The following is a 110,676-nucleotide window of genomic DNA, read 5'->3' on the forward strand; positions in this document are numbered from 1 at the left end:
CCGACTATCTCGACTCGCGGGCAGGCAAGGGGAGCCGCCCAGCCTCGCTATCCCGCTACAAGGCGTCGATCGCCAAGATCCATCAGTTGCTCGAACTCAAGGACCCAACCCCCGCGCCGCTGGTGAAGCTGCGGCTGCAAGCGGTGCGCCGTGAGAAGGGCGCAGCGCAGAAGCAGGCAAGGCCGCTGCGGTTCAAGGGGCCGGTGCGCGACGTGGAACGCGACAAGGCGCGTGGTCTCAACGTCCGGGCGCTGCTCGAGAGCTGCGGAAACGATCTGCCGGGGCTGCGCGATCGCGCGCTGCTGTCTGCCGCCTATGACACCGGCCTGCGTGCGTCCGAGTTGGTAGCCGTGGCCATCGAGCATATCGAAGAGGCGATCGATCCCGAGGCGCGGCTGCTGCAGATCCTGCGCAGCAAGGGCGATCAAGACGGGGAGGGGGCAACCGCCTATCTCAGCCCGCGTACCGTGTCGGCGATCGCGGCCTGGACCGAAGCGGCCGGGATCACGGCGGGGCCGCTGTTCCGGCGGGTGCAGGTGCGGCGCTACAAGGCGCGCGCCGCCGTGCGCGGTCGGCCGATCGACAGCATCTCGGGGCGGGAGACCTGGGATCTGCGCAAGACGCTGCCCAGGCCTGCGGTGAAGGCGCGGGTCGAATATGACATCGGCACCGTCGCGCTGCACCCGGGTTCGATCGGGCCGATCTTCCGCTCGATCATCCAGCGCGCGTTCGATCGTGGCGCTCTGCCCGACCTCACAGCCGAGGATCTGGCGCGGCTGCTCAAGGGCATCAGCGCGCACTCGACGCGGATCGGGCTGAACCAGGATCTGTTTGCGAGCGGAGAGGATCTGGCTGGGATCATGGATGCATTGCGGTGGAAGTCACCGCGAATGCCACTCGCCTATAATCGCAACCTTGCTGCAGAGCAGGGCGCAGCGGGCAGGCTGATGGCGAAGATCGGCTGATGGGGTCGCTGGTCGACTCGATTGCAGGAGGGCGTCGCTCCCCAAGCAACCTCATCGGACCGGCATGAGCTTATGGAGCTGGCCGGTGGCCCTTGCCAGCAGCGGCACAATGGTCCGTGTTTCAGGGAAGGGGGCTTGAGATCGCCTTGATGGCCTTCAATCCCGTTCCAAAACGAGCGATCGCGTCCCTGTTTCTCTCCAGCTCGCCATAGGGCAGATAGGCGAAGTCGAGATCGGCAATACGGCTGAAAGCCGGGCGACGGAGTTGCGCGCGAACGTCCTGCTCGCGCGCATTCGGTGCGACCAGGAATAGCCCGGCGGCAGCGTGCAGATCGCTCCCCGACAGCGCCAGATCGAGCATGCGCACGATCCCCGAGTAGATCGAGGTCGAATGTTCAACCTCGAACGCGGCGGCGACGCCGTCGCCACCCTTCGCCAGCCACAACACGTCGATGAGGCGGATCGAGTCCGCTCCGGGAGAGGTCGCAATGGCGTCTGGAAGGCGCTCGAGGCATCCCTGTCCAAGCGGGCAGCCAGCGTGAAGTCGACCGCGGTCATTGGCGGCGATCCACACATCGTAACCGAGGGCATGGCCGAGGTCGCGCAGCCAGGCCTGGATTTCGGCGTGCGTGCGATCGGTTTCGCCCTGCGCGGCGGCTGTCTTGTCGAGCCGGCTTGCCTCCGCTCTGGCATGTTCCAATCTGCCGAGCCAGTCGTCGGCCGCCGTTGCGTCATCCTCCAGCGGTGGCGCGGGATAGCGGCCCGAGCCAATGTCGAACAACAGTCCGCCGATCGCGCCGAGATCGTTGGAGAGCAACTCGCGGTAACGGTCGTTGAGGTCGAGGATGCCGGCGCGCATGGCGAGAAAATGATCCCATGACCCGAGCTTCACCTTGGCGCCGGTGACGGCATTGTAGCCCTTGACGATCGCGGTATTGAAGGGCGGCACCAGCGTCGGGTGAAGGAAATAGAGCAGGTTGGCCGCCGCCGGCCCCAGCCCCTTGATCTTGAGCGCGTCTATGCTGCGGATGTGGCTGATGATCTCCTCGGCGGTATCGCAGCACGAGCAATTGTCGAGCAGGCGACCGAACGCCCGCTGGTTGTCCGGGCTTTCGTAGATGTCTGGAATGCGCAGCTTGGGCTTCCACAGCCAGGCATGGTCGGCGCCCTTGAAGATCTGCCGCTGTTCGGCGATCGAGTGGACAACCGTTTCCAGTGACGAGCCGCGATAGGCGACGCCGAACCGCCCACTTTCGATTTCTGCGACCACCTGCTGCAGCCCGCGACGGATGGAGCGGAAGTTTTTCAGCCGTTCGTCCCACAGAAACCAGGAGCGATAGGTGGCGCCGGGATCGTCTCGCCAACGACGGACAAGCTCGCTCACGAGATCATGATGTGTCGCGGGTAACAAGGTCATACTGGCTGGGTCATCTAAACTGGGCTCCTTGCCGTTCAGGCTATCGCGAGCAAGGGCGGCTTGCACGTTCAATGTGCGATCCGCGAAGCGTGCTCAAATTGTCGGTGATCGCGCAGGGAAACGCCGCTGGCATTGGGCGTTGCCGGTCGCAACCGTCGACCGGGCGCACAGCCAGGCAGACGGCCGGCACGGGCGTCGCCGCCCGGGAGCGGCGACGCAACCAGCTTTTTCCGGTCGAACTTAGCGGATCACTGCTTTGCGATCGCGGTGACCTCGCCATCGCTGCCCTTGAGCGAGAGGTCGAAATCGACCTTGTCGCCGACCTTGACCGCATCGGTGATCGACGGCGCGGCCTTGAACGCCATCGTCATCGCGGGCCACTTGGCCTCCGGGATCGGACCATGATCGAGCGTGATCGTGCCTGCCGCCTTGTCGATCGCGGTGACGGTGCCATGGCCCTTGGCCTTGATCGCGGCGTTCGCGTCAGGCGCCATCGACATGTTGCCCATGTCGCCGCTCATGGTCGCGGCGGGCGCCGCCTCGTTGGTCTCAGTCGCAACGGGGGCCTCCGCCTTCTTGCCGCACGCGGCAGTCAGGGCGGCGAGGCCGAGGGCAATGGTCAGTCGTGCATGGTTCATCGTCTTCTCCTTCATGATGAAACGGGTTGAGGGATGGGATCGGTCTTGGGCCGGCGCAACAGCAGGTAGGCGGCGGGCAGGACGAACATTGAGAGCAAGGGCGCGGTCAGCATGCCGCCGATCATCGGCGCGGCAATCCGGCTCATGACCTCCGAACCCGCGCCTGATCCCAGCAGGATCGGCAGCAGGCCGGCCAGGATCACCGCCACCGTCATCGCCTTGGGACGGACGCGCAGCAGCGCGCCTTCGCGCACGGCGGCCTCGACCTCGGCAGCGTCCGGATGTGCGCCGCGCTCGGCCAGCGCGTTCTTGAGATAGATCAGCATCACCACCCCGAACTCGGCGGAGACGCCGGCGAGCGCGATGAACCCGACCCCGGTGGCGATCGACTGGTTGAACCCCAGCAGATAAAGCGTCCAGATGCCGCCGGTCAGCGCAAACGGCAGCGTCCCCATGATCAGCGCCGCCTCGTCGAAGCGGCCGAAGATGAGGTAGAGCAGCACGAAGATGATCAGCAGCGTCGCGGGCACGACCAGCTTCAAGCGGTCGACCGCGCGCTCGAGATATTCGAACTGGCCAGAGTAAGCGATGCTGACCCCAGGCGAGAGCCTGACCTGTTTCGCCACCGCACGCTGCAGATCGCCGACCACCGAGGCAAGATCGCGCCCGCGCACATCGACGTAGACCCAGGTCGAAGGCCGGGCATTCTCGGTCTTGAGCATCGGCGGTCCCTCGGCGATCGAGACGTTTGCCACGGTGCCCAAGGTGATCTGCTGGCCCGCGGGCGTCAGGATCGGTAGCGCCCGCAGCCTTTCGAGGCTGTCGCGCAATTCGCGCGGATAGCGCACGCTGATCGGATAGCGGGCGAGGCCCTCGACCGTCTCGCCGATCGTCTCGCCGCCGATCGCGCCGGAGACGAGGGCCTGGACGTCGGCGATGTTGAGCCCGAACCGCGCGGCGGCGGCGCGGTCTATGTCGACATCGACATAGCGTCCGCCGGTCAGCCGCTCGGCGAGCGCCGAGCTGACGCCGGGCACGCTCCTGGCCACGGTCTCGACATCATGCGCGATGCGGTCGAGCTCGGCGAGGTCACTGCCCGACACCTTGACCCCGATCGGGCTCTTGATGCCCGTCGCGAGCATGTCGATGCGGTTGCGGATCGGCGGCACCCAGATATTGGCGAGACCCGGAAGCTTCACCCGGCGATCGAGCTCGTCGACAAGGCGTTCGGGCGTCATGCCCGACCGCCACTGGTCGCGGGGCTTGAATTGGATCGTCGTCTCGAACATTTCGAGCGGCGCGGGATCGGTCGCGGTCTCGGCGCGGCCGGCCTTGCCGAACACGCTTTCGACTTCGGGCACGGTCTTGATCAGGCGGTCGGTCTGCTGGAGCAGCTCACTCGCCTTGGCGGCCGAGAGGCCCGGCAGCGCCGAGGGCATGTAGAGCAGGTCGCCCTCGTCGAGATTGGGCATGAACTCGCCGCCGAGCCGGCTGAGCGGCCAGGCCGTGGTGGCGAACACCAGAGCCGCGATCAGCAGCACTGCCTTGGGCCGCTTCATCGTCCAGTCGATCGCGGGCCGGTAGATATTGGTGAGCCAGCGATTGACCGGATTGGCCTGCTCGGCCGGAATGCGGCCCCGGATCAGCCAGCCCATCAGGATCGGCACCAGGGTCACCGACAGGATCGCGGCCGCGCCCATCGCATAGGTCTTGGTGAAGGCGAGCGGCGCGAACAGCCGGCCTTCCTGCGCCTCCAGGGTGAAGACCGGAATGAACGACAGCGTGATGATCAGCAGGCTGAAGAACAGCGCCGGCCCGACCTCGGCCGCCGCCTCGGTGACGACGATCCAGCGCATCTCGCCATCGAGATGTCTGTCCGGGTGATCCTGCTCCCAGCGTTCGATCCTCTTGTGGGCGTTCTCGATCATGACGACCGCCGCATCCACCATCGCGCCGATGGCGATGGCGATGCCGCCCAGCGACATGATGTTGGCGTTCACCCCCTGGAACCGCATTACGACGAACGCGGCCAGCACACCGAGCGGCAAGGTCAGGATCGCGACCAGCGCCGAGCGGACGTGCCAGAGGAACAGGGCGCAGACCAATGCGACGACGATGAACTCCTCGACCAGCTTGCGGGTGAGGTTCTCGACCGCGCGATCGATCAGCTGCGAGCGGTCATAGACCGTGACCACCTCGACGCCCGGCGGCAGGCTTTTCCTGAGATCGGCGAGCTTGTCCTTGACCGCCGCGATGGTCTCACGGGCGTTCTTGCCTGACCGAAGAATAACGACGCCGCCGGCGACCTCGCCTTCGCCGTTCAGTTCGGCGATGCCGCGCCGCATCTCGGGGCCGACCTGGATCGTGGCGACATCGCCGAGCCGGACGGGCACGCCGCCCGCCGCAGTCTTGAGCGGGATTGCCCGGAAATCGTCGAGCGTTTTCAGATAGCCCGAGGCGCGGACCATATATTCGGCCTCGGCCATTTCCAGCACCGAGCCGCCGGCTTCCTGATTGGCTTGGCTGATCGCCTGCACTGCCTGGGCGTGGGTTACGCCGTAGGCCGCGAGCTTCACCGGATCGAGCAGCACCTGGTACTGCTTGACCATGCCGCCGATGCTGGCGACTTCGGCCACGCCGGTCACGGTCTTCAGCTCGTAGCGCAGGAACCAGTCCTGCAACCCGCGAAGCTGCGAGAGATCGTGCCGGCCGGTGCGGTCGACCAGCGCATATTCATAGACCCAGCCGACCCCGGTCGCGTCCGGCCCGAGCGCGCTGCGGGCGCTGGCCGGCAACCGACCCTGGACCTGGTTGAGATATTCGAGCACGCGGCTGCGCGCCCAGTAGAGATCGGTGCCGTCCTCGAAGATCACATAGACGAAGCTGTCGCCGAAGAAGCTATAGCCGCGCACCGTCTTGGCGCCGGGCACCGACAGCATGGTGGTGGTGAGCGGATAGGTGATCTGGTTCTCGACGATCTGCGGCGCCTGACCCGGATAGGAAGTGCGGATCACGACCTGCACGTCGGAAAGATCGGGCAGCGCGTCGATCGGGGTCGAGCGCACCGCCCACAGGCCCGCGCCGACCAGCGCGAGCATGCCGAGCACGACGAAGAAGCGGTTCCTCACCGACCAGCGGATGAGATGGGCGATCACTGGCCCGCCACCTTCGCCATATGCCGCAGCGTCGGTCCCGCCGGGGGCCGGTCGAACCCGAACCGGACCCGGTCACCCGCCTTGAAGCCGCGCGCGATGCCCGGATTGGCGAGCGCGAAGGTCATCGTCATCGCCGGCCAGTCGAGCGCGGGAACGGGCTCGTGGCTGAGCGTCACCGAATTGGCCGTGATCCGCTCGATCTTGCCGGTCGTCTCGTACAGCGTGGCTTTCGACGCCGGCGCGGCGATGGTCGCCGATGCCGCACCGCCGCCGATCGGCCGCGCCTCGATTCCCGACAGGCTCGCCTCGGAATCGATCAGGAACTGCCCCGAGACGACGACGTTCTCGCCGGGCGACAGGCCGGCAAGGATCTCGGTCTCGCCGCCTGCCTCGCGGCCGATGCGGACCTCGGCGGGATGATAGCGCCCGTCGCCTGCGGCCAGCATGACGAGCGTGCGCCTGCCCGTGCGGATCACCGCTTCGCTCGGCACCAGCAGCGCCGGCTTGGCATCGCCGCCAAGCGCGACGCTGGCGAACATGCCCGGCCGCAACCGGCCGTCCCGGTTGGGCAGCTCGATCCGCACGGTGAGCGTGCGGCTGTCGGCCTGCGTGGTCGGCAGGATCGCGATCACCCGGCCGGCGAAGCGCTCGCCGGGGAAGCCCGCCAGCGTGGTGCTGGCATTCTGGCCGACCCGGACATCGCCCGCGCGCGCTTCGGGCACCGCGGCATTGAGCCAGACGGTGCCGAGCCCGCTTACCTGGGCGAGCGTCTGGCCCATGGCGAGCGTCACGCCGGCACGGGCGTCGAGCGTCTGGATCGTGCCCGAGATCGGCGTCGTGATCGTCACCACGCCGTTCGGGCGTCCGCTCCGCTCGACGCTGGCGATGAGGCCGTCGGACATGCCCATCAGCCGCAGTCGCTGGCGCGCGGCCGCGGTGAGGTCGGGCTTGCCGAGCCGCCTGACGCTCAGATATTCGGTCTGCGCGCCGCCCCATTCGGGCAGGAGCAGGTCCGCGATCGGCGCGCCGGCGCGGACCACGTCCCCGGGCGCTCGCGCATAGACGCGGCTCACGAACCCGCCCGAACGCGCCTGGATGACGGCGACGTCGCGCTGGTTGAAGTCGATCGTGCCGGTGACCTCGAGGGCCGAGGCAAGGCTGCCCATCTTCGCCGCGACGACCCGCAATCCCAGGCTCTGCCGCGCGGCGGGATCGACGGCGACCGTGGGGGCCGCGCCGGCGCTTCCTCCGTCCGCGTATCGCGGCACGAGCTGCATATCCATGAAGGGCGACTTGCCGGGCTTGTCGAACTTCTGGTTGGGGAACATCGGATCGTACCAGTAAAGGACTTTGCCTGCCCCGGCGGGCGTGGTCGCCTCCGATTGCGGTGCCTGGCGATGGCCAGCCCAATAGCCTGTGCCGCCGGCCAGCAGCGCCACAGCCAGGATCGATGCGCCCCAGCGCAGCGCGGATTTATCGAGCGTCATGGCCGCTCCTCCCCATAGGTGATAGTGATGCGGACCGCGTCGCGCGCGACGTCGGCTTCGCGGTTGAGCGCCTCGACCTCGGCCTCCGCGAGCCCGAGCGTCGTGAGCAGCGCGGCGCCAAGGTCGAGCTTGCCGGCGCCATAGCTGTCGCGGTCGAGCTCGGCGCGGTGCCTGGCGAGTGGCACCAGCGTCTCGCGGGCATTGCGCAACCGGGAGAGATGCATGGCATGGTCTGCGAGATCGGCGTCGAGCTGCGCCACCAGCTCGCGGCGGATCGCCTCGCGGTCGAACCGACCCCCTTGCGCAAGGCTCTCGCTTGCAGCGATCCTGGGGTTCTGGCGCTTGCCGGCGAACAGCGGCAGGTCGATCGACACGCCGACCGAGGCCATGTCGCCGTACATGGGATCGCGCCGGCCATAGGTGACGCCGACCTTCCAGTCGGGGCGCTTGTCGGCGCGCGCGAGACGCACGTCCGCTTCGGCGACTGCGATCCGCGCGTCCTGCGCGCGCAGGGCGGGAAGCGCATCGATCCCGGCCCGCAGCCGGATCGGATCGACATCGAGCATCGGCGGGTCGCCCGTCGCCTGCGGGTCGGGGTCGCCGGTATAGCGCGCGAGCCGGGCCCGCGCCTGCGCCACCACCGCAGCCATCTCGGCGCGGCGATCGGCGATGGCGGCGCGGAGCTGGTCGGGCTCGAGCGCCTGGCTCGGGCGCGCGCTGCCCGACGCCAGGCGTGCGGTCACGGTCTTCTGCAGGTCGTCGAGGCTGGCATCGAGCAGGTCGAGCTGCCGGAGCCGGCGTTCTCCATAATAGAGATCGACCCAGGCGAGGGCGGTCTCGAGCCGCACGTTGCGGCCTTCGACCAGCTCGCCCGCCTCGGCGATACCGATATCGGCCGCGGCGCGCGCGGCGCGTGCATGGCGCTTGGCGAGATTGGGGAAGGTCTGGCTGAACCCGATCGTCGCCATAGTGAAATCGTCGCGCGTGAAGCTGCCGGCATTGGGGCCGCTCACCGGGAAGTTCTGCAGGCCCAGGTCGAGCGTCGGATCGGGCAGGCGATCGGCCGCGACCGCCGAAGAGCGGGCGCCGGCTGTCGCCGCCGCGCGCGCCTTGAGGCTTGGCGCGTTGGCGGCAGCGAGCCTCACTGCCTGCTCGTAGGTGAGCGGGCCGGCCGACACCGGCACGGCCCAGGCGCTCGCAAGCGTCGCACCGATAGAGAGCAACAGGCGTCGCACAGCGCGCCTCGGCATCATGATCATGGATATCATCCCCTCATGACAGAGGCGGCGCGCCAAGATGTGACGCGCCGCTCCGGAGCGGGTTTAGCCCTTGTCCGACCTGACTGCGCCGCGCATGCAGTCGGCGGCGCTTGCCTGCATCATCGCGCAATCGCAGCTGGCCATGTCCCGGCTGTCGGGCACCCATATGCGGACACGCGCAGGGCCAGTCGCCCGCGGACCATATTGCGGCGCCGACCGCCATTCCCAATGGCCTTGCGGCGTGCGGCTCGCGTCGGTTGCAAGCGCAGGCGCGGCGAGACTGAGGGCCGCCACAAGGGCGGCCGGAAGCAGTTTGATCATCACGAAAACCTTTGACTGAAAAGAAGGAAACCGGGCGCGCACGCATCGATCGATGCGCGCAGCCCGTGCTCGTTCAATCAGGCAAGGCTGGTGGGAGGATCCGGCTCGGGCGCAACCGCCTTGCCGGTCAATATCGTGTCGGTCGTCCAGAAGCTGGGCGCGTCGTAGAGACGCGCAGGCGCAACGCCGCCTGCCAGGTCCGCTGCGACCAGCGGGATCACGCACCCCATCGCGGCGATGCAATCGAGCGTCAGGCCCTTGCAGGGCTTTTCGCTGGGCGCAGGCTGCTGCTTGGCCATCATCGCCATGCAGTCCGCATCCATGCCCTTGGCCAGCGGCGCGCCTGCCGCCTGCGGCACGCTGTGCGCGGCCGCCATCTGGGCTCCGAAGAGACCGGACAGCGCTCCGATGACGAGCAGGAGGGCGAGCAGGCGTTTCACGGGCCTCGATATCTAGCGGGTTTCGCGGGCGCAGCCAACCAAAGTCTCGCGCCGCGCGGATTTTGAAGTGCTGACGGCTGATTCCGTCAACTCCGCGTCAATAAAGATCCGGCCCGGGGAAGAAGATCGGCTGCGGCCTCTACGTATATCGAGGCTGGACCCGGGACCGTAGTCCCAAGCCTGAAGAGACGCTCTTCCCCTCGGCAAAGTCCGGGCGGTGGCTTACCATCCAAGGAGGTGAATATGGTCAGAAAAACTCTCATGGTCGCGCTTGCCGGCATTTCGATGCTTGCTGCCGTCCCCGCTATGGCCCAGGGCATCGGGCACAGCCTGTTCATGCGCGGCTCGATCGTCGACACGGGCAGCAACGGCACGGTCGTCTGCATCGGCAAGGCCGATGGCGCCGAGGTCGGCCAGAAGCTCGAGGTCTATCGCGTCGTGACCCATCCGGGTCCGTCCAAGGGCGTGGCGCCGACCTATCACCGCCAGCTCGTCGGCCATGTGACGATCGACCATATCTTTGACGATCACTTCGCGCACGTGTCCGTCGCCGACGGCACGCCTGCCAGGCACGACATCGTCGAGCTTCGCAAGAACTGACAAGCCGGTGGCCCGGCGGCACGGGCTGCCCTGCGACGCGTCGGGGCAGCCCGTGCCGCCGGCGACGAGGAGACCGTTCGGGGTCAAAGCGAAACCGCTTGACCCTGGACCATGGTCCAACCGGCATGATCGAGCGGATGACATGGGCAATTTCAAGATCGGCGAACTGGCCGCGGCCGCAGGCGTGGGGCGGGATACGATCCGCTATTATGAGCGGATGGGCCTGCTGCGCGAGCCCGCGCGCACGGCAGCGGGCTACAGGCTCTACGACGCGACCGACCTCGAGCGCGTCAATTTCATCCGCTCGGCGCAGGAGCTTGGTTTCACACTCGAACAGGCCCGGCAGCTGCTGGCGCTCAGGGCGTCGGACACCGCGCATGCCCAGGCCGTGCTCGATATCACGCTTGCCAAGATCGCGGACGCCGAAGCCCGGCTCGAGCGCCTGTCGGATATCCGCGACATGCTGCGGATGCTCGCCGACGAATGCCCGGGCGAAGTGCCGGTCTCCGATTGCCCGATCCTCGCCTTCCTGACGGCGCGGCGGAAAGACCAGCAGCATAACAAGAAACATCAGGCAGCGCAGGACGAACGATCACCACGAGCGAAAGGGGTTTTGTCATGAAGAAAATGCGTTTGATCGCCGTCCTCACGCCGGCGCTGCTTCTAGGCGCCTGTGTGACCACGCGGCCGACCTCGGCGCAGGTCGAGAGTTGCCGGGCGATGGAGGGCAATATGGGTCTCCAGACGCCGCATGATCATGGCGAGATGAAGGGGCAGGGGCGCAACCCGATGAACCTCTCGCACGACCGGTGTCTCCGGATTCTGCGCAGCGCGCAATGAGCCGGTCCGGACGCCAGGGATGGCGCCCGGACACAGTTTTCAAGCCAAGGAGCAAAGCCATGATCGACCATGCGAAGAAAGCCCTTCCACTTGTCGGCGGAAGCCTGTTGCTGGCGCTCGCGCTTTCGGGCTGCGACCGCCAGGCCGACCAGACGGTGCCGCCCGCGGCGAACAGCGTCGCCGCCACCCCGGTCCTGACCGACAGCGGCAACGCTGCAGACGCGGCGCCGATGGACGCGATGAGCAACCAGGCCGAGATGGAGCGGCATCACCGTCAGGCGATGGACCATGACGCGATGCGCGCCGGGGCCGGCAACCAGACCGCGCCGGCACCCGATCCCGCGCCGGGCAATGCGGCGATGCCGATGAAGGATATGTAGGCTCGCACACTAAGGGGATGAGGATGTCCAGGCGGATCAGCCTTCGACGCTTGAGCCTCGGCTGCGCAATCGCTCTCAGCCTGTCCGCGAGCGCGGGCGCGCAGGAGGGCGAGGATCATGCCGCGCATCATGGCGCAGGCATGCCGGCCGGCGGGGGCATGTCCGCACCGGCAGAGCCGGGGTCGTCGGACATGGCGAAGATGATGAACCCCATGATGGATCGCATGATCAATGGGGAAGGGGAGAATGAGCACGGCCACGAATCGCGCCGGACCGGCTTCATCTCGCAGCTGCTCGCCTTTCCCGCGCTTGACGAAGCGGCAAGGCAGCGGGTCGCTGCGCAGGCCGGCGAACGGGTAAGCACGGGTCTGGCGATGATCAACGCCGCCTCGGCCGACGGCGCGCGTGCGACCACGGTCTCGGCCCGGCTCGATGCGGCGCGGCGCCTGCGCGAGGGAACCGACCTGTTCCGCTCCGGCACCGCCGCGCAGGGCGCGATCGGGGGCTTGCAGCCGCCCCGGGAGGTCGGGCTTGCCTGGCTGCGCGATCAGCTCGACATCGACCAGGCCGCGCCCGGCCATGCCGATCACTGGTTCGGCATCTCGCCCTCGCACCTCCTTCTCATGCTGTTCCTGGGGCTGGTGAGCGCCACGCTTATCGCGCTGCAGATCTTCCGCCTGCGGCGGATCGGGGCGATCGCCGGCGGTGTCGCCACCGCCAAGGTTCCAGCAAAGCCGGAGCCGAAGGCTGCCCCTCCCGCTACCAGGGTTGCGCCCGCGCCTGCACCCGTTGCCGACAGCGCCGGGCTCGCGCCGAGCAATGCGGCCGCACCCGCTGGGGCGTCGCTGCGCAAGCCCAAAAGCTGGGCGGGGCAGCTGCGCGTGGTCCAGATCGTGCGAGAGACGCCGAGCGTGCTGACCTTCCGGCTCGCGGACCCGACCGCCGACCGGCTGCCGTTCGACTTCCTGCCGGGCCAGTTCCTGCAGGTCGAGGTAGAGCCCGAAGCGGGCAAGACCGCGCGCCGTTCCTACACGATCGCCTCTTCGCCGACCCAGCGGGCCTATGTCGAACTGACGGTCAAGCGCGAGGAGCAGGGCGTGGTCTCGCGATACCTGCACGACAAGGTCGTCGCCGACGATCTGCTGAAGGTCAGCGGACCGTTCGGCGCCTTCACCTTCACGGGAACGGATGCCCAGAGCATCGTGCTGATCGCGGGCGGGGTCGGCATCACCCCGATGATGTCGGTGCTGCGCTATCTCACCGACACCGCGTGGAAGGGTGATATCTTCTTCTTCTACGGCGCACGGTCGACCGAGGAATTCGTGTTCCGCGACGAGCTCGAGCGGCTCGAACGCCGTTTTCCCAACCTCCATGTCGTCGCCGCGATGCAGCGCGCGCCCGGCACCGTCTGGATGGGCCCCGAAGGACCGATCACCCGTGAGATGATCCTGGCCGCGGTGCCGGAGATCGCGAGCCGGCGCATCCATATGTGCGGCCCGCCGGCGATGATGGGCGCGATGCGCGGCGTGCTGGCGGAACTCGGCGTCCCCGAAGCGCAGCTGCACACCGAGGCGTTCGGTCCGGCCTCGCTGCCGGCCGACCACGAGGATCTCGAGGTCAAGCCCGCGCCCCCGCCAGCGGATAAGCCGGCCCCGAGCGCCGAGGTGGCGCCGAGCACGGTGACCTTCTCCGTGTCGGGGGTGTCGGCGGCCTTGCCCGCGGACGAGACCGTGCTGGAGGCGGCCGAGGGCGCGGGCGTCGAGATCCCCTATGCATGCCGTGCGGGCACATGCGGCGCCTGCGTGGTCAAGCTGCTGCAGGGCGAAGTGACGATGGAGGTCGAATCCGGCCTTGCGCCCGCCGACAAGGCGCAAGGCTATGTGCTCGCGTGCCAGGCGAAGGGGACGGGCACGCCGCTCGTGGTCGAAGCCTGATGCGCGAACGCAGCGACATTGCCGTGGGCCTGCTGGTCGCGTTCCTGCTGCTGTTCCCGTTCGGCTATCTCGTGCATGTGTCGCCCCGCTTTCCGGGTAGCCTGGCCGGCGGGATCATCGGGATCGCAGCGCTCGTGCTGATGCTGCTGACGCTTCCTTATGTCGCGGCCAAGCACATCGCCTGGGTCGACAAGGCGCTCTCCCGGGTCGTCAGCAAGCCAACCCTGCTCGCCATCCACATCTATGCCGGCGTGCTGGCGCCGATCCTGGGTCTGGTCCACGCCGCGCACAAGCTCGAAAGCCCGGTCGGCCTGCTTCTGACCGTCCTCCTGCTGATGACGGTCATCACCGGCTTCATCGGCCGCTACCTGCTTGCCCAGCTTGGTCGGGCGCTGCGCGGACGCAGGTCAGAACTGGCCTCGCTTCGCGCCGCCTTCCTCGAGGAGCCGGCGGCGCCGACGCAGGCCGATACCGCAGCCCCGCCGCTGTCGGGCTGGAAGCGCTATCTGTTCGTCGCCGGGGATGCGTCCGCGGGCCAGCGCCCCCAGGACAAGGCGGGGATCGCCGCAGCGCTGGCCGATACCGAATTCGCGATCCGTGCCGAAGAGGCAACCAACACCCTGTTCGCGCGGTGGCGGTTCCTGCACATCCTGCTGGGCTGTCTCATCTTCGCGCTGCTCGCGCTCCACGTCGGCGCGGCGATCTATTACGGGCTGCGCTGGCTATGAGCTGGCAGCGTCTTTCCTACGCCGTCTTCATCGCAGCCCTGCTGGTGATGGTCGCCGCGGTCGCGATCCGGATGCGATCGGACGCGCCGAGGGATGCCGGCCTGGTGGCGCAGCTCGTCTCGCCCGGCCCGCTCTCGAGCGCGCACCAGTCCTTTGCCGGCCAATGCACGGCCTGCCACACGCCGGGCAAGGGCGTCGAAACCCGGACCTGTCTCACCTGCCATGCGGGCACCGATTTCGGGACGAAGCAGTCGACGCAGTTCCACGCGAAAGCGACGCAGTGCACCTCCTGCCACGTCGAACATGAGGGAGAGCGCGGCATCATCCGCATGGATCACGCCGCGTTGCTCGACATGGCGAAGTGGCGGCAGCCTTTGGCGGGCATGTCGACAAACACTCGAAGCCTGACCCCCGAGACCGCGCTCAATTGCGCGAGCTGCCATGCGTTCCGCGATCCGCACCAGGGCCTGTTCGGCACCGACTGCGCGAGCTGCCACAAGACCGACAGCTGGAAGATCGCCAATTACCGCCATCCATCGGTCAATTCGACGCAGTGCGCCGAGTGCCACAAGGCGCCGCCGAGTCACTTCATGGAGCATTTCAGCATGGTCTCGCAGCGCGCAGCCGGATCGAAGGCGCGCGTCGACCAATGCTATGCCTGTCACGCCACCGACAGCTTCAACAATATCCGCAAGCGAGGCTGGTATGATCACCATTGAGGCCGACTGGCTGAGCGCCTTCTTCCGGCTCGCGGTGATCGGCCTGGAACTGGCGGGCACGCTGACCATCCTGGTCGGCGCGGGGCTCGCAACCTTTCTGTTTGCGCGGCGGGCGAGGGCGGGCGACCGAACCGAGGCCTATAGCGCGTTCCGCTCGGCGCTCGGCCGCAGCATCCTGCTCGGCCTGGAATTTCTGGTCGCCGGCGACATCGTCAAGTCGCTGGTGATCAACCCAACGCTCGACGATCTCATCGTTCTGGCCGGGCTGGTGCTGGTGCGGACCTTCCTGAGCATCTCGCTCGGGGTCGAGATCAACGGCCACTGGCCCTGGGAGGAAACCCGGATGGCGCGGGAGAAGGCGCGTGCGGCGTCGGATGGGTCGCCTGCGACGGCTGAGGCCGCCGGATGCGGCACAGCGCTCAAGGGATAGCAGATGGGAGGTGCATGATGATCGAGAGACGCGAATTGCTGATGGCCGGCGCCGGCCTTGCCGCCGCCGGAACGCTGGCTGTGCCGGCGGCGGCGCAGCAGCATCGAATGGAAGGGATGGCGATGTCGATGACGGACTGCATCGACGATTGCGTGGCTTCGCACCGCATGTGCCTGGAAACCGCCGCTTGGCTGACGAAGCAAGGCGGCGCGTCAGCTACGGCGTCGCTGATCGCCATGCTGAACGACTGTGCGGAACTGTGCCAGGCGACCGCCAACTCGATGCTGCGGGAATCTGCCCTGCACCGCATCGTCTGCCGCGCCTGCGCCGACGCTTGCGAGCGCTGCGCCGAGGAATGCGGACGCCATAGCGCGGACCAGCGGATCGCGCGTTGCTCGGCCACCTGCAAGAAATGCGCGGCGAGCTGCCGAACGATGGCGGACATGTCGAGCTGAGCGGCGCGCTTCGCACGTGCCCCACATAGTCACGTTCAGGCCAGAGCCCCCGGTCACAGCTTGTGTGTCCGACAACTACGCCAGGACAGCGATCATGGCACGTGGCACAAAGTCCGAGTATCCGGCAACGGCGGAAATCATCGCACCCGCCATCGCCGGAGCCTTCCGTGCCGCCACCCGATAGTCGGGTAATGCCGAGCACCATCTTTACGATTGCGTGAACGCTCCACGGTCGATCTGTATTGGAGAAGTCAGTGTCAACCGCCGAATTTGTCAACCGGCTACCCGAATTGCTCCGCCCCAATCCAGCAAGGGTAGTGATCAGACCCTATATGCCGTCGACGGAAACCTATAAATATGCGGTACCGGATCAGCCACGTGCGCAGCGCATCGCCGACCGCGTCCTGGCGCTCGACCCAGCATCGCTCCACGATGAGTTGCAACGCATTCTTGATGATTTCTCGGGAAGGCATCGTGAGGTTCCGTCCCTGTTTTTGCGGCGGTTCCACGAGGTTGATGGCATCATCGTCTGTGATTGCGAGGTCACCCATGAACAGGCGCTCTTGATCGGTGCCCATTTTTGCAACGAATATTCCTATGAGGCAGCAGCGCTTTTCAATCCGAGCATCGTCCTGCATCCTGATTAGTCTGCTGTACCTGAAAACTCTCTCCGATTCATTCTTTCCCTGCGAGGCGTGGGCGAGGGGCATATCTCCTCCGTCACCTTTCGCACCGGGTTTTGCGCCGCGGACGGAACCATAGCAATCAATCCTCCGAGCCCCATGCCGCTCGTGCTGGAGACTGAAAACATCTCCGGCGAGGACGGGCCGGACGCGGGCATTCGGATCAAGTGCGATGGCAGCCACGATCTCTCGGAGATCGTGATCTTTCCGACAACCCCCAGCCAGCGTGGTGGCATCGAAGACCTTCGCTTGGTCCGCTTCCTGGACGACGATGGCCGAGCCACCTATTTCGGTACATATACGGCATTTAGCGGCCAGTCCGTCCGGCAGGAGTTGTTGTCCACGCCGGACTTCCGGACATTCGAACTCAGACCGCTGCGTGGGGATGCCACCGGTAGCAAGGGCATGGCGCTTTTCCCCCGACGCATTGCCGGGCACTTTGCCATGCTTGGGCGCGAGGATAACGAAAATATCTGGTTCCTGACGTCCGCGGACATTCACGACTGGAGTGGCGGAGCGAAAGCCATCGAACCTCGCTGGCCTTGGGAGTTTGTCCAGATCGGTAATTGCGGATCGCCGATCGAGATCGACGAAGGCTGGCTGGTCGTAACTCATGGAGTCGGCGCCGTTCGGAACTATTGCATCGGGGCGTGCCTGCTGGACCGTGACGATCCCTCGAAGCTGCTGGCGCGGACGAAGCTACCGCTTTTGCGGTCGGACATGGATGAGCGCGAAGGTTATGTGCCAAACGTAGCCTACAGCTGCGGCGCGATGGTACATAATCGGGTGCTGGTACTGCCTTATGCCATTGCTGACAGCTTCACCACTTTTGCCACTATTCCTCTCGAGCGTCTGCTGGCCGCCATGGATTAGTCACTGTTGCCGACCTGTCCTGCTCTCGAGTCCGAACCATAGTTACACATCGGCACAACAACGATGCCAGTGCGATAATTTATGGCCATCTCAGAGACGGACTTCGCACATTACGTATACAGCAAGGCGGAAGGTGACACCATTTCACGGGCAAGCTCCGGAAGGGGCGACAATCGACCGGGCATATGCTCGATCGAACGGGAAACCCAGACTTGAAGGAATGGATACTTGCGCAAGAAGACGGCAATGATCGCTTCGCTCGCAGCTCTCGGCTTCCTCGCCGTCAGTGCCGGACCGGTGCTGGCGGACGGGATGCCGCCGGGCATGCCCGATCTTGAGGAGACCCTCAAGGCCAGGCCGGCGCCTGCCCAGCCCGATCCTGCCCACATGCAGGGCATGGCTCACGGTAAGGAGCAGATGCACGGCCAGATGATGCAGGGCCATCGAATGGCGATGCGGGATTCGCAGGACCAGGACGGCGCCTCCGGCATGTCACACAGGTCGGACGGTGGTTGCTGACCCTGCCATCATTCCATCAGACGACAAGGTTGACGGACAAGATCATGGCCGCTTTCAACCGAAGCCTTGGTCCGCCGTTCCCACGGCGGGCCAATCGCTTTTCTGGCCGGTCTCAGGACGAGAAAACCAGGCCGGGTCACATTTTTGATCGATCCCGGATCATCATTTTACGCGCCTGCTCCAGCAGGCACACGGCCGATCGGATTTCGATTCGTAACTTACGTATACAGACAGCGTCTCGCTAGCAGCATTGAAGCTTCGGAATTGCCGGGATCGGAACGTCGATCGGGCAACAGGAAGAACACTCGGAGACCCTCAATGCGACAGACGACATTTCTCGCGGCGCCCGTCAGCCTCTTCGCGACGCTAACCTTCGCCGCCGGCACCGCTCTCGCCCAGTCGACGCCCGCGCCCGCGCAGGCTGCGCCGGCCCATGCCCACCAGCAGGGCATGGATCATGGCGGGCAGCAGATGCACGATCAGATGATGAAGGATCATCAGGCCGGCGCGCAGAAGCAGCAGGGGCAACCGGCCCAGCAGGATCAACAGGGCATGTCGGGGATGGCCGGCATGTCCGGCGGCTCGCCTGCATCGAACGGCTCGGGCATGGCCGGTAAGGCGAAGAGTGGCTGCTGCAAGATGCCGATGAAGAAGGCCAAGCCGGCGGCGAAGAAGAAGACCGCCAAGCCCATGGCCGACAAGCCGATGAGCGACATGTGAGGTTTCCAGCCCCGCGCGGCGGGCCAGTTCTTTGACGATGCCCAGCGTCGCCCCGTGCTCCCAGCTTTCAAAACCGGGTCCGAGCGTCTGACTTGACAGAGGAAACAGCGATGCGAAAACATCTTGGCGTCGGTGCTGCTGTTGGCTTTCTGCTCTTTGGCAGCACGCCGCTCCTCGCACAGGGTATCGGCCATAGCTTGTTCATGCGCGGCAAGATCGTCCGTATGGATGCGGGCGGCACAGTGGCCTGCCTGGGTAAGGCCGATGGCGCGCACATCGGGCAGATACTCGAAGTCTATCACGCAACGCCGCGCCACCGCCGTCTTGTCGGTCATGTCGAAGTCGACCAGATTTTCGACGACCATTATGCTCATTTCCGCGTGAGGGACGGGACGCTTCAGAAAGGCGATTGGGTGAGCCTAAAGCGCGTCCGGGCGTAACGCCAGAATTGGAATGCCAAGCGCCGCCCTCGCCAAAAGAAGACTCGGCCGAGTAACGCCTGTCTCGGCATAATTCCGATCAGGCGTGCGCGAATACGTTCAGGAGTCGATGAATAGTCATCGGCTCTGTTGGCGTGTCTGACCCTCAAGCCCGCGACCCCGATACCAGACTACCTTCTGCGGAACTTACTTATAGGCCACCCGGGCAAAGAGATTACTCCGTCAGGCCATCGATAGAGATGGAGTCAGGTTATGTTCGAGAAGGCGATCGGGACCATTAACGCGGCGGCCTCCTTCCGACACCGCTATGATAATTTCATCGGAGGCCGCTGGAGCGCTCCTGCGGGCGGCGAGTATTTCGCCGACACGAGCCCGATCAATGGCGCCCAGATCGCAGAGTTCGCGCTGTCGACGCCGGAAGATGTCGAGCGCGCGCTCGATGCGGCGCACGCCGCCAAGGATCAATGGGCAAGGATCGCGCCCGCCGAACGCGCCAGGATTCTCAATCGCGTCGCCGACCGGCTCGAAGACAATCTGGAGTTGCTGGCACTTGCCGAGACGATCGACAATGGCAAGCCGATCCGCGAGACGCGCGCTGCCGACGTGCCGCTCGCGATCGACCATTTCCGCTACTTCGCCGGCTGCATCCGGGCGGAGGAAGGCGGCATCTCGACGATCGATGCGGACACCATCGCCTATCATTTCCGCGAGCCGCTCGGCGTCGTCGGCCAGATCATCCCGTGGAACTTCCCGCTGCTGATGGCGGCGTGGAAGATCGCCCCGGCGCTGGCGGCGGGCAACTGCACCGTCATCAAACCCGCATCCCAGACGCCGCTCACCTTGCTGATGTTCGCCGAGCTCACCGCCGACATCCTGCCGCCCGGCGTGCTCAATGTCGTTACCGGCCCGGGACGGACCGTTGGCCAGGTGATCGCCGCCAATCCGCGCATCGCCAAGGTCTCGTTCACCGGCGAGACCGTCACCGGCAAGCAGATCATGCACGCCGCAGCGGACCATCTGATCCCCCAGACGATGGAGCTTGGCGGCAAGTCGCCCAACATCTTCATGGCGGACGTGCTCGACGAGGACGATGCCTTCTTCGACAAGGCGCTCGAAGGCTTTACTTTGTTCGCCTTCAACAAGGGCGAGGTCTGTACCTGCCCGTCGCGCGCCCTGATCCATGAGTCGATCTTCGACCGCTTCATCGAGCGCGCCGTGGCGCGCGTCGCCGCGATCCGCCAGGGCGATCCGCTCGACCCGTCGGTCCAGGTCGGCGCGCAGGCGTCGGAGGACCAGCTCCACAAGATCCTGGGCTATATCGATATCGGCAAGGCCGAGGGCGCGCAGTGTCTGGTCGGTGGCGCCAGGGCGCTGCCGGGCGGTGCGCTCGACCAGGGCTATTTCGTGCAGCCGACCGTGTTCGTGGGTCAGAACCACATGCGCATCTTCCAGGAGGAGATCTTCGGTCCCGTCCTGTCGGTCACCACGTTCAAGACGGTCGAGGAGGCGATCGCACTTGCCAATGACACCGCCTACGGTCTTGGCGCGGGCGTCTGGACCCGGAGCGGCAACACCGCCTACCGGCTCGGCCGCGCGATCGAGGCCGGGCGGGTCTGGACCAACTGCTATCATCAGTACCCCGCCCATGCCGCCTTCGGCGGATACAAGGCATCGGGCTTCGGGCGTGAAAACCACCGGATGATGCTCGATCATTATCAGCAGACCAAGAATCTGCTCGTCTCCTATGACGAGCACGCGCTCGGCCTATTCTGACCCCCCGCTTAAAAGGAGAAACGGACATGGCGAAAACCATGAAGGCGGCGGTCGTCCGCGAATTTGGCAAGCCCCTGGTCATCGAGGACGCGCCGATCCCGACGGTCGGCCCCGGGCAGGTCCTGGTCAAGATTGCGGCAACCGGCGTGTGCCATACCGACCTGCACGCGGCAGAAGGGGACTGGCCGGTCAAGCCCAACCCGCCCTTCATTCCTGGCCATGAGGGCGTCGGGCATGTCGCCGCCGTTGGTGCCGGCGTCACCCATGTGAAGGAAGGCGACCGGGTCGGTGTGCCCTGGCTCTACACCGCCTGCGGGCACTGCGTGCATTGCCTGGGTGGCTGGGAGACGCTTTGCCACGAACAGCAGAACACCGGCTATTCGGTCAATGGCAGCTTTGCCGAATATGTCCTCGCCGATCCCAACTATGTTGGTCACCTTCCCGACAATGTCGACTTCCTCGACATTGCGCCGATCCTCTGCGCGGGCGTCACCGTCTACAAGGGATTGAAGGCCACCGAGGCCAGACCCGGCGAGTGGGTGGTCGTCTCCGGCATTGGCGGGCTCGGCCACATGGCGGTGCAATATGCCCGAGCCATGGGTCTCAATGTGGCCGCGGTCGACATCGACGATAGCAAGCTCGACCTCGCTACACGCCTTGGCGCCACACTGACGGTCAACGCGCGCAACGAGGACCCTTCGGCAGCGCTCAAGAAAGCCATTGGCGGCGCGCACGGGGCGCTGGTGACCGCCGTTTCGCCCAAGGCGTTCCAGCAGGCGCTCGGCATGGTCCGGCGCGGCGGCACGGTCGCGCTCAACGGCCTGCCGCCGGGCGACTTCCCGTTGTCGATCTTCGACACCGTGCTGAACGGCATTACCGTGCGCGGCTCGATCGTCGGCACGCGGCTCGATCTGCTCGAGGCACTGGCGTTCGCCGGCGAGGGCAAGGTCAAGGCCACGGTCCATGCAGACAAGCTGGAGAACATCAACGACGTCTTCTCCCGCATGCATCATGGCGACATCGAGGGCCGGATCGTCCTCGACCTCGCCTGAAGCCGACTTCGCGAAAGTACAGTTCATGTCTCCCTTACATATCCGGCCGATCGCGCGGCGCCGTTTCGTCCAGGGGCTGGCGATCGGCGGCGCGGTCGCCGGTTTCGCCCCGGCGCTTCTCGCGCGATCCGCACCAACCTTGCCCGCTGAGCTGAGCGGGACCGAGTTCGACCTCGAGATCGCCGAGCTGCCGGTCAACTTCACCGGCAAACGCCGTATCGCGACCGCCGTGAACGGCAGCGTGCCCGCGCCGGTCCTGCGCCTGCGCGAAGGCGACACGGTCACGCTGCGCGTACGCAACGGCCTCAAGGAGATGTCGAGCATCCATTGGCACGGCATCATCGTGCCGGTGGAGATGGACGGCGTGCCCGGCATCAGCTTTGCCGGCATCGCGCCGGGCGAGACCTTCACCTATCGCTTCGAGGTCCGCCAGAGCGGAACCTACTGGTATCACGCTCACACGCTCGCCGAGCAGACGGGACTCTATGGAGCGATCATCGTGGAGCCAAAACAGGTGCCGACGGCGCGGGCGCCCGATCGCGACTATTGCATCGTGCTCAGCGACTGGTCGGACGAGCCGCCGCTGCAGATCTTCCTCAATCTCAAGAAGCAGAGCAGCTACTATAATTTTGCGCAGCCGACCGCCGGCGATTTCCTCAAGGATGTCGGCACCATGGGCTTGGGCAAGGCGCTCGAGCGGCGGCGGATGTGGAACAGCTCGCGGATGAACCCGACCGACTACAGCGATGTCTCTGCCGCGACCTACACCTATCTGATGAACGGCGCGCCGCCCGCCGGCAACTGGACCGGTATCGCCGCGCCCGGCGAGCGCGTGCGCCTGCGCTTCGTCGGCGCGGGGACGGCGACGTTCTTCGACGTGCGGATCCCCGGGGTCGAGCTGACGGTCGTATCGACCGACGGGCAGCCGGTCGAGCCGGTCACGGTCGAGGAATTCCGGATCGGCCCGGGCGAGACCTACGACGTCGAGTTCACCATGCCCGAGGGCGGCGCCCGCACCATCTTCGCGCAGGCGATCGATCGGAGCGGCTATGCGCGTGGCACGATCGCACCGGCCCCGGGCATGGCGGCAGCCGTGCCGCCGCTCGATGCCCGGACCTGGCTCGAGCCGGTCGACATGATGGGCGCGATGGCGACGATGGGCGCAATGGGAGGCGACGCGCATGCCGGGCACGGCATGACCGAGATGCCGGCCAGGGCACGGCACGCCCGCACCGAATATGGCGCCAATACCGACATGCGCGTCGACTATCCGCGCACCAATCTCGACGATCCCGGCGCCGGGCTGCGCGGGCGCGGCTGGCGCGTGCTGACGCTGGCCGATCTGCGCACGCCGGGCGGCGATCCCGACCCGCGCGAGCCCGAGCGCGACATCGAGCTGCATCTGACGGGCAATATGGAACGGTTCATCTGGTCGCTCGACGGCATCAAGCTCAACGATTCCAGGCCGCTTCATTTCAAGCCAAACGAGCGGCTGCGCGTCACCTTCGTCAACGACACGATGATGGCGCATCCGATGCATCTGCACGGCATGTGGAGCGATGTCGAAGGCCCGGACGGCGCCTTCCAGGTCCGCAAGCATACGGTCGTGGTCCAGCCCGCCCAGCGGGTGAGCTTCCGCGTCACCGCCGACGCCATGGGCCGATGGGCCTTCCACTGCCATCTGCTCTATCACATGGCGGCCGGCATGTTCCGGGAGGTGGTGGTCGCATGATCCGGATTTTCCCCTCGCGCGGCATCGCTCTTGGCGCTGCCCTCTTCCTGGCGCCGGCGATCACGGCTCCCGCCCTCGCGCAGGAGGCCTCGCCCCCGTCGCCCGCCGCCACCCCTGCCCAAACGGCCACTCCCGCTCAGCACACCCCTTCCGCGCAAGGCTCTCAGGACCATGCGGGCATGGACATGCCGGGCATGGATATGACCGACACGAAGGCGTCCGGTAACGGCGCCACGATGGACATGGGCTCGATGCAGGGCGGCCAGGCCCCGCCGGACGCGCGCAACTCGGACGATTATGCCGACGGCTACCGCAACTCGACGCTGCCGGGCTATGAGATGGCCGACAAGCTCTCAATCCCCAAGATACTTGTCGATGAGCTTGAGTTCACCAGCGGCAACGAGGGTCAGGGCGTGGGCTGGACCGTGCTCGTCACCAAGGGTCAGGACAATGACAAGCTCTGGCTGCGCAGCCAGGGGCTCAAGAACTCCCGCGACCAACGTCTCGATCCGGAGAGCAGCGTCGAGGCGCTGTGGTGGCACAGCAAGAACCCGTTCTGGGGCACGCTGCTCGGGGTCAGGCAGGATCTCGGCAAGGGAGCGACCACCTGGCTGGCCGCCGGCGTCGAGGGACTGGCGCCCTATTGGTTCGACGTCCAGCTCACCGGCTATGTAGGAACCGATGGGCGTCTCGCGGCGCGCGCCAAGGCGTCCTATGAGGTCTTGTTCACCAATCGGTTGATCCTTACGCCGCAGGTGGAGACCAATATCTATTCGAAGCGGTCGAGCGATCGGCAGCTCGGCAGCGGCTTCAGCAATGTCGAGCTGAGCGGACGGTTGCGCTACGAGGTGTCGCGCAAGTTCGCGCCCTATATCGGCTTCGTCTGGGAGCGCGCATTTGACGGCACGGCCGATTTCCGTCGCCTGCGCGGGGAAGGGCCTTCCGAACACAGGCTGGTGATCGGCTTGCGCGCCTGGTGGTGATCCGCGGATGGCCACTCGAGGGGTCGACCGCGAACGCGCCGCGTGACAAGGCTGGATCGCAAGCCAACGGTCGCTGGCCGGCCTCCTTTTTCGTCTTGTTGCTCGCGGCGGCTGCGGCGTCGGCGGGACAGACGGCCATTCTCGCCTTCCTTCCGGCACTGGTCGACCCGGCTCGTGGCGCGCTATCGTCAAGCGCTCATGATTTTCATGTCGCGAGCCTGACCGCGGTCCATCCCCTGGCAGCCTTGCTGGCGGCGCCGCTCTGGGGCTGGATCGCGGACCGGGTCGACTATCGGGCGATGTTGCGCGCAGCGCTGGTCATCCTCGCCCTGGTGACCGCGCCGATCGGCCTCGTCGGGCTGCCTGAGCTTTATGCATTGCGCCTGGTGGCGGGGATGGCGTCGGCCGCCATCATACCGTTGGGCTTGCTCTGCGCGAGCTTTGCCGCAAACGAGCGCGCGGACCAGGCGCGGCGCTTCACCTGGCTGACCGCCTTCTTGTTTCTGGGCGATCTCGCCGGTCCGCTGGTGGCGGAGGTCTCGGCCGCGATCCTGCCCCGCGCTCCCCTCATGATCCTCGCTTTCGGCATCGGTGCCGTCGGGGCGGCGCTTTGCGCCGTGCGTCTGCCGCGCTGGTGTGCACCTTGCATCGATGGCGGAGACCTGCCCGCGCCGACGCTCGGCGCGACGCTGATCCTGCTTTTCGTCACGATCGTCGCGGGCGGCGGGCTGGCGGCGATGCATGTCAATCTCCTGGTGACGCGGAGCGTCATTTCGCTGAGCCGCGAAGAGATCGCCTGGATGCTCAGTCTCTGCGGATTGGGCATGCTGGCAGCACAGATCTTCCATGCGAGGCTCGATTGGCTGGTGACCATGCCGAGGCGGCTTGCGGGGCTGACGCTCGGCCTGCTGGCTGCGGCGCTCTTCCTGTTCCCTGTCGCCGCGAGCATGGCCGAACTCAGTGGGATCATCGTTGCTGCCGGCTGGAGCTCGGCAACCCTTCGATTGGTCACCAGCTTCTGGATCAGCGGTGCGGCAGCCCCTTCGGGTCTGAAGCTCGGTCTCCAGCATTCCGCCGCCAGCATCGGGCAGGCGCTCGCGCCGCTGGCGATCGCCGTCGTCGCTCCCGGGGCGCAGCACTTAGTCTTGTGGGGGATTGGTGGTCTGTCGCTGGCGCTGCTTGTGTCCTTGCCGCTCGCCTGGAGGCCGCGCGCCATCGTGAAATCTTCAGCGTGATGAGGGGTAGGGGGCATCAATGCGTATAGATCATTAGGAACCCTATCGCATGCTTCCGGGAGCCGTTCATGAAGACCCGTCTTTCTGCCGCCTTGCTGTTCCTCGCCCTGCCCGGCGCAGCGCTTGCGGCGAATGATGTCGTCGTCCACCGGGACCCGGGTTGTGGATGCTGTGAGAAGTGGGCCCAGGCGCTTCGCGCGAAGCTGGGCCGCACGGTCGTCATGCGCGACGATGCGTCGCGCGGGGCGCTTCAGCGGAGGGCCGGCATGCCGGGCACGCTGGCATCCTGCCACAGCGCGATGGTTGATGGCTATCTGATCGAGGGCCATGTCCCGGTCGCCGATATCAAGCGCCTGCTGGCAACCCGTCCCGTAGGCGTCAGAGGCATTGCGGTGGCGGGGATGCCGATCGGCTCGGAGGGCATGGAAGTGGCAGGCGCCGCCCGCCAACCCTATGCGGTGGTGTCGTTCGGCAGTTCGGGCCAGAAGGTCTTCGCGCGGCATTGATCACGCACGCCTCGGCTCTCGCTGGTGATTTCCTGTTTGAATGACTGGGACTTGCTCGCCCCCACCTGTATAGTCATTTGATGCATGCTCCCGCTCGCCCCCATAGCCGCGCATCCGCTCCCCGGACGAAAGCTGCTTCTGTGGGCGAACCCGCGGTCGACGCTGCCGGTGCGGAGAAGCAACCTCGCTATGTGGCGATCAAAGACAGCATTTTCGAGGACATCCGGGAAGGTCGCCTGAAGCCCGGCGACCAGACGCCGTCAGAGGCCGAGCTCGTCGAGACGTTCAAAGTCTCGCGCATGACCGCAAACCGGGCGTTGCGGGAACTGCAATCGGCCGGTGTCGTGGTACGGCGGGCGGGGCGGGGCAGCTTTGTCGCCGAGCCCCGGCCGATCGGGCAGCTGATCGAGATCCGCAACATCGCGGAGGAGGTGCGCGGCAGGGGCCACGCCTATCGCGCGCGCGTCATTTATAATATCGAGATACGGGCTGATGCGGAAAGGGCAGCTCTGCTGGAAGTCGGCTTGGGCACGCGCCTCTTCCATTCGCTTATCGTCCATCACGAGACCGAATTCCCAATTCAGGTCGAGGAGCGCTTTGTGCTGGCATCTGCTGCGCCACGCTACGGAGAGAGGGATTTCAGCGCCTCGACGCCGAATGAATATCTGACACGTGTTGCCCCGCTCGAGCGAGTAGAGCACCGGGTGTGCGCGGCGATGCCGGATACAGCCATGCGAACAATGCTGGGCCTCGCTGAAGGAGAACCAGTGCTAATGATGACGCGCAGAACCTGGAGTCGCGGACGTCTCGTATCGCACGCTTGGCTCACGCACCCGGGCAATCGGTTCGAGCTATCGGCGGCTTTTTCTGTTGGGACCTAGCGATCAGCCCGCGCCCAACTTGACGGCCGATTTGCGCCTGCGCCGCAACCATCGCACGTCGGCGCGACTGAAGCTCTTAAACAGCAGGTAGAAGCCCGTCCCCGACAGCCACAAAGTACCGAACGCAACGAAGACGATCAGCGGGTGATTGAAGCTGGTGCGGTTCACATAGTCCATATTGTGGAGCATCCAGAAGAAATCCCAGGTGCGCCATGTGTCGCCGCGCATGACCAGGAATCGGCCGGTGTCGGCGGAGATGTAGGCGCTGCTGTTCTCTGCGTCCGCGAAATCCAGTCGCCACATGGTGCCTTCGTGCTCGCGCGCTTCCACATTCGGTTCGGCGAGCAACGTTGCCTTGCGGATCGGTGCTTCATTCACCATCGTCGCGACGTCGCGCGCGACCTGCTCGTCGACCCGAACCGGGGCGCCGCTCGTCGCGTCGATTAGCCGCGTGCCCGTGGTGGATCGAAGCTCGTAGACGGGGCGTGTGGCAAGGGACCGCAAGGCGATGCCGAGCACGGGACCATCAAGAGCGAGCTTTGCCGGCGCAATATAGTCACCGGCAGGTAGGGCGTGCTGATGGCTGGCCTGCGCACTGTGTCCGCCGACCTTCTCCTGATCGAGCAAGGCCATCATCGAGCCGCTCAGAGCCCAAAGGAGAAACTGCACGCCCAGGATCAGGCCGACCCATTTGTGGATGCGCCGAAAAAAGAGCGGGGTGAACCGGATTTTCTTCATGCCTTCTTCTTCCTGCGCCGCGGGAACGACCAAAGCAGCAGCCAAGCCCCGGCCAGCGCCATGGCAAGGGCACTCCAGGTCGCCACGCGCAGCAGCGGATTGTTGACGTCGGAGCGATCGTCATAGTCCATGATGTGCAGCATCCACGCGAAATCGAACACGCGCCACAGCGCATGGCGGCGCGAGATCAGCTCGCCGGTCTGCGGAGAGAGATACAGGGTTGGCCGGTTCCAGGCATCGAATTCGACCTGCCAATAGGGAGGCTTGCGCGCCTGCATTTCCAGTGGCGCCGTCGTCAGCAGCCGGGCTGCGACGATGTCCCCGGTGCCGCTGTAGATGCGCCGAGCGGCGGCGCGGATTTGTGCCTCGCTCAAATCGGGGATGGGCTGTCCCGAACCTGCATCGAAGAGTCTTGGACCACCCGGGGTTTGCGCGCGCCAGACGGGCTGATCCATGAACCGTTGCAGGCGGATCTCGGACGCGTCGGGAGCCGATTGAACAATCCGCGCCGGCGGGACGAAGCTCGCAAGGTCGATGGGGGCGACGACCGGTGGGCGGACCAGATCGTCGCCATGGATGATGTCGATATGGACGGCCACCATATAGAAGCCGGTCAGCGTCCAGAGCAGAACCTGGACGCCGACGATCAGGGCCAGCCACTTGTGCGTCCGGCGGATGACCAAAGGCCAGCGAATTGCCATGTGCTGCCCTTCAGAACGCGGTTCGGAAGCCGGCGTAGAAGCGCCGTCCGAGTAGATCATAGGTCATCGTGTCGGTGTTGGCATCGGTGAAGCTCTGGATATAGGGCGCCTTGCGGTCGAACAGATTATCGGCCCCGATCTGGAAACGTGTCTTCTCGTCGATCGCGAAGGCAAGCTGAAGATTGTGGTAGAAGACGTTCGGCGTGCGGTAGCCGATGTCGCCGGCCGATGCGTTGAAGTCGGTCGCCTTGCCGATCCATTGTGTCGACCAGGTCGCGCTGATGCCGTCCTTTTCCGCCGTCAGCACGCCATAACCACGCCATTTCGGATAGCCGCCATTGCCGCCCCCGATAAACCCGTCGAAATAGATCGGCGCGCCGCCGGGGAAGGGGTTTACGACATATTTGTTGAGATAGGTCATGTTGAGATCCAAGGAGATCTTCACCTCGCCCACCGCACCACTGTACACCAGACCCAGATCGAGACCATTCATCTCCTCGCGGCCGGTGTTGATGGGCTGGGCGGAGAGGTAAGTGACCTCGCCGGTCAGCGCGCTGCGCGTAAAGTCGCTGCAGAACGGGTGCGACAGGTTCTGGCTCGCATAGCAGACTGCGAGCTTGGTCGAGCCGGGAATGGCCCGGATCGCGTCCTTGATCTTGATGTCGAACCAGTCTGCCGTCAGCGACAACCCTGGGATGATGCCGCGCGGCGATATCACCGTACCAACGGTCCAGGTCGTGGAGCTTTCGGGCCGAAGGCTCTGGTTACCGCCCACTGTGGTGAGGATCGTGGTGCCGAGCTGCGTATAGTTGGCCGGCACACCGGACGCCTGACAATTGGCGATCAAGGTCACGTTGCCGCTGGAGGTGTAGCGCGAGCAGGGATCGGTCGTGGTCAGATTGCCTTCCGAGACGCCGCCGAAAAGCTCCGGCACGTTGGGAATGCGAAAGCCCGTCCCATAAGTGCCGCGCAGACGGATGCTGTCATTGACTACCCAGTCGGCACTGAGCTTGTAATTCCAGTCGCTCCCGAAGAGATTATAGTTTGAGTAGCGGACTGCGCCATCGAGCGTGAGCGCCTTGGCGAAAGCTGTGTTGGCAAGCACCGGCACCGATAGCTCGAGATAGGCTTCCTTGGCGGTGCTCGAGCCCGAAATAGGATCCTGCTGATTGACGTTCGCCACGCCGAGCACCGTCAACGGGTCGGGATCGCGCCAGCCTTTTTCGCGCCGATAGACCACGCCGGTGGCGAAGGACACCGCGCCGGCTGGAAGGGAGAAGAGATCGCCGTTGAGGTCAGCCGTGACCGTGCCGAGTTCGTTGCCTCCGCGATCGCGCGAGGTGAACAGAATATAATCCAGAACCTGAGGTGTCAGGTCTCCGAACCCAAGATAGTCACCGCAGGGGATGGCCGCGCCCGCCGTGCTGGAGCATTTGCTCCTGTCGAGCGTGTTCGCGACGCGCTCGAGATTGGCGATGTTGGTCGAGCCGTCGACGGCCGTGTTACGCCCGAAGCTGCCCGCGACTTCCCAGGCCCAGTCGTTCGCCAGCTTGCCGCGCAGCCCGAAGGTGCCTTGCCAGGTATCGGTCTCCTGGAAGAAGTGGCGCGCGCCGGGTTCGGCGAGGCGGCGCTGGGCCAGGACCAGGTTCTGGCCGGTCGGATTGGTCGGATTGCTGGCTGGTATCGAGAGATTGCGCAGCGTGCCGGGTGTCGCGATCTGATTCGACTTGCGGAACGTATAGAGGAACTCGCCGAACGCCTGGATACCGTCGGTCAGCGCATAGTCCGCGAAGAAGGCCGTGCTGACGCGCTCGACTGGGCTGACCGCATTGAGAAACGGGTTCGAGTTGAAGTTGTGCTTGGCGGGACTGTAAGGCTCGTAGAAGTTCCCGTTCCCTCCGGGTACCTGGTTGAAGTTGATCTGTTGGCCGTTGGGCAGCACCGCGCGTCCGCCGATCGTCGAGGCGCTGTTGACGCAGCTCAGCGAGCCCGGCGTCGTTTCAGCGAGCGAGCAGGGCGCACGCGAGGCCATGTTGACGGCGCTGGTCTTCTGGTAGGTGACTGCTGCCATGAACCCGCCACGATCGTTGCGAATGCCCCAAAGTAGGTCCGCGGTGAGATCGGAGCCGTCGCCGCGCTCGGTAATGCCTTGTCGGACGCTGAGACCCAGGCCTTCATAATCGGTGCGCGTGACAAGGTTGACCACGCCGGCCATGGCATCGGCCCCGTAGATAGCGGACGCGCCATCCTTGAGGACATCGGTGCGTGCCAGCGCCACGACCGGGATCATGTTGAGATCGGGTGAGGAATTGGCGCCGGTGCCGCCCGCGACGAGGCGTCGGCCGTTGAGGAGCACGAGTGTGCGCTTGATGCCGAGGCCGCGCAGATTGACCTGAGCAGTGCCATAACCGTTGTTGGTCCAGTAGGCCGATGTCTGGTTGCCCGCGAAGCCGGCATTGGCCGGCAAACGCTGCAAGGCGGTTTCGATATTGACGATGCCGGTATTTTGGATCTGCTCGGCGGTGACCACGGTGGCCGGTCCAACCCCGGCCAGATCCTGCCGACGGATTCGTGAGCCGGTAACGACGATGTCGCTGTCATCCCCCAGGACTTGTGCTTTTGGCTGCGGTGTCGGATCGGCCTGAGCGAGAGCCGGCGCGGCGTAGCCCGCGACGATGGCGGCGCTGCCGAGCAGGGCCATCCTGATGGTCATGTGCAATCCCCCTGACGTTTTAGAACAGCCACAGACAACATCAGTTGTATATACAGGTCAACAGTATTTTTCCTGTTTTTCCAATACCTTATTCTCGTGAAATTTAGATATAGATATAGCTATAATACGCACGCCAGACGTCGAACCCTCATGACTGAAGAGATATTTTTGCGAGCAATCATTTGCAAAGCTGCTGAGATAGGAGATAGAATATCATATCGTAATACAGCCTCGCACGCTTCGATTTGATGATCGGGACATTTGGCCGGCAAGAATGCGAAGCGGCATGATCACATGTTATTGGTGTCGGCGTGATATACCTAGGTATAGCGCTAGAGATGCTCCGGGAACATTAGTCCTTTGCTGAGCTTGCACGCGCCAGGGAAAGTAATACCGATGCGGACCGCATTTGATCCTCGTTTCCTGGATGTGTCGCGCCTTCTTCCGGATTGAGCCGCAGGTTCGCCTTTTGAGGCAGATGAAACGACTCCTGACGAAACGTCGTGCGACGAGTCCGGCGACCTGAGATCGTCGCGCAGCCACTGGGTCACTTGGCGATGATCCAATCCGGTTCGGCAGTGGCGGCGCAGTCCTCGAACGTCGATCGCATCCGCGGAGCCGACGGGCCGGCTTGTGCATGAGCCGCCCTGATTTTGCCGCTGGGCAGTACGGCAGGTTGCGAAAAATGCTTGCTGTGTCCCGGTCGGCGCGCGGGCGTGCAGCTCGCGCCTCGCACGATCACACGCGCAGCAGTCGCCCCACCGCCCGCATGATCGTCGCCCGGCGCGCCGCGTGCTCGGCAGCGTCGCGTGCAGCTCCGGTCATGCACCAGAGCTGGGTGAGGGCGGCGACAAGCCGGACGACATCCAGGGGCGTGAAGTCGGCGACGATCCGCCCCTCGGCCTGCGCCGCTGCGATCCCGTCCAGCTTCTCCCCGAGAAGGACCTCGCCGGCCGGGAGCATCAGAACATCCTGGCCACGCTCCAAATGATGCCAGGTCAGCAGCCTCCACAGGCGCGGGCGTTCGACCAGCAAGTCATAGGTGCGCCCCGCATAACCCTCAAGATCATTGGGATCGAAGCGATCGGCCTGCGCCGCGTCCATCACTTCCTGCGTCAGCGCGGCATCGAAGAGCGCCTCCTTGTCCCCGAAATAGGTGTAGAGCATCGGCTTGCTGATACCCGCCGCCTGCGCAATCCGGTCGATCCGCGCGCCCGCCAGCCCATGGGACGCGAACTCCTCGGTCGCTGCAGCCAGGAGCGTCTCGCGGCTCTGTGCGGCATTCCGCCGGGTTCGTTGCTTCATCACACCTCCAAGCATTGACGCATTCCAGGTTTCAAGTTACCTACCAGTTGGTAATATATGGAGTAACATATGTCCAATCACTGGTTTCTCACGGGCGCGTCCAGCGGTATCGGCCGCCATCTGGCCGAACTGATCCTGGCCGCTGGCGACGACCTTACCGCGACGGCCCGCAAGCCCGAAAGCCTCGATGATCTCGCGGCGAAATATCCGAGCCAGCTGCGCGTCGAAGCGCTCGACGTCACGGTCAAGGACGATATTGCTGCGGTCGTGGCCCGGGCGCAGGCGCGTCGACCCGTCGATATTCTGGTCAACAACGCCGGCGGCGGCGTGATCGGCGCCACCGAAGAGATGTCGGACGCCGAGGTCGAAGGCCAGATCGCGCTCAATCTCATGGCGCCCATCCACATCACCCGCGCCTTTGTCCCCGCCATGCGGCTGCGCGGGAGCGGCCGGATCATCCAGATCTCCAGCGCTAGTGGTCAGGGCTCGCTTCCGACGAGCAGTCTCTATCATGTGGCCAAATGGGGCCTGGAGGGCTTCAGCGAATGCCTCCGCCAGGAGCTTGAACCCTTCAACCTGTTCGTGACACTGATCGAGCCGGGCGGGGCGCGCACCAGCTTCAGCCACAATCTGCAATTCGCCAGCGAGATCGCCGCGTATCGCGATACGCCCGCCGGCCATATCCGCAAGATGTTCGAGACCGCCGGAAACGAGCTCTACACGCTCGACCCGCAAAAGATCGCGCAAGCGATCGTTGATGTCGCAACCAGCGACCATCCGCCGCTGCGCGTGACTCTGGGGGGTGACGCTTTCGGCGTTGTCCAGGCGGCGCTGCAATCGCGGCTCGCCTTTCTGCAGTCCCAGGAAGCGCTCGCGCGCTCGGTCGCTTTCGACAGTTGAGCTTTTCCGTCTTCCAGCTTTCGTCTCCGCGCGGTGCGACGCGCCTCACCGGGGCCCGGCAACCCTGTCGTCAGCGCCGTTATCCGATACTTAGGTATAGTCATCCGACACGATTGCAGAGGCGCCACACGGGCAATCGCTTGGTACCATCGCAAGAGAGGAAAACCCTCGCGGTCGCCAATCAAGGGTGCGCAGACCTTCGCAGTCGCGTGCCCTTGATGTGGCAGCGCGCCGCCCAGCCACGCGCGTCATGAACGGGAGCGGCCTTCTGCGAAACCCAACGCTCCGCCGCATTTTCTATAAGCTCTCGCTCGAATTGCTGCGCGCCGCCTTCTTCTTCCTGCGATTGGGCTTGAAGAATGACGAGTGTTTGTGCGCGCGTCTCAATAGGCGAGGCACACGGCTTCCGGTCGCCGCCGCCGTTCTTTGTCACAATGGCAAACGGCTACGGCCGGCGACCCTGATCGATCCGGCGTGCGAGCACGTCGGCAAGGATGACTTCGTGTGGATCAAAATGTCCCAGCCCAGCGAAACAGAACTTGCCGACATCGCCGGGAATTACGGCCTTCATCCGCTTGCCATGGAAGGTGCCGACAACGGCCACCAGATTTCGAAGCTCGACGATCACATGCTCAGGGTTGAGAGCGCCATCACCGGCATCCGCGACATCCTGATCTCGGTGTTCGAGGCGAGTCACCTGCTCGAACAGCAGCGCCAAGGTGCGATCACCCGTTAGCTTGCCGCCCGGGATGCGATCCTCGCGGTGCCTACCGCGATTGCCGGAATCTACGGCATGAATTTCGAGAATATGCCCGAACTGAAGACGCAATGGGGATATTTCGTCATCCTCGGCGTCATCGCTGCGGTCTGCATTGGGCTCTACATCCGGTTCAAACGTAGCCACTGGCTTTGACGGCGCAGATTGGCTTTCCACATCGCGCCGGGCTGAGGCTGCCGGGGGCCGGCCGCCATAACTCAATGCTTTCGCAGAACCTCGGCGCGGTGCCGGTCCAACGCATCGAGCAAAGCCCTGCCGATCAAAGGCTTTGCGAGAACGTGATCGAAGCCCGCCTCGGCGGCCCGCCAGGCCAGCAGCGTGTCGTGAAAGCCTGAGATCATGATGGCGCGTCCCGACCATCCGATCTCGCGAAGGTGACGCAGCATCGCGAATCCGTCGATGTCGGGCATGCGATAGTCGAGGATGACGCAGTCTGCCTCCTTCGCGCGGGGGTCGGCCAACAGCGCGTGGCCGGTCGTATATCCCCACACGGCATAGCCGCGCGATCTCAGCAGCAGCTGGAGGCCACGCCGCACGCCGGGATCGTCGTCGGAGACGAGGATGGTGTATCTGCCATCATGCTGAGTGGAACGGACCGATGGCATTGCGAGAAGCGGACACCCGTGTGACGATTGCACCATCGATCGCATATCGCGCCTCGTCCCGTCGCTACGTAGAGGTCGCAGTCACTTCGGCTTGCGGCCCATGCCCGCGGCAAAGGCGATCCGCAGGGCTTCGGACAAATTGCGGACCTCGAGCTTGGCCATCAGGCTCGCGCGATGGACCTCGACCGTTCGCGATGAACAGCCCAGGTCATAGGCGATCGTCTTATTGGGCAGGCCGTTCGCCAGCCCTTCCAGCACTTCACGCTCCCGGGGCGTCAGTGCAGCGACCCGCACGCCGGCTTCAGAGGTTTCCAGAGTGCGAAAGTCGACATCGTCGAGACGCGCGAACGCGCGGCTGACGGCGCCGAGCAGGGCGGCTTTCTCGAAGGGCTTCTCGAGAAAGTCGACCGCGCCGCCTTTCATGGCCTGCACCGCAACCGACACGTCGCCATGGCCGGTCAGGACGATGACCGGCATATTGACCCCGCGTGCTGCCATGGCGGCCTGAACCTCGAGACCGTCCATCTCGGGCATGCGCACGTCGAGGATGACGCAGCCGACGGCCGCCGACTTCGCCTCCTTGAGAAACTCCACGCCCGAGGCATAGGTCACGACGTCGTAGCCCGCGGTCTTGAGCGCAAAGCTCGCCGCCTTGCGGATGCTCTCCTCGTCGTCGACCAGATGGATGACGCGTCTATCCCCCATGTTCCTCCTCCGCCCGCGCATGGATCAAGGTAAAATGAAAGCGCGCGCCGCCGCGGACGGGGCGCTCCATCCAGATACGGCCCCCATGCGCTTCGATGATGGTCCGGCAGATCGAAAGGCCGAGGCCCATGCCGTCGGCCTTTGTCGACTTGAACGCCGTGAAGAGCTGCTCCCGGACCTCGTCGGCGATGCCGGGGCCGGTATCCGCCACGGTCACCTCGATCAGCCCGTCAGGGCGCAACCTGGTCGCCACCTTGAGGTCGCGAACCGGACACTCCGCCATCGCCTCGATGGCATTGCGCATCAGGTTGACCAGCACCTGCTGGATCTGCACCCTGTCGACGAGGACCGGCGTCGCGGCGGGATCGACTGCAAAGAAGCTGCGGATGCCGCGCTCGCGGGCGTCGACCAGCGCGAGCTGGCTCGCCTCGGCGATGACCCGCGGCAGCTCGTGGAGGCTCTTGTCGACCTCGCCGCGGGCGACGAAATCGCGCAGGCGCCGGACGATATGGCCGGCCCGCAGCGTTTCCTGTGCCGCATCATCCATCACCGACCGTAGCGACACGAAGGGTTCGTCGTCCCGCTCGTCGAGCATGTCGCGGATCGTCTCGAGATAGAGCGCGACCGCGGCAAGCGGCTGGTTGAGCTCATGCGCGAGGGTCGAGGCCATCGTGCCCATCGCGCTCAGCCGGGAGACATGGACCAGCTCTGCCTGCAGTTCCTTGAGCCTGAGCTCATCCTGCTCCTTGGCGGTGAGATCCCGGATGAAGCCGGTGAACAACCGCTGCCCGTCTTCACCGGCCTCGCCAACCGACAGCTGCATCGGGAAGGTCGAGCCGTCGCGGCGCTGGCCGACCACGACGCGGCCGAGGCCGATGATCCGGCGCTCGCCGGTCTGGAGATAATGCGCGATATATTCGTCGTGCCGGTCGCGATCGGGCTGGGGCATCAGGCAGGAGACGTTGCGGCCGACGAGCTCGGTTTCCGAATAGCCGAACAGGCGTTGGGCGGCCGCGCTGAACGACGTGATGGCGCCGGTCTCGTCGATGATGATCATCGCATCGGGGACGGTCGCCAGGATCGACTGGAGATGCTGCTCGCGGGTCTCGATTGACGCCCGGACCGCCGCCTCGTCGGTGACATCGCGACTGATGCAGGCAAAGCCTCGATGTGCGTCGCCTTCGAACAGGGCGCTGATCGTCAGGCGCGCGAGATATTCCGCGCCGTTCTCGCAGACCCGCCACGCTTCGCGCTCCAGCGTGCCTTCGTGAAGGGCGGCCGCCAGGTCTGCGCACGGGCGGCCGGCCGCAATCTCGTCGGGCGGGTAGAACAGGTCATGGGGCTGTCCCAGGACGCGATCGAGGGGCCAGCATTCGGCACGCTCGCCTTCTTCATTATAGCTCAGCACGATCCCGGCAGGATCGAGCAGCGTCAGGACGTGGCCGCCAGCCTGTCGCAGGAACAGCGGCGCAAGCCGCGCTACGTCGCTGGCAATCTCGTCCGGCCCGCGCCTCGTGTCGACCATCGTCCCGGCTCACGGGCCTGGCCGGGCGCACGGATCCGGGCGTAGCCCGACCGTGCCACTCAGCGCCGCGCGAGTATGGCCTTCATCTCGTCGATTTCCTGCCGCTGCGAGCGCTTGATCGCTTCGCAAAGCCGGATGACTTCCGGATCGCTGAGCTTTGCTTCCTGGCACATCAGGATCGCCCCGGAATGATGCGGGATCATCGAGCGCAGAAAGGCCGTGTCGCCGATCGTGGTCTGGGTGCGGATGAGCGCAAAGCTGCCGAAGAAGGCGACCAGCGACGCGGCGATCAGCGCGATGTTGGCGGCTTTCGACGCGAACATGTGCCGCATGGCGACGATCATCAGCACCACCATCGGCGCGACCATCATCAGCGTCATGTAGAGCATGTTGAGGTTGTTGTAGAAGCTGTCGAGCCCGTCGATCATGACGAACATCACCAGATACATGATGACGCCGCTGATGACGGTCTGAACGGCAAGGCTCCAATAGGCGCCCATCTTCCGGGTGTTCATGTGGGACGAATGGTCCATGGCGTATCTCCTTCGCTCGGCGCCGGCCGACCTTGGTATGAGTGTAACGCCCCGCTCTCCTGTTCGCCCCCGCCATCAGCCGTCCTGATGCTAAAACCAGAAGCGAACGCCGGCGACGAAGCTGGTCGCATGGACGTCCTCGCCGGCAAGCCTCGACAGCCGCGCCGTGTCGCCGGCTTTGCGCAGATAAGAGACGCCGATATAGGGTGCGAACTGGCGGCTGAACTCATAGCGCAGGCGCGCGCCGAGCTCTATGTTGACCAGCCCCGAACCGATGTCGTTCTCCGGAATATCCTGCGCGGCGAAATTGACCTCGGCGCGCGGCTGCAAGATCAGGCGCTGGGTAATGCGCTGGTCGTAATAGCCCTCGACCCGGCCCAGAACATCGCCCTTGGTCGAGAGGAACAGCGCGCCTTCGACTTCGAACATGCCGGGAGCCAGGCCCTCGACGCCGACCGTCGCGTAAGTGCGGTCGGGCCCGCGGCCGAAGTCCTGGCGGATACCGCCCTGAAGATTGAAATAGGGGTCGATGGCCCGGCTATAGAGCACCTGCACCTCCGCGCTGTCGATGCCGCGGCCGAACTCGCCTTCGCCCTCGCTCTTGAGCCAGAGCCGGTTGATATCGCCGCCGTAAAAGCCTTCGCCATCCCAGCGATAGCCATCGCGACCGCTATGCGCTTGATACTCGAACAGGTTGAGCAGCACCTGCCCGAAATTGTTGCCGCCGCTGTCCTTCATCATGATGTCGCGTGAGCGCGCCATCTCGGCGCCGGGAAAATCACGATCGGCGAAGTGGTCGCTGGGGGGAGGCGGCGGGGGCGCATTGCCGGCCGGAAGCGCCGTGCCGGTCATTTGCATGCCGGGCATGGCGGTCTGGCCATGCTGCGAATGGTCCATCCCGGGCATGTCCGGCATCGCGCCGTCCTGATGCTGGGAGTGGTCCATGCCCGGCATGTCCGGCATCGCGGGAGACGCGGGTTGCGGCTGACCGGCCGCATCTCCCTGCGGCGCAGGACTGGCCTGGTGCTGCGAATGGTCCATCGCCGAGGTGGCGTCTGGCGCTGGTGTCTGAGCGCGCGGCCTGGCGGCGGCCTTGTCCTTCTTCTTCTCCTGCGCCGGCGGCACCTCGCCCGGCGGCGCCATGCCGGGCATGCCGTGCATTGAATGATCCTGGGCAAAGGCGGGCGCGGCAGCGAAAAGGGCGATCGCGCTCACCAGCGGCGTGAGGATGCGGGTCATTACGCGTCTCCCTTCGGACGGACGCTCACGACCCGCATCATCCCGGCATGCATGTGGTAGAGGAGATGACAGTGGAAGGCCCAGTCGCCGACCGCGTCGGCGGTGAAGTCCCAGGTCACCTTGCCGCCGGGCTGGACGATTACCGTATGCTTGCGTGGCGCATGATCGCCATGCCCCGTCACCAGCTCGAAAAAATGCCCGTGAATATGGATCGGATGCCCCATCATCGTGTCGTTGATGAGATTGACGCGCACCCGCTCGCCTTCGATGAAGGGGATCGGCTCGTGATGGTCCGACATTTTTTCGCCGTCGAACGACCACATGAACCGCTCCATGTTGCCGGTGAGGTGAATGTCGATGCTGCGGCTCGGCGCGCGCACGTCCGGATTGCGATCGAGCGCCATCAGGTCCCTGTAGACAAGCACCTTGTGGCCGACGTCGGCGAGGCCCTGGCCGGGCTCGCCGGTGCGGTCGACGGGCATCGGCGAGATGGTCTGGACGCTCGGGTCGCGCTTCACCTGCGGCGCGTTCGAGAAGTCTCGCATCTTCATCGACCCCATCGCGTGCCCGCCATGGTCCATGCCCGCCATCTGGCCATCGGCGCCCATCGCGCCGTGGTCCATCCCGCTCATCGCGGAATGATCCATCCCCGAATGATCCATGCCTGCCATGGCGCTATTGTCCATGGTCGCCATCGCTGCCGCCGCGCCGGTCGCGAGGCGCGCGGACGCGTTCTTCTCGGCCGTCGGATCGACGCCCCGCATAGCGCCGCCCGACATGTCCATGCCTTCCATGCCCGGCATCGAGGACATGTCCATGCCCATGTCCTTCATGTCGGCGAGCGGCCGTTTGCGTAAGGGGGGAACCTCGCCGGCCATGCCGGCGCGCGGCGCGAGCGTGGCACGCGCCATGCCCGAGCGGTCGATCGCCTCGCCGACAAGGGTGTAGGCCTTGTCATCGCCTGGGCTGACAACGACGTCGTAGGTCTCGGCAACACCAACCTGGAACTCGTCGACGGTGACCGGCACCACATTCTGCCCGTCGGCCTGGACGATGGTCAGCGGCAGGCCGGGGATGCGGACGTTGAAGGTGGTCATCGCCGACGCATTGATGACCCGCAGCCGCACCCGTTCGCCCGGGGTGAAGAGCGCGGTCCAGTTGTCCATCGGACCATGGCCGTTGACGAGATAGGTGTAGGTGGATCCGGTCACATCGGAGATGTCGGCCGGGTCCATCCGCATCTGGCCCCAGTCGAGCCGGTCCTTGAGCGGCTGATCCTTGCCCGACAGGAGCCCGGCCAGGGTCTGGCGCTGGAAATTGAAATGGCCGGGGTTGACCTTGAGGCGCCGGAAGATCGCCTGCGGCGAGAGCGCGCTGTGATCGGCGAGCACGATGACATGCTCGCGGTCATAGGCGACCGGATCGGCACCGGCGGGATCGATGATGATCGGGCCGTAATGGCCTTCCTGTTCCTGCAGGCCTGAATGGCTGTGGTACCAGTAGGTGCCGCTTTGCACGACGGAGAACTGGTAGAGGTAGTTCGAGCCCGGCTTGATGCCCGGAAAAGACACGCCCGGCACACCGTCCATATTGGCCGGCAGGATCAGCCCGTGCCAGTGGATCGAGCTGTCCTCCTCCAGCTGATTGATGACGTTGAGCCGCACGCGCTGGCCCTCGCGCAGCCGGATCAGCGGGGCGGGGACCGTGCCGTTGAGGCCGATTGCCCGGAACTTGCGCCCGTCGATGGTCATCGACTGCCGGGCGATGGTGAGCGTAATGTCTTCGCCCGACACGGTCGGCAGCGTCGGTCGCATCCCCGGCGAGATCGTCTGCGCCCAGGCCGGCAGCCAGGCTGACAATGCTGCGCCGCCGCCGGCGAGGGCCGCGCCGCGGAGGAACTGGCGGCGGTCGAGAGCAGAAATCATTCGGTTGTCTCAGCTTTAAGAAAGAGGGCGTACCTATTGGGAATACGCAGCATGGCCTCATCCCCCTCAAACTTTCTTTAATATTTCCGAAAGGCGTGCCCTAGCTCGATAGAGGCGCGTTTCGACCGCCTTCTGGCTGATCCCGAGAATTTCGGCGGTTTCAGCTTCCGATTTCTCGTCGATCGTACGCAAAATAAGCGTGTCCTTGAGGGAAGACGGCAGGGCAGCAATCGCTTTCATTGCTTGCGCGAGCTGCTGTTCGGCCCCGATCGCCTGATCGGGCAGCGGTGCGTCGTCGGCGACGCCGTCCGCCTCGCCGAGCGGTAGGGCTAGGGCAAAGAAATTTCGAACCGCTCGCCGACGCCGCCAGTCATGGCATTTGTTGATGACAATCCGGGACATCCAGACCTGGAAGGGTCGGGTTACGTCATAGCGGTTGAGTGCGGCAAAGGCCGCGACGAAGCTCGCCTGGGTGACATCCAGTGCCTCATCCATAGATCCGACATGGCTGCGCACGAGCCGGTGAACCCAACCTTGATGCCGGCGGACCAGCTCGCCATAGGCCGCTTGCCGGCCTCCAAGCGCCAGAGCCGCGAGCTCCCCGTCCGAGCAGTCGGGGAGGCACGCGGTCATTCGGATTTGGCCGTCAGCGCTTTCACCACGGCGTCGTCGAATTTGTCCGTCTGATCCGGGCGCAGCACGGCCCGCATCGCGAAGATATGCTCAAGTGTTTCTTTCTGCAGCGCGCCCATGGCCTGGTGCGAGCGATCCACCGCAGTTGCGACTTGCGGGCCATAGCCATGCTCCGCTTCGATCGCTTCCGCGAGACGCGCATTGTCGGCGCGCAATTCGGCCTCCAGCGCTTGACGCCGGATCGCGTAGTTCTTCTCGATTGTCTCGAGTCGGCTGTGTTGCGCTGAATTCAGCTTCAGATCGCGATGGAGCAGCTCGTGCAGCTCATTTTCGACCGGGCGCACTGGAACCACATAGACGCGGCCAATGACAACGCCAGCGATCGCCGCGGCGAAGGTCACCAGGACGAGGAGCAGGAGCCGGCGGCGGTCGCGCATCACTGCGAGCTCAGCAGCGTCGAGGGCGCAAGCGCGAGCCGAGCATCGAAGGGCGATAGCGGTTTGGCATCAGCAGACCGTGTCGGAACTGCCGAGCCGGCAATTCCGATGAACAGCGCGGTTGCGGCCGCGATGCCGAACGTCATAGCGCCAAGGCTTGGTATGGCCCGGATGCGCGCTATTTCCGCCATGACCCGGCTTTCCAGGCCGCCGAGCCTGGGATCGAGAGGCGCATCGCGCAACCGCGAGAGCAGGTGGTCAAGTTCATCCATGGTGCTTCTCCGTCTTCATCCTTCAATACGCACGATGGTCCAGGAACCCTTGCTGTAGATTGAAAAGAATAATTGCGAGGGGTGGGGGCTCGGGCTGCGTATTGTCTCATGGGATCTACAGGAGAATGTTCCAATGCGTTTCTTTTCGCCTCTCGCAGTTATCGCCGCCGTCGGCCTGAGTGTTTCTGCTCCGGCCTACGCGCATCCCAAGCTTGTGTCCTCGACGCCCGCCGCGAACGCCAGCGTCTCGGCGCCTTCGCGTATCACGCTCACCTTCAGTGAAGGTCTGATGCCGAAGCTGTCGGGCGCCGAGATCGTGATGACCGGCATGCCCGGCATGCCCAACCACCGCATGGCGGTAACCGGCTTCAAGACGTCCGTCGAAGGCGACAAGACGCTCGTGCTGACGCTCGCCAAGCCGCTCATGGCGGGCAGCTATCAGGTCGCCTGGCACGTCGTCTCGACCGACACGCACCGCATCCAGGGCAATCTCGCCTTTACCGTCAAGTGACGCCATGAACGACGTGGCACTCGTCGCCGTCCGCTGGGCGCTCTACGTCGATCTCGGCCTGTTGTTCGGCCTGCCGCTGTTCGCGCTCTATGCGCCCGGCGGCGGCCGGATGGTACAGCGGCATCTGCCGATGGTAGCAATGGTGGCCGGTCTCGCCTGTCTCGCCCTCCTGCTGTCGGCGCTGGGGTTCGCGTTGCAGGCAGCGGCCATGACCGGGCTGCCGCTCACCCAGCCTGATCTTTCCATGGTCGCAGAGCTGTTCAACGGCACGTCCATGGGAACGGCGCTGAAGGCGCGCCTCGTCGCGCTCCTCGTTCTTCTGCTCTCCATCCCCTTCTATCGCCGGCAATCCCGTCCTGCCTTCATCGCCTCCACTCTGGCAGGCGCGGTCGCACTCGCGACCCTCGCCTGGAGCGGGCATGGCGCGGCCGGCGAAGGCGAGGCGGGCTGGCTGCAACTGGGGGCCGATCTCATCCATCTGCTCGCCGCGGGCGCCTGGGTCGGCGCGCTTGCCGCATTCCTTGCGCTGGTTCTTACCAGGCTCGCAACCGATGATCTCGCCACTGAAGACATGGACCGGGTCATGCTCGCCGAGGAAGCGCTGCGGGGCTTCTCCCTCGTCGGCACGATCATCGTCGCCCTGCTGATCCTGACCGGGACGGTGAACGGCTGGTTCCTGGTCGGCCCGGGCAACATCGCGTCTCTCGGGCAGTCGACCTACGGCCTGCTGCTCATCGCCAAGCTGCTGCTCTTCGCCGGCATGCTGGGCCTGGCCGCGCTCAACCGTTATCGCCTGACCCCGGCACTTGCGCAGGCGATCGAGGAAGAGGACGCGCCACGGGCGCAGGCGCTGCTGCGCGCGAGCCTCGTCGTCGAAGGCGGTCTTGCGATCGTCATTCTCGGGCTGGTCGCCTGGCTGGGGACACTGTCGCCACCCATGTCGATGTAGTTTATCGTTTCGAACGCCTCGCGTTGGGAGAAGCCAATGCAATCGTACACCCCGCCGCGCGGGACTGGATCGACGAAAGACTATGATCGCGCGATCCGCCTGTGGGCGCGGGAGAAGCGGTGGCGTGCCGCCATGCTTGCCATGCTGCGCCCGGATTGGCGCCTGGTAATCGCCGATTATGGCCGCCAGCACGGGTCTCATGCGGCTCGCCTTCCGCCTGACCGTGCAGCGGGCTCGATGGCATCGACGATACCCAGCCCAATGCCGACGGCGTGCTCCCCGGCCTGATGGCGGCCAAGCGAACGGGCCCGCCGATTTGGCCACTTAGGCGATTACGTATTGACCCTGACACGGTGTCAGACCCTAGATCGTCAGGCGTCGAAAGGAGCGAGGCGATGAACGAGACACATGGAGCGGCGCATGGCGGCGGTTGCTGCGGCGGCCACGGCACCGCTAAAGCGGCGACCGGCGTCAAGGACCCGGTCTGCGGCATGACCGTCGACCCGGCGACCACGGCGCATCACGCCGAGCATAGCGGTGAAAGCTATCATTTCTGCAGCGCGGGCTGCCGGACCAAATTCATCGCCGATCCCGAGCGCTATCTCGGCCCGCCGACGCCGCCGGTCGCGGCGCCCGAAGGCACGATCTGGACCTGCCCGATGCATCCCGAGATCCGCCAGGACCATCCCGGGTCCTGTCCGATCTGCGGCATGGCGCTCGAACCCGCGACCGTGACCGCCGACAGCGGCCCCAGCCACGAGCTAGTCGATTTCACGCGGCGCTTCTGGGTCGGCCTCGTGCTGGCTCTCCCGGTGCTGTTCCTCGAGATGGGCGCGCATGTCTTTCCCGCGATCCATCGCCTCGTGCCGATGTCTATCTCGGTATGGATCCAGTTCGTGCTGGCGACACCCGTCGTGCTGTGGGCGGGCTGGCCGTTCTTCGAGCGTGGCTGGGCCTCGCTCAAGACCCGCAACTTCAACATGTTCACCCTGATCGCGATGGGGACCGGGGTCGCCTGGATCTACAGCGTCATCGCGACGCTCGCGCCTCAGCTGTTCCCGCCGGCCTTCCGCGGCGAGGACGGCATGGTTGCCGTCTATTTCGAGGCGGCCGCGGTGATCACCGTCCTCGTGCTGCTCGGCCAGATGCTCGAACTGCGCGCGCGGGAACGCACCTCGGGCGCGATCAAGGCGCTGCTCAACCTTGCACCAAAGACCGCGCGCCGGATCGGTTCTGATGGGAACGAAGAGGAAATCAGCCTTGATCTGGTTGCGGTGGGCGACCGCCTGCGGGTGCGGCCGGGCGAGAAGGTGCCGGTCGACGGCGTAGTCGAGGACGGCCGCTCCTCGCTCGACGAGTCGATGGTCACCGGCGAATCCATGCCCGTCACCAAGGCAAAGGCCGACACAGTGATCGGCGGCACGCTCAACCAGACCGGTGCGCTGGTGATCGTCGCCGACAAGGTCGGCCGCGATACCATGCTCGCACGCATCGTCCAGATGGTCGCTGAGGCGCAGCGCTCGCGCGCGCCGATCCAGCGCATGGCCGATCAGGTGTCGGGCTGGTTTGTGCCCGTGGTCATCGCGGTCGCGGCCGTCGCGTTCATCGCCTGGGGCATCTGGGGTCCCGAGCCGCGCTTCGCCTATGGGCTGGTGGCGGCGGTCGCCGTGCTGATCATCGCCTGTCCCTGCGCACTGGGGCTGGCAACGCCGATGTCGATCATGGTCGGGGTCGGCCGCGGCGCCGGGCTCGGTGTCCTCATCAAAAATGCCGAAGCACTCGAGCATATGGAGAAGGTCGACACTCTCGTCGTCGACAAGACAGGCACGCTGACCGAAGGCCGGCCTGCCGTCACCCAGGTCGTGCCGGCGCCCGGCTTCGACGAAGCCGAGCTGCTGCGTCTTGCCGCCTCGGTCGAGCGGGCGTCCGAGCATCCGCTCGCGTTGGCAATCGTCGAGGCCGCGAAGGATCGCGGCATCGTCACGAGCGACGTCATCGACTTCGACTCGCCGACCGGGCGCGGCGCGCTCGGCACGGTCGAAGGGCGGCGCATCGTCCTCGGCAATGCGCAGTTCCTTGCCGACAAAGGGGTTGCGACCGATGCGCTCGCCAGCCAGGCCGACGCGCTGCGCCGGGATGGCGCCACCGCGATCTTCATCGGGGTCGACGGCACAGTCGGCGGCGCCTTCGCGATCGCCGATCCGGTGAAGGCCACGACACCAGAAGCGCTCGCCGCGCTCAAGGCGGAGGGCATTCGCGTGGTCATGCTGACCGGCGACAACCGCACGACCGCGGAAGCGGTCGCCCGACGCCTGGGCATCGACGAGGTCGAAGCCGAGGTGCTGCCCGATCAGAAGAGCGCCGTGGTCGCCAGGTTCAAGCGCGAGGGGCGGGTCGTCGCCATGGCCGGCGACGGTGTCAACGACGCCCCCGCGTTGGCCGCCGCCGACGTCGGCATCGCCATGGGTTCCGGCACCGACGTCGCGATCGAGAGCGCTGGCGTCACGCTGCTCAAGGGCGACCTGACTGGCATCGTCCGGGCGCGGCGGCTCAGCCAAGCGACCATGTCGAACATCCGCCAGAATCTCGTCTTCGCCTTCATCTACAATGTCGCGGGCGTGCCCGTAGCGGCGGGTGCGCTCTATCCGCTGTTCGGTATTCTGCTCTCGCCCATTATCGCGGCGGCGGCGATGGCGCTCTCTTCGGTGAGCGTGGTCACCAACGCGCTGCGCCTCAACCGGAAAGCACTGTGAACATCGGCGAGACGTCACGGCAGAGCGGCGTCTCTGAGCGGATGATCCGCCATTATGAAAAGATCGGCCTCATCCCGGCGCCGGCGCGTCGGGGTGCTGGCTATCGTGACTATGGCGAGCGCGACCTCCATCGCCTCCGGTTTATCGCCAATGCCCGCGATCTCGGCTTCCCGATCGAGGAGATCCGCACGTTGCTCAGCCTTTGGGCCAATACCGGCCGTGCCAGCGCGGAGGTGAAGCGGCTTGCCCTTGCCCGCGCCGATGAGTTTCAGCGCAAAGCCGAGGCGTTGACGGCGCTGCGCGACACGCTAATCGACCTGGCCGAGCGCTGCCAAGGCGACGAGCGGCCGGATTGTCCGATCATCGCCGAACTGGCCGCGGCCCGATCCGCATAGCATCCGGCATCGCACGGCCGAGAATTTTAGGGGTGCCCGTTTTCGGTCGATTCGTGCAGGTCGACGGCGAAAGCGATCCGCAACAGGTCGGGCAGGCTTTGCGCGTTGAGTTTGATCATCAGACTGGCCCGATGCAGCTCGACCGTGTGCGACGTGACGCCGAGTTCATCTGCGATAAGGCTATTTGGATAGCCTCGCGAAATTCCTCTCAGAACGGCCCGTTCGCGCTGCGTCAGTCTCGCGGCTTTCGAAAGAGCGTCGGCCTGTTCGGAGGCACGACGGGCTATACTCTCAAGCCAGCTGAAGCCGCGGTCGATCGCGCCGAGCAATGCGGCCTTCTCGACCGGTTTGGCGAGAAAGTCGGCAGCGCCCGCCTTCATCGCCTGTACGGCGAGCGTAGGATCGCCATTGCCCGTCAGCACCACGACGGGCATGTCGATACCGCGTCGCGTCAGCTCCGCCTGAACCTGCAGGCCGTCCGTGTCGGGCATGTGCATGTCGAGAACCACGCAGCCTTTCTCGGCGTCCTCTGCGCTCAACAGAAACTCCGGCCCCGAAGCGTAGGCTTCTACGGCAAACCCTGCGGTCCGCAACGTGAAACTTAGTGCTTTTCGTATTGTCTCTTCGTCATCGACGATATGCACGACGCGCTTGTTCCCCATAGCCCCCGAGATCGATCAATACGCAGTGCCGCGAGGGCAGCGCTTCAAGGGATACTTCTCTGCACGTTCGACTATGGTCCCAGGTCAAGAGTAAAAATTTGGCGAGGCAAAACGGCGAAGGACAGCGAAACTGTGAGGGTTCGGCTACTCCGCTCACACCAATGCCGCGGTCGCTGCGGCTCATTGCCGGGTCTCTGCTCCGGACGATGCATGCGAGTTGCCCGCGCCGCCCTCGGCGCGATCGAGCCATCGCTACGCTTCCATCACATCGTCGACCGGCAGCGGGTTACTGGCGCCCGGCGGGCGAGGGGGGCGGGTTGGCCCTTGACGGCTGCGCGATCGGACGCCCAGGATAGCAGGGTGGCGCGCTTTACTTCGGGCTCAAGCTTCAGGTGCCCAGCAACGTCGAGGGGATCGATGAACGAGCGTGTGTGCGACACGACATATCCTCCTTCCCTGCCGCGATTTTCTCCGAAAGGGAGATCTCAGGAGATTGGTTCGGACTCGTTTAGGGTCAATGGATGAGGACGCGCACAGCGTTTGCCGGGCGTTCATTTCCGTCTTAGAACTGACGCGCAGCACGCCATTCAATCCGGTGGCGAACGGCCTCCGCGATCGCTGGCATGACGTCTATATCATTCGACGCATGTGCAACCGCGTTCGTGCTGACGATCCTTTCGACAAGCCCACCCAGAACCTGCGCTGCATCGCCGGCAAAAAGCGGATGCACGACCACGCAATCCGGTCGCGCGAACCCCATGCCGACCAGTTGGCGCGCCGCCTCGGTGAGGGTCCGACCGGATGAGGCGATATCGTCGACCAGCACCGGCTGGCGATCGAGAAACGCTGGGGCATTCGGAATCGAGATGGTGACGTGACGGTCGCCGGATCGGATTTTCTCGCACACGAGAAACGGAGCATCGGCATCGGCCGCCACCTGCGAGACCCACTGTTCGCTTTCCAGGTCCGGACCGATGATCAGCGGGCGAGCGACATTGCGCTTGATCCACGAGGCCAAAAACGGCGCGGCATGAACAACCTGGGTTGGGATGCGGTAGATTTCCGACAATTCATGGTAGCGATGGAGATGCGGATCGACCGTCACCAGCCAGTCGAGATGGCGAGACAGGATCGCAGCAAAGGTTCGCGACGTCACCGCCTCGCCGGCATGGAAGCGTATGTCCTGGCGCATGTAAGCGAGGTAAGGGGCGACGAGCCCGATCCTGCGAGCGCCAAGATCGCGCGCGGTGTCGGCTGCGAACAGCAGCGGCAACAGCTTGGCGTCCGGATGATCGAGACTGGACAGCAGGATGACCTCGCGGTCGCTGACGTCGTTTCCGACCCTGAGATAGGTTTCCCCGTCAGGAAACTGACGATGCTCGATCGTGCCGACCTCTGCATCGAGCGCGGCGGATAGCGGCTGTGCCAGGGCCTCGCTGCCAGGCAGCGCGAACAGGACGGGACGGTTCATAGCGCTTCAATCCCGAAGATCGGCCCGTCGCTCACGGCATAGGCCGCCGCATAGTCGAGCTCGCCCGGGCTCTCGGCATGAATGCTACACAAGGGAGCCCCGGCATCCACCATCTGGTTCAGCCGACACTGCAGTGCGACGCCAGCGGCCTTGGCCACCGGCGCGCCGGCGAGCTTCGCGACCGTCGCGAGCTTGCGATTGTCGATACTCACCAGGCGGCCGCTATAGGGAGCGATCATATCCTGCTGAAACCGGGCGACCGGTGGAGCCCGCATGCCGCCCTGCGCTTCGCAGATACGTTGGAACTTGGCCCAGGCCCCGCCGCTTTCGAGACACGCCCGCGCACGCGCATAGCCTTCGCCGGCCGGGGCCGCGTCAGCGAGCTCAAGCAGTCCTCCCGCCAGCTCGCAGGCCCGGTGGGCGAGATCCTCGGCGCCCGGCTGCCCCTGGAGGACGGCAAGGATATCCTGCGCCTCGAGCGCCGGGCCGATGCCCCGTCCGATCGGCTCCGCGCCGGGGCCGCGCATCACGCGCGTGCGAAGCCCGAAGGCTTGGGCGACCGAGCTCAGCGCGCGCTCGAGCGTATCGGCGGCATCGGTTCCGCGTACCTTGGCGGTCGGCCCGACCGGGATATCGATGACCAGATGGGTCGCACCGGCCGCGATTTTCTTGGACAGCACCGAGGCGACCATCTGCCCTACGGCATCGATATCGAGCACTCGTTCAACGCCGATGATCACATCGTCGGCCGGGCTGAGATTGACGGCGCCGCCCCAGGCGATGCAGCCGCCTTCGCGCTCGACCACCTTGCGGATGGCGGAAACGTCGAGGTCGACAGGTGCAAGCACCTCCATCGTGTCCGCCGTGCCGGCCGGCGAGGTGATCGCCCGCGACGATGTCTTGGGCATGATCAGGCCCTCCGCGGCCATGATCGAGACGATGATCGGCGTGGTGCGATTGCCCGGCAATCCACCGACGCTATGCTTGTCGACGATGACCGCTCCGGACCACTGCAATCGCTCGCCGACATCGACCATCGCCCTGGTCAGGCTGATCGTTTCGTCCGTATCGAGCGGGACCGCTGAGCATGCCGTGATGAACGCCGAGAGATGGACATCGCTATAGCGTCGCTCGGCGATGTCGGTCATGATCGCTGAAAAAGCCCCTTCACTGAGACGATTGCCATAGATGCGCCGACGCACTTCGGCGAGCGAGGCGAGAGGCTGGGCGTGCGCGATCTCGACCGGATCGCCCTCGCTGACGCCGAGCCGCCGCCATGCGGATTCGGACAGGCCGATCTCGCCGGGCGCTGGAGCCTCCGCGGAACTGTGCAGCAGCGAGACGACGATTTCCCGCCCGCCGGCGTGCAGCGCGACCTGCGCGCGCGACGCGAGACCTTCCGAGCGGCAGACGGGACAGTCTTGGCGCATGACCGCGATCAGATCACCTCCGGCAGCCGACAGGCCGAGGCGGTGTGCCCGCAGCGTCGTCGCGACAGGCTCTACTTCGGCGTCCTCGATGATCCCGGGCTTCACGCGAGCATGCCCCAGCTACCCAGCGCCGGTACGCTGCATGCCCAGCCCAGATCCTCCGAGACACGCTTCGCCAGGACCTGGGCGCCGGTCGGCTCGCCATGCGTGACATAGACATGGCGCGGGGGCTCTTGCAGCGACCCGAGCCAGCGCATGAGCTCGTCGCTGTCGGCATGCGCCGAAAGCATCGTCAGGTTGGCGACATCGGCTTCGACCGGGATATACTCGCCGTGGATCTTGATCGTCCGGGCGCCCCCGATCATGGCGGCGCCGCGGGTGCCCGCCGCCTGGAAGCCTGAGAAGAGGATGAGGTTCTTCCCATCCGGCGCGAAGCGCTTGAGATGGTGGAGCACGCGGCCGCCCGTTGCCATTCCACTGGCCGAGATGATGACCTTGGGAGCGGGGTTGGCGGTGAGTTCCTTGGATTCCTCCACTTCGCGCACATAGTGCGCGACGCTGCACGCCGCTTCGCACTCGGCGCGGGCCAGGCGATGCTCGTCCATGAAATCGCACATCAGCCCGCTCGCGTTGATCGCCATCGGGCTGTCGAGGAAGATCGGGATGTCGCGGAGGCGTCCCTGCGCGCGCAGACGCGAGAAATGATAGAGAAGCGACTGAACCCGTCCCACGGCGAAGGCCGGAATCACCACCGTCCCGCCTCTCTCGACGCATCGTTCGACATGATCTCCAAGCGTCTTTGTCGGATCGACCTGCTCGTGGCGCCGATCGCCATAGGTCGATTCCACTAGGACATAGTCGGCGCGCGCGGGCGGCTCGGGATCCTTCATCACCGCATCGCCGTAACGGCCGATGTCGCCTGAGAAGAGGATTGTCCGCCCCTTCCAGTCGATCTCGATCGACGCCGCGCCGAGGATGTGGCCGGCGCGATGGTAGCGCACCCTGATGCCGTCCGTGACTGCATGCCACGCTCCGAACTCGATCGGGCGGAAGAGCTGCAATGCCAGACGCGCGTCGGCCTGGGTGTAGAGGGGCAGCGCCGGCTGGTGCCTGGAGAAGCCGTGCTGGTTGGCGAACTCCGCATCCTTTTCCTGCAGATGGCCGCTGTCGGGAAGAAGGAGCTCGCACAGGGCCGCGGTCGCCCGCGTGGCAAGGACGGTCCCGTCCCAGCCCAGGCGCGCCATGCGCGGTAGTGCGCCCGAGTGATCGAGATGGGCGTGGGTCAGCAGCACCTGGCCGACATCCGCGACTTCGGGTGGGATCGATGCCCAATTAAGGCGGCGCAGATCCCTGGGTCCCTAAAACAGGCCGGAATCGACCACGATCTGAGTTTCACCATCGTCCACCAGATAACGCGACCCTGTGACCGTTCCCGATGCGCCGAGAAAGGCAACGCCGAGACCATCGGCCGGGCGCTTGGCCAGATCGATCCTTGCTTCACGCTCGAAGATGGTCACGCGGGAATGGTGCCGTTTCTTTCTCTTTTGCATGGACGCGGGCCTGCCTCTCACGATTATGTTCGTGAGCGCAGCATTGGTTCGCGGACGCCGCACGCCTATACGCAAAATCCGCAGCACGACTGCTGCTCCCCGACAGCTGCGTCGCCCGAACGCCGATGGCCGATCCCATCGATCGCCTTACCCATGCCTGCGCGATGCCCGGGGGACTTCGGTCTCTACTTATACCTTGCTCCTTGGACTCGAGCCTATGCTGCCCGGACGTTGACCAGAAGAGGACGGCATATGGGCGAACATGACCATCGCATGCGCAAGCGCGGCAAGATCGTTCTGATCGGCTTCCTGCTCGTCGCTAGCTTCTTCCTCCTCAACGAGTATACCGCGCACTTCCTGGGTGTGCTGCCCTATCTCATCCTGCTCGCCTGCCCGCTCATGCACCTGTTCATGCACCGCAGCCATGGTGGGCATCAGCATGGCCATGAGCCCGGTCAGGCACCCGCCGGCTTACCGGCCAATCCCAACGGCCGCATCGAAGGAGAGTCGCGATGACGCACGCCGACTATGGCTATGGTCTGTGGGGGCTCGCGCTGGTTAACGCCGCCGTTTTCATCCTCTTTGCGTTCAGCTTCTTCAAGCCGGCAACTAAACGAGACTGGCGCAGTTTGGGGGCGTTCAGCGCTTTCATCATAGCGCTCTTCGCGGAAATGTATGGCTTCCCGCTCACGATCTTCGTGCTTTCGGGGTGGCTCCAGTCGTATTTCCCCGCTGTCGACTGGTGGAGCCACGATGCTGGACATCTCCTGGAGATGATGTTCGGCTGGCGAGTTAATCCCCATTACGGTCCATTCCACATCGCCAGCTTTGTGCTGATCGGCGTGGGTTACTGGCTGATCTCGGTTGCATGGACGGCCCTTCACTTGAGTCAGCGCAAACACCAATTGGCCCTTACTGGGATTTATGCCCGGATCCGGCACCCGCAATATGTCGGCTTCATTCTCGTCATGCTCGGCTTTTTGCTACAATGGCCGACCCTTTTGACCCTTGCTATGTTTCCGGTGCTCGTCGTGATGTATATTCGGCTGGCTCGGCATGAGGAAAAGGAGGCGCTAGCCAGCTTCGGCGAGGTTTACCGCGATTATATGGCTCGCGTGCCCGGCTTCATTCCGAATCTGACAATCCATTCGCGTCGAAGAAGGCCATGGCGATCCTTTGACGGGAATGGCTGATGTAATTGCCGGCAAGGTCAATGCTGACGTTCTGACTGGCCTTATTATTCGGACATCGTTACCCGACCTCACAGCACACTACTGCAGCAACCCCGGTTCGACTGCGCAATCATCTTGGGAGGGCAAGTTCGCCTTGCACGGGCAGATTCGGTGTGGAGCTGATGCCCGGCACTAGACGCAGAGCATCGCCGATCAAGGTATAGACGGCGTGGCGCTGGCCGCCACGGTTCCGATGGTCGACGCGATAGCCCTGATAATGTCGGCGGAGCAGGCCTGCATTCACCAGTTCGGAAACGGCGCGACTGAGATTACTCTTGCCGGCTGTGCGAATGCGTGCCCGCATTTCCTCCGCGATCACGCCGCGCCTTTTCTCCAGATCGCCGGGGAGCAGTCCGTTTCTAGCGAGGTCGCTCTCGACCCGCTCGGCCAGCGTAATGCTGCGCGGACCACGCTGGGCCATCGGGGTCAATGCGTCGCATAGCCAATCGCGCAGGGAAACGAGCCCATCGTTCCGCCTGACCCAGGGACCGGCGCTTCCATCTGGCCCCGCCACCTGGGCGATCAGGTTGAGCAGCATGAAGGCATAACGGGGCCGGCTCGATACGGTCGCCAGCGTCTCGAGCACGGCCGCGACATCACAGCCAATGGAGGGTTCAAGAGGCTTGCCTGCATGAAACATAACATGATGGAATCAAGCACAAAGCAGGATCAATGTGAATCCCAAATCGGCGGCCGCAGACGGGTTGTCAGCTATGACACTTTGCCGGCGGATAAAGTGTCATAGGCGATCCATTCTAATCGTAGATTGTTGCGAATCGTTCTCAACTCATCCTGATAATCATGGCGCTCGCCGCTTAGGTCTGGACGAGCCGTCTCCTCGCGGACGAGCTTCCGTCGCCTATGGCGAACAGGATAAAAGACTGCGGCCGCCTTGATGATCTCACGCGCTTTGCGGCGGACTGTCAGCGTGCTGAAACCCTTGGCGATTTACATGGCACGATCGATGCCGCCGTGCGCGATCTTGGCTTCCGCTGGTTCACGCTGCTTCACAATATCGACCTTCGGCGCGGAGGCGAGCAAAGCCTGTTCCTCACAACCTATCCATCGGCCTGGCTCGAGGAAGTTCTCGAAGAACGCCATTATCTCGAAGATCCGTTCCATGCGGCCTGCGCTCGCACCCCGTCAGGGCTCGCCTGGGACCGGATCGGCGACGTGCTGGAGCTCACGCCGCGCCAGCGAAGCATCCTCGACCGCGCCAGGGACCATGACCTTGCGTCCGGCTACAGTTTGCCAATCCGGACCCCGGGGGAACCCGAGGCGATCTTTACCGCCGCCCGATCGCGCGACGAGCCGCTCAGCGCAGAGGAGGTTCTGACCGCCCGTCTGCTCGGCTCGGTCGCTTATGATCGGGCGCGCGAGCTGCTTGGCGAAAGGGCAGGGCCATTGGCCAGCGTCCCTCTCAGCCCTCGCCAGGTCGAATGCATCGCGCTCGTCGCGCAAGGCAAAAGCGACTGGGAGATCGGCCAGATCCTCGGCCTCAGCCGCGACACCGTGCACGAATATGTTGAATCGGCCCGCAGGCGTTATGGCGTGCGACGACGCACGCAGCTGGTGCTGCGCGCGGTTCGCGATGGTCATCTCAACATGGAAGCGCTGCTCTGATCTCGCCGGCCATATGATGATCGGGCTTGGGCAAGTTCAGGATTTCTGCGCTGTCGCTGGCGCGATCAAGGACGCTACGGCCTTGTCTGACCTGATGGCCGAAATCACGAAGGCCATGGGCTTTCGGCACTATGCCCTGGTCCATCATGTCGACCTGAAGCCTGCGGTTCGCTCGGTCCACATCGTCGACTATCCGCAAGACTGGGTGGAGCGCTTCCAGGCGAGACGCCTCTATGCGAGCGACCCGATCCACCGCGCCAGCCATCGCACCAATGTGGGCTTTGCCTGGTCGGCGGTTCAGTCGATCATCTCTCTGACGGCCGCCGATCGCTCGATCCTGGCAGAAGCCTACGAGGCCTCACCTCAAGATTTGTTCGCCAGACAACGCTAAGCTGGAAATACTGAGAACATCCTAGGCGACGAGCCGAAGTCTGCCGTTCGGACATTGGCAATCCCAACATTACTGGCGAGCCGCCCGAAGGACAGACCTACACTCGCGGCACGCCGAACGTCTGGGCCTCACCAGCGGTCGATGAACAGCTCGGGCTGATCTACCTGCCGACGGGCAACAGCACGCCGGACTTCTGGGGTGGCGAGCGGACTGCGATCGAGGACGCGCGTTCGTCCTCCGTCGTTGCTCTCGATCTCAAGACGGGTCGTGAACGGTGGGCCTTCCAGACCACGCATCATGATCTTTGGGACTATGACGTCCCCGCTCAGCCTACGCTTTACGATATTCCGAACGGAAAGGGCGGCACCACGCCTGCGCTGATCCAGGTCACCAAGCGCGGCCAGATCTTCGTCCTCGATCGGCGTACCGGCCGACCGGTAGCGCCGGTCGAGGAGCGTCGCGTGCCCAAGGGTTCGATCCCCGGCGAGCGCTATTCGCCGACCCAGCCTTATTCGACTGGCATGCCTGTCATTGGTGCTGATCCTCTGAGCGAGCGCCGGATGTGGGGCGTGAGCATGTTCGACCAGCTCTGGTGTCGCGTTGCTTTCCGCAAGCTGCGCTATGAAGGTGACATGACACCGCCGTCGCTCGAAGGCACGCTGCAGTGGCCGGGCTTCTACGGCGGCATGAATTGGGGGTCGGCCAGCGTCAATCGCACCAACGACTATCTGATCGTGAATGACATCCGCCTTGCGCAAATCCTGCGTCTTGTTCCCAGAGCGGAAACCGACCGCATCCTGGGTGAGCCGAAGGTCGAAGGTGGTGCGGGACACGACGGGATCAACCCGCAAGCCGGTGCGCCCTACGGTGCGCTTCTCACCGGGTTTATGTCGCCGCTTGGCGTGCCGTGTCAGAATCCTCCGTTCGGGACCATGACCGCGATCGATCTCAAGACGCGCGCGATCGTCTGGCAAAAGCCCTTGGGCACGACCCAGGACACAGGTCCGCTTGGCATCAAGACGCATCTGCGTATCCCGATCGGAACGCCGACGCTGTCGGGCGCACTGACCACCGGATCGGGCCTGATCTTCTACACCGGGACCACCGACTATTACCTGCGGGCGATCGACGTGCGCACCGGCAAGGAGCTGCTGGCGAAGCGGATGCCCGTTGGTGGACAGGCAACGCCGATGACCTTCGTCTCTCCAAAGACGAAGAAGCAATATGTCGTTGTGACGGCGGGCGGCGCGCGGCAATCGCTTGACCGCGGTGACCTTGTCATCGCCTACAAGCTGCCGGACTGAGGCACTTGAAGGTCTGCGGCGGCAAAAGCCATTGCCGCCGCAGACCTAACATATTGATTTATTTAACATAATTGTTATTATCGAACCGGTTGAGGGTCAACGGCTGGGGATGGTGAAACCTGCCGGGATCTCCAAGGCTGGTGGCCCAACGCAGGCTTCCAGCGCGGTGGCTGAGCCAGCAGAAAAATACGCCGCGTGTTGCTTGTTTGTTTCAGAAAGGGAGAGCCTATTTCCGGATCGCCTGACTGACACCACAATATCTCAGGCAGCACGCATCTGATCGCAAATATCAGTAAACTCACCGATTTTGGGCTAGACGTCGTCTATCCGTCCGTCGAGCCTGAATTCATGCAGGGCACGCGCGACATCGGCCGCTTGGCGACTATCGGCGCCTTCGAGCAGAGTTCAAAACTGGCGACAACGCTCGACCAACTTTCAAACCTCGTGGACGCAATTGTCAGGGACTTTGGTTTCCGCTGGTTTGCCCTCCTGCATAATGTCGATCTGGTACAACGCAGCAAGAATGCGCTGATGCTGACGACATATCCTGTCAAATGGCTCGACGAAGTGATCGAGACCAGGCTCTACCTCGATGATCCGGTCCACGCTGCCGTGGGCAAAACGCCGTCCGGGCTGAACTGGAACCAGATCGGGGAATTCATCGATCCCAGCACCCGCCAGATTGCTACATTGGCAAAGGGGCGCGATCACGGGCTGCGCCAGGGCTTCACTATGCCGATCCGCATGGCTGATGAGCCCGACGCGCTTTTCTCTGTTGCACGCGCAAACGATGACGAAATTTCGGGAGAGGATGCTCTTGCCGCCCGCTTGATCGGCACGATCGCTTTTGATCGCGGTCGCGCGATCCTCGGAGAGGAGCGTCTGAGCTATGAACCGGTGCCGCTCAGCCCCCGACAGATCGACTGCATCGCGCTCGTCGGACAGGGTAAAAGCGATTGGGAGGCAGCCCAGATACTCGGGCTCAGCCGCGACACTGTGCATGAATATGTCGAGGGCGCACGGCGGCGCTATGGTGTGCGGCGGCGGACCCAGCTTGTGCTGCGCGTGGTGCGAGACGGGCATCTCAATATCGACGCAATGCTGTAACCAGTAGCGTCGCAACCCGAACACTACCCCCTCGTCATCACCGAGAAGCCGCGAGCGATGCTCGACTGATCGAGCAGTAACTGTCCTCTATCATCGCGTCCCCCACATCTGAATGATTACGCCGACGAAGGCCCCTCACCCTCGTCGGAATGCTCAATTCTGCTGTCGATAAAGTCAGGTCCAACTGGGCATGCGTCGTGCGCGGCCTTGTGGCTTTCCTACAGTCCGTCGGATGAACCAGAGCCAGGTGCCACCTCGTTCCCCCTAAGTGGGGGGATTGCGTCAAACGGCGCTAAACGGCTCAAAAGTAGCGCGACTTTCATTCAAATAAGCCGCTGTCCTTGCCCTGCACTGACAGCGGCATGGAGGCAAGCATGCTGCATAGGCGTCACGCCATCATCGCATCCGCCATGGCACTGTGCATGCCCGCAACACCAGCGCAGGCCAATGATCTGGGCTGCCAGGTGTTGCTTTGCCTCTCAAACCCCGGCGGGGCGACGCAATATGGTGCTTGCGTCCCGCCAATGGTGAAGCTCTGGGAACGACTTGCCCTGGGCGGTTCATTCCCCGGCTGCTCTGGCGGGGGCGTTGCCAAGACCAAGGTCTATGATCGCAACTCGGCGACGCGACGCCGCGTGGTCATGACCTTCGCCGACGGCCGCCAGACGACCTACTCGCTCGCCAATATAGAGCGCTTGCCCCAAGCCGCCATCGAACCGGGAACGACGCCCCGATGATGCTCGAGCTTGCAGCCGTGGTCGCGCTCGCGCGGCAATGCGCGCCCACGGTCGCGGCAGAAACTCTCGTCTCGCTGGTTTACACCGAAAGTCATTTCGATCCCTATGCCATCGGCGTGAACGCCAAGGGCGTCGCGGCGCCGAAGGTGTCCGATCGCGCGTCGGCCATCGCGTCCGCCCGGTCGCTGATCGCGCGCGGCTACAATATCGATCTCGGCCTTGGCCAGATCAACAGCGCGAATCTCAAGCCGTTGAACCTGTCGATCGAGGACGCTTTCGAACCGTGCCGAAACCTCGCCGCATCGGCACGCGTGCTCGCCGAGAATTACACCAGTGTGGCGAAGTCCAGCCGCTCCACCGAGGATGCGATCGCCACGGCCATGTCCATGTATAATACCGGCAACCGCTGGAAGGGTTTTGCCAATGGCTATGTCGGCAAGGTCTACGCCTCGTCGAGCAGCATCATACCGCAAATCCGGCAACGTGCAGGCATTGCCATGGCAGACGCGCCGATAGCGAAAGCGGCACAGAGCCCGGCTCCTACCCCCTCGCCAGTAGCGGATCCACCCGATCAAAGCTGGAACACCTCGGCCGTCGCGCAAACTGCGACGCTGATGGTGTTCGGCTCGTCTCAAACCGCCCCATTGAAAGGACAGCCCGAATGATCGCCACACCGCCCTTGCCTGCTGCTGCGCACTCCGCGTCTGCGCGATCATTCTCCCAGTATTTCACGCTGCTTTTAGCGGCGGTTCTCGTCTCGCTTGTGCTGACAGACCCGGCCTATGCGCAGGCCGCCGACGGCATCACCTCCATGGCGGACAACATCAAGACCTGGCTGACCGGCACGTTTGCGAAGACGATCGCGGTGATCGCGGTGGTCATCGTGGGCTTCATGTTCTTCACTGGCCGCGCCAGCCTCGGTCTTCTCGTCACCGTCATCGTCGGCATCTTCATCGTGTTCAGCGCGCAGTGGATCGTCGACACCATCACCGGCGGTGCGTGAGGCCATCATGGTCAACGACGACAAGCTGCGTGAAGAAACGCTCTTCCTGGCAGTGACGCGGCCGACGATGTGGATGGGCGTTCCGATCGAAGCGTCGCTGCCTATCGCACTCGCATCCTGCCTGACCCTCATCATAAGCGGCAATCCGCTCTACGCTTTGGCACTCGCAGGCGCGTTTCTTGCGATCGCCCGCCTGATCGTCCGCCACGACGCCAATGCCTTCCGGCTGCTGTGGCTTTGGACGATGACGAAGGCGCGATGCCGCAACCGCGGTTGGTGGGGTGGCAGTTCCTACTCTCCCCTCCCCACTCAGGGCGCACGCCGAAAGGGCTTTCTGCATGGCTAGTCGTGCCTTCTCGCGCGATGCGGCGCGTACTCCGTGGCGCATCCTCAAGAACGAGGCGGATCCTGCGCGCTATCTGCCTTATGCGCGGCACGTCGATGCGCAGGTGATCGCGCTCGACGGGCGCGACCTGATGATGATGTTCAGGCTGGACGGCATCGCCTTCGAGACAGCCGATCCCGCTCAGCTGAACGACTGGCATGAGAAGCTCAACGGGACGTTGCGCAACATCGCCGACGATCGTCTCGCGATCTGGACGCATATCGTGCGCCGCCCGGTCACCGACTATCCCGAGGGCGAGTTTCGCTCTACGTTCGCCGCCGATCTCGATGCCAAATATCGCGCGCGGGTCACCGCTAAGCGCATGTTCGTCAACGAGCTCTATCTGACGCTGGTGATGCGCCCGTCCGTTGGCTCGGCCGACCGCACAGGGGTCTTGCTGCGTCGCCTGTCCAGTGCCCGCAAAGAGGGAACCGAGGTCGACGAGGACGAGCTCGTTCGTTTCGAGGACAAGGCGCGCGATATAGAGAAGCTGCTCGCGCGTTGCAGGCCACAGCGACTGGGTTTGTACGAACATCGCGGCCTCATGTTCTCGCAGCCGCTCGAGGTGCTGGAACTCGTCATGATGGGGCGCGCGACGCGCGTCCCGCTTGTTCGTGGTCATCTGGGATCGGCGATCTACGGCGAAAGGGTGATCTTCGGCCGCGAGACGGTCGAGGTTCGCGCCCATGCCGATAGCCGCTTCGTCGGCCTGTTCGGTATCCGCGAATATCCGGCCATGACGCGACCGGGGCAGGTCAACGCGCTTCTCTCGCAGGATTTCGCGTTCGTCGTCACCCAGTCCTTCGCGTTCATGGGCAAGGCGCGTGCGTCCGAGCGACTGCGCAGGCGCCAGAACCAGATGGCATCGACCGAAGATGCGGCAGCGAGCCAGGCGCTCGAGCTCGCCGATGCCGCCGATGATCTGCAGAGCAATCGGTTCGTGCTGGGCGAGCATCACTTCTCGCTCGCCGTGTTCAGCGAAGACCAGAAGCGGCTCGCCGAAAATCTCTCGACGGCGCGCGCCGCGCTGGCCGATGCCGGCCTGGTTTCAGCACGCGAGGGACCAGCGCTGGAGGCCGCCTTCTGGTCGCAGTTGCCGGGAAATTTTGCCTGGCGCGCCCGACCTGCCGCCATCACGTCGCGCAACTTCGCCGCCCTGTCACCCTTCCACACCTTCCCTGCCGGTCGGGCCGATGGCAATCATTGGGGCGCTGCGATCGCACTGATGAAGACCGCAGCCCAGTCGCCCTATTATTTCAATTTCCACGTCAACGATCTCGGCCACACGCTGATCATCGGCCCGTCGGGTGGCGGTAAGACCGTGGTGCAGAATTTCCTGATGGCGCAGCTCGAGAAGACCGGCGCCCAGCAGATCTTTATCGACAAGGACCGGGGCGCGGAAATCTATGTACGCGCATCGGGCGGCACCTATCTTGCCCTGCGCAATGGCGTGCCGACCGGCTTCGCGCCCCTGCGTGCGCTCGATCAGTCACCGGGCAACATCACGTTCCTTGGTCGACTGATACGCCAACTGGTCACGCCCGTTGGTGGCCAGCTCGGTGTCATGCAGGAGCGCATGATCGACGATGGCATCCTATCGATCGGCCGATTGCCCCCCGAAGAGCGATCGATCCTCGCCTTGCGGCAATTGCTGGGGCAGCGCGATCCCGAGGGCATCGGCGCGCGTCTCGAGAAATGGGCGCGCGGCGGCGCGTTGGGCTGGGTGTTCGACAATAACGCAGACGAACTGACGCTCGAAGCGCGGTTCATCGGCTTCGACATGACTGATTTCCTCGACAATGCCGAGATCCGCACGCCGCTCATGATGTATATGTTCCACCGCATCGACGCGCTGCTCGACGGCCGCAGACTGGTGATCGACATCGACGAATTCTGGAAAGCGCTCGGCGATGAAGCCTTCCGCGCGTTCGCGCAGGATGGTCTGAAAACCTACCGTAAGCAGAACGCCTTTCTGGTGTTCGGCACGCAAAGCCCGGCCGACGCGCTGCGCTCCGACATTTCCCACAGCATCATGGAACAGGTCGCGACCAAGATCCTGCTGCCCAACCCCTATGGCCGGGAGTCCGACTATATCGATGGCCTCGGCCTCACCCGCGCCGAGTTCAAGCTGATCCGCAGCGATCTGATCCCCGAGAGCCGGCGCTTCCTCATCAAACAAGGCCATGACTCGATCGTCGTCGAGCTTGATCTCGCCGGTCTTGGTGACGAGCTTGCGGTGCTCTCCGGCACCACGGCGACGGTTGGAATTCTTGACGCAGTGCGCCGCGAACATGGTGACGATCCGGCGCGTTGGTTGCCCATTTTTCACGAGCAGCGGGCGACCGCGAACAGAAGGAAAGGATAGAAAGATGAGAGCTTTTTCGATCCTCGCGATTGGCGGTTTGCTGGCGCTGAGCACCCCGGCCAGCGCTCAGGGCATCCCCGTCTACGATTCCAACACCTTCCTCCAGACCCTTTCGACCGTGAAGAACACGCTCGCGATGATCGAGCAGGGCAAGGCGCAGATCGCGCAGGCGACCGATATGTTCGACAGCGTCAACAAGCTGACCAACGTCAACAAGATTGCCAGTTCGCTCAGCACCGACGCTGTCCGGCATCTTCTGCCGAGCGAGGCTCGCGACATTCAGCGATTGATGTCGTCGGATATGAGCGGCTTGGGCAGTCTTGCCAGCTCGGCCAACCGCATCCGTTCGGCCAACCGGGTCGATCTCCCCGATTTACGGCCGGATGCGACCGCTTACGAGCGCTCCGGCCGTGACACCATTTTGCGCAATGGGGATCTGGCATCGCGGGATGCGGCTATTGCCGAGGCAGCCTATGGTGTGACCGCTCAGCGTACGGCCGGTCTGGAGGAGCTGCGCACTTCGCTCGATTCAGCGTCCGACGCCAAGGATGTGATGGATATCCAGGCCCGCGTCGGTGTCGAGAATGCGCATATCCAGAATGATTCCGTCCAGCTTCAAGCGCTAGCGATGCGACAGCGAGCCGAACAAGACATTCGGTCGCAACAGGAAAGCGAAAGAATTCTGGCGTCAAAGCTCGGGAGCCTCAAGCCATGAAGCCCCTTGCATCCGTCTTGGTAGTCTTGTCGCTGCCTATGCTGCTCCTCGCGTGCCAGCAGCCTCCAAGGGGAAAGGAATATTTGAAGTCGCATCCTGAAGAACTCGCCGAAGTGCTGAAAAGTTGCGCAGATGGGACCCATCCCGACCCTCAGGAGTGCTCGAACGCTCAAAGCGTGAGAACCTTGGACTTGAAGCTACGTTCGCTATCGCCTCGTCCAGGAAAATCGGACGTTCGGTAATGGAGGACGGTCTCTTCACGACGCTCTATGTTAGCATCGACGGCAAGCTCGATCTGTTCCTCAACGAGCGCCTGACCAACGTCATCGAGGTCGTGCGCGGCCCGCTGGCGCTCGGGCTAGTCATCTATATCGCCCTGTTCGGCTACATGGTCATGCGCGGGATCGTGAGCGAGCCATGGGGCGAACTCTTCTACCGAATGGTGAAGCTCTGCCTGCTATACCTCGCGGCCACGACCGTGGCGTATTCGGAATGGATTACAACCCCCCTCTTCCACGGGATGCCCGACGCTATTTCGCAAGCCCTCGCGGGGCGTACAGTGACCAGTGTCGGAAACGTCTTTGATGATTATTATGGTCAGGCTGATGCGATCATTGCGCGGATTGAGACCGAAGCCGCGACATACAGTGACATTAATCCATATAAACTTGTACTCTATACCCTAAGTCTAGGCCTGAAGGCTTTGGCCGGTCTATCGGCTGCGATTGGGTTTTCCATCACCGTATTCGCCAAGGTTGCGCTTGCGATCATCGTTGCGCTTGGGCCGATATTTATCGCCCTATCTCTATTCGAAACAACACGCCGCTTCTTCCATGGATGGCTGGGGCAGGCTTTTAACTACATCGTTCTGATGGCAGTGATCATCGCAATTACGGCGCTGATTACCGATCTCGGCGCACTCGCCATAACCTCCTCAGAAGGTGTGGCCGATGCGGCACTCGGCGCAATCATGTTCGCCGTCTATATCTTCCTCGGCACGATCTTCTTTTTCCAGGCGCCGTCGATCGCGACCGGCATAGCCGGCGGCGCGGCCGCAGGTGTCGGCGCATTCGCGGGTTCGGCGTGGAGCACCATGGCCGCGCCCTTCCAGCAGCGCCGAATCTCCCGAAACAGCCGCAATCTCGAACGTGCCGCGCAACGCGGCGGCACGGTGAGCCGCGCATGATGATCATGAGGAATACGCCAATGTCCAAACCGCTGACGACACGCATCCTCCAGGGCGTCGCGCTCCTCGCCGCTGTCGCACCGATGGCCACACATGGCGCGTCGGGACCCAAGAAGCTGCCAATCTGCAACGGCAGGCATCTACGCGACGCCAATGTCTACGGCAGCGTGCTGCCCGGCTCGCCTGTCCCAGCGGTCGTCGCGCCCCCTGCCCCGCCCCCGGTGCCGCAGGTCAAACCGCCGGCCGGTGGATCGCCGCCACCGCCGGTCCCAGCCTCCGCGCCGCCGCCCGACAAGATTTCGTCGCGAGATCAGACCACCACTTATGGGAGCTGTTGATCATGCGGCGTCAAAGCGAGGGCGTGCCAGCAAGCGACGCCGAACTCTATTTCGGCCATGCACGCTCATGGGACCAGGATCGTCAGCGCAAGTCGCTGCGCTCGGAACGGATCGCCTGGGGCGTCGCCGTCCTCGCATTGCTGGCATGCACGGCCGAGGCACTGGCGCTGGCAGGCCTCGCGCCGCTCAAGACGGTCATGCCCTATATCATCCGGGTCAACCAGACGACGGGCGCGGTCGATGTGCAGACGGCCCTCACCCAGCAGCCGATGCGCTACGACGAAGCCGTCACTAAATTCTTCCTCGCACAATATGTCCGGGCACGCGAGAGCTGGCTGCCGGCGGCGGCCGAAGAGAATTTCCGGGCGGTGGCGATCCTGTCCGAGCCGGGTGAACAGCAGCGCTGGGGCCGGTTTTTCAACGACGACAACCCGTCGAGTCCGCAGGTGACATGGGGCAAGGGAGCGACGGTCCAGGCCCGTGTTCGCAACATCAGCTTCATCAACGACCGCGTCGCCAATGTCCGGTTCACCCGCACGGTCCAGACCGACACGAACATCCAGAACAGCGACTGGATCGCGACCATCACCTTTCGCTACACCAATGCCCCGATGGCGGAGGGCGATCGCTATCGCAATCCGCTCGGCTTCCAGGTCGAGAATTATCGAGCCGATCCGGAGGTGGTCCGGTGAAGCGGCTCCTGACCCTTGCAGCAATGTGCCTCCTCGGTGCCCAGCCCGCTCTGGCCGAGGACACACCTCGCGGCGGACCGGCCGACCCGCGGGTCAAATTCGTCGATTATCAGGAGACGCAGGTCTACCGGATTGTCGGCACCTTCCGCACGGCGACCCAGATCGTGCTCGGCGACGGCGAGACGATCGAGCATGTGGCCCTTGGCGACACCGTGTCATGGGAAGTGGCCGTTGCCGGACATATCCTCTTTCTCAAGCCGCGCGAGCGCGCTGGCCCCACCAACCTCATCGTCACCACCAACCACGGCGGAGAACTGCGCAACTATGCGTTCGAGCTGACCACCCGGCGCGGCGCGATCAGCAGCGCAAGTTCGGATGCCTTCTTCCAGGTGCGCTTCCGCTATCCCCGCGATGAGGCGGAACGCGCAGCCCGGATGCAAGCCGCGCAGGAAGCCCAGCGCGTCGCTGCGATGCAGGCAAGCGCAGTGCGCGGCGCACTCGACCACGGCGTCATCGAAGGTCCGCGCAATCTCAACTACAAGGTCCAGGGCTCAAGCGCGCTGCAGCCCTCCGAGATCTCGGACAACGGCAAGTTCACGGTGCTCCGCTTCCCGGGCAATCATGAAATTCCCGCCATCTACATGGTGCGCCCGGATGGGTCGGAAACGCTCGTCCCGTTCGACGTCCGCGATGAATTCGTGGTCGTTCACCTCGTGGCGACCCAGCTCCGGCTGCGGCGCAATCGCGAGGTGCTGTGCATCTATAACCAGGCGCCGACACCCTATGGTCTCGACGCCGGCACCAACACGGCATCGTCGCATGTCGACCGCACCGTACAGGACCCGAAGGAGTGAGCGCGATGGACGAAACCGCGTCGGACGATCGCCGCCCGATCACTGGAGATCCTACGCCCGAGCGCGACGAGATCCTGCGCGACCGGGGTATCGATCCCATCGGCGGCATGACGCCGGCGAAGCGCAACACCGCGCTAATCTTCGCCGGCACCGCGATGGTGCTCGGTATCTTGTGGGTCAATTCAGGCCCGAGCGGGAAACCGGCGGCCAACCTGATGGCGAAGCCCGAAGCCACCGCCAAGCGCACGGACCTGTCGGCACGCGAAACTGTCGCCTATGACGCGGTCGCGGCGCGACCCAAGCCTCTTGGCGCCCCGCAGTCCGATCCCAATGCGCCGGTCCTCAACCCCGGGCCGGATGGCCAGGTGGTCGGATCCGACGGGCAGATCGTGCCGGCGATGCAGCCTGGCGCTACGCCTGCGCCTTCGGCGCAGAACAATCGTCAGAACATCGCCGAACAGGCCCGGCGCTCGACACTGATTGCCTATGGCGGGCGATCCCAGGGGCTCGCGACGTCGGCACCGGACGGTACTGGCAGTGGCAGGCCGGGTTCTCTTATGGCGCCCGGGGAGGATGTCGACGGCCAGCCACAGCGCGGCGCGCCCAATGCACTGGATGCGCTTCGGCAAAGTTCGCCAATCGGCGAGGCACGCGCCTCGATGCTGCCTAATCGCAACTATCTCGTCACCGCCGGCACCTTGATCCCGTGCGTTCTTCAGACAGCGATGAATTCCGCCCAGCCCGGCTACACATCGTGCCTTATCCCGCGCGATGTCTATTCCGAGAATGGGCGCGTCGTCCTCATGGAAAAGGGCACCAAGGTCGTCGGCGAATATCATGGCGGGATCCAGCAAGGTCAGAACCGCCTGTTCGTGCTGTGGACCCGCGCGGTCACACCGCAAGGGGTGCGCATCGACCTCGCATCGCCAGGTTCGGACGCATTGGGCCGGGCCGGGATCGCAGGCTCGGTCGATACCTTCTTCTGGGCACGGTTCGGCAGCGCGCTCCTGCTCTCGCTGGTCGACGATGGCGCCTATATCGCCGGCCAGGCGGTCGCCAATGGCAACAATAATTTCAACAACACCACGCGGGCGCCGAGCGAAGGCGCGAGCATCGCCCTTCAGAACAGCATCAACATCCGACCCGTGCTCAAGAAGAACCAGGGCGAGGAAGTCGGCATCTTCGTCGCCAAGGATTTCAATTTCGCGGACGTCTACAATCTCGAGCTGCGGCGCGAGAAATGAGCGACACGGCGGTCCTCCGGCATTTTCTCAATCCGATCATGCCGCTGCTGGAGCCTGCCGAGGTGACCGAGCTCGTCATCAACCGGCCGGGTGAGGTCGGCATCGAGGATCATCGCGGCTGGCATTGGCATGATGTCGCCGAACTCGACAGCGAGTGGCTGGCGACGCTGGCTGTCGCGGCGGCCAGCTTCACGCGCCAGGACATCAATGCCGAGACGCCGATCTGCTCGACGATCCTGCCCGGCGGCGAACGCTGCCAGATCGTGATCCCCTCGGTCACTCCAACGGGATCGCCCTCCTTCACCATCCGCAAGCCATCGCGGGTGAACCTTGCAGTCGACCAGCTTGCCCAGGCCGGCCTGTTCGCCGGCACGCGCGCCGCAGCGCGGGGTCTGACCGACGTCGACGCGAAGATGGTCGCGATGCGGGACGCCGGCGACTGGCCGGCTTTCTTCAGAACCGCGGTGGCGGCGCGCAAGAATATCCTGGTGAGCGGCGCGACCGGATCGGGGAAGACCACCTTTGCCAAGGCGCTGATCCAGCTCATCCCGCGCGACGAGCGTCTGCTGACGATCGAGGACACACGCGAGCTTGTCGTCGACCACCGCAATGTCGTCCACATGGTCTATTCGAGCGAGCGACAGGGGCTGGCCAAGGTCGGACCCAAGCAGCTTCTCGAGAGCGCATTGCGCATGCGCCCCGATCGCATCCTGCTGCAGGAACTGCGTGACGGCACCGCCTTCTTCTACCTGCGCAATGTCAACTCAGGTCACCCAGGTTCGATCACGACGGTCCACGCTGGGTCCGCGATGGGCGCGTTCGAGCAGCTGACCCTGCTCGTCAAGGAATCCGAAGGCGGTTGCGATCTGGCGCGCGACGACATTCGCGGGCTGCTGCGCATGCTGGTCGATGTCGTCGTCCAGACCCGCAAGCGAGACGGAAAATTCGAAGTCGAGGAGGTGCATTTTGACCCGGCTGTCGCAAGCCAGTCCTCTCACTAAGGTCGCGCTTGTCGGCGGCGCTCTGTTGGGAGCGGCGCTCGCATGCGCGCTTTGCGCGATATTGGTGGCGCTGATCGGGCTGAAGCAGATCGGACCGAACATGCAGGTGACGGCACTGCCGTCGTGGCTGTGGTATTATCGCGCCGACCCGCTTCTCCATCTTTGGCTGCAGCGCGGCGCGATGGTGAGCGGTGCGATCGCCTTCATCATCCTGCTCGTCATTCTCAAGCGCGGTCGATCCCTGCACGGTGAGGCGCGCTTTGCGCGCGAAAGCGAGATCAGGCGCGAGCAGCTCCGCGCAAAGTCGGGCATCATCGTCGGCCAGAAAGGCGGTCGCTATCTGGTGTTCGGCGGGACCGAGCATGTCCTGCTCGAAGCCCCGACCCGGGCCGGTCCACCTGTTCGATCCTCTCGACCCCGAAGGCCGCACCGCGCGCTACAATCCGCTGAGCTATATTGATCGGCTCGACGACATAGACGTCGTCAACGAACTCCAGAAGATCGGCGGGATGCTGTTCCCGTCGCCTGAGAAGGCGGATCCGTTCTGGGCCGAGGCAGCGCGCGCCGCCTTTGTCGGCGTCGGGGCGCTTGTCGCCGCCAATCCTGCCTTGCCCTTCACGATCGGCGAGATCTACCGCCGCATGACGACTGGCGACCCGAAGGTCGAATTGCCCAAGGTGGTCGAAGAGGCGCAGCAGCGCGGGCAGCGGCTGAGCCAGGCCTGTGTGTCGGCCCTGAGCGATTTCACCTCCGCGTCCGACAATACTTTTTCCGGGATCAAGCAGACGATCACGTCCAAACTGAACCTGTGGCTCAACCCGTTCGTCGATGCCGCGACCTCGGAGACCGATTTTGATCTGCGGCAGGTTCGCCGGGAGCGCATGTCGATCTATCTTGGGGTGTCGCCGGACAATATCGACCGCATCGCGCCGGTCTATAATCTCTTCCTCCAGCAGCTGATCGACCTCAACACGCGAGAGTTGCCGGCGACGGGCGGGAACGTGCCAGTGCTGGTCTTGCTCGATGAGTTCGCCCGGCTCGGCAAGGCCCCCGTCATAGCGTCGGCTTTCTCCTATGTGGCAGGCTATGGCCTGCGCCTGCTGCCCGTGATCCAGAGCCGTTCGCAGCCACGCGCGCTCTACGGCCCAGACGTCACCGATGAGATCATCGCAAACTGCGGCCTTGAAGTGGTCTTCACGCCAAAGGAGCTGAAGGTCGCCAATGAACTGTCCGAGCGGCTCGGTTTTTTCACGATGAACGTGAAATCGAAGAGCCGCACGATCCACGGGATGCTCGCCAATCGCAGCATTTCGGAGAGCGACCAGCGCCGCGCGCTGATGATGCCGCAGGAACTGATGCAGATGCCCAAGGGCGATCTGCTGCTTCTGCGGGGCGGCATTCCGCCAGTCCGCGGCCGCAAGATCGAATTTTTCCGGTCGCGCCGGTTCACCGATCGGATTTGCGACCCGCCAAAGGTTGCGCCCCGCCTCGTTCGCCTGCCGACGCCCAAACCCGTGGCGGCGGCGATCATCGGCGCGGGCTCGGATGTGCTCGCCCAAGCGATCGAAGCCAAGCGCGCCGCTCTGCACCCATCTGCCCCGCCTGCTGAAAAGGAGCCTGTCGTGACCAGAATGTTGAGCGCCGACGAACTGTCGGGCACGGTCGAGATAACCGACGACATGCTCGTGCTTGGCGAATTGGAGGAATTGCCGGCGCCGGGCGACGAAGAAGCCGCGCTGGCCTTCGTCATGGCGATGGCGGCGCGCGCGGCGGTCGAACCCGAGGAGGATCAGGAGATGGCGGATACATTAGCAGACGGCAGGCAGCATCATGGCCGCTGAGAGCAAGGCGAGCGCGCCGCGGCGCCGAACAAACGGCATCGCGATCGACGACAAGACGGTGAGCAAGGCGGTCGGCACCAAAGATCGGTCGGACCCTGTCGAACCCGAGATTGCGATTGCCCCGACACCTCCCGTCAAGGCGGATGCCAGGCAGGCGCCTACGGCCCCGTCGGTCGTAGCGGGCGATCTGCCCGAGGCAGTGCGCAAACGCTATTATGCCGACAAGGCGAAATGGTCGGGCGATCCGGCCTATTTCACCTCGGCCGACGCGAAGGATCCCGCGTTTCGCGATCAGGGACGGCGGCTGCTGACGGCCAATGAGAGCCAGGAAGTCGTCAAGGACATGGTGGCGATCGCGCAGCATCGTGGATGGGACCGCATCCATATCACCGGATCCGAGACCTTTCGTCGGGCGGCCTGGCTCGAGGCTTCGCGAAACGGCCTCGAAGTCCGGGGCTATAAGCCCAATGAGCGCGACCTGCAGGAGCTTGATCGCGTGCGCGGCGAGGCGAGCAAGAACAGCATCGCGCCGATAACGTCGCGGGATGCCGCCGAGAGCAGAGACCCCGCGCCGGCCCGCCGGTCGTCGACGCAGGGTCAGGCGGATCGCGCGCCGCCGCGCGGATCGGACCGGAGCCTGCCGAACGATCGCGCGATCGACAGCCAGTTGCGGGTCATGGAAGCGGTCGTGCAGCGCACCCTGTTCGACAATCCCGAGGCGATCATGCGGGTCATGGGGGTCGCCCGGGCGCAGCTTCAGGCGCATGTCGCAGCGGGGCGCACCATAAAGCCTGCCGAAGTCCGGGATCGGGGTCCGTCGGTGCAGCGAAGCGTGGAGCCTGCCGCGGCGCCCGCGCGCGGCGCGACAGTACGGCCTGGCCGCGAGCATAAACCGCCGGAACGCAATCGGGCCCGCTGACGCTGCGTATCGATTGGTTCATCAATCGCGCATTCTGTTCGTCTGAAGCGAACGAAATCGCGATATTATAAACTGATCCTTGTCAGCGGTTCAGAAATACGGCAATTTGTTCGGTATGGACGGACAAAGGCGCCAGACTCTGAACCAGCTTCTCACGGCGTTGCCGCCGGGTCTGCTCGTGGATTCGGCGTGGTTGCAGGCGCAGGGCGTCGCCCGCACATCGGTCCATGATTATGTTCGGCGCGGGTGGCTCGAGCGCGTCGCGCCCCGGGTCTATCGGCGCACGACGACACAAGGTGCCGCAGCATCGCTGCGATGGGACATGGCAGTGATGTCGGCGCAGCGGACCGCAGCCGGCGAACTCTATGTGGGCGGCATAACCGCTCTCGAGCTCCATGGTCTCGGGCATTTCGCCCGGCTCGGCGGGGAACGGACGGTCCATCTCTACGACCCGGACCATGCAGCCCCTTCCTGGCTCGCGACCTTGTCCACCAACGCCCAGCTCGTGATGCACCGACGCACGCTGTTCGAGGCGTCGGACCTCGGCATCGACTGGCACCGCCTCGATCTCGGCACTACGCGGCTCGGCGATGTGGCGGCCTCGCCACAGGCCAGCGAAGCCTGGGATCATTTCCTCCGCGTCGCCAGCGCCGAGCGTGCGACGATCGAGCTGATGGACGATGTGCCTGCGAGCCTTACCTTCGACCATGCCGACAAGATCTTCGAGAACCTCACGACCCTTCGTCCCCGGCTGGTGACGGACCTGCTGAAAAGCTGCACGAGTATCAGGGCCAAGCGACTGTTCCTGTTCTTCGCCGATCGTCACGCGCATGGCTGGGCGAAGCGGATCGATCGCGACGTCGTCGATCTGGGCCGGGGCAAACGCCAGCTCGTACCCGGTGGCCGACTGGACACACGGTATCAGATCACGGTGCCCGAAGCCTTCGGCCCCAAAACCGAAAGTGAAGACCAATGACGGCGCAGATCTATGCGGACCAGGTACGACTGCTGGTCCGCGCCATCCCGGAAATCGCGCAGGAGGAGATCTTCGCGCTCAAGGGCGGAACGGCGATCAACCTGTTCGTGCGGGATCTCCCACGCCTGTCGGTCGACATCGACCTTGTCTACCTGCCGGTTGCCGATCGCGAGAGCTCATTGCAGGCCGTGAGAGACGGGCTCGAACGGGTCGCGGGCCGTCTCGAACGGGGTGGCCGCATGGCGGTCGAGCGTCGCCTGCTTCCCGACGGCAAGCGTCTTGTCGTCCAAGCCGACGGTGTGACGATCAAGATCGAGGTCTCGCCGGTCTTGCGCGGAACGGTATTTTCGCCTGCCGTGCGATCGGTCAGCCGCGCGGTCGAAGACCGTTTCGGTTTTGCCGAGATGCAGCTGGTGTCCGAGGCAGATCTCTATGCGGGCAAGATCGCGGCCGCGCTCGACCGCCAGCACCCGCGCGATCTGTTCGACATTCATTTTCTCTTCGCCAATGAAGGGATCAGCGATGACCTCTTCAAGGCGTTCCTCATCTACCTCGTCAGTCATCCGCGCCCTGCCCATGAGTTGCTATGTCCGCACCGGCTCGACATCCGCGATCAATATGGTGCGGAGTTTCTCGGCATGACCGTCACGGACCTGCCGCTCGAGGCGCTGCTCGACGCGCGCGAGCGCCTGATCAGCGAACTTGGCGAACGGGCGCGACAGCCCGCCAACAGGCGCTTCCTCATGTCGTTTCACGAACTCGCGCCCGATTGGTCGGCGGTCGGGCTCGATCCGGAGATTGCCGAACTGCCTGCGCTGCGGTGGAAGGCGATCAATCTCGAGCGTCTACAGCGCGAGAACCCGGACAAATTCGCTGGCCAGCTCCGCGCTCTTGGCGACTGCATCGGCGAGGAGACGGCGTAAGCCTCGCCCGTTTTGTTCCATCTATGTTCCGTGATAAGCTCTCGCATCGATTCGTTTTGTGAGATGCGAGAGGTGAGCCATGTCACGGCTCTACACAGTCATCAGTACAGCTGCCGACATCGCCGCGCATTTCAATGCCGAGGCGAAGGCTGATCTTGTCGTCCCTTCGGAGACTGTCGAGGCACTGCCAGGCCTGGTCATCTTCGAAAAGGGCGGCCGTCGGATCCTGCGCGAAATGGACTGGGGCTTTCCGCGGCTCACCCGTGAGATGCGCGAACGGGACGAGCCGCCAGGCCGGATCGGTCTCGTCGCCGACCTGACCAATCCGCTGTGGGACAGCATGGTCGTCCACCCGCAATATCGCTGCCTCATTCCGCTCACCCATTTCGCCAATCCGCACGGCGATGCGAGAGCCAAGACGCGCAGCTGGTTTTCGATCGTCGACCGGCCCCTTCTTGCCTGGGCGGGCTTCTGTCGCAACGTGCCGGACTATGGGCCGGTCTATGCCGGCATGACGATGGACGCGAACAGCGCGGTCATGCCGTATAATGATCGCATGCCCGTGCTGCTGGAGTCACAGGATTATGCGCGCTGGCTGGGCGGCAGCATTCAGGATGTCATCGGCTTCCAGTTTCGCCCGCCCATCGCGGCCGAGCGGATGCAGGTACTCGATAGTGACGATCTCTGGCGCAGCGGCGATCTGCCGGTTGCGCTGCGCCCGCAAATGGCATTGCTCTGAGCGTGGCAGTGAGCAAGAACCCGTACAGTCGCCTCGCCGAGGGTAGCCATGTGTAATCTCTATACCGTGCGCAAAAGCGCTGCCGAGGTCGCCGCCCATTTCGGTGTTGCCGCACCGGCGTCGTTCAACACGCCCGAGGAGACCCTGCCGGGATATCCGGGAATGGTGGTGCGCGAGGCCGATGGCGAGAGGGTACTTGAATCGATGGTCTGGGGCTTTCCCCGACCCATGAAGAGCAAGAAGACCGGTGTCCCGATCAAGCCGAAGCCGGTCAACAATATCGCTGATCTCACCAACTTCATGTGGCGGGGGATCGCGCCCAAGCCTCAGTGGCGTTGCCTCATTCCGCTGACGGGATTTGCCGAGGCAGAAGGCGAGAAGGGATCGATGACCCGGACCTGGTTTCGCGTGAAGGATGCCCCGATCTTCGCTTGGGCGGGGATGTGGCGGCACAGCGATGAATGGGGTGCAGTCTATTCGGGACTGATGACCGATGCGAACGCAGCGATCGCACCGGTCCACAACCGAATGCCCGTCCTGCTACAGGAGGACGAATATGATCGATGGCTGCACGGCTCGCTCGCCGATGTTGAAGCGTTCCGGGATCGGGTGTTCCCGGACAAGTTGATCGAGATGGACAGGACCACCGAGCTGTGGTCGCGCCGCGCGGCAAAATCGGCGGAGACGAACTAGCCAGCGCCAGTCAGGCGCGAAGACCCCTGCGCGCCATTTCCGACCTCGCCATGCGTCCGAGCGGCGCTGTGTCGCTGGTCCCAAATATGTCCTCGAGATCGAGAAGATCTTCGTCGCCAAGCGCCCCGATCGACTGCTCGATCTCGCGAAGGGTGGAGATAGCGCGGGTGTCGCGTCGAGCCCGCCATCGAGAGTGAAGGCGTTTCATGGCGCGAGAGTAGCAAGGATGCGCGCGCCCAGCAGCGTATCGCGTTCCCTTTCCCCTGTTGAAAATTCGAATTGGCGACGTCCTAAGTCGCCTTCGTGATTGCAAATTCGACCCGATCTGGCCTAATTGACCTTGCCCGTGGAGACATGGGTGGAGGCGTCGAAACCTTCAAAAGCGAGAGCCGGTCCCAGCTATGGAGACCGGGTGGCGGACGCGTATGTCCAAGGCCACCCGGCCCAAAGGCGGCCGCGCCTGTCTCGTTTCAGGTTTCGAACACCCGGTTCCAACGCCGGCACGCCTCATAATTCAGGGCGTGCCGCCGGCTGTCCGGAGAAGATGGCTTCGGGGTGGCGCGAGCGCTCGACAAAGGGAACTGGAGCGTGATCAACGACCTGAGCTTTGGTGGACGTCTGTCCGTCTCTCCAGCTTTTTGATGGAGCCTGAAGACAAGGATCCGGTCGTCAGCGCGATCGGCGGGACCCTCGGGATCATCGGCGCTCTACTGGCGCGCGCTGGCGTCGCATCCCTGGAGGAATTTGCAGGCGCTCTGAGCGTCTATGCGCGCGTCACGCGCGAGACCGATCCCGATCAGGCCGAAATCCTGGACCAATGGGTGTCGATGCTACGTACCCTCGCGGCCCGCAGCGCCCCGCCCAACTAGCGGCGCGGCGCAACCGATCGCTCAGCGTTCCCGGTCACGCGGCTTGTGCGGCTCCCGGTCTGGCTTGTCCGCAGCCTTGGATCCCATCTCTGGCGTGCGCTCCCCCTGCCCGGCTGCGCGCTGCGCCATCATGATCTCACGCGCACGGGCAAGGCGCCGGGACACGGCCGGCGGCATGGCGGCCACGAAGCTGGTCACATCCTGCGCCAGCGCCAGATCCTCTTCCTTGCCCGTTGCCGCGAGCGCGGCGGCCGCCTGCGCATAGGTCGCACGAATGAACTTCTGACGGCCAAGCGCCGCCACATCCTCGGCCCTGCGTTCGGGCTCGGCAGAGTTCGCGAAGGTTTCAGCGCGCTCTTCGGTCAGGCGGTGAATGTCGAGCCCCTTGCCCTCTCCTGCGCCAAGGCCGTCGGTCCGCGCGTCGAGATGCCGCGCCGAAGAGCGGATGCGCTTCTGGACATGGCCCCGCGCCCGGCGCGGCGTGGCTTCGGCGGCGCCCCCCCGCTCGCGCAGCTCATGCGCAAAGCTTTCACGCCAATGATGCAGGTCGGCTTTGCGCGGATTGAACCGGGTGCCGTCCTCGCCCTGGGTGGCGACGGTCAGATGAACATGGGGATGGTCCGTGTCGGTGTGCAGCGCGACCATATAGGCAAACTGCCCCTCAAACTCGACGCGGGCAAAAGCCTGAACTGCGTCATGGATGGTCGCGGCATCGGTCGTGCCGCCCGGCATCGACAGCACCATCGACATCGACGTCGGCCGATCGCGTCCAGTCGGGTTCATCGCATCGTCGAGCATCGCCCAGTCGCTGGCGATTGCCTTCAGCCGCTTCTCGTCGGTGATGATCTCGCCTTCACTGCTGCGCACCTCGAGTTTGCCATGCCGCGAGATGTAGCCGAAATGCTCGGAGAGATGCGCAGGCCCCCGCTGCTTGCCCGAGATCTTGACCATGACCTCGGGCGCCTTGCGCACGATGCGCTCGAGCTTGGCGCGCGCCTGCGCGGGCGTGAGCATGGCCGAGCCATCACCGCCCGCACTGCTCCGGCCGCCCCGTATCCGCAACGTCGCGCCTTTCAACGTACGCTTGCCGCCGCTCGGCGGGCGCCAGGCCTCCATCAGGCTCGGGAGCGGCAGGACGTCTTCGTCGCCGCCGCTCATGCCGGCGTATCCCAATAGCTCGCATCGCCCTTGAGCGCCTGGCCCAGCGCCGCGAGCTTCTTGTCCACATCATCGCGGAAGGACGCAACGCGAGCGGCCTCCCGTGCGAGGTCGAGGCCGGAATCGACCATCGTCGCGGCGTGCAGAGCGTGGACCGCCTGATTGAGGTTGATGCCGATGCGGTTGAGCTCGCGCCAGGACTGCGCGATCGCCGCGCGATCGGGACGCGGTGGCGGTGCCTTGCCGAAGAGACGCCGGCGCAAAAGGGCAACGATCCATTCGGTGCGCTTGAGGCCACGCGCCTCCGCCGCCGCATCGAGCAAGGCCAGGTCGCTCGGGGTCAGGCGAACCTCGACCCGGCCCGTCGTGCGCTCGCGAGGCGCCGGCACCACGACATCGTCCGCGTTCGTGCGCAGCGCCTCGTCGACCAGCCCACGCAGCAGTGCCGAGCGGCCGCCGCGGGAGGCTGCCATCGCATCGAAGCGCGCCGCGAGATCATCGGGCAGGCGGAGGCCGAAAAAAGCCATGCGCCATCCTATTGTTAAACATCCCCGGCGACAAGCCTATCCGGCCCTCACCTTAATTGACCCCTTCCATAGTCTGCTCAAGCAGACTCGCAGCCTCTCTGGAAGAAGCGCCTCACCGGCTGCGCAAGCAAGCCCGAAATGATCGTTGAAAAGAAAATGGCGGCATCCCTGAAGGAGGGATGCCGCCATCATTCGATCTGAAAATTCAAGCTTACTGACGCGGAGTGAGTGGTGCTGTTGGCCGGGGCCAGCGCTACCCATCATTGTCCGGGTGCGGCGGGTTGGCCTCGTCGATCAAGCGCTGGATGGCCGCGATCGGCGTATCATCCTCGAGCCGGATCATCGCGCCGCAGGAACAGGCAGCGGCTTTCTGCAAGCGCATCTGCCGGTACGGAACACTCAGTTCGGCTCCACATTTCGGGCAATCCACCTGTGCGCAGATATCGTCCAGTTCGCCGGTCATCATGCCTCCTTGCGCGAAGCGACTCATCGCAGGTTGAGAAACAGCCTACTCCAGTCCAGCGCTCATTCGAACGACAGATCGCGCGAGGCGACCTCACCCTCATCGCCGTCATCGAACACCACCCGAACGCGCTCGGGCAATATGAGCCGGGCGGATCGGGCGCCGACCATCACCTTGACGGGGCTGGGCGCCACGATCGGACGCGCGTGCCCTGCCCGGCCCGTCGGCTTGGCTGGCGATGGTGCGGCGGGCACGGCTGCCGGCGCGGTGGGCGCAGGCGCGGAACCGGCATCGACCGCACCCTTGAGCGAGGCAATGAACCGGCTACCTTCGGCAAGCGTGACGCCACGCTCGCCCAGTCCTGCGACGAACCCGCGCACCTCGACCGGATGCTTGCGGGCGGCGCGGTGGAGATCGTAGAGGACGCGGATGGGGGCCTTGTCGATCGCCTCGCGCAGATAAGGCTCCATCTCGCCATAGGCTGCGTAGAGCGAGACGAACTGCTTGGACCGGCCGAGCGCCTTGGCGATCTCGGCCTGGGTCTTGCCCTGCGCCAGCATGCGCTCGACGCCAAGCGCGAGTTCACGCGACGAGAGGCTGGCGCGCTGATCATTCTCGACGATCTGATCGGCGAGGACGTCACCGCCCTCCCCCGCTTCGCTGACGATCGCCGGAATGGTCGTCTTGCCCGCCGCGAGCGATGCGCGGTAGCGCCGTTCGCCCATGCGGATGACATGTTTGCCGTCCGCATTCCTGGGGCGAACGATGATCGGCTGCAGCACGCCGCGCACCTCGATCGACGCTGCAAGCTCGGCGAGTTCCACTTCGTCGAAGTGCGTGCGCGGATTGCCGGGGTCGGGCATCACCCAGTCGAGCGGCAAGTCCTCGACGCGCCGTGCGCTCTCATGCGCGCCCACGAGCATTCCGAACTCTTCGGCGCGCTGATCGAATTTGCCCATCAGGCGCTCTCCTTCGCCCGCGCATCGACGCGCCGTTCTACTTCGGCGAGGATCGAGCGGATCTCGTCCGAGGCCGCCTTGGCGCCGCTGCCCGTTTCATGCCAGACCGCATGATGGTTCTCGGCCGAATGCTTGTAGGTCGGGCGCGCCTTCACGAAGGCCGGGAACATGAGCGCCGGGCCGACCGCCTGGGTGAGCTTGACCGCATTGTCCATGTCCCGCTTGTCGAAGGCATTGACCATCGAGGGCAGCAGCCCGAGGAAATTGACCTTGCGCCCGCCGCGCGCGCCCTCGGCCTTCTTGAGCGCGGTCAGCAGCATCTTGGCGCATTCCAGCGAATCCTCGGCGACCTGAACCGGCGCGATGACTTCGTCCGCGACCGCCATCGCGCTCAAGGTGAGCTCGTCCCATTTGGGTCCGGTGTCGATCACACAATAATCGAAGTGGTGAGGCAGCTCGCGGAAGCGGACGATAAAGTCATGCACGTCCTGCGCGGCCTTGACCATCTCGAGACGCGGATCGGCCGCGAACACGGTGATGCCGGCTGCGTCGTCCAGCGCCAGTTTTGCGTCGGGATCGAACAGGTCGGCGGAAAACCAGCCGGTCCGTTCCTTCGCGAGCCGGCGGGTCGAAGATCCCTGCGGATCGAGATCAATGAACGCGACCCGCCGCCCTGCCTGCTCGGCCAGATACCAGGCGAGATGGGTTGCAAAGAAGGTCTTGCCGACGCCGCCCTTGAGCAGGCTGATGACGATGGTCTTCACATCATGTTTCCCTGCCAGGCGCCGCGCTCAGAAATCGTCGCCACCGTTGCGAAGGTTGCGCTCATAATGGTCGCGCGCCGACCAGTCCCCGCCGCCGCTGCCGAACCGGGGGCCGACATCGCGGAACAGATAGACGGTGAAGGCGAAGCACGCGAAACCGAAGAGGATCGCGTGATCGGGATGCTGGGAAAAATATTCCGCCATGATCAGTCTCCTGTAGCAGCCGCGGGCCGGGGCTGCCGGCCGCGTTGGTCGCGAAGTTCCGCATCGGGGACATCAAGACCATAGGTTTGCTTCAGCGCGTTCATGACGAGCGCGCGGATGGTGATATTATCGTGGTCGAGCGCGAGCCTCGCGATCGCGGCGTGCATCTGCGGGGTGACCCGCAGCTGCAGAAAGGCCGAGCGCCGTTCCTCGCTCCCCTGCCCCTCCGTCACCATATGCTCTCTCTCCTCTCGCGCTGCCCGGATGATCCGCGCCCACCGTATTGAATTCAATACGGTCGCGATGAGGCGTCTCCCCGGCACGACCGGCGCAGCGCGCACCAAAGTCTGCTCGAGCAGACTTTGCCCGGCACCGCCTTCATGAGGAGGGCTGGCCCCGCCGCGCGGGGCCAGCATGGCTTAATACTCTTGCGCGAGAAGAATGGTCAGCACGCGCGTGGTGACATTCTCGTCGGTCGGATCGGGCGAGCCGAACTCCAGCGCGCGGTCATAATAGTCGATCTTCCAGTAGAGCACCGCGTCGCGGAAGGTGAACCGGCCGAAATCGCGCTCGCCATGCGGATCCACGTCGGGACCGAAGCTGTCATAGTCGCGGATGGTGCGCAGCAATTGCGCCCGGGCCTGAAAGTTGCGGAACAGGCTGACGTCGCCGATCAGGCTCTGAACGCCGATGGTCATGACCACGCGGTTATGGCCTGGCTGGGTGAGTGAGCGGCGCAGCGCGTCATTGAGCTGGGCGATGGTTGCAGTGCGATCGGGCTGCGAAGAGGTATGGCTCTGATGCTCGGGCATGCGATCTGTCCTGTGCGTTCGAAACCCCGCCGATCGGGGTCTTTCAACACGGGCCGGCGCGCCGGGGCACAGCAGGCTCGCGCACCCGTAGGGTCGCAACGGCAGTGGAGAAGCCCGGCCACGGGCTTGCGCGGGACAGCGCCTCGGCGAGACCCGGACATGGTGATGACACCCGAGCTTTGGGCGGCACACAGGAACAGGTGATTTCGCTGGACGGGCATCAGAATGCTGGACCGGACGGTGACGCGGACTATCATTGCCCGATGACCGCTGCTCTTCACATCCTCTGGCCTGTCGCGCTGCGCAGCATCGGCGCGATGCAGCGGCACAAAGTCCTGGTGCGCAGCCAATGCCGGCGGTGCGGGGCGCTGATGCGTGTCGACCTGGACGACATGGTCGCGCGCCATGGCAGCAGCGGTTCGCTCATCGACGTACAGGAGCGCTGCCGCATGGTCGCCTGTGACGGTGCGGCCTTCTATCTGGCCTCGCCCGGCTATGGCGGTCCATGGCGAACATTGCTGGGCGATCCCGGCCTCGCCGAGGGCCTCGCCAATGGCGTCGCGCCGGTCACGGCCGAGACGCTGCTTGGGCCGACCGCCCGCTAGAGCAATCGCCTTTCCAGCAAGGGATCGTTACCCGGCAGGGCCGAGACCCGGCACGGGGCTCGGGGCGTCAGCCTAGAGCCCGGTCCGGCGCAGCCGGTGCCCCGACCTCCCTCAATCCAGCGGACCGAACAATCTGGTCAGGATCAGATCGAGCGTCGCGACCTTCTCGAATTGTCCCTTGGCGATCACCCGGTGCATCGGTCTTTCGTTCTTCTTGCCCTGCGCCGTTCCCTTGGCATGGCGTGCGACCGGAAAGCCGCGAATATCGGGCAACGGCACATCGGGCGCATTGCCGAACCAGAGATAGGACAGGAGATCGAGGTCGGGTGACACCACGATCCAGATGATGCAGCCGCTCGGCTTCTCCATGAGTTTGAGGTTTGCGGTCACGCGCGGCGCCCGCCCGCCCAAGGTCACCGTCTTGAACTGGATATGCCGGGTAATCGCCTTGTAGCTCATCACCAGATCATAGCCGCCGGCATCGAACTCCGAGCGCAGCACCTCGACTCCGGTAATCCCGCGCTGCCATAGACGCCGCAGCGCCTCGCCTACAAAGACATGCTCGACAATGCGCTCGCGCAGGGTCGAGTGCAGATAATGGGCGCTGGTCTGGCTCGGCAGGTCTTCCAATGGCAACGGATCTCGAAAGGCGGCGGGGGCGGCAGCCCCCGCCTGATTGTCAGGCGAAGGGATCATATTCGTTGAGCACGGCGACGTCGCCATCGAAGTCGTCGGCGGTGATGACGGCGAACTGCGTTCCGATTGCGATGACCATCGTGGCGGCCATCAGGGTCTTCGAGAGAGTGAGTGCGCTTTTGCGGGCGGTCCCAAGATCGGTGAACATATCGAGGCTCCTTGTGGTGCCGGCGGGTTCATCCCCGCTCGACTGGCGCCCGAAGCGTCGCTCCCGTGGCCGCGATCACCTTTTGGCGGCACGGCAAAAGGCCGTAGCGTGAGCGTACGGACCCTTTACGGGTTGATCGAATAGGTCCGCGGGAGCGACCAAGGATTGCGCCTCAAAGAGCGGGGTGATCCCGTCGGCCGGCATGAGACGTCCCGCCACCGACCCCGTCGCCCAGGATGCACGCCGCGCCGGTTGCCCCTTTGTTCGTGATGGTCAGGACGGCTAGAGCGGGGCCGATGACCCTTTCCTACCGACACGCCCTCGCAGCCCTGTTGTTCGTTTGCTCCCTGTCGAGCGCGGCAGCGCTCCCCGCCGCGACCGGCAAAATCCGCTCTGTGACCGACGGCGACACCTTTCGCCTGATGAGTGGCGAGCGGATTCGGATCGCCGATATCGATGCGCCCGAGAGCCGCGCCGGCCAGGCCAAATGCGCTGCCGAGCTCGCGCGCGGCAAGGCGGCGACCCGCCAGGCGAAAGCCCTGCTCGATGGCAAGACGATCCGCTTCGAGCGGATCGGGCGCAGCTATAATCGCACTGTCGCGCGCGTCACGCTCGACGGGCGCGATCTGGCCGCAAGGCTGATCAGCATCGGCGCAGCACGGCCCTGGCTGCGCCGCCAGCCCAAGCCCGACTGGTGCCGCGCGCGATAGGCGTCACGGCGCCTATGCTCAGGTCCAGAAAGAGGAAGAAATGGACCCGCCGGAACGGGGGAACCGGCGGGTCCGTATCAGGGGCCGCATGAGCGGGGGGAAACAAGCGGCCTCGTCTTTTAGAACCGATCGACGCGCGAGCGGTTCCTCGCCTCAGCGCGGGGCCAGGCGCGCCAGCGTCGCTGCATCGGCCTCGCCGCCAAACCAGCGATCGAGCGCGGCCGTGAACAGCCCCCCGCCCCCGGCTTCGACGAACAGGGTGAGGGACGAGCGCAGCTTCAGCGCATCGATGCCACCGAACACCGCCTCGGCACTGGTGCCGGTGAGGTCCTGCAGCGCCGCCACGCAATCGCGCAGCCGGGCACCCAGCACCGGGTGCGCAAGATAGGCGCGCGCCTCGTCGAGTGATGCGATCGCGTAGCGCCGCGCCATCTCGCTCGACCCGAGACCGGCGATCTGCGGAAAGATGAACCACATCCAGTGACTGCGCTTGGCGCCGCGGCGGATCTCGCCAAGGGCCGTGTTATAGATCTGCGCCTGTGCGGCGACGAATCGGTCAAGGTCGAAAGAGGCGGTCATGATGATGCCGTCATAGCCTGCGCGCAGGCGCGCGCCGCCCGGCCGCAAAATTTTTTCTCAAAGATGAAATGCCCGCTCCCCCGCAACTTGGGCCCTCCTGTCAACAAGTCGGAACGGACCCGGTGCTTGACTCTCGATCGCAGCAGTATGAACAAAAAGAGAACATATCAAACCCCGAGTCTTTTGAATGCCATGCGTGAAGCCACCGTCCTTGATCAGCTGCGAGCGCATATTGCGCAGATCGAGGGCAAAGGCGTATGCCACGCAACCACGCCGTTCGGGATCGAGGCGATCGACGCGCGCCTGCCGGGCGGCGGTATTGCCGGCGGCGCGCTCCATGAGGTCGCGGGCAGCCCAGACCTTGCCGACGATGCAAGCGCGACGGTGTTCCTGGCCGGCATTCTCGCGCGGATGGAGGGGCCGGTGCTGTGGTGCCTGCGATGGCGCGACCTGTTTGCCCCCGCGCTCCACCTCGCGGGACTGCATCCTGACCGGGTGATCTATGTCGAGGCGGGCAGCGACACTAATGTGCTGCTCGCGATGGAGGAATGCCTGCGCCATGCCGGGATCGGCGGCGTCGTGGGCGAGATCGGCAAATACAGCACCACCGCCTCCAAGCGGCTGCAGCTCGCAGCCGAAGCGTCGGGCGTGCCGGCTTTCATCTTCCGGCGCGCGTCGAAAGTCGCGCAAGCGGCCGAGGGCACGGCGGCGATCACGCGCTGGCGGGTGACCGCGAGCCCGAGCGAGGATCTCGGCATCCCGAGCCTTGGCCGTCCGCGATGGCAGCTGGCGCTGGAGCGCGTACGCGGCGGTAATCCGCACGCATGGATTGTGGAGGGCTGCGATGCGACGGGTCGTATCGGTCTACCTGCCGCACTGGTCGACCGACCGGCTGCGGCGGGCGACAGCCAAATCGCCGCCTGAAGGGCGTTGCAGCACCACGCCCGACGGACCGCTCGTCACCGCAATTCCTGACCATGGCCGCCGGATCGTCGCGGCGGTGGATGCTGCCGCACGCGCGCTCGGCGTTATGCCCGGCATGACCGTCACCAAGGCGCGGATGCTTGCGCCCGAACTGGAGGTCATCGACGCGCTGCCCGACGCTGACATGGACGGCCTGCGGCGCCTCGCCCTGTGGGCCGGGCAGCGCTATTCGCCGATCGTGGCGCCCGACGCCCCGGACGGGCTGTGGATCGACATCACCGGCTGCGCCTCGCTCTTCGGCAGCGAAACCGCCCTGCTCAAGGATCTGCATCGCCGCATCGCGGCCTTCGGCGTCGCGGTGCATATCGCGGTCGCCGACACGGCGGGCTGCGCGCACGCGGTCGCACGGCATGTCCGCGACGGCAGGCCCGTCGTCATCGAACCGGGGCAACATCGCAGGGCGATGGAGCTGCTCCCGATCCCGGCGCTGCGGCTCGAAGCCGAAATCGTCGAGGGGCTGCGCAAGCTTGGCTTCGAGCGGGTCGAACAACTGCTCGGCGCACCCCGCGCGCCGCTCGCCAAGCGGTTTGGCCGCAGCCTGCATCGCCGTCTCGACCAGGCCATCGGACAGGTCGCCGAACCCATAGAGCCGATCTTTCCGGAACAGATGCCGCGTGCGCGGCGCGGTTTCATGGAGCCGATCGCGACGCCCGAGGCTTTCGCCCAGGTGATCGGCGATCTCGTCGCCGACATTGTCGAACAGCTTGTCCGCGCAGGACGCGGAGGCAGGCGTCTCGATTGCTATTTCCACCGTGTCGATGGCCATTGTCAGGTCATCCGCATCGGGACGGCGACGCCGAGCCGGGATGCGGGGCATCTCGCCAAATTGCTCTGCGCGAAGATCGAAACGGTTGAACCGGGTCTTGGCATCGAGGCGATGACGCTGCTGGTCTCGCTGATGGAGGCGGCCGCGCCGCGACAGGGCGAAAGCCTCGAACAGCTGGGCCGGCGCGGGCCCGATCTGGCTGCGCTGGTCGATACGCTCGCCAACCGCTTCGGCTCCAGAAACCTGCACCGGATGGCGCCTTGCCCGAGCGGCATGCCCGAACGCTCCGCGACCGGCGCGCCGGCGTTGGGTGAGGCGCGCGGCATGGGATGGGACGATGATCTGCCCCGCCCGGCGCGTATGCTGGCCAAACCAGAACCGATCGAGGTGATCGCGCTGTTGCCCGACGATGCACCGCGCATGTTCATCTGGCGCGGCAAGCGATACCGGGTGACGCAGGGCGACGGTCCGGAGCGGCTGCATGGCGAATGGTGGCGCGATGGCGGCATCGAGGGGCGACAGCCGCTCAGCGTGCGCGATTATTATCAGGTCGAGACGGTGAGTGGCGGCCGCTATTGGCTGTTCCGCGCCGGCGACGGCGAGAGCGCCGCGACCGGCCCGATGCGCTGGTTCATCCACGGCGCCTTCGCATGAGCGCGGGCAAACCGGGCTATGTCGAACTGCAGGTGACGACGCATTTCAGTTTCCTGCGCGGGGCATCGAGCCCCGAGGATCTGTTCGCGACGGCAGCGGCGATGGAGATGCCCGCGCTTGGCGTCGTCGACCGCCATTCGGTCGCCGGGATCGTGCGCGCATGGGACGCGGAGCGGCAGACCGGCGTCCGCGCGATCGTCGGCTGCCGGCTCGATCTCACCGATGGCACCGCCCTCCTCGTCTATCCCACCGACAAGGCGGCCTATGGACGCCTGTGCCGACTGCTCAGCATCGGCAAGACGCGCGCGGGCAAGGGGGCCTGCCATCTCGACTGGTCGGATGTGGCCGACTGGAACGAGGGACTGCTGGCGATGCTCGTCCCCGACCGGGCCGATGCCACGACGCAGGCCGCGCTGGCGCGCACGAAGCGGCTGTTTGGCGAGCGCACCTATATGGCGCTGTCGGTCCGGCGGCGGCCAAAGGACGCAATCCGGCTGCGCGACCTGTCGCGGATCGCCGCCGCCGCAGGCGTGCCGACGATCGCGACCAACGACGTCCTCTATCATGTGCCCGAACGCCGCCAGCTGCAGGATGTCGTCACCTGCATCCGCGAGAAATGCACGATCGACACGCTGGGCCGCACGCGCGAGCGGTTCGCCGACCGTTATCTCAAGACCGGCGCGGAGATGACGCGGCTGTTCCGGCGCTATCTCAAGGATAGCAGCCCGGTCGCGCGCAGCGTGGAATTCGCTAGGCGCTGCGCATTCAGTCTCGACGAGCTCAAATATCAATATCCCGACGAGATCCAGGTGCCCGGCCGCACCCCGCAGGAAGAACTGGAACGGCTGACCTGGGAGAAGGCGCCGATGCGCTATCCGCAAGGCGTCGACAACAAGGTGCGCCGGCAGCTCGAACATGAGCTCCAGCTCATCGGGCAACTCGATTACGCCCCCTATTTCCTGACCGTCCATGCGATCGTGGCCGAGGCCCGGCGGCGCGAGATCCTGTGCCAGGGGCGCGGGTCAGCGGCGAACAGCGCGGTCTGTTATGTCCTCGGCATCACCTCGATCGATCCGGTGCGCTCGGAATTGCTGTTCGAACGCTTCGTGTCGGCCGAGCGGCGCGAGCCGCCCGATATCGACGTCGATTTCGAACATGAGCGGCGCGAGGAGGTGATCCAGTGGATCTACGAGACCTATGGCCGAACGCGATCGGCGCTCACCGCCGTCGTGACCCGCTTCCGGGCGCGCGGCGCGGTGCGCGAAGTCGGCAAGGCGCTCGGCCTGTCGGAGGATGTGACGGCGGGTCTGGCCGGGGCGATCTGGGGCTATAGCCGCGAGGGGGTGGAGGAGAAGCACGCGCAGGAGCTCAACCTCGATTTGAGCGACACCCGCCTCGCGCTGACGCTCGACCTCGCCCGCCAACTGATCGACACCCCGCGTCATCTGTCCCAGCATCCCGGTGGCTTCGTGCTGACCCGTGACCGGCTCGACGAACTGGTGCCGATCGAACCGGCGGCGATGGACGATCGCCAGGTGATAGAATGGGATAAAGACGATATCGATCTTCTCGGCTTCATGAAGGTCGATGTGCTTGCGCTCGGCATGTTGAGCTGCATGCGCCGCGCGTTCGAGTTTCTCGAGAACGACAAGGGGCTGCGGCACGACCTCGCGACCATCCCGGCCGAGGATCCCGCGACCTATGCGATGATCCGCAGGGCCGACACATTGGGCGTCTTCCAGATCGAGTCCCGCGCGCAGATGGCCTCGATCCCGCTGATGGCGCCCAAAACCTTCTACGATCTCGTCATCCAGGTCGCGATCGTGCGGCCCGGCCCGATCCAGGGCGACATGGTCCATCCCTATCGCCGCCGTCGCAACGGCGAGGAGGAGGTGACCTATCCGACCGAGGAATTGCGCCGCGTGCTGGAAAAGACGCTCGGCGTGCCGCTCTTTCAGGAACAGGCCATGCGCGTGGCGATCGAATGCGCGGGCTTTACGGCCAGCGAGGCGGACCTGCTGCGCCGTGCGATGGCGACGTTCAAATTGACAGGCGGCGTCAGCCATTTCCGCGACAAGCTCATCAGCGGCATGGTCAGCCGGGGCTATGATCAGGAGTTCGCCGAGAAAACTTTTAAGCAAATTGAAGGCTTCGGCTCCTATGGCTTTCCCGAAAGCCATGCCGCCAGCTTCGCGCTGATCGCCTATGCCTCGTCCTGGATGAAATGCCATCATCCCGACGCCTTCTGCGCGAGCCTCCTCAATGCGCAGCCGATGGGTTTCTATGCCCCGGCGCAGATCGTGCGCGACGCGCGCGAGCATGGCGTCGAAATCCGCCCGATCGACGTCAATGCCAGTCGCTGGGATTGCACGCTTGAAGAGGGCCGCGGTCGCTACAAGGCGGTGCGGCTCGGCCTGCGCATGGCGCGCGATCTGGCCAATGCGGATGCAGCGGCGATCATCACCGCGCGGGGCGGCAGGCCCTATACCAGCATCGAGGAAATCCAGCACCGTGCCGGTGTCGGGCGCGGCGCGCTGGACCGGATTGGCGATGCCGACGGGTTCGGATCGCTCGGCGCCGACCGGCGATCGGGCCTCTGGGCGGTGAAGGGCCTCGGGAACGCGGCGCTGCCGCTGTTCGCAGCAGCGGACGAGCGGGCCGGCAAGCTGCGCGAGGAAGCGATTGAGCCCAGCGTCATCCTGGCCGAGATGGGTGAAGGCGCGGAGGTGGTCGAGGATTATCGCGCCTCAGGTCTGTCGCTGCGCGCGCATCCGGTTGCGTTCCTGCGCGACGAGCTCAAGGCGCGCCGGATGATCACCTGCGAGCAGTTGCGCACCACGCGCGACGGGCGCTGGATCGAACTGGCCGGGCTGGTGCTGGTCCGCCAGAAGCCCGGCAGCGCCAAGGGCGTGATGTTCATCACGCTCGAGGATGAGACGGATGTCGCCAATCTCGTCGTATGGACCAATGTCTTCGAGAAGAACCGCCGCACTGTCCTGGGCGCGTCGATGATGGGGGTGCGCGGTCAGGTCCAGCGCGAAGGCGAGGTGATCCATGTCATTGCGCAGCGGCTCGATGATCTGTCGGGCATGCTGGCGAGCGTCGGACGCCGCACCGACGTCGCCGATATCTACCGGGTGAGCCGTGCGGATATCGTCAGGAACCCGATGGCACCCGACCCGCGCGACCGCGAGCAGCGGCCGCTCGGTCGAGACCCTCGCGACATCTATATCCCCGATCTGCGGTTAGGATCGGGTATCATCCCGGGCCAGCCAACCGAGGGCATCAAGATCAAGCCGCGAGACTTCCGCTGATGGCCGGTAGCCGAACGTCCGGCAAAAAAGCCGGGTTTCGAGGATAATTGCCGCTCACGCGGCGTCGGTTGCCGACCAAGATGCGTCGTTCGCCGGTCGCGCTTTCAACGACAGCTTCTGCCAAAACCTGCCGCTCGGTCGCCGTGAAACCGTCTGGCAGCAATGCGCCCTAAATTCGGACGTTCGGCCTTGTAGCCGACGATCCCGAAAGCCGCCATTCGTTTCGCCAGCGCTCAACTGGTTCAGACCCGACATTGCGCTCACGGCCCAACAGGCGTGGCCACCATTATTTTCGGAGTGCAGCAATCAGGGCGTCCCGAGCCATGGCCACGCGCGGGTGTCGCAGCGATGAGCGTGCCCAGACGAGGTAGTAAGCGTTGCGCGGCACCGTGACCGGGGCAGGTATCTCGATCAGCGTGCAGGCAGCGCGTTCGCTGCGGGTGAGATAGCCAGGCATCACCGTCCAGCCGAGACCCGCGCACAATCCCGACCGTAGCACCCTCAGATCGGGCGCGGTCAACGCGGGCTGGCTCGTCAGCTCGATCTGGTTTGCATGGAGCCAGGTACGCAGCAGCGGTCGGTCGAGGTCGTACGCGAGGTGGGCCGTCCGGTTGAGCCCGTCGGCAAGCGGCAATTCGGCAATCCGCATGGCCACGGCGGGCGAGGCTACGGCGCGCAGGTGCTCTTCGCCCAGCGGATGAAAGGCCAACCGCGGATCTTCGGGCTGCGAGGCGGTGACGGCTAGGTGCACCTTGTCTTCGAGCAGCAAGGCATAGAGCGCCTCGCGCCCGCCGATATGCAGGCGCAGGTCTAGCCCCGCATCCAGCAGCGGCGCCAGTCGGGGCGCGATCATCTCTCCCAGTAGGTCCGACGGCGCGGCGATGTGGACCGTGCCCGAGATGCGCGACGATCGGGCCCGCGCGCTGGCCAGTGCCGATTCCGCCGTGTCGAGGCTGCTTCCGATCGAAGCCGCGAGATCGTCGGCAATCGCTGTTGGTCGAACACCCCGCGAATGGCGATCGAACAAGGGACGGCCCAATTGCGCCTCGAGCGATGCGATGTGCTGCGACGCCGCCGGTTGGGTGATGCCGATTGCCCGGGCCGCCTCGCTCAGCGAACGACGGCGGTAGACTTCAACGAAGGTGCGCAACTGCAGGAGGGACATTGCGGTTCCATAAGCGGATTTATGGCCGTCCGCCATTCCCGCTGGATTTCATGATGCCGTTCCCTGCGTATCTAAGCCGCCGAAAGGAACGATCGAATGCAAAATCGCCGCCAATTGCTGCAAGCCCTCACCGCTGTCCTGGTGGCGGGCGCGGCGCCGGCGGGCGCGTTTGCTCGTGTTCCCGACATCACTAGAATAGGACAACTGACGATGACCCGCATTCTTATGGTGGCCACCTCCGCCGACCGCATGACTCCCGGCACCGAACCGACGGGTGTCTGGCTCGAGGAACTCACCACCCCGTACTACGCGTTCCGCGATGCGGGCGCCGAGGTGACGCTGGCCTCGATCAAGGGCGGCGCCATCCCCGTCGACCAGCGCAGCGTCAACGCCGACGGCGAGAACGACGCTTCGGTCGAGCGCTATCTGAAGGACGAGGCCCTGAAGGCCGAGGTTGCCAGCACCCCTGTATTCACAAGCATCGATCCCGCCGGCTACGACGCGCTGTTCCTGCCCGGCGGCCACGGCACCATGTTCGATTACCCCGGCAGCGACGAACTGGCGCGCCTGGTCGAACGCTTCGATCGCGAAGGCAAGATCGTCGCCGCCGTCTGCCATGGACCGGCAGGGCTGGTCTCGGCGAAGAAGGCCGATGGCACGCCCTTCGTCGCCGATCGCCGTGTCGCGGGCTTCACCGACAGCGAGGAACGCGCGGTCGGCCTCGATCAGGCGGTGCCGTTCCTGATCGAAATGCGCCTCAAGGAACTTGGGGGCAAGCACGAGGGCGGCCCCGATTTTGCCCCCTTCGCCCTGCGCGACGGCAATCTGGTGACCGGCCAGAACCCCGCCAGCGCTACCCGCACCGCGGAGCTGGTGATGGAAGCCCTCAAGGACAAGGTCGCCTGATCATGCGCTATCTCCACACCATGCTGCGCGTCGCCCATCCCGAGGCGGCGATCCGGTTCTTCACGCTGCTGGGTCTAAAGGAGACCCGGCGCATGGAGAACCAGGCCGGGCGTTACACGCTGATCTACCTTGCCGCCGACGAGGATTTCCGCGGCGACGGCGAGCAGGGCGAAGCCGAGGTCGAGTTGACGTACAACTGGCCGCCCGAGGACGGCAGCCCTGCCGAGAAATACACGGGCGGCCGAAACTTCGGGCACCTCGCCTATGGGGTCGACGACATCTACGAAACGTGCGCGCGGCTGCAGGCGGGCGGTGTGACCATCAATCGCCCCCCGCGTGACGGATACATGGCGTTCGTCCGCTCGCCGGACGGGATATCGATCGAACTGCTGCAGAAGGGCGAACACAAGGCTCCGGCCGAACCTTGGGCCTCCATGCCCAACACGGGCGAATGGTGATGGCGATTTTGTTCGAACCGATTGAGGTTGGCGGGCTGCGGCTCGCCAACCGCATCGTCATCGCGCCGATGTGCCAGTATTCGGCAGTCGACGGCGCGATGACCGACTGGCACCAGATGCATCTCGGCCAGTTGGCGCTCTCGGGCGCGGGCGCGCTGACGATCGAGGCGACCGCGGTCAGCCCGGAAGGGCGCATCACCTACGGTGACGTCGGCCTGTACGATGACCGTACCGAAGCGGCGATGCGAAGCGTGCTCGAAAGTGTGCGCCGTTGGTCGGACATGCCGCTGATCATCCAGCTGGCCCATGCCGGCCGCAAGGCGAGCTGCGCCAAGCCGTGGCAAGGCGGCGCGCAGCTTTCCCCCGACGCGGAGAATGGCTGGAAGACCGTGGCACCCAGTGCCATTCCCTTCGCTCCGGACGACCATCCCCCTGTCGAACTGGACAAGCCAGGGCTTGCCCGCATCCGGCAGGCGTTCGCGGATGCCGCCCGGCGCGCCGGCAAGCTCGGCATCGAAGCCGTCCAGATCCACGCCGCGCATGGCTATCTCCTCCACGAATTTCTTTCGCCGATCTCCAACCGGCGCGACGACGAATACGGCGGCAGCCTCGACAACCGGATGCGGTTCCCGCTCGAACTGTTCGGTGCCGTGCGCGAAGCGTTTCCAGCCGACCGCCCGGTGACCGTCCGCGTTTCTGGGACCGACTGGGTTGAAGGCGGCTGGACAGCGGAGGAAACCGCATTGTTTGCACAGGAGCTGGAGCGGCGCGGTTGTTCGGCAATCCACGTCTCCGGCGGCGGCCTCGACCCGCGCCAGCAAATCCCTGTCGGTCCCGGCTATCAGGTGCCGCTGGCGCGGACGGTCAAGGACGCGGTCGCCATGCCTGTCGTGGCGGTCGGAATGATCACCGATCCGCACCAGGGGGAGCGCATCCTCGAAGACGGGCATGCCGACGCGATAGCGATAGCGCGCGCTGCGCTGTGGGATCCGCGCTGGCCCTGGCACGCCGCCACCGCGCTCGGCGCATCGGTCAAGGCGCCCCCGCAATATCTCCGGTCCGAGCCCCACGAAGCGGGCCGCATTCTCAAGGAAATGATCCCATGAAAATCTCCGTCAAACTGCTTCTTGCCGCTGGCGCTGCCCTCTCGCTTGCCGCCTGCTCGACGACCCGCGAGGGTATATCCGCGCCCCAGATCGAACAGGTCGCGACCTTCGATGGCGCGATGCCGACTGGCGTGACCGTCGCCCCCAACGGGCGCATCTTCGTCAACTTCCCGCAATGGGGCGACAACGCGCCGTTCACCGTAGCCGAGTTGGTCGACGGCAAGGCGGTGCCTTATCCCGACGCCACGACCAACCGGCCCGATCCGGCCGACCCGGCGGGGCATTTCATCTCGGTGCAGAGCGTGGTGGCAGACGGCGCCAATCGCCTGTGGGTGCTCGACACGGCGGCGCCCAAATTCTCTCAACCACAGGCCGGCGGTGCAAAGCTGGTGGCAATCGACCTTGCGACCGACCGGGTGGTGAAGACGATCGTCCTGCCTCCCAGCGTGGTGCTGCCCACGACCTACCTCAACGACGTGCGCTTCGATCTGCGTCAGGGCGCCGAGGGCGTCGCCTACATCACCGACAGCAGCAACGCCGGTGTCGGCGGCATCATCGTTCTCGATATCGCCAGCGGGCGTGCGATCCGGCGCCTGTCCAACCATGCGACGACCAATCCCGAACGCGGCTTCACCCCGGTTGTCGACGGCGCGGTGCTGATGAACCGTCCGGCTGACGGCCCCGCGACGCCGGTAACAATCGCAAGCGACGCAATCGGGCTTAGCGCCGACGGCAGCCTGCTCTACTACGGGCCGCTGTCGGGCCGCACGCTCCATGCGGTGCCCACGGCCATGCTGCGCGATCCTGCGGTGACCGAGGAGGAACTGGCCCGCGCGGTACGCAGCCTGGGGCGCAAAGGCGCTTCGGACGGGATTGCCGAAGACGACCGGGGCCGCGTGTTCGCCGGCGATTACGAGAACAACGCGATCCGCGTGCTCGACCGGGGCCGCTGGACGACGGTGGTCAGCGACCCCCGCATCAGCTGGCCCGACACACTGTCGATCGGCACCGACGGCTATCTCTACTTCACCGCCAACCAGCTCCACCGCCAACCCGGCTTCCACGGCGGGCGGGATTTGCGCCGCAAGCCTTACGAGCTGCTCCGCATCCGGGTGGGCGCCGGGCCCGTCCTCTTGCGCTCACAGTGATCCCATCAGGCCGGGCAGGCTCGCGCGGGGCCGCGATCCGGCGAAAATTCAACAACTGACTTGAAGGAATACAATCATGACCAAGGGTATCGAAGGCAAGGTCATTCTCATTACCGGCGGCAGCACCGGCATCGGCGCGGAAACCGCGCGTCTTCTCGCGGAACGGGGCGCCAAGGTGGCCATCGCCGCGCGGCGCAAGGACAGGCTCGACGAGGTCGTCGCGGACATCGCCGCAACTGGCGGCACGGCACGTAGCTACGCGCTGGACGTGACCGACAAATCGGCGGTCCAGTCCGTCGTCGCCGCAATCATTGCCGACTTCGGCCGCCTCGACGTGCTGATCAACAACGCCGGGCTGATGCCGATCCGTCCGATGGCCGAGGTCAACACCGACGAGTGGGACCAGATGATCGACGTCAATCTCAAGGGTACGCTCTACGGCATCGCGGCGGCCCTGCCCGGTTTTCTCGAGCAGGGCAGCGGTCACATCATCAACTTGAGCTCGGTTGCGGGCATCAAGGTCTTCGCACCGGGCGGCACGGTTTACTCCGGCACCAAGTTCGCCGTCAGCGCGATCAGCGAGGGCTTGCGCCACGAGGTGGGTGAAAAGGTTCGGGTCACGTCAATCGAGCCTGGAGCTGTCGAAAGCGATTTGAAGTTCACGACGTCGGGCACTGCTGCCGAGACGGTGCTCGACTTCTACAAGCAGGCCATCCCGGCGGCATCCGTGGCTCGTGCTATCGCGTTCGCTGTCGAACAACCTGATGACGTCGACGTCAACGCGATCGTCATCCGGCCGACCGCACAGCAGTTCTGATTTCGACGAGGAGGCGGGGCCGCATGTGCTCCGCCTCTAGGGGAACGACCGGCCCGTTCGTCCGTTTACTTTGCGGAATGATATCTGCCCGTTTCATTTGAGGAGTCATCAATGCCCAAACTTGCCCTGTATGTACCACTGAAGGCCAAGCCCGGAAAAGAGCGCGATGTCGCCGATTTTCTGACCTCGGCATTGCCGCTCGTTCAAGCTGAGCCGGGCACTCTGACCTGGTATGCGATCGAGGAAGGCCCCGGTGCGTACGCGATCTTCGATACGTTCGACACGGAGGAGGATCGGCAGGCCCATCTTGACGGCAAGGTTGCCGCCGCACTGATGGACAAGGCAGAAGAACTGTTTTCTGAACTGCCGCAGATTCACAAGGTCACCCTGCTGGCCGCAAAATAGCGGAGCGGTCAGCACCCTAGCGCTTCGCTCTCATCGCCCGCGTGGAGGGGCGGGCGCGGCGGTGTTGAGCGGTTTTCCCCGAACTGGCCACGGAGACACGCCATGCACACCATCCAGACGCTCGACCTGAACGACGCGCGGACGATCATCGATGCGGGGATCGCGGGGGCCGAACGGATCGGCAACCCGACGAACATCGCGGTGGTGGCCGCGGGCGGCTGCCTCCTGGCGTTCGCGCGGATGGACGATGCGTGGCGCGGCAGCGTCGACATCGCGATCGGCAAGGCGTGGACGGCGCGCGCGTTCGACGTCGAGACCAAGGCGCTGGCGAAGCTCGCCCAGCCGGGCGCCGACTTCTACGGCATCCATGCCTCCAACGACGGCAAGGTGATGATCTTCGCCGGGGGCGTGCCGATCAAGGAGGGCGAGACGGTGATCGGCGCGGTGGGCGTGTCGGGCGGCACCGGCAAGGAGGACGAGAGCGTGGCCGAGGCAGCGGCGCAGGCGTTCGCGCGCGGCTGAGCTTTGGAGCGCGGCGCCGGCTCAGTCGGTGGCGGCTCGGGCGCCGGGCGCGCCTCCCGCGCGGCGCGGGTCGCCTCCGTTTAGAGCGTTATTCGGCCATTCTGGCCCAGTTATTCAGAAAACCGCCGCGAATCGATCCCAGGATAGCCCACGGGAAGGAACCTCTCAGGTAGCACAAGGTTCAGGAAACTGAGATCACTTGGAAGGGTGCGATGTCCTCCGCCGCTGCGATGGACCGGATCATCAGCAAGGTCTCGATTTGATGACGCGTTGAGAAGAGCTGCGAAAGGAAAGGATCCGTGAAAGCTGTCGTGTACAACGGGCCCAAAGATGTTTCTGTCAGTACCATCGATGATCCCAAGATTGAAAAGCAGACCGATGTTATCATCCGGCTGACCACGACCAATATCTGCGGGTCGGACCTTCACATGTATGAGGGCCGTACCAGCTTCGAAAAGGGCCGGGTCTTCGGTCACGAAAACCTTGGCGAGGTCATCGAAGTTGGCGCTGCCGTAGATCGTATCAAGAAGGGCGATCGCGTGTGCATGCCGTTCAACGTCGGTTGCGGTTTCTGCGAAAATTGCGAACGCGGTTTGACGGGATTCTGCCTCACGACCAACCCTGGAACCGCCGGCGCAGCGTACGGCTTTGCCGAGATGGGTCCGTGGCAAGGTGGTCAGGCCGAGTTGATGCGCGTTCCTTATGCGGACTTCAATTGTCTGAAGCTGCCTGAGGACGCTGAGGAGAAGGAGGATGACTATGTCATGCTCTCCGACATCTTCCCGACCGGTTGGCATGGCGTTGAACTGTCGGGTTTCCTGCCTGGCGAAAGCATCGCGATCTACGGCGCCGGTCCTGTCGGTTTGATGGCCGCGCACTCAGCCGAAATCCGCGGTGCCTCTCAGATCTTCGTGGTCGATTCTCACGATGACCGCCTGAAACTGGCCGAGGCGATGGGCGCTATTCCGATCGACATGCGCAAGGGCGATCCCGCCCAGCAGATCCTTGACGCGACCGGCGGCCTCGGGACCGACCGGGGGGTCGAAGCGGTCGGGTATCAGTGTTGCGATCGGCACGGCAAGGAGCGCAGCAATTACACGATGAACTGCCTCGTCAAAAGCACGAAGGCCACCGGCGGAATCGGTGTCGTCGGCGTGTTCATTCCGGAAGACCCGAACGCGCCCGACGATCTCCAAAAGGAAGGCAAGATGGCGTTCGACTTCGGCAACTTCTGGTTCAAGGGCCAGAAGATCGGCACCGGCCAGTGCAATGTAAAGCACTACAACCGGCGACTGATGAAGCTTATTGAGCAAGGCCGGGCCAATCCTGCCCAAATCATCTCGCACCGACTGCCGCTTGATCAGGCACCAGACGCCTACAAGCATTTCGACGAGCGCGATGCTGGCTGGACGAAGGTTGTGCTCAAGCCGGGCACCTGACCTTAGTCTTCGACGGAATAGGAAATAAATTATGACTTTGGAAGGCAAATCGATTGCCATTCTGATCGCACCCCGCGGGACGGAAGAACCAGAATTCTCGAAGCCCAAGCAAGCTGTCGAGGACGCTGGTGGCAAAGTGACCGTGGTCAGTTTTGAACCGGGCGAGGCTCGCACAGTCAATAGCGATCTTGACGAGGGCGCCAGCTATACTATCGACAAGACATTTTCCGAGGTGAAAGCCGACGATTTCGACGGACTTGTTGTGCCCGGAGGGACTGTCGGTGCCGACAAGCTGCGCGGCAGCGTCGAGGCAATTGGTTTTATCCGGGCTTTCTTCGATCAAAAAAAACTTGTTGCGGCTATATGCCATGCACCCTGGACATTGATCGAGGCGGGCGTGCTTGAGGGTCGCACCTTGACGTCCTACCCGACACTGAGGGTCGATATCGAGAACGCCGGCGGTGCATGGACCAATGAGGAAGTCGTGGTCGACAACGGCCTTGTTACCAGCCGCGATCCCAATGATTTGCCCGCATTCTGTGCCAAACTCGTTGAGGAAATCGCAGAAGGTGTCGGCGTAGCGCCCGCAGCAGGGAATTAAGGCGGGGCGTTTCGACGAAACCATGAGAGGGCCCTCTCCCTAGGGAAGGTCCGCACAAAGCGAGCGTGGCGGATGGCCAGCGATTGGCCGTCCCCCACGCCGCGTATCACACGAACACGGCGCACCTGACGGGCACTCAAACCCTAAGCCGCGTCAACCGCGGTGACACATCGCCGGCTCCCGCTTCCAGATTCGACCCATTCAACGTGTGGTTGAGACGCACCTGATCGAACGTGCGTTCGGCCAGATTTACGACCTACAGCGCCGCCTTGAGATAGCGGGCCGTGAGACTGCCTTCCGCTTCCGCAACGACGCCAGGGACGCCGCTGGCAACGATACGGCCCCCATCTTCCCCGGCCCCCGGTCCCAGGTCGATGATCCAGTCCACCTGTGTGATGGCGCGCATGTCATGTTCGACGACTACGACGGTATTGCCGGCGTCTACGAGACCCTGCAGGTGTTGCATCAGCCGGTCGCCATCGGAGGGGTGAAGCCCCGAAGTTGGCTCGTCGAGGATGTAGATCGTGTTGCCGCGTTGAGCGCGTTGCAGTTCAGTCGCCAGCTTGATGCGCTGCGCCTCCCCGCCAGACAGCTCGGTCGCCGGCTGACCGAGCCTCAGATAACCAAGACCGATCTCCCGCAACACGTCGAGGGAGCGCATCACAGATGCCTCGCCAGCGAAGAAATCGCACGCATCGTCAACCGTCAGTTCGAGCACCTGGGCGATATTGCGCCCGTTCCATTCGACTTCGAGCGTTTGCGGGTTGTAGCGAGAGCCATGACAGATCGAGCACGGGGCAAAAACGCTCGGCAGGAACAGCAGTTCCACCATGACGTATCCCTCGCCCTCGCACACAGGGCAGCGGCCTTGCGCGACGTTGAACGAGAACCTTCCCGGGCTGTAGTGCCGCCGGCGGGCGAGCGGCGTATCAGCGAAGATCCGCCGCACATGGTCGAACATGCCGCTGTAGGTGGATAGGTTCGAGCGCGGCGTGCGGCCGATCGGTTTCTGATCGACCCGCACCAGCCTGCGAACATGCTCCATGCCTGCGACAATGCGTCCTTCAGTGTCGTTCTGCGCAACATCGAGCAGCGGATCGATATCCTCCTCCTCGGCCACGGGAGAGCCGCCGAGGTGTTCCGTGACGAGCTCGGGCAGCGCCTGACTGACAAGACTGGATTTGCCCGATCCCGAAACGCCGGTGACAGCGGTGAAGCAGCCGATGGGAAACTCGACGTCGAGACAATGGAGATTGTTCCGCCTGATCCCTTCCAGGCGTAGCCATGCCTTGGGATCGCGCGGTGTGCGCTCACTGCGGAGCGGCTCTGCGAACAGGTAGCGGCGGGTGATCGAAGTCTCGACGTCGGCAAGCCCCTCTATCGGCCCGCTGTAGAGGACTTCACCGCCCTTTTCCCCGGCTCCTGGCCCGACATCGACGAGCCATTCCGCGCGGCGGATCACGTCGAGATCATGTTCGACGACGAACAGGGAGTTGCCCGCCACCTTGAGACGCTCGAGGATGGTGAGCAAGGCTTCGCCATCTGCCGGGTGCAACCCTGCCGAAGGCTCGTCAAGCACATAGACCACGCCGAAAAGCTGTGACGACAATTGCGTGGCAAGCCGCAAGCGCTGCAGCTCTCCGGAGGAGAGCGTCGGCGTGCTGCGGTCGAGCGAAATGTAGCCAAGGCCAAGATCGATCAGCGGGTCCAGCCGCTCGATCAATTCGCAGGCAAGGCGTTGGGCGGCGATCCGCTTCTCGTCGGAGAGATTGGGCGTGCGGCGTACGTCAGGCGCGCTCTTGTGCGCCGAACCTCCTGCCGCGACCCGCCGTTCGACCGCCGCATCGCGGGCCGCCTTGCCGAGGACATGGCTCTTCGGGACCGCCCCGGCGCCCCCATATTCGCCATGCGCGACGGGCGTGAGCAAGTCCCGGAGTTTCAACACCGTCAGATCGCCTAACTCGGCGATGTCGAGGCCCGCGAACTTCACGGACAGGGCTTCGCGCTTCAGGCGCTTGCCGTCGCAGGTCGGGCAATCGCGTCCGATGATGTATTGCGAGACGCGCTTCTTCATCAGCGCGCTTTTCGTGTTGGCGAAGGTTTCCAGCACATAGCGGCGCGCGCCGGTGAAGGTGCCCTGATAGCTCGGTTCCATGCGGCGCTTCAGCGCCACGCGGGTCTGTTCGGGCGTCAGGCCCGCATAGACCGGCACCGTCGGCGCCTCGTCGGTAAAGAGAATCCAGTCGCGATCCTTCTTCGGCAGATCGCGCCACGGCGTGTCGACGTTATAGCCGAGCGACACGAGGATATCGCGCAGATTCTGGCCATGCCATGCCGCCGGCCAAGCGGCGACTGCGCGTTCCCGGATCGTCAGCGTGTCGTCGGGCACCATCGTTTCTTCGGTCGCGTCATAGACGCGCCCGATGCCGTGACAGGTCGGGCAGGCGCCGGCGACCGTGTTGGGGGAGAAATCCTCCGCATAGAGCATGGGCTGATGGCGCGGATATTCGCCGACGCGCGAATAAAGCATTCGCACCAGGCTAGAGAGCGTCGTCACGCTGCCGACCGAGGATCGCGCGTTGGCCGAGCCGCGCTGCTGCTGCAAGGCGACCGCAGGCGGCAAACCGTCGATCGCGTCGACCTCCGGCACGCCGGCCTGGTCGATCAGGCGACGGGCATAAGGCGCAACCGATTCCAGATAACGCCGCTGGGCTTCGGCATAAAGGGTGCCGAACGCGAGCGATGACTTGCCCGAGCCCGATATGCCGGTGAACACCACGAAGGCGTTGCGCGGCACATCGACGTCAACATTTTTGAGGTTATTCTGGCGTGCGCCGCGAACCTGCACGCAAGCGGGCGGCCCCGTATGCCCATGATCGGTGGCCGGCGTCGTCGCGTGAATATCCTTGCTCTTCAATTCAGTCTTCTGCCTTATACGCCCGTGCGGTCAGTGGTTCATCACAGTCGGGTAACAGATGAATGCATTTCCGACTCAATACATCCAACGGCCAGGCTGGCCCGATGTTCGGCACCTTTGAAATATTTTTCCAGCATTAGACAAAGATTACGACAAAACCATTTTTCCCGTTGGGTCTCGCGACGAGGCCACACACACTCCGCTGGTAAGCGCCTGGGCCAGGCGGCCCTGGTCCGTGCCGCTATCGGCATGTAACGACCGCACTTCGGCGCTTGTTACCGCATCGCGACGCTTTGCCCATTTGCCAGAGCGCGGTTCATCATGGCCCGGGTCGGGCCATGATGACGGCCGAGTTGTCGATCCGAGCGCCTCGCGCCGCGTCGGATCGGCGGGTCAGTAGTGAATGACCGTGCGGATCGACTTGCCTTCGTGCATCAGTGCGAAGGCCTCGTTGATCTCCTCCAAACCCATCGTGTGGGTTACGAATGGGGCCAGATCGATATCGCCTCTCATCGCGTCCTCGACCATGCCGGGGAGCTGTGTCCGTCCCTTGACGCCACCGAAAGCGGACCCCTTCCATACGCGGCCCGTGACGAGCTGGAATGGGCGGGTGGAGATTTCCTCGCCCGCGCCGGCAACGCCAATCACGATCGACTGACCCCAGCCACGGTGCGCTGATTCAAGCGCGGCGCGCATGACGTGGACGTTGCCGATGCACTCGAAGGTATGATCGATGCCCCAGCCCGTCATCTCGATCAGCACTTGCTGGATGGGCTTGTCATGGTCCTTGGGGTTGATGCACTCGGTTGCACCGAACTGGCGTGCCAGCTCGAACTTGGACGGATTGGTGTCGATGGCGATGATGCGACCCGCCTTCGCCTGGCGCGCACCCTGAATCGCTGCGAGGCCGATGCCGCCGAGGCCGAACACGGCGACCGAGTCTCCGGGCTGGACCTTGGCGGTATTGTGGACTGCGCCGATGCCGGTCGTGACGCCGCAGCCGAGCAGGCAGACATGTTCGGGGTTTGCCTCGGGATTGATCTTGGCGAGCGAGACTTCGGCGACGACAGTGTATTCACTAAAGGTTGAACAGCCCATGTAATGATAGAGGGGCTGACCATTGTACGAAAAGCGGGTGGTCCCATCGGGCATCAAGCCCTTGCCCTGCGTTTCGCGGACAGCGACGCACAGGTTGGTTTTGCCCGACAGGCAGAAGTCGCACTTGCCGCATTCGGCGGTGTAGAGCGGAATCACGTGATCGCCCGGCACGACGCTGGTGACGCCTTCACCGACCTCGACAACGATGCCCGCGCCCTCGTGGCCCAGAACCACCGGGAAAACACCCTCCGGATCACTCCCCGCCAGAGTGTACGCGTCGGTGTGGCACACACCGGTGTGCGTCACCCGTATGAGGACTTCGCCTTTCCGGGGTGGGGCGACATCGATCTCGACGATTTCGAGTGGCTTGCCCGCCTCGAAGGCTACAGCGGCGCGAGATTTCATGTTGGGATACCCCTCGTTGAGTTAAACTGATTGCTGGCGCGAGGCCGTCGCGTCAGCGCAAATTCGTGGGGGAGCGATCGCTCACTCCCCCCGGTATTCCGGTCAGACCGTAACGACGACCTTGCCGATCTGGTCGTTCGATTCGAGGAAGCGGTGAGCGTCCTGGATGGCGTCGAGCGGGAAAGTGCGCGCGATCCGCGGCTTGAGCGCGCCCGATTCCAGACCCGCCACGATGAACGCCTTGGCGCGATCGAGGGCGGCATCGTCCGAGACGATCTCGCTGTAGAGATACCCCTTGAGCGTGAGGCTCTTGCCCAGCACGGAGAACAACGGGAACGGCGTCGGTTCGCCGCTGAGCGCGCCATATTCGAGCAGGATGCCGCCGCGTGCCATGCTCTGGGTCAGCGGCTCGAACGACGGGCCTCCGACCGGATCGAGCACCACGCGCGCACCCTGACCATCGGTTATCTCCATCACCCTCGCTACCAGATCCTCTTCCTCGGTCGCGACGACATGATGTGCACCGGCATCGATCAGGGCCTGGCGCTTGGCGCCGGTACGTGTCGTCGCGATTACCGTTGCGCCGACCATCCGCGCAATCTGGAAGGCAGCAAGGCCGACGCTGCTGGAGGCAGCAGTGACGATGACGAAATCGCCCTCCCCGAGTTTCGCCTGCTCCACCAGCGCACCCCAGGCGGTGACATACTGCATCCACACGGCCGCCGCTTCCTCGAACGACAGCGCCGCCGGATGCTTGACGACGAGGCGGGCGGGTACGTTGGCGACCTCACCATAAGTGCCCCAGCGCGCGATATCGAGCGGGGGGATGACGCTGACGGCTTCGCCTTCCGCAAACCCGGTAACGTCGGCGCCGACCGTAACGACAGTGCCGGCAGCCTCATAGCCAAGGCGGCTCGGGAACTCGGCTTCCTGAAGGTAGGCATGGTTGCGGAACATCACCTCGGCGCGGTTTATGCCTATCGCCTTCACCGCGATCTGCACTTCGTCGGCCGCGGGAGCGGGGACTGCCACATCTTCAATCCTGAGGACGCTGGCGTCGCCATATTCGTGGATACGGACGATGAGGCTCATTGGAGACTCCTTGATTATTTAATGATCGTTCTGTAAGGGAGCGGACCACCCGTTTCAAGATATTATTTATCGATCGTTCCATATCGTGCATCAGAGATGACAGAGACGAAAGCCCGTCGCCGCGCAGGTCGCCCTCGTGTGTTCGACACTGACGCTGCGCTCGACAAGGCGGTGCGGCTGTTCTGGCAGCGCGGCTACGAGGCGACATCGATGGCCGATCTGGTGGCGGAGACTGGCGTCGCCGCCGCCAGTCTCTATGCAGCGTTTGACAACAAGGCGGGGCTGTTTGCGGCGGTGATCGAACGTTACGCCGCGACGTTCAGCGTCCACCTCTATGCACCCATCAACGATCCGGCGTTGTCCACCTACGAAGCCGTCAAAGGCCTGCTGGAACGAGCGGCGTCATCATTCTCGGAACCTGGAACGCCGGCCGGCTGCTTCATGTATTCGGCAGCGGCAGCCGTTTCGCCGGCGTCCGCCGCCATCGAATGCCTGCTGCGCGACAAGCGTATCGCGGCGGAGGCCCTCCTAATCGAGCGTCTGCAACGCGGCGCCGCGCAGGGCGAGCTTGCGGCCAACACCGATCCGGCCGTGCTAGGCAAATTCATCAATACGGTCATGGAAGGCATGTCCGTTCAGGCGCGCGACGGCGCTACGATCAACGAACTGCTCTCCATCGCCAAAATGGCGCTCGATCGATGGCCGGCCGCGATATGATCGTTTCATGGTGGTCATCTGCCAATCTGCCCCCCGACCGAACAGTCGAACTCATCTCATAGGACGAAAGCACATGAAACACGTGACATTGCCCGGCGGGGAAGTGGTTCCTTCACTGGGTCAAGGCACCTGGAAGATGGGCGAACGTGCCGAGCGCCGATCCGATGAGATCGCCACGCTACGCGCCGGTGTCGAACTGGGCATGACGCTCATCGATACCGCCGAAATGTACGGCGATGGTGCGGCGGAAACGCTGATATCCGAGGCGCTGGGCAGCGTTCGCGACCAGTTGTTCCTCGTCAGCAAGGCATATCCGCAGAACGCATCGCGCTCCCGCCTTGCCGATGCATGCGAGGCGAGCCTGAAGCGGCTCGGCACCGACCGGCTGGACCTCTACCTGCTCCATTGGCGGGGATCGGTGCCGCTCGCTGAGACTGTGGAGGCATTGGAGGCGCTCAAATCAGCGGGGAAAATCAGGCATTGGGGTGTCAGCAATCTCGATACCGACGATATGGACGAGCTTATCGCTGCCGGCGGGGATGGCTGCGTGACCGATCAGATCCTCTACAATCTCGTCCGTCGAGGCCCTGAGTTGGACCTGTTGCCGTGGCTCGCCCAGCACAAAGTGCCAGTGATGGCGTATAGTCCCGTCGAGCAGGGACGCCTCTCAAGCCATCCCGCCCTCGACAAAGTAGCGGCCCAGGTTGGCGCAACCCCTGCGCAGGTCGCACTTGCCTGGACGTTGCGCCACGATGGCCTTATCGCCATCCCGAAAGCGAGTTCGATTGCACATGTGCGGGAGAACCGCGCGGCCGCAGATATCGTGCTCTCCGACGCCGACATTGCGACACTCGATGCGGAATTTCCCAGGCCACGCGACCGCCGTCCACTCGAGATGCTTTAGCGTCAGATGACGATATTATCGCTCGAAGGAACAGAACGCAAACCGGATCGGCGGTAGGCGCTCAGCGGTGCGGTGATCGGACCAGTGTCGACACCGCTATCGAGCGGGTGCTGCGCGACTGACGGTTCGAGCACCAGGCCTATCGCGCCCCTGGCCCCAATCTGCTCTTAGCCTCCACGAATAACCGTCTGACCGTTCTTACCGTCTATGGGGCGTATCCGAGCTGGCAGGGCATCCAGCCAAGGGCGTCATTCTTGTCCATCGGGCGCTCGGGCGGCCTAGCTGTCAGCACGACACCGCGCTGCCTGAGTTTCCGAGCTGCCATCCCAGCGTGCGCCGCTGGCGGGAAGGTGAGCCGATTACTCGCTCAAGCTCAGTTCGACAGAGCGCAGGCCATGAACCGTTCACTGCACTGCAGCGCCGAATTAGCGCTCTGCTACCTAGAGAGCTGCTTAGCAAAAAAAATGCTCTCAATAGCCCGATCTCGCAAGCTCAGTATCTGATTTACGAAAAAGGGAAATGTGGTGGACGCACTAGGGCTCGAACCTAGGACCCGCTGATTAAGAGTCAGCTGCTTGACGGCAGCTTTAGCCGATTTCTCCCCAAAAGAGGACGGTCAACAATCGGCCCACTTTCTGCCGATCTGTGATGCCAGTCAGGCAAACGATGTATGTCGGCTCCAGACAGGAGCTGCCATCCGATCTATCAATTTGGAACGGCAGCACTGTCCCAGACCACGTCATAGGCTGAATGCCCGCTGTCTGGCGCGATTAAGCATCGGCCTAATGGCGAGAATTCCTATTCACCTGAGCTCGAAGCCTGCCGAAGTTGGATAGAGCGCCAGGCCGAAGCTATCGATGTGCCGATCCTCACATGAAAAAGGCCCGGTGGCAGATGCCACCGGGCCGATCCGGCTTCAGAAGGGAATCTCTTCGTCATCCGGCATGTCGTTGCCCGAGCGATCCGCCGGCTTGGCGCGGGTTAGGAAGGTCACCTCGTCGGCGATGATCTCGGTGCCGTAGCGCTTGATGTCGTCCTGATCGGTCCAGCTGGTGTAATGGATGCGGCCGCGGACCATCACCTTCATGCCCTTGTCGACATATTCCTCAACGGTCTTGCCGACGCCGTTGAAGCAGGTGATCCGGTGCCATTCGGTGTCTTCGACGCGGTAGCCGTCGCGATCCTTGATGACCTTGCCGTCGCTGTCGCGCTTGGGCCGCGAAGTCGCGAGGCTGAAATGGGTGATCCTGATGCCGCCCTGCGTGGTGCGGGCTTCGGGGGTGGCGCCGACGTTGCCGGCGAGGATGACGATGTTCTGCATGTCGAGGTTTCCTTTTCTGTCGGCCGAGGGATGATCCCTTCGACTGATCCCCGAAAAAGGCGGCCAGGACAGCGCCTCCACCGGAGCGCGACAGCGCGCAGGGAAACCCCGAAACGAGGGGTGGTGCGGGCAGCCGTGGCACACGGCAACTCGGCCCGAAGGTTCGCGGGTTGGAGACGCTGGACGGCCGACTTAGGGGGCAGGTGAATAAGAAGGGGTTATTCCTCACTGCCGGCACGATCTGACGGAAACCATGCCGGACGTCGTCTATCCCCGCCCCGTCAGCCCACGATCCCCACAATCTCCACCGGGGGTGGTACAGCTCTCTCCATCTGCCCCACACTTCGGCCCCAAGCGTCAGCAACACGGCAGATAGAGCGCTGCGGAATTCCCAGAGATGGCATGATGGCCTTCACTGCTGCCTGGCGTTGGTGTTGGCCTTGCGGATCGACAAGCGCGAAGGACAACGGTCAACTGCCAAAGCCCCGCCTGCGGCACATCAGGACAGAGCGGCCGAGGTCACCTCATCGCAGAGGAGGTGACCTTCCGGGCCGCACTCACCAGCCCGGATGCGGCGCGTCTGCCCCGCCGCATGCGAAGCCATTACGCTGTCGCGCGCTCGGTGGCATTGCCATCGGCCACGGCGAATGGGTCGACAACGGTATGGATCGGTTGCGCGCGGCCCATCCAGGGCTTGGGCTGGATGCACCGAACCCAGTCGACAAAGCTCGGAATGAAACCGAGGTCTTCCATGACGTGCTGCTCGCCGATCAACCGAACCGGCACCTGGCGTCCAGTCGAAATGGTGATGGTGGCGCCGAAAAAGCGCTCGAGCATGAAAATGCCTTCGGCATGGTGCCGCAGCGCACGATGCCGATAATCGGCGGTGATGGATTTCGATTCATCGAACCACTGATGCAGCGGCAGATAATCCTCGGCCACGCCGCCCCATTTACGAACCGACGACAGCGCGTGGTGATAGCAATGTCCCATCACACCCTCCTCACCATTCATGCTCGAAGGATTCGACCGCGGTGTAGCGGTCGTTGTGATCGAGCGTGATTGTCCGGGCGGACACGTCGAAGCGGAATTCGCCATAGGCGCCGTCATTATTCTCCCAGCCCGGATGGCTTTGGGTGAGGAGTTGATACGCAAGGTCTTCGATAGCGTCGGCGACTGACATGATCGCCGTCTCAGTTCCGGAGCCATCCGGCTGCGCCTTGAGCAGGGTAATCTGCACCTGGGGCAGATCCGCCGGTTCGTCGCCGGCGACGGCATCAACGCTTTCGATCTGACCGGAATCGCCACCGCCGTCGAAAGCCACCGTGACCAAGGTGATACCGACAGTTTGGAACGCATCGAACAGCGCAGCCTTGTTCAATGGCATGAGCGAGGCGGTCTTCGCCTCGTAAGCGGCGTGGCGTGCCATGACGGCGCCCCAGTCGATATTGACCGGCGTCAGCGGTGCTGCATGATCCATTTCATGTCTCCAGTAGGGATGGTTTCAAGCCGAGCCGGCGATCCCGCGCGGCCCGCTCACGCCGTCGCAACCTCCCCTCTGGCTGGCGGGCGTTCTTTCCCGATGAGGCTAAAAAAAGGGGGAAGGCACCCACGTCAGGGTGCTCCCCTGGCCGTCAGCTTGATCGCTGACGGCCCTCGGCTTTGAGGGATGCCGGAGGGGCGCCGAGCGGCCCGCGCCGGTCAACGACACGGATGTTGCGGGCTTTCGCCTCGATCACGAGCCGTTCGGTCACACCATTGCCTTGGAATGCGATGACGAACCGGAGTTTGAGCGAGAGCATCTGCTCGTTGCGGCGGAAGCCAGCGCGATCCCCCAGCTTGCGATCGAGACCGAACCGCACTTGCTGGATGCCCTTCTGTTCGGCCCAGGAGGCTGCAAGCCGCTCGATGCCCTTCATGTCGCCACCATGGACGAGGTACATGTCGCCGACATGGGCGCGGACCTTGTTGAGCGTCGCCAGCAGATTGTCAGCGAAAGTCTTGAGGTCAGCATCATTGGCAAAGGTCAGGCGGCCACCTGCGAACACAACCGGCGTGCCGCGGGCAGTATTGGCCTCGAGGCGACGTTCGCGACGTGCCCGCAGGAAGGCGTTGCCGTCGACGATCGCGGCCGTGACGCCCAGCGAAATGCGGTTGCCGGAAGAGGGAACCCAGGACCGCCCCGTCTCGCGCATATAGTGAGCGGCAGCGACATCGCGCATGACCTCGAAGGCGCCTGCGGATTCCTCGACCTTCTTGGCGAGGTCGATCTTCTCCTCCAGGTCGTTGGTGCTGATCTCCGAGCCGTCCTGTTCGGCGAGGAGGAGCCGAATGTCGTCGGTCAGCCGGTCGACCAGCCCATGCTTCTTGGCGGCGGCGCGGTGGAAGAGATTGACCAGGCTCCAGCCGAGATCTTCGATGTCGCGTTCGATCGACGTGTTCGTCATCGTCGTGAAGAGGTCGCTCCAGATGGCGGTGACGGTTTGCTCGAGGGCCTCGATCGGCGGTGGCGCCATGCCCGACAGTTCTTCGGCGGCAGGTTCGAGATGGCCCAGTTCCAGTGCCGCCAAGGCGGCTGCTAGCGAGGTGGACATGTTGGCTTGCCTTTCGGTTCTGAACCGGCGGCCTCTCCGCCGGATGCGCACCTCCTGGGCGGTCGATCGAGAGGGTCAGGCACCGAGGCGCAGCCGAGGGAAACCCTTTCGTGGCGGGGTGGAGCGGGCAGCCGCGGCACGCGGCAACACGGCCCGCAGCGAAAGGGTTGCCAGGCCCTCGCGACCGCCCATGTGCCGCATCCTCTGGCGGCGAGGCTGTCGGTTCAGACGGTGAGCCCAAAATCCCCCTCGCAGGCGCTGATCGCGAGATCTGGGGCTTCGGATCGCGCTGTCACCCGTTTGCACTCGGCGGTGTCATAACCCCCAATCCGGCATGGCACCGGCATCGTCATCTGGTGCCCGCACCATGACAGGCAGCGTCCGCACAAGCGGATCTTCGAGGTCAGAGCAAATGGTTCAAGATCGGCTCACTGCGCCGCTCGTCCAACGGGAGTGGTCAGGCGCGCTATGGCGCAAGGCGCGTCGACCTCCTCGCACCGATACTGGACGATTTAAGGGCGAGACCAACGCGGGGTGAGATGGCGTCATCATGGTCGAGAACGCTGCAAGTTCGTGCCCGTGCTTGCGCCCACTGTCGTCACGATCGCTGACCTGATCGAGATGGTCCGACGCGGGCCATCGTTCGCGCAACCGTCGTTGGTGTCAGCGATCGGAGACCACAGGCGGCTCTTCCTCATAGGTGTCGCATGGCGCGCCGACCGCTTCGAGCCACTCGACCCCGTCGGTGCTAGTGTCGAGGTCACGGATCCGCGCGAACAATGCCTCCTTGAGCATCGCTGGCGTGAAATCCTCGCCGCGCTCGTGGTCCGAAACGATACTGAAGGCGATCGTGACAAGGTGGTTATAGCGTGGCATCCGGTCCTCCTTGGCTGAAACGCGACCTGGCTGATGCGCGCTCGGGATCATCAGGCAGGCGTGTTGTGGTGCGCAGCGCTGCAGCTGCGTGCTGGAAATCGTAGAGCCAGTCGCCCATCGGCGTCCGCTTCTCGACAGGAAGGGCGGCTTGCGCCGCCTGAAAATCCAAAAGCGCGTCTGGCGCGATGTCCATGATCTGGTCGATCTCGGACGGTGGCAGCAGCCCCCGCTCGCGGATAAACTCGGTGATGCTGCCGGGACGGGGGATCGCACCGCGACAGCCGAGCACCGGCTTGCGCCACAAACCCTGCACATTGCGCAAACGTGGCCGCGCGCGTGCCTCCATCAACACGATGACGCGCAGCTCATCGATCGACAGGTCCATGACTTCGTCCGGCTTCATCGCGCCGCAGAAGAAGCAGCTCGACTTGGGGGGAACGGGCAGACCCGCGGCTGCAATCCGCGCCGCGCACCGCGCGCGATCCCATCCCCATTCGCGCAACGGATAACGGTAGTGGTAGCGCGGATCCTCGCAGACGAGCGCATGGCGGTAACGCTGCGTATCGCGCGCTGAAGCATCGTAGCCGATCAGCTTGGTGACCCGCCCTCCTTCGTCCCAGCAACGGCGCGCCGGCTCCCAGCCCGCCGTCCACGCTTCCTGGGGGGCCACCTTCCATTTCTGCGAGCAGGACCCCCCACCGAACACGACCGAAGGGAGCGTCGCATTCGAGAGCATATTTTCGGCGATGGTCGCATAAGGCGGCCAGTGCTTGAAATTGCGCGGTTGATACCGAACGATTTCGGAGGCGATGCCGCGTTCTTCCATCCAGGTGCGGAAGAGTGGGATGAAGGCATAGGTCTGGTTCTTCTCGGAACCTGGATCAGCGAACAGCACCATGTCGATGGGCTCTCCCCGTTCCGCCAGTTCGATGATCATCGCGGTTGAATCGACGCCGGCGCCCCATGCAGCGATGACAGGGGGCCGCGTCATGGGAAGCGCACACCGTCATCGGTGAAGCTGTAGTCATTGGCGATGATCGCCGCATCGACCTGCTCGTCGGCCGTCTGATACGCATATTCGGCTTCGAGCTGGCGATAGAGCCACCGTGCGAGGTCGCGCAGCGCCTCCACCACCACCTCTTCGGCACCGTCGGTCATCGCGCTTTCGACAGGACCGGACCGCTCGACGTCGATCGTCATGCTATATTCGTGATAATAGCGGCCGCGATGGGTGATGCCGGCCCCGAGCTGGTAGAAGTTCAACCGCTGGATCGCCGCCAACGTATCCGCAATCCGGTGGAGTTCGCCATCGCGCGGCGCATGGGCGCGGATCGCCTTCACCGAAGACCGGGCATAGCGGTAGCGCCCTTCGAAACACGCTCCGTCGCCCTGGCTCGAGAAGCCTGAGAACCAGATGCGCGGTGCTTGCCGGGTCCCTCCCCCGTACAGGCGGACGGCATGGCTGCTCAGTTCGACGCCGATGAGTTCGCAAATGCGCGCGAAGTCGTCGAACACAAATTCATGCCAGTCATCGCAGGGTGCGTCCTGCCGATACCAGCGGCGCGCCGCATCCTTAGCGGTCGCCGACAGCTCCTGGAGCCGATAGACGTTGGTGGTGACAAGCTCAGGCATTGCCGTCGCCTCCTGCCAGGACGCCGGCCAGCCACTCCGACGTCGACGTCCAGCTGAGGGAACTGCGGTCGGACAGGTCGACCACATGCGCGCCCCCGCCGAAGCCATCGAGCAACGGACGCGAAGCGGTCAGGCCATATTCGAAGCCCCACCGCCCCTCCAGGAAGAGCCTCTCGGC

Annotated in this window: 115 protein-coding genes and 3 pseudogenes (1 of these 118 only partly in view); 69 read left to right on the plus strand and 49 right to left on the minus strand. The window is 64.5% G+C overall.

Going from position 1 to position 110,676, the window contains the following annotated elements:
* On the plus strand, positions 1–965 hold a 965-nt coding region (locus A0U87_RS04220), incomplete at its 5' end, for an integrase (RefSeq protein ID WP_137405239.1).
* A 121-nt stretch (positions 966–1,086) separates the two neighbouring features.
* Here A0U87_RS04220 and A0U87_RS04225 read toward each other — a convergent pair.
* The 7 genes from A0U87_RS04225 to A0U87_RS04255 form a co-directional block, all read right to left on the minus strand.
* A complete protein-coding gene (locus tag A0U87_RS04225) occupies positions 1,087–2,382 on the minus strand; it encodes a hypothetical protein (RefSeq protein WP_013039108.1) in 1,296 nt (431 codons plus the stop codon).
* Between the two features lie 248 nt (positions 2,383–2,630).
* A complete protein-coding gene (locus A0U87_RS04230; protein WP_007683329.1) occupies positions 2,631–3,020 on the minus strand; it encodes a copper-binding protein in 390 nt (129 codons plus the stop codon).
* A gap of 11 nt (positions 3,021–3,031) precedes the next feature.
* Positions 3,032–6,175, minus strand: a complete 3,144-nt coding sequence (locus tag A0U87_RS04235; RefSeq protein WP_066861558.1) for an efflux RND transporter permease subunit — start codon at positions 6,173–6,175, stop codon at positions 3,032–3,034.
* Positions 6,172–7,662: an efflux RND transporter periplasmic adaptor subunit gene (locus A0U87_RS04240; RefSeq protein ID WP_007406384.1), complete on the minus strand. Its 1,491-nt coding sequence runs from the start codon at positions 7,660–7,662 to the stop codon at positions 6,172–6,174. The genes A0U87_RS04235 and A0U87_RS04240 overlap by 4 nt, the downstream gene beginning before the upstream one ends.
* Positions 7,659–8,921, minus strand: coding sequence for a TolC family protein (locus tag A0U87_RS04245; RefSeq protein WP_013039107.1), 1,263 nt, complete (start codon positions 8,919–8,921; stop codon positions 7,659–7,661). The genes A0U87_RS04240 and A0U87_RS04245 overlap by 4 nt, the downstream gene beginning before the upstream one ends.
* 63 nt (positions 8,922–8,984) lie before the next feature.
* The gene (locus A0U87_RS04250; RefSeq protein WP_007683334.1) at positions 8,985–9,242 is read right to left on the minus strand and encodes a hypothetical protein; all 258 of its coding nucleotides are present in this window, start codon (positions 9,240–9,242) and stop codon (positions 8,985–8,987) included.
* A gap of 77 nt (positions 9,243–9,319) precedes the next feature.
* Positions 9,320–9,682 carry a hypothetical protein gene (locus tag A0U87_RS04255; protein ID WP_007406428.1) on the minus strand — a complete coding sequence of 121 codons (363 nt, stop codon included), beginning with the start codon at positions 9,680–9,682 and terminating at the stop codon, positions 9,320–9,322.
* 243 nt (positions 9,683–9,925) lie between these two features.
* Here A0U87_RS04255 and A0U87_RS04260 point away from each other — a divergent pair, with 243 nt between their 5' ends.
* From A0U87_RS04260 to hutC, 20 genes and pseudogenes are all read left to right on the plus strand, one after another.
* Positions 9,926–10,282: a hypothetical protein gene (locus A0U87_RS04260; protein ID WP_004212653.1), complete on the plus strand. Its 357-nt coding sequence runs from the start codon at positions 9,926–9,928 to the stop codon at positions 10,280–10,282.
* A 142-nt stretch (positions 10,283–10,424) separates the two neighbouring features.
* Positions 10,425–10,904: a heavy metal-responsive transcriptional regulator gene (locus A0U87_RS04265; RefSeq protein ID WP_007406417.1), complete on the plus strand. Its 480-nt coding sequence runs from the start codon at positions 10,425–10,427 to the stop codon at positions 10,902–10,904.
* On the plus strand, positions 10,901–11,122 hold the full coding sequence (locus A0U87_RS04270) for a hypothetical protein (RefSeq protein WP_007406426.1): 222 nt from the start codon (positions 10,901–10,903) through the stop codon (positions 11,120–11,122). The genes A0U87_RS04265 and A0U87_RS04270 overlap by 4 nt, the downstream gene beginning before the upstream one ends.
* Positions 11,123–11,181: 59 nt before the next feature.
* Positions 11,182–11,502, plus strand: a complete 321-nt coding sequence (locus tag A0U87_RS04275) for a hypothetical protein (RefSeq protein WP_007406382.1) — start codon at positions 11,182–11,184, stop codon at positions 11,500–11,502.
* 23 nt (positions 11,503–11,525) lie between these two features.
* Complete coding sequence (locus A0U87_RS04280) at positions 11,526–13,436, plus strand: 2Fe-2S iron-sulfur cluster-binding protein (RefSeq protein WP_030089529.1); 1,911 nt, start codon at positions 11,526–11,528, stop codon at positions 13,434–13,436.
* Positions 13,436–14,164, plus strand: a complete 729-nt coding sequence (locus A0U87_RS04285; protein WP_007406424.1) for a hypothetical protein — start codon at positions 13,436–13,438, stop codon at positions 14,162–14,164. The genes A0U87_RS04280 and A0U87_RS04285 overlap by 1 nt, the downstream gene beginning before the upstream one ends.
* The gene (locus tag A0U87_RS04290) at positions 14,161–14,883 is read left to right on the plus strand and encodes a hypothetical protein (RefSeq protein WP_007406380.1); all 723 of its coding nucleotides are present in this window, start codon (positions 14,161–14,163) and stop codon (positions 14,881–14,883) included. The genes A0U87_RS04285 and A0U87_RS04290 overlap by 4 nt, the downstream gene beginning before the upstream one ends.
* Positions 14,870–15,313 (plus strand): DUF1622 domain-containing protein, encoded by a 444-nt coding sequence (locus A0U87_RS04295; protein WP_007406411.1) that lies wholly within the window; start codon positions 14,870–14,872, stop codon positions 15,311–15,313. Before A0U87_RS04290 ends, A0U87_RS04295 begins: the two co-directional genes overlap by 14 nt.
* Before the next feature lie 14 nt (positions 15,314–15,327).
* Complete coding sequence (locus A0U87_RS04300) at positions 15,328–15,768, plus strand: four-helix bundle copper-binding protein (RefSeq protein ID WP_015449267.1); 441 nt, start codon at positions 15,328–15,330, stop codon at positions 15,766–15,768.
* Between the two features lie 332 nt (positions 15,769–16,100).
* Positions 16,101–17,324, plus strand: a pseudogene (locus A0U87_RS04305) (glycoside hydrolase family 130 protein).
* A 228-nt stretch (positions 17,325–17,552) separates the two neighbouring features.
* Positions 17,553–17,843 carry a hypothetical protein gene (locus A0U87_RS04310; RefSeq protein ID WP_007406388.1) on the plus strand — a complete coding sequence of 97 codons (291 nt, stop codon included), beginning with the start codon at positions 17,553–17,555 and terminating at the stop codon, positions 17,841–17,843.
* A 318-nt stretch (positions 17,844–18,161) separates the two neighbouring features.
* On the plus strand, positions 18,162–18,563 hold the full coding sequence (locus A0U87_RS26100; protein ID WP_015449265.1) for a hypothetical protein: 402 nt from the start codon (positions 18,162–18,164) through the stop codon (positions 18,561–18,563).
* Between the two features lie 110 nt (positions 18,564–18,673).
* Positions 18,674–19,003: a hypothetical protein gene (locus tag A0U87_RS04320; protein WP_004212674.1), complete on the plus strand. Its 330-nt coding sequence runs from the start codon at positions 18,674–18,676 to the stop codon at positions 19,001–19,003.
* 252 nt (positions 19,004–19,255) lie between these two features.
* Entirely contained in the window at positions 19,256–20,776 is a 1,521-nt protein-coding gene (locus A0U87_RS04325) for an aldehyde dehydrogenase family protein (protein WP_137405240.1), read from the plus strand.
* Positions 20,777–20,802: 26 nt separating this feature from the next.
* Entirely contained in the window at positions 20,803–21,828 is a 1,026-nt protein-coding gene (adhP, locus tag A0U87_RS04330; protein WP_004212676.1) for an alcohol dehydrogenase AdhP, read from the plus strand.
* 25 nt (positions 21,829–21,853) lie between these two features.
* Positions 21,854–23,560: a copper resistance system multicopper oxidase gene (locus A0U87_RS04335; RefSeq protein WP_137405241.1), complete on the plus strand. Its 1,707-nt coding sequence runs from the start codon at positions 21,854–21,856 to the stop codon at positions 23,558–23,560.
* A complete protein-coding gene (locus A0U87_RS04340; protein WP_004213030.1) occupies positions 23,557–24,543 on the plus strand; it encodes a copper resistance protein B in 987 nt (328 codons plus the stop codon). The genes A0U87_RS04335 and A0U87_RS04340 overlap by 4 nt, the downstream gene beginning before the upstream one ends.
* Positions 24,537–25,778, plus strand: a complete 1,242-nt coding sequence (locus tag A0U87_RS04345; protein WP_015449261.1) for an MFS transporter — start codon at positions 24,537–24,539, stop codon at positions 25,776–25,778. Before A0U87_RS04340 ends, A0U87_RS04345 begins: the two co-directional genes overlap by 7 nt.
* A 68-nt stretch (positions 25,779–25,846) precedes the next feature.
* The gene (locus A0U87_RS04350; protein WP_004213035.1) at positions 25,847–26,284 is read left to right on the plus strand and encodes a DUF411 domain-containing protein; all 438 of its coding nucleotides are present in this window, start codon (positions 25,847–25,849) and stop codon (positions 26,282–26,284) included.
* A gap of 191 nt (positions 26,285–26,475) precedes the next feature.
* Complete coding sequence (hutC, locus tag A0U87_RS04355; RefSeq protein WP_230588639.1) at positions 26,476–27,165, plus strand: histidine utilization repressor; 690 nt, start codon at positions 26,476–26,478, stop codon at positions 27,163–27,165.
* A 3-nt stretch (positions 27,166–27,168) separates the two neighbouring features.
* Here the strand turns inward: hutC and A0U87_RS04360 are convergent, their stop codons facing one another.
* The 4 genes from A0U87_RS04360 to A0U87_RS04375 all read right to left on the minus strand — a co-directional run bounded on the left by A0U87_RS04360 (position 27,169) and on the right by A0U87_RS04375 (position 32,622).
* Positions 27,169–27,903, minus strand: coding sequence for a PepSY domain-containing protein (locus A0U87_RS04360; RefSeq protein WP_004213137.1), 735 nt, complete (start codon positions 27,901–27,903; stop codon positions 27,169–27,171).
* Positions 27,900–28,604 (minus strand): PepSY domain-containing protein, encoded by a 705-nt coding sequence (locus A0U87_RS04365; RefSeq protein ID WP_004213138.1) that lies wholly within the window; start codon positions 28,602–28,604, stop codon positions 27,900–27,902. The genes A0U87_RS04360 and A0U87_RS04365 overlap by 4 nt, the downstream gene beginning before the upstream one ends.
* 10 nt (positions 28,605–28,614) lie before the next feature.
* Entirely contained in the window at positions 28,615–31,317 is a 2,703-nt protein-coding gene (locus tag A0U87_RS04370; RefSeq protein WP_004213139.1) for a TonB-dependent receptor, read from the minus strand.
* A gap of 738 nt (positions 31,318–32,055) precedes the next feature.
* Positions 32,056–32,622 carry a TetR family transcriptional regulator gene (locus A0U87_RS04375; protein ID WP_015449258.1) on the minus strand — a complete coding sequence of 189 codons (567 nt, stop codon included), beginning with the start codon at positions 32,620–32,622 and terminating at the stop codon, positions 32,056–32,058.
* Between the two features lie 69 nt (positions 32,623–32,691).
* Here A0U87_RS04375 and A0U87_RS04380 point away from each other — a divergent pair, with 69 nt between their 5' ends.
* The 3 genes from A0U87_RS04380 to A0U87_RS26610 all read left to right on the plus strand — a co-directional run bounded on the left by A0U87_RS04380 (position 32,692) and on the right by A0U87_RS26610 (position 34,435).
* Positions 32,692–33,522, plus strand: coding sequence for an SDR family oxidoreductase (locus A0U87_RS04380; protein WP_037479754.1), 831 nt, complete (start codon positions 32,692–32,694; stop codon positions 33,520–33,522).
* A gap of 250 nt (positions 33,523–33,772) precedes the next feature.
* Positions 33,773–34,258: a hypothetical protein gene (locus tag A0U87_RS26605; protein ID WP_016743853.1), complete on the plus strand. Its 486-nt coding sequence runs from the start codon at positions 33,773–33,775 to the stop codon at positions 34,256–34,258.
* 27 nt (positions 34,259–34,285) lie between these two features.
* The gene (locus A0U87_RS26610) at positions 34,286–34,435 is read left to right on the plus strand and encodes a CorA family divalent cation transporter (RefSeq protein WP_226948521.1); all 150 of its coding nucleotides are present in this window, start codon (positions 34,286–34,288) and stop codon (positions 34,433–34,435) included.
* Positions 34,436–34,497: 62 nt separating this feature from the next.
* On the opposite strand, the gene A0U87_RS04390 is transcribed toward A0U87_RS26610, so the two are convergent.
* The 9 genes from A0U87_RS04390 to A0U87_RS04430 form a co-directional block, all read right to left on the minus strand.
* Positions 34,498–34,905, minus strand: coding sequence for a response regulator (locus tag A0U87_RS04390; RefSeq protein ID WP_007683354.1), 408 nt, complete (start codon positions 34,903–34,905; stop codon positions 34,498–34,500).
* A gap of 81 nt (positions 34,906–34,986) precedes the next feature.
* Positions 34,987–35,610: a response regulator gene (locus A0U87_RS04395; protein WP_007683357.1), complete on the minus strand. Its 624-nt coding sequence runs from the start codon at positions 35,608–35,610 to the stop codon at positions 34,987–34,989.
* Positions 35,600–37,135, minus strand: a complete 1,536-nt coding sequence (locus tag A0U87_RS04400) for a PAS domain S-box protein (protein ID WP_037512054.1) — start codon at positions 37,133–37,135, stop codon at positions 35,600–35,602. The genes A0U87_RS04395 and A0U87_RS04400 overlap by 11 nt, the downstream gene beginning before the upstream one ends.
* A gap of 59 nt (positions 37,136–37,194) precedes the next feature.
* Positions 37,195–37,668, minus strand: coding sequence for a DUF305 domain-containing protein (locus A0U87_RS04405; RefSeq protein WP_004212732.1), 474 nt, complete (start codon positions 37,666–37,668; stop codon positions 37,195–37,197).
* A 90-nt stretch (positions 37,669–37,758) separates the two neighbouring features.
* Entirely contained in the window at positions 37,759–38,907 is a 1,149-nt protein-coding gene (locus tag A0U87_RS04410) for a copper resistance protein B (RefSeq protein ID WP_020820521.1), read from the minus strand.
* Positions 38,907–40,832 carry a copper resistance system multicopper oxidase gene (locus tag A0U87_RS04415; RefSeq protein ID WP_007683365.1) on the minus strand — a complete coding sequence of 642 codons (1,926 nt, stop codon included), beginning with the start codon at positions 40,830–40,832 and terminating at the stop codon, positions 38,907–38,909. Before A0U87_RS04415 ends, A0U87_RS04410 begins: the two co-directional genes overlap by 1 nt.
* A gap of 66 nt (positions 40,833–40,898) precedes the next feature.
* Positions 40,899–41,465, minus strand: a complete 567-nt coding sequence (locus A0U87_RS04420; RefSeq protein WP_007683367.1) for an RNA polymerase sigma factor — start codon at positions 41,463–41,465, stop codon at positions 40,899–40,901.
* The gene (locus A0U87_RS04425) at positions 41,462–41,902 is read right to left on the minus strand and encodes a periplasmic heavy metal sensor (RefSeq protein WP_007683368.1); all 441 of its coding nucleotides are present in this window, start codon (positions 41,900–41,902) and stop codon (positions 41,462–41,464) included. Before A0U87_RS04425 ends, A0U87_RS04420 begins: the two co-directional genes overlap by 4 nt.
* Positions 41,902–42,174, minus strand: a complete 273-nt coding sequence (locus tag A0U87_RS04430; RefSeq protein ID WP_004212738.1) for a hypothetical protein — start codon at positions 42,172–42,174, stop codon at positions 41,902–41,904. Before A0U87_RS04430 ends, A0U87_RS04425 begins: the two co-directional genes overlap by 1 nt.
* Positions 42,175–42,307: 133 nt before the next feature.
* On the opposite strand from A0U87_RS04430, the gene copC reads away from it, so the two are divergent.
* From copC to cueR, 4 genes are all read left to right on the plus strand, one after another.
* Positions 42,308–42,685: a copper homeostasis periplasmic binding protein CopC gene (gene copC, locus A0U87_RS04435; protein WP_007683372.1), complete on the plus strand. Its 378-nt coding sequence runs from the start codon at positions 42,308–42,310 to the stop codon at positions 42,683–42,685.
* A 4-nt stretch (positions 42,686–42,689) separates the two neighbouring features.
* Positions 42,690–43,634, plus strand: coding sequence for a copper homeostasis membrane protein CopD (copD, locus tag A0U87_RS04440; RefSeq protein WP_020820523.1), 945 nt, complete (start codon positions 42,690–42,692; stop codon positions 43,632–43,634).
* A gap of 395 nt (positions 43,635–44,029) precedes the next feature.
* Positions 44,030–46,387, plus strand: a complete 2,358-nt coding sequence (locus A0U87_RS04450) for a heavy metal translocating P-type ATPase (protein ID WP_066861573.1) — start codon at positions 44,030–44,032, stop codon at positions 46,385–46,387.
* Positions 46,384–46,782: a Cu(I)-responsive transcriptional regulator gene (gene cueR / locus A0U87_RS04455; protein ID WP_004212744.1), complete on the plus strand. Its 399-nt coding sequence runs from the start codon at positions 46,384–46,386 to the stop codon at positions 46,780–46,782. Before A0U87_RS04450 ends, cueR begins: the two co-directional genes overlap by 4 nt.
* 26 nt (positions 46,783–46,808) lie before the next feature.
* Here the strand turns inward: cueR and A0U87_RS04460 are convergent, their stop codons facing one another.
* The 4 genes and pseudogenes from A0U87_RS04460 to A0U87_RS04480 all read right to left on the minus strand — a co-directional run bounded on the left by A0U87_RS04460 (position 46,809) and on the right by A0U87_RS04480 (position 51,895).
* On the minus strand, positions 46,809–47,444 hold the full coding sequence (locus tag A0U87_RS04460; protein WP_137405242.1) for a response regulator: 636 nt from the start codon (positions 47,442–47,444) through the stop codon (positions 46,809–46,811).
* Positions 47,445–48,006: 562 nt separating this feature from the next.
* A complete protein-coding gene (locus A0U87_RS04470) occupies positions 48,007–48,915 on the minus strand; it encodes a ribose-phosphate pyrophosphokinase (RefSeq protein WP_004212748.1) in 909 nt (302 codons plus the stop codon).
* Positions 48,912–50,450 (minus strand): thymidine phosphorylase family protein, encoded by a 1,539-nt coding sequence (locus A0U87_RS04475; protein WP_004212749.1) that lies wholly within the window; start codon positions 50,448–50,450, stop codon positions 48,912–48,914. The genes A0U87_RS04470 and A0U87_RS04475 overlap by 4 nt, the downstream gene beginning before the upstream one ends.
* Positions 50,447–51,895 (minus strand): annotated as a pseudogene (locus A0U87_RS04480) (MBL fold metallo-hydrolase). Before A0U87_RS04480 ends, A0U87_RS04475 begins: the two are co-directional and overlap by 4 nt.
* Before the next feature lie 252 nt (positions 51,896–52,147).
* Between A0U87_RS04480 and A0U87_RS04485 the strand changes: the two are divergent.
* Positions 52,148–52,411, plus strand: coding sequence for a DUF2933 domain-containing protein (locus A0U87_RS04485; RefSeq protein WP_137405243.1), 264 nt, complete (start codon positions 52,148–52,150; stop codon positions 52,409–52,411).
* Positions 52,408–53,088, plus strand: coding sequence for an isoprenylcysteine carboxylmethyltransferase family protein (locus A0U87_RS04490; protein ID WP_004212753.1), 681 nt, complete (start codon positions 52,408–52,410; stop codon positions 53,086–53,088). Before A0U87_RS04485 ends, A0U87_RS04490 begins: the two co-directional genes overlap by 4 nt.
* A 109-nt stretch (positions 53,089–53,197) precedes the next feature.
* Here A0U87_RS04490 and A0U87_RS04495 read toward each other — a convergent pair whose 3' ends face one another.
* On the minus strand, positions 53,198–53,767 hold the full coding sequence (locus tag A0U87_RS04495) for a hypothetical protein (RefSeq protein WP_004212754.1): 570 nt from the start codon (positions 53,765–53,767) through the stop codon (positions 53,198–53,200).
* Positions 53,768–53,988: 221 nt separating this feature from the next.
* Between A0U87_RS04495 and A0U87_RS04500 the strand changes: the two genes are divergently transcribed.
* Complete coding sequence (locus A0U87_RS04500) at positions 53,989–54,750, plus strand: LuxR family transcriptional regulator (RefSeq protein ID WP_137405244.1); 762 nt, start codon at positions 53,989–53,991, stop codon at positions 54,748–54,750.
* Positions 54,751–54,763: 13 nt separating this feature from the next.
* Positions 54,764–55,141, plus strand: a complete 378-nt coding sequence (locus A0U87_RS04505; RefSeq protein WP_230588645.1) for an autoinducer binding domain-containing protein — start codon at positions 54,764–54,766, stop codon at positions 55,139–55,141.
* 128 nt (positions 55,142–55,269) lie between these two features.
* Here the strand turns inward: A0U87_RS04505 and A0U87_RS26620 are convergent, their stop codons facing one another.
* Entirely contained in the window at positions 55,270–55,440 is a 171-nt protein-coding gene (locus tag A0U87_RS26620; protein WP_240700501.1) for a hypothetical protein, read from the minus strand.
* A gap of 162 nt (positions 55,441–55,602) precedes the next feature.
* On the opposite strand from A0U87_RS26620, the gene A0U87_RS04510 reads away from it, so the two are divergent.
* The 21 genes and pseudogenes from A0U87_RS04510 to A0U87_RS26420 all read left to right on the plus strand — a co-directional run bounded on the left by A0U87_RS04510 (position 55,603) and on the right by A0U87_RS26420 (position 75,032).
* Positions 55,603–56,445, plus strand: a complete 843-nt coding sequence (locus A0U87_RS04510) for a hypothetical protein (protein WP_004212757.1) — start codon at positions 55,603–55,605, stop codon at positions 56,443–56,445.
* 348 nt (positions 56,446–56,793) lie between these two features.
* Positions 56,794–57,552, plus strand: a complete 759-nt coding sequence (locus A0U87_RS04515) for an autoinducer binding domain-containing protein (RefSeq protein ID WP_137405245.1) — start codon at positions 56,794–56,796, stop codon at positions 57,550–57,552.
* Between the two features lie 374 nt (positions 57,553–57,926).
* Positions 57,927–58,289, plus strand: coding sequence for a hypothetical protein (locus A0U87_RS04520; RefSeq protein ID WP_004212759.1), 363 nt, complete (start codon positions 57,927–57,929; stop codon positions 58,287–58,289).
* A gap of 17 nt (positions 58,290–58,306) precedes the next feature.
* The gene (locus tag A0U87_RS04525; protein WP_230588647.1) at positions 58,307–58,954 is read left to right on the plus strand and encodes a lytic transglycosylase domain-containing protein; all 648 of its coding nucleotides are present in this window, start codon (positions 58,307–58,309) and stop codon (positions 58,952–58,954) included.
* Positions 58,951–59,292, plus strand: a complete 342-nt coding sequence (locus A0U87_RS04530) for a TrbC/VirB2 family protein (RefSeq protein ID WP_004212761.1) — start codon at positions 58,951–58,953, stop codon at positions 59,290–59,292. Before A0U87_RS04525 ends, A0U87_RS04530 begins: the two co-directional genes overlap by 4 nt.
* Positions 59,285–59,638, plus strand: a complete 354-nt coding sequence (locus A0U87_RS04535; protein WP_170978356.1) for a VirB3 family type IV secretion system protein — start codon at positions 59,285–59,287, stop codon at positions 59,636–59,638. The genes A0U87_RS04530 and A0U87_RS04535 overlap by 8 nt, the downstream gene beginning before the upstream one ends.
* On the plus strand, positions 59,631–62,042 hold the full coding sequence (locus A0U87_RS04540; RefSeq protein ID WP_037512064.1) for a VirB4 family type IV secretion/conjugal transfer ATPase: 2,412 nt from the start codon (positions 59,631–59,633) through the stop codon (positions 62,040–62,042). The genes A0U87_RS04535 and A0U87_RS04540 overlap by 8 nt, the downstream gene beginning before the upstream one ends.
* A 4-nt stretch (positions 62,043–62,046) precedes the next feature.
* Positions 62,047–62,757 (plus strand): type IV secretion system protein, encoded by a 711-nt coding sequence (locus A0U87_RS04545; protein ID WP_004212766.1) that lies wholly within the window; start codon positions 62,047–62,049, stop codon positions 62,755–62,757.
* Positions 62,754–62,999, plus strand: coding sequence for an EexN family lipoprotein (locus A0U87_RS04550; protein ID WP_080604529.1), 246 nt, complete (start codon positions 62,754–62,756; stop codon positions 62,997–62,999). Before A0U87_RS04545 ends, A0U87_RS04550 begins: the two co-directional genes overlap by 4 nt.
* Complete coding sequence (locus tag A0U87_RS04555) at positions 62,999–63,943, plus strand: type IV secretion system protein (RefSeq protein ID WP_137405246.1); 945 nt, start codon at positions 62,999–63,001, stop codon at positions 63,941–63,943. Before A0U87_RS04550 ends, A0U87_RS04555 begins: the two co-directional genes overlap by 1 nt.
* 340 nt (positions 63,944–64,283) lie before the next feature.
* Positions 64,284–64,973 carry a type IV secretion system protein gene (locus A0U87_RS04565; RefSeq protein ID WP_004212771.1) on the plus strand — a complete coding sequence of 230 codons (690 nt, stop codon included), beginning with the start codon at positions 64,284–64,286 and terminating at the stop codon, positions 64,971–64,973.
* 23 nt (positions 64,974–64,996) lie between these two features.
* A complete protein-coding gene (gene virB9 / locus A0U87_RS04570; protein ID WP_037512078.1) occupies positions 64,997–65,827 on the plus strand; it encodes a P-type conjugative transfer protein VirB9 in 831 nt (276 codons plus the stop codon).
* A gap of 5 nt (positions 65,828–65,832) precedes the next feature.
* A complete protein-coding gene (gene virB10, locus A0U87_RS04575) occupies positions 65,833–67,071 on the plus strand; it encodes a type IV secretion system protein VirB10 (protein ID WP_037512079.1) in 1,239 nt (412 codons plus the stop codon).
* Positions 67,068–68,072, plus strand: coding sequence for a P-type DNA transfer ATPase VirB11 (virB11, locus tag A0U87_RS04580; protein ID WP_137405247.1), 1,005 nt, complete (start codon positions 67,068–67,070; stop codon positions 68,070–68,072). Before virB10 ends, virB11 begins: the two co-directional genes overlap by 4 nt.
* A pseudogene (locus A0U87_RS04585) lies at positions 68,038–69,913 on the plus strand (type IV secretory system conjugative DNA transfer family protein). The gene virB11 and the pseudogene A0U87_RS04585 overlap by 35 nt, the downstream one beginning before the upstream one ends.
* Entirely contained in the window at positions 69,903–70,832 is a 930-nt protein-coding gene (locus A0U87_RS04590) for an LPD7 domain-containing protein (protein ID WP_004212779.1), read from the plus strand. Before A0U87_RS04585 ends, A0U87_RS04590 begins: the two are co-directional and overlap by 11 nt.
* Before the next feature lie 115 nt (positions 70,833–70,947).
* Entirely contained in the window at positions 70,948–71,808 is an 861-nt protein-coding gene (locus A0U87_RS04595; protein ID WP_004212781.1) for a type IV toxin-antitoxin system AbiEi family antitoxin, read from the plus strand.
* Complete coding sequence (locus tag A0U87_RS04600) at positions 71,805–72,731, plus strand: nucleotidyl transferase AbiEii/AbiGii toxin family protein (RefSeq protein ID WP_004212782.1); 927 nt, start codon at positions 71,805–71,807, stop codon at positions 72,729–72,731. Before A0U87_RS04595 ends, A0U87_RS04600 begins: the two co-directional genes overlap by 4 nt.
* Positions 72,732–72,810: 79 nt before the next feature.
* Positions 72,811–73,470, plus strand: a complete 660-nt coding sequence (locus tag A0U87_RS04605; RefSeq protein WP_004212783.1) for an SOS response-associated peptidase family protein — start codon at positions 72,811–72,813, stop codon at positions 73,468–73,470.
* Positions 73,471–73,518: 48 nt separating this feature from the next.
* The gene (locus A0U87_RS04610; protein ID WP_004212784.1) at positions 73,519–74,163 is read left to right on the plus strand and encodes an SOS response-associated peptidase family protein; all 645 of its coding nucleotides are present in this window, start codon (positions 73,519–73,521) and stop codon (positions 74,161–74,163) included.
* A gap of 641 nt (positions 74,164–74,804) precedes the next feature.
* Positions 74,805–75,032 carry a hypothetical protein gene (locus A0U87_RS26420; protein WP_004212785.1) on the plus strand — a complete coding sequence of 76 codons (228 nt, stop codon included), beginning with the start codon at positions 74,805–74,807 and terminating at the stop codon, positions 75,030–75,032.
* A 21-nt stretch (positions 75,033–75,053) separates the two neighbouring features.
* Here the strand turns inward: A0U87_RS26420 and A0U87_RS04625 are convergent, their stop codons facing one another.
* The 8 genes from A0U87_RS04625 to A0U87_RS04655 form a co-directional block, all read right to left on the minus strand.
* Positions 75,054–76,190 carry a relaxase/mobilization nuclease domain-containing protein gene (locus A0U87_RS04625; RefSeq protein ID WP_137405249.1) on the minus strand — a complete coding sequence of 379 codons (1,137 nt, stop codon included), beginning with the start codon at positions 76,188–76,190 and terminating at the stop codon, positions 75,054–75,056.
* Complete coding sequence (locus A0U87_RS04630) at positions 76,187–76,717, minus strand: hypothetical protein (protein WP_004212787.1); 531 nt, start codon at positions 76,715–76,717, stop codon at positions 76,187–76,189. The genes A0U87_RS04625 and A0U87_RS04630 overlap by 4 nt, the downstream gene beginning before the upstream one ends.
* Before the next feature lie 253 nt (positions 76,718–76,970).
* Positions 76,971–77,183, minus strand: a complete 213-nt coding sequence (locus A0U87_RS04635; protein ID WP_230588560.1) for a hypothetical protein — start codon at positions 77,181–77,183, stop codon at positions 76,971–76,973.
* 59 nt (positions 77,184–77,242) lie between these two features.
* On the minus strand, positions 77,243–78,139 hold the full coding sequence (locus tag A0U87_RS04640) for a ParB/RepB/Spo0J family partition protein (protein WP_004212789.1): 897 nt from the start codon (positions 78,137–78,139) through the stop codon (positions 77,243–77,245).
* Complete coding sequence (locus tag A0U87_RS04645; RefSeq protein ID WP_137405250.1) at positions 78,139–78,903, minus strand: ParA family protein; 765 nt, start codon at positions 78,901–78,903, stop codon at positions 78,139–78,141. Before A0U87_RS04645 ends, A0U87_RS04640 begins: the two co-directional genes overlap by 1 nt.
* Positions 78,904–78,930: 27 nt before the next feature.
* Positions 78,931–79,107 (minus strand): hypothetical protein, encoded by a 177-nt coding sequence (locus A0U87_RS26105; RefSeq protein ID WP_004212791.1) that lies wholly within the window; start codon positions 79,105–79,107, stop codon positions 78,931–78,933.
* 2 nt (positions 79,108–79,109) lie between these two features.
* Positions 79,110–79,523 carry a hypothetical protein gene (locus tag A0U87_RS04650; RefSeq protein WP_137405251.1) on the minus strand — a complete coding sequence of 138 codons (414 nt, stop codon included), beginning with the start codon at positions 79,521–79,523 and terminating at the stop codon, positions 79,110–79,112.
* Positions 79,524–79,526: 3 nt separating this feature from the next.
* Positions 79,527–79,919, minus strand: coding sequence for a DUF3768 domain-containing protein (locus tag A0U87_RS04655; RefSeq protein WP_004212795.1), 393 nt, complete (start codon positions 79,917–79,919; stop codon positions 79,527–79,529).
* A gap of 179 nt (positions 79,920–80,098) precedes the next feature.
* Here A0U87_RS04655 and A0U87_RS04660 point away from each other — a divergent pair, with 179 nt between their 5' ends.
* A complete protein-coding gene (locus A0U87_RS04660; protein WP_230588558.1) occupies positions 80,099–80,524 on the plus strand; it encodes a hypothetical protein in 426 nt (141 codons plus the stop codon).
* A gap of 111 nt (positions 80,525–80,635) precedes the next feature.
* Here A0U87_RS04660 and A0U87_RS04665 read toward each other — a convergent pair whose 3' ends face one another.
* Positions 80,636–81,154, minus strand: coding sequence for a hypothetical protein (locus A0U87_RS04665; protein WP_099234223.1), 519 nt, complete (start codon positions 81,152–81,154; stop codon positions 80,636–80,638).
* 49 nt (positions 81,155–81,203) lie between these two features.
* The gene (locus tag A0U87_RS26110; RefSeq protein ID WP_004212805.1) at positions 81,204–81,368 is read right to left on the minus strand and encodes a hypothetical protein; all 165 of its coding nucleotides are present in this window, start codon (positions 81,366–81,368) and stop codon (positions 81,204–81,206) included.
* A gap of 296 nt (positions 81,369–81,664) precedes the next feature.
* Between A0U87_RS26110 and A0U87_RS04670 the strand changes: the two genes are divergently transcribed.
* Complete coding sequence (locus tag A0U87_RS04670) at positions 81,665–82,078, plus strand: thermonuclease family protein (protein WP_004212806.1); 414 nt, start codon at positions 81,665–81,667, stop codon at positions 82,076–82,078.
* Between the two features lie 153 nt (positions 82,079–82,231).
* Here the strand turns inward: A0U87_RS04670 and A0U87_RS04675 are convergent, their stop codons facing one another.
* A complete protein-coding gene (locus tag A0U87_RS04675; RefSeq protein ID WP_037509379.1) occupies positions 82,232–82,657 on the minus strand; it encodes a DUF1810 domain-containing protein in 426 nt (141 codons plus the stop codon).
* A gap of 192 nt (positions 82,658–82,849) precedes the next feature.
* Between A0U87_RS04675 and A0U87_RS04680 the strand changes: the two genes are divergently transcribed.
* From A0U87_RS04680 to A0U87_RS04690, 3 genes are read left to right on the plus strand one after another with little or no spacing between them, the layout of a single operon-like run.
* Positions 82,850–83,581, plus strand: coding sequence for a hypothetical protein (locus A0U87_RS04680; RefSeq protein WP_004212811.1), 732 nt, complete (start codon positions 82,850–82,852; stop codon positions 83,579–83,581).
* Positions 83,502–85,061 (plus strand): DUF6504 family protein, encoded by a 1,560-nt coding sequence (locus A0U87_RS04685; RefSeq protein WP_066858781.1) that lies wholly within the window; start codon positions 83,502–83,504, stop codon positions 85,059–85,061. Before A0U87_RS04680 ends, A0U87_RS04685 begins: the two co-directional genes overlap by 80 nt.
* Positions 85,058–88,375 carry an error-prone DNA polymerase gene (locus A0U87_RS04690; RefSeq protein ID WP_066858779.1) on the plus strand — a complete coding sequence of 1,106 codons (3,318 nt, stop codon included), beginning with the start codon at positions 85,058–85,060 and terminating at the stop codon, positions 88,373–88,375. Before A0U87_RS04685 ends, A0U87_RS04690 begins: the two co-directional genes overlap by 4 nt.
* Before the next feature lie 286 nt (positions 88,376–88,661).
* Here A0U87_RS04690 and A0U87_RS04695 read toward each other — a convergent pair whose 3' ends face one another.
* Positions 88,662–89,540 (minus strand): LysR family transcriptional regulator, encoded by an 879-nt coding sequence (locus A0U87_RS04695; protein WP_031297874.1) that lies wholly within the window; start codon positions 89,538–89,540, stop codon positions 88,662–88,664.
* A 96-nt stretch (positions 89,541–89,636) separates the two neighbouring features.
* On the opposite strand from A0U87_RS04695, the gene A0U87_RS04700 reads away from it, so the two are divergent.
* From A0U87_RS04700 to A0U87_RS04740, 9 genes are all read left to right on the plus strand, one after another.
* Complete coding sequence (locus A0U87_RS04700; RefSeq protein WP_240700502.1) at positions 89,637–90,446, plus strand: type 1 glutamine amidotransferase domain-containing protein; 810 nt, start codon at positions 89,637–89,639, stop codon at positions 90,444–90,446.
* Positions 90,446–90,904 (plus strand): VOC family protein, encoded by a 459-nt coding sequence (locus tag A0U87_RS04705; RefSeq protein WP_137405252.1) that lies wholly within the window; start codon positions 90,446–90,448, stop codon positions 90,902–90,904. The genes A0U87_RS04700 and A0U87_RS04705 overlap by 1 nt, the downstream gene beginning before the upstream one ends.
* On the plus strand, positions 90,904–92,010 hold the full coding sequence (locus A0U87_RS04710) for an NADH:flavin oxidoreductase/NADH oxidase (protein ID WP_170978357.1): 1,107 nt from the start codon (positions 90,904–90,906) through the stop codon (positions 92,008–92,010). The genes A0U87_RS04705 and A0U87_RS04710 overlap by 1 nt, the downstream gene beginning before the upstream one ends.
* The gene (locus A0U87_RS04715) at positions 92,007–93,158 is read left to right on the plus strand and encodes an L-dopachrome tautomerase-related protein (protein ID WP_137405254.1); all 1,152 of its coding nucleotides are present in this window, start codon (positions 92,007–92,009) and stop codon (positions 93,156–93,158) included. The genes A0U87_RS04710 and A0U87_RS04715 overlap by 4 nt, the downstream gene beginning before the upstream one ends.
* 76 nt (positions 93,159–93,234) lie before the next feature.
* The gene (locus tag A0U87_RS04720) at positions 93,235–93,975 is read left to right on the plus strand and encodes an SDR family oxidoreductase (RefSeq protein WP_137405255.1); all 741 of its coding nucleotides are present in this window, start codon (positions 93,235–93,237) and stop codon (positions 93,973–93,975) included.
* 111 nt (positions 93,976–94,086) lie between these two features.
* Positions 94,087–94,380, plus strand: coding sequence for an antibiotic biosynthesis monooxygenase (locus tag A0U87_RS04725; RefSeq protein ID WP_136187716.1), 294 nt, complete (start codon positions 94,087–94,089; stop codon positions 94,378–94,380).
* Between the two features lie 102 nt (positions 94,381–94,482).
* Positions 94,483–94,902, plus strand: coding sequence for a heme-binding protein (locus A0U87_RS04730; protein WP_136187715.1), 420 nt, complete (start codon positions 94,483–94,485; stop codon positions 94,900–94,902).
* A 299-nt stretch (positions 94,903–95,201) separates the two neighbouring features.
* Positions 95,202–96,341 carry a glutathione-independent formaldehyde dehydrogenase gene (locus A0U87_RS04735; RefSeq protein ID WP_009823884.1) on the plus strand — a complete coding sequence of 380 codons (1,140 nt, stop codon included), beginning with the start codon at positions 95,202–95,204 and terminating at the stop codon, positions 96,339–96,341.
* Positions 96,342–96,372: 31 nt separating this feature from the next.
* Positions 96,373–96,942: a type 1 glutamine amidotransferase domain-containing protein gene (locus A0U87_RS04740; protein WP_137405256.1), complete on the plus strand. Its 570-nt coding sequence runs from the start codon at positions 96,373–96,375 to the stop codon at positions 96,940–96,942.
* A 256-nt stretch (positions 96,943–97,198) separates the two neighbouring features.
* Here A0U87_RS04740 and A0U87_RS26985 read toward each other — a convergent pair whose 3' ends face one another.
* The 3 genes from A0U87_RS26985 to A0U87_RS04755 all read right to left on the minus strand — a co-directional run bounded on the left by A0U87_RS26985 (position 97,199) and on the right by A0U87_RS04755 (position 102,454).
* Positions 97,199–99,790, minus strand: a complete 2,592-nt coding sequence (locus tag A0U87_RS26985) for an excinuclease ABC subunit UvrA (RefSeq protein WP_137405260.1) — start codon at positions 99,788–99,790, stop codon at positions 97,199–97,201.
* A 462-nt stretch (positions 99,791–100,252) separates the two neighbouring features.
* Positions 100,253–101,362 carry an S-(hydroxymethyl)glutathione dehydrogenase/class III alcohol dehydrogenase gene (locus A0U87_RS04750; protein ID WP_063975929.1) on the minus strand — a complete coding sequence of 370 codons (1,110 nt, stop codon included), beginning with the start codon at positions 101,360–101,362 and terminating at the stop codon, positions 100,253–100,255.
* A 102-nt stretch (positions 101,363–101,464) separates the two neighbouring features.
* Entirely contained in the window at positions 101,465–102,454 is a 990-nt protein-coding gene (locus A0U87_RS04755) for a zinc-dependent alcohol dehydrogenase family protein (protein WP_136187713.1), read from the minus strand.
* Positions 102,455–102,592: 138 nt separating this feature from the next.
* Between A0U87_RS04755 and A0U87_RS04760 the strand changes: the two genes are divergently transcribed.
* Positions 102,593–103,171, plus strand: a complete 579-nt coding sequence (locus tag A0U87_RS04760; RefSeq protein ID WP_198382195.1) for a TetR/AcrR family transcriptional regulator — start codon at positions 102,593–102,595, stop codon at positions 103,169–103,171.
* Between the two features lie 73 nt (positions 103,172–103,244).
* Positions 103,245–104,075 (plus strand): aldo/keto reductase, encoded by an 831-nt coding sequence (locus tag A0U87_RS04765; protein ID WP_031297415.1) that lies wholly within the window; start codon positions 103,245–103,247, stop codon positions 104,073–104,075.
* Positions 104,076–104,991: 916 nt separating this feature from the next.
* Here A0U87_RS04765 and A0U87_RS04775 read toward each other — a convergent pair.
* The 8 genes from A0U87_RS04775 to A0U87_RS04810 all read right to left on the minus strand — a co-directional run.
* Positions 104,992–105,396: a single-stranded DNA-binding protein gene (locus tag A0U87_RS04775; RefSeq protein WP_037509321.1), complete on the minus strand. Its 405-nt coding sequence runs from the start codon at positions 105,394–105,396 to the stop codon at positions 104,992–104,994.
* A 603-nt stretch (positions 105,397–105,999) separates the two neighbouring features.
* Complete coding sequence (locus tag A0U87_RS04780) at positions 106,000–106,389, minus strand: hypothetical protein (protein ID WP_037509318.1); 390 nt, start codon at positions 106,387–106,389, stop codon at positions 106,000–106,002.
* A 10-nt stretch (positions 106,390–106,399) separates the two neighbouring features.
* Positions 106,400–106,876: a DUF6878 family protein gene (locus tag A0U87_RS04785; protein WP_037509317.1), complete on the minus strand. Its 477-nt coding sequence runs from the start codon at positions 106,874–106,876 to the stop codon at positions 106,400–106,402.
* Positions 106,877–107,030: 154 nt separating this feature from the next.
* Positions 107,031–107,990 (minus strand): DUF2493 domain-containing protein, encoded by a 960-nt coding sequence (locus A0U87_RS04790; protein ID WP_137405257.1) that lies wholly within the window; start codon positions 107,988–107,990, stop codon positions 107,031–107,033.
* A 663-nt stretch (positions 107,991–108,653) separates the two neighbouring features.
* Positions 108,654–108,866 carry a hypothetical protein gene (locus tag A0U87_RS04795; protein WP_037509313.1) on the minus strand — a complete coding sequence of 71 codons (213 nt, stop codon included), beginning with the start codon at positions 108,864–108,866 and terminating at the stop codon, positions 108,654–108,656.
* Positions 108,853–109,857 carry a hypothetical protein gene (locus A0U87_RS04800; RefSeq protein WP_066858771.1) on the minus strand — a complete coding sequence of 335 codons (1,005 nt, stop codon included), beginning with the start codon at positions 109,855–109,857 and terminating at the stop codon, positions 108,853–108,855. Before A0U87_RS04800 ends, A0U87_RS04795 begins: the two co-directional genes overlap by 14 nt.
* Complete coding sequence (locus A0U87_RS04805; protein WP_037509296.1) at positions 109,854–110,498, minus strand: hypothetical protein; 645 nt, start codon at positions 110,496–110,498, stop codon at positions 109,854–109,856. The genes A0U87_RS04800 and A0U87_RS04805 overlap by 4 nt, the downstream gene beginning before the upstream one ends.
* Positions 110,491–110,676, minus strand: partial view of a hypothetical protein gene (locus tag A0U87_RS04810; RefSeq protein ID WP_037509295.1) — the final stretch only. Its footprint extends 225 nt past the window's final position; only the last 186 of its 411 coding nucleotides appear in the window; its start codon lies beyond the right edge, outside the window; it ends in the stop codon at positions 110,491–110,493. Before A0U87_RS04810 ends, A0U87_RS04805 begins: the two co-directional genes overlap by 8 nt.

This window comes from Sphingobium sp. MP9-4 (assembly GCF_005281675.1).
Classification (GTDB): Bacteria; Pseudomonadota; Alphaproteobacteria; order Sphingomonadales; family Sphingomonadaceae; genus Sphingobium; species Sphingobium yanoikuyae.

Excerpts from the sequence above, each read along its gene's own strand:
- A0U87_RS04225 (WP_013039108.1), bottom strand. The coding sequence starts at position 2,382 with ATGACCTTGTTACCCGCGACACATCATGATCTCGTGAGCGAGCTTGTC.
- A0U87_RS04230 (WP_007683329.1), bottom strand. The coding sequence starts at position 3,020 with ATGAACCATGCACGACTGACCATTGCCCTCGGCCTCGCCGCCCTGACT.
- A0U87_RS04240 (WP_007406384.1), bottom strand. The coding sequence starts at position 7,662 with ATGACGCTCGATAAATCCGCGCTGCGCTGGGGCGCATCGATCCTGGCT.
- A0U87_RS04245 (WP_013039107.1), bottom strand. The coding sequence starts at position 8,921 with ATGATCATGATGCCGAGGCGCGCTGTGCGACGCCTGTTGCTCTCTATC.
- A0U87_RS04250 (WP_007683334.1), bottom strand. The coding sequence starts at position 9,242 with ATGATCAAACTGCTTCCGGCCGCCCTTGTGGCGGCCCTCAGTCTCGCC.
- A0U87_RS04260 (WP_004212653.1), top strand. The coding sequence starts at position 9,926 with ATGGTCAGAAAAACTCTCATGGTCGCGCTTGCCGGCATTTCGATGCTT.
- A0U87_RS04265 (WP_007406417.1), top strand. The coding sequence starts at position 10,425 with ATGGGCAATTTCAAGATCGGCGAACTGGCCGCGGCCGCAGGCGTGGGG.
- A0U87_RS04270 (WP_007406426.1), top strand. The coding sequence starts at position 10,901 with ATGAAGAAAATGCGTTTGATCGCCGTCCTCACGCCGGCGCTGCTTCTA.
- A0U87_RS04275 (WP_007406382.1), top strand. The coding sequence starts at position 11,182 with ATGATCGACCATGCGAAGAAAGCCCTTCCACTTGTCGGCGGAAGCCTG.
- A0U87_RS04280 (WP_030089529.1), top strand. The coding sequence starts at position 11,526 with ATGTCCAGGCGGATCAGCCTTCGACGCTTGAGCCTCGGCTGCGCAATC.
- A0U87_RS04285 (WP_007406424.1), top strand. The coding sequence starts at position 13,436 with ATGCGCGAACGCAGCGACATTGCCGTGGGCCTGCTGGTCGCGTTCCTG.
- A0U87_RS04290 (WP_007406380.1), top strand. The coding sequence starts at position 14,161 with ATGAGCTGGCAGCGTCTTTCCTACGCCGTCTTCATCGCAGCCCTGCTG.
- A0U87_RS04295 (WP_007406411.1), top strand. The coding sequence starts at position 14,870 with ATGATCACCATTGAGGCCGACTGGCTGAGCGCCTTCTTCCGGCTCGCG.
- A0U87_RS04300 (WP_015449267.1), top strand. The coding sequence starts at position 15,328 with ATGATGATCGAGAGACGCGAATTGCTGATGGCCGGCGCCGGCCTTGCC.
- A0U87_RS26100 (WP_015449265.1), top strand. The coding sequence starts at position 18,162 with ATGCGACAGACGACATTTCTCGCGGCGCCCGTCAGCCTCTTCGCGACG.
- A0U87_RS04320 (WP_004212674.1), top strand. The coding sequence starts at position 18,674 with ATGCGAAAACATCTTGGCGTCGGTGCTGCTGTTGGCTTTCTGCTCTTT.
- A0U87_RS04325 (WP_137405240.1), top strand. The coding sequence starts at position 19,256 with ATGTTCGAGAAGGCGATCGGGACCATTAACGCGGCGGCCTCCTTCCGA.
- adhP (WP_004212676.1), top strand. The coding sequence starts at position 20,803 with ATGGCGAAAACCATGAAGGCGGCGGTCGTCCGCGAATTTGGCAAGCCC.
- A0U87_RS04335 (WP_137405241.1), top strand. The coding sequence starts at position 21,854 with ATGTCTCCCTTACATATCCGGCCGATCGCGCGGCGCCGTTTCGTCCAG.
- A0U87_RS04340 (WP_004213030.1), top strand. The coding sequence starts at position 23,557 with ATGATCCGGATTTTCCCCTCGCGCGGCATCGCTCTTGGCGCTGCCCTC.
- A0U87_RS04350 (WP_004213035.1), top strand. The coding sequence starts at position 25,847 with ATGAAGACCCGTCTTTCTGCCGCCTTGCTGTTCCTCGCCCTGCCCGGC.
- A0U87_RS04360 (WP_004213137.1), bottom strand. The coding sequence starts at position 27,903 with ATGAAGAAAATCCGGTTCACCCCGCTCTTTTTTCGGCGCATCCACAAA.
- A0U87_RS04365 (WP_004213138.1), bottom strand. The coding sequence starts at position 28,604 with ATGGCAATTCGCTGGCCTTTGGTCATCCGCCGGACGCACAAGTGGCTG.
- A0U87_RS04370 (WP_004213139.1), bottom strand. The coding sequence starts at position 31,317 with ATGACCATCAGGATGGCCCTGCTCGGCAGCGCCGCCATCGTCGCGGGC.
- A0U87_RS04375 (WP_015449258.1), bottom strand. The coding sequence starts at position 32,622 with ATGAAGCAACGAACCCGGCGGAATGCCGCACAGAGCCGCGAGACGCTC.
- A0U87_RS04380 (WP_037479754.1), top strand. The coding sequence starts at position 32,692 with ATGTCCAATCACTGGTTTCTCACGGGCGCGTCCAGCGGTATCGGCCGC.
- A0U87_RS26605 (WP_016743853.1), top strand. The coding sequence starts at position 33,773 with ATGAACGGGAGCGGCCTTCTGCGAAACCCAACGCTCCGCCGCATTTTC.
- A0U87_RS04390 (WP_007683354.1), bottom strand. The coding sequence starts at position 34,905 with ATGCCATCGGTCCGTTCCACTCAGCATGATGGCAGATACACCATCCTC.
- A0U87_RS04395 (WP_007683357.1), bottom strand. The coding sequence starts at position 35,610 with ATGGGGGATAGACGCGTCATCCATCTGGTCGACGACGAGGAGAGCATC.
- A0U87_RS04400 (WP_037512054.1), bottom strand. The coding sequence starts at position 37,135 with ATGGTCGACACGAGGCGCGGGCCGGACGAGATTGCCAGCGACGTAGCG.
- A0U87_RS04405 (WP_004212732.1), bottom strand. The coding sequence starts at position 37,668 with ATGGACCATTCGTCCCACATGAACACCCGGAAGATGGGCGCCTATTGG.
- A0U87_RS04410 (WP_020820521.1), bottom strand. The coding sequence starts at position 38,907 with ATGACCCGCATCCTCACGCCGCTGGTGAGCGCGATCGCCCTTTTCGCT.
- A0U87_RS04415 (WP_007683365.1), bottom strand. The coding sequence starts at position 40,832 with ATGATTTCTGCTCTCGACCGCCGCCAGTTCCTCCGCGGCGCGGCCCTC.
- A0U87_RS04420 (WP_007683367.1), bottom strand. The coding sequence starts at position 41,465 with ATGACCGCGTGCCTCCCCGACTGCTCGGACGGGGAGCTCGCGGCTCTG.
- A0U87_RS04425 (WP_007683368.1), bottom strand. The coding sequence starts at position 41,902 with ATGCGCGACCGCCGCCGGCTCCTGCTCCTCGTCCTGGTGACCTTCGCC.
- A0U87_RS04430 (WP_004212738.1), bottom strand. The coding sequence starts at position 42,174 with ATGGATGAACTTGACCACCTGCTCTCGCGGTTGCGCGATGCGCCTCTC.
- copC (WP_007683372.1), top strand. The coding sequence starts at position 42,308 with ATGCGTTTCTTTTCGCCTCTCGCAGTTATCGCCGCCGTCGGCCTGAGT.
- copD (WP_020820523.1), top strand. The coding sequence starts at position 42,690 with ATGAACGACGTGGCACTCGTCGCCGTCCGCTGGGCGCTCTACGTCGAT.
- A0U87_RS04450 (WP_066861573.1), top strand. The coding sequence starts at position 44,030 with ATGAACGAGACACATGGAGCGGCGCATGGCGGCGGTTGCTGCGGCGGC.
- A0U87_RS04460 (WP_137405242.1), bottom strand. The coding sequence starts at position 47,444 with ATGGGGAACAAGCGCGTCGTGCATATCGTCGATGACGAAGAGACAATA.
- A0U87_RS04470 (WP_004212748.1), bottom strand. The coding sequence starts at position 48,915 with ATGAACCGTCCCGTCCTGTTCGCGCTGCCTGGCAGCGAGGCCCTGGCA.
- A0U87_RS04485 (WP_137405243.1), top strand. The coding sequence starts at position 52,148 with ATGGGCGAACATGACCATCGCATGCGCAAGCGCGGCAAGATCGTTCTG.
- A0U87_RS04490 (WP_004212753.1), top strand. The coding sequence starts at position 52,408 with ATGACGCACGCCGACTATGGCTATGGTCTGTGGGGGCTCGCGCTGGTT.
- A0U87_RS04495 (WP_004212754.1), bottom strand. The coding sequence starts at position 53,767 with ATGTTTCATGCAGGCAAGCCTCTTGAACCCTCCATTGGCTGTGATGTC.
- A0U87_RS04500 (WP_137405244.1), top strand. The coding sequence starts at position 53,989 with ATGGCGAACAGGATAAAAGACTGCGGCCGCCTTGATGATCTCACGCGC.
- A0U87_RS04505 (WP_230588645.1), top strand. The coding sequence starts at position 54,764 with ATGATGATCGGGCTTGGGCAAGTTCAGGATTTCTGCGCTGTCGCTGGC.
- A0U87_RS26620 (WP_240700501.1), bottom strand. The coding sequence starts at position 55,440 with ATGATGCGTGGTCTGGAAGGCCCACCGTTCACGACCCGTCTTGAGATC.
- A0U87_RS04515 (WP_137405245.1), top strand. The coding sequence starts at position 56,794 with ATGCAGGGCACGCGCGACATCGGCCGCTTGGCGACTATCGGCGCCTTC.
- A0U87_RS04520 (WP_004212759.1), top strand. The coding sequence starts at position 57,927 with ATGCTGCATAGGCGTCACGCCATCATCGCATCCGCCATGGCACTGTGC.
- A0U87_RS04530 (WP_004212761.1), top strand. The coding sequence starts at position 58,951 with ATGATCGCCACACCGCCCTTGCCTGCTGCTGCGCACTCCGCGTCTGCG.
- A0U87_RS04540 (WP_037512064.1), top strand. The coding sequence starts at position 59,631 with ATGGCTAGTCGTGCCTTCTCGCGCGATGCGGCGCGTACTCCGTGGCGC.
- A0U87_RS04545 (WP_004212766.1), top strand. The coding sequence starts at position 62,047 with ATGAGAGCTTTTTCGATCCTCGCGATTGGCGGTTTGCTGGCGCTGAGC.
- A0U87_RS04550 (WP_080604529.1), top strand. The coding sequence starts at position 62,754 with ATGAAGCCCCTTGCATCCGTCTTGGTAGTCTTGTCGCTGCCTATGCTG.
- A0U87_RS04555 (WP_137405246.1), top strand. The coding sequence starts at position 62,999 with ATGGAGGACGGTCTCTTCACGACGCTCTATGTTAGCATCGACGGCAAG.
- A0U87_RS04565 (WP_004212771.1), top strand. The coding sequence starts at position 64,284 with ATGCGGCGTCAAAGCGAGGGCGTGCCAGCAAGCGACGCCGAACTCTAT.
- virB9 (WP_037512078.1), top strand. The coding sequence starts at position 64,997 with ATGTGCCTCCTCGGTGCCCAGCCCGCTCTGGCCGAGGACACACCTCGC.
- virB10 (WP_037512079.1), top strand. The coding sequence starts at position 65,833 with ATGGACGAAACCGCGTCGGACGATCGCCGCCCGATCACTGGAGATCCT.
- virB11 (WP_137405247.1), top strand. The coding sequence starts at position 67,068 with ATGAGCGACACGGCGGTCCTCCGGCATTTTCTCAATCCGATCATGCCG.
- A0U87_RS04590 (WP_004212779.1), top strand. The coding sequence starts at position 69,903 with ATGGCCGCTGAGAGCAAGGCGAGCGCGCCGCGGCGCCGAACAAACGGC.
- A0U87_RS04595 (WP_004212781.1), top strand. The coding sequence starts at position 70,948 with ATGGACGGACAAAGGCGCCAGACTCTGAACCAGCTTCTCACGGCGTTG.
- A0U87_RS04600 (WP_004212782.1), top strand. The coding sequence starts at position 71,805 with ATGACGGCGCAGATCTATGCGGACCAGGTACGACTGCTGGTCCGCGCC.
- A0U87_RS04605 (WP_004212783.1), top strand. The coding sequence starts at position 72,811 with ATGTCACGGCTCTACACAGTCATCAGTACAGCTGCCGACATCGCCGCG.
- A0U87_RS04610 (WP_004212784.1), top strand. The coding sequence starts at position 73,519 with ATGTGTAATCTCTATACCGTGCGCAAAAGCGCTGCCGAGGTCGCCGCC.
- A0U87_RS26420 (WP_004212785.1), top strand. The coding sequence starts at position 74,805 with ATGGAGCCTGAAGACAAGGATCCGGTCGTCAGCGCGATCGGCGGGACC.
- A0U87_RS04625 (WP_137405249.1), bottom strand. The coding sequence starts at position 76,190 with ATGAGCGGCGGCGACGAAGACGTCCTGCCGCTCCCGAGCCTGATGGAG.
- A0U87_RS04630 (WP_004212787.1), bottom strand. The coding sequence starts at position 76,717 with ATGGCTTTTTTCGGCCTCCGCCTGCCCGATGATCTCGCGGCGCGCTTC.
- A0U87_RS04635 (WP_230588560.1), bottom strand. The coding sequence starts at position 77,183 with ATGATGACCGGCGAACTGGACGATATCTGCGCACAGGTGGATTGCCCG.
- A0U87_RS04640 (WP_004212789.1), bottom strand. The coding sequence starts at position 78,139 with ATGGGCAAATTCGATCAGCGCGCCGAAGAGTTCGGAATGCTCGTGGGC.
- A0U87_RS26105 (WP_004212791.1), bottom strand. The coding sequence starts at position 79,107 with ATGGCGGAATATTTTTCCCAGCATCCCGATCACGCGATCCTCTTCGGT.
- A0U87_RS04650 (WP_137405251.1), bottom strand. The coding sequence starts at position 79,523 with ATGCTGGCCCCGCGCGGCGGGGCCAGCCCTCCTCATGAAGGCGGTGCC.
- A0U87_RS04655 (WP_004212795.1), bottom strand. The coding sequence starts at position 79,919 with ATGCCCGAGCATCAGAGCCATACCTCTTCGCAGCCCGATCGCACTGCA.
- A0U87_RS26110 (WP_004212805.1), bottom strand. The coding sequence starts at position 81,368 with ATGTTCACCGATCTTGGGACCGCCCGCAAAAGCGCACTCACTCTCTCG.
- A0U87_RS04670 (WP_004212806.1), top strand. The coding sequence starts at position 81,665 with ATGACCCTTTCCTACCGACACGCCCTCGCAGCCCTGTTGTTCGTTTGC.
- A0U87_RS04675 (WP_037509379.1), bottom strand. The coding sequence starts at position 82,657 with ATGACCGCCTCTTTCGACCTTGACCGATTCGTCGCCGCACAGGCGCAG.
- A0U87_RS04680 (WP_004212811.1), top strand. The coding sequence starts at position 82,850 with ATGCGTGAAGCCACCGTCCTTGATCAGCTGCGAGCGCATATTGCGCAG.
- A0U87_RS04685 (WP_066858781.1), top strand. The coding sequence starts at position 83,502 with ATGCGACGGGTCGTATCGGTCTACCTGCCGCACTGGTCGACCGACCGG.
- A0U87_RS04690 (WP_066858779.1), top strand. The coding sequence starts at position 85,058 with ATGAGCGCGGGCAAACCGGGCTATGTCGAACTGCAGGTGACGACGCAT.
- A0U87_RS04695 (WP_031297874.1), bottom strand. The coding sequence starts at position 89,540 with ATGTCCCTCCTGCAGTTGCGCACCTTCGTTGAAGTCTACCGCCGTCGT.
- A0U87_RS04700 (WP_240700502.1), top strand. The coding sequence starts at position 89,637 with ATGCAAAATCGCCGCCAATTGCTGCAAGCCCTCACCGCTGTCCTGGTG.
- A0U87_RS04710 (WP_170978357.1), top strand. The coding sequence starts at position 90,904 with ATGGCGATTTTGTTCGAACCGATTGAGGTTGGCGGGCTGCGGCTCGCC.
- A0U87_RS04715 (WP_137405254.1), top strand. The coding sequence starts at position 92,007 with ATGAAAATCTCCGTCAAACTGCTTCTTGCCGCTGGCGCTGCCCTCTCG.
- A0U87_RS04720 (WP_137405255.1), top strand. The coding sequence starts at position 93,235 with ATGACCAAGGGTATCGAAGGCAAGGTCATTCTCATTACCGGCGGCAGC.
- A0U87_RS04725 (WP_136187716.1), top strand. The coding sequence starts at position 94,087 with ATGCCCAAACTTGCCCTGTATGTACCACTGAAGGCCAAGCCCGGAAAA.
- A0U87_RS04730 (WP_136187715.1), top strand. The coding sequence starts at position 94,483 with ATGCACACCATCCAGACGCTCGACCTGAACGACGCGCGGACGATCATC.
- A0U87_RS04740 (WP_137405256.1), top strand. The coding sequence starts at position 96,373 with ATGACTTTGGAAGGCAAATCGATTGCCATTCTGATCGCACCCCGCGGG.
- A0U87_RS04750 (WP_063975929.1), bottom strand. The coding sequence starts at position 101,362 with ATGAAATCTCGCGCCGCTGTAGCCTTCGAGGCGGGCAAGCCACTCGAA.
- A0U87_RS04755 (WP_136187713.1), bottom strand. The coding sequence starts at position 102,454 with ATGAGCCTCATCGTCCGTATCCACGAATATGGCGACGCCAGCGTCCTC.
- A0U87_RS04765 (WP_031297415.1), top strand. The coding sequence starts at position 103,245 with ATGAAACACGTGACATTGCCCGGCGGGGAAGTGGTTCCTTCACTGGGT.
- A0U87_RS04775 (WP_037509321.1), bottom strand. The coding sequence starts at position 105,396 with ATGCAGAACATCGTCATCCTCGCCGGCAACGTCGGCGCCACCCCCGAA.
- A0U87_RS04780 (WP_037509318.1), bottom strand. The coding sequence starts at position 106,389 with ATGGGACATTGCTATCACCACGCGCTGTCGTCGGTTCGTAAATGGGGC.
- A0U87_RS04785 (WP_037509317.1), bottom strand. The coding sequence starts at position 106,876 with ATGGATCATGCAGCACCGCTGACGCCGGTCAATATCGACTGGGGCGCC.
- A0U87_RS04790 (WP_137405257.1), bottom strand. The coding sequence starts at position 107,990 with ATGTCCACCTCGCTAGCAGCCGCCTTGGCGGCACTGGAACTGGGCCAT.
- A0U87_RS04795 (WP_037509313.1), bottom strand. The coding sequence starts at position 108,866 with ATGCCACGCTATAACCACCTTGTCACGATCGCCTTCAGTATCGTTTCG.
- A0U87_RS04800 (WP_066858771.1), bottom strand. The coding sequence starts at position 109,857 with ATGACGCGGCCCCCTGTCATCGCTGCATGGGGCGCCGGCGTCGATTCA.
- A0U87_RS04805 (WP_037509296.1), bottom strand. The coding sequence starts at position 110,498 with ATGCCTGAGCTTGTCACCACCAACGTCTATCGGCTCCAGGAGCTGTCG.